This window comes from Burkholderia sp. RS01, from assembly GCF_039748055.1.
GTDB lineage: Bacteria > Actinomycetota > Actinomycetes > Actinomycetales > Micrococcaceae > Arthrobacter.
The window spans coordinates 1-113,258 of record NZ_JBDLAK010000014.1 but is presented as its reverse complement, the minus strand read 5'-3'; the positions used below and the strand labels follow the sequence as shown (position 1 = coordinate 113,258).

At 66.6% G+C, this 113,258-nt stretch carries 103 protein-coding genes, 1 tRNA gene and 2 riboswitches (1 of these 106 running past the window's edge); of the genes, 33 read left to right on the top strand and 71 right to left on the bottom strand.

Features of this window, described 5'->3' with window-relative positions; all coding sequences use genetic code 11:
- From ABFP37_RS14300 to ABFP37_RS14280, 5 genes are all read right to left on the bottom strand, one after another.
- Window positions 1–33, bottom strand: partial view of an alternate-type signal peptide domain-containing protein gene (locus tag ABFP37_RS14300; protein WP_078028581.1) — the beginning only. It extends 498 nt beyond the left edge of the window; only the first 33 of its 531 coding nucleotides appear in the window; it begins with the start codon at window positions 31–33; its stop codon lies beyond the left edge, outside the window.
- Between the two features lie 188 nt (window positions 34–221).
- Window positions 222–1,295, bottom strand: a complete 1,074-nt coding sequence (locus ABFP37_RS14295; RefSeq protein WP_347033971.1) for an alkene reductase — start codon at window positions 1,293–1,295, stop codon at window positions 222–224.
- A gap of 225 nt (window positions 1,296–1,520) precedes the next feature.
- Entirely contained in the window at window positions 1,521–2,459 is a 939-nt protein-coding gene (locus tag ABFP37_RS14290) for a hypothetical protein (RefSeq protein ID WP_347033970.1), read from the bottom strand.
- The gene (locus tag ABFP37_RS14285; RefSeq protein WP_139362839.1) at window positions 2,449–3,111 is read right to left on the bottom strand and encodes a DUF6318 family protein; all 663 of its coding nucleotides are present in this window, start codon (window positions 3,109–3,111) and stop codon (window positions 2,449–2,451) included. The genes ABFP37_RS14290 and ABFP37_RS14285 overlap by 11 nt, the downstream gene beginning before the upstream one ends.
- Before the next feature lie 274 nt (window positions 3,112–3,385).
- A complete protein-coding gene (locus ABFP37_RS14280) occupies window positions 3,386–5,113 on the bottom strand; it encodes a hypothetical protein (protein ID WP_078028611.1) in 1,728 nt (575 codons plus the stop codon).
- Between the two features lie 224 nt (window positions 5,114–5,337).
- Between ABFP37_RS14280 and ABFP37_RS14275 the strand changes: the two genes are divergently transcribed.
- Both ABFP37_RS14275 and ABFP37_RS14270 read left to right on the top strand, forming a co-directional pair.
- Entirely contained in the window at window positions 5,338–5,772 is a 435-nt protein-coding gene (locus tag ABFP37_RS14275; RefSeq protein WP_078028578.1) for a pyridoxamine 5'-phosphate oxidase family protein, read from the top strand.
- A gap of 28 nt (window positions 5,773–5,800) precedes the next feature.
- Window positions 5,801–6,226, top strand: coding sequence for a very short patch repair endonuclease (locus tag ABFP37_RS14270; RefSeq protein WP_078028577.1), 426 nt, complete (start codon window positions 5,801–5,803; stop codon window positions 6,224–6,226).
- 20 nt (window positions 6,227–6,246) lie between these two features.
- Here the strand turns inward: ABFP37_RS14270 and ABFP37_RS14265 are convergent, their stop codons facing one another.
- Complete coding sequence (locus ABFP37_RS14265) at window positions 6,247–7,002, bottom strand: response regulator transcription factor (RefSeq protein WP_185982337.1); 756 nt, start codon at window positions 7,000–7,002, stop codon at window positions 6,247–6,249.
- A gap of 266 nt (window positions 7,003–7,268) precedes the next feature.
- Between ABFP37_RS14265 and ABFP37_RS14260 the strand changes: the two genes are divergently transcribed.
- Window positions 7,269–8,768: an ATP-binding protein gene (locus ABFP37_RS14260; RefSeq protein ID WP_347033969.1), complete on the top strand. Its 1,500-nt coding sequence runs from the start codon at window positions 7,269–7,271 to the stop codon at window positions 8,766–8,768.
- 60 nt (window positions 8,769–8,828) lie between these two features.
- On the opposite strand, the gene ABFP37_RS14255 is transcribed toward ABFP37_RS14260, so the two are convergent.
- Window positions 8,829–9,638: a TetR/AcrR family transcriptional regulator gene (locus ABFP37_RS14255; RefSeq protein ID WP_347033968.1), complete on the bottom strand. Its 810-nt coding sequence runs from the start codon at window positions 9,636–9,638 to the stop codon at window positions 8,829–8,831.
- Window positions 9,639–9,770: 132 nt separating this feature from the next.
- On the opposite strand from ABFP37_RS14255, the gene ABFP37_RS14250 reads away from it, so the two are divergent.
- Window positions 9,771–10,055, top strand: coding sequence for a hypothetical protein (locus ABFP37_RS14250; RefSeq protein ID WP_347033967.1), 285 nt, complete (start codon window positions 9,771–9,773; stop codon window positions 10,053–10,055).
- On the opposite strand, the gene ABFP37_RS14245 is transcribed toward ABFP37_RS14250, so the two are convergent.
- The 11 genes from ABFP37_RS14245 to ABFP37_RS14195 all read right to left on the bottom strand — a co-directional run bounded on the left by ABFP37_RS14245 (window position 10,052) and on the right by ABFP37_RS14195 (window position 24,234).
- Window positions 10,052–11,308, bottom strand: coding sequence for an McrC family protein (locus ABFP37_RS14245; RefSeq protein WP_260680852.1), 1,257 nt, complete (start codon window positions 11,306–11,308; stop codon window positions 10,052–10,054). The genes ABFP37_RS14250 and ABFP37_RS14245 overlap by 4 nt on opposite strands.
- Window positions 11,295–13,526, bottom strand: coding sequence for an AAA family ATPase (locus tag ABFP37_RS14240; protein ID WP_078028574.1), 2,232 nt, complete (start codon window positions 13,524–13,526; stop codon window positions 11,295–11,297). Before ABFP37_RS14240 ends, ABFP37_RS14245 begins: the two co-directional genes overlap by 14 nt.
- Window positions 13,527–13,580: 54 nt before the next feature.
- Complete coding sequence (locus tag ABFP37_RS14235; protein WP_347033966.1) at window positions 13,581–13,823, bottom strand: hypothetical protein; 243 nt, start codon at window positions 13,821–13,823, stop codon at window positions 13,581–13,583.
- 22 nt (window positions 13,824–13,845) lie between these two features.
- Window positions 13,846–14,274 carry a thioesterase family protein gene (locus ABFP37_RS14230; protein WP_078028606.1) on the bottom strand — a complete coding sequence of 143 codons (429 nt, stop codon included), beginning with the start codon at window positions 14,272–14,274 and terminating at the stop codon, window positions 13,846–13,848.
- A 53-nt stretch (window positions 14,275–14,327) separates the two neighbouring features.
- Window positions 14,328–16,391: an ABC transporter ATP-binding protein gene (locus ABFP37_RS14225; protein WP_078028573.1), complete on the bottom strand. Its 2,064-nt coding sequence runs from the start codon at window positions 16,389–16,391 to the stop codon at window positions 14,328–14,330.
- Entirely contained in the window at window positions 16,388–18,121 is a 1,734-nt protein-coding gene (locus tag ABFP37_RS14220) for an ABC transporter ATP-binding protein (RefSeq protein WP_347033983.1), read from the bottom strand. The genes ABFP37_RS14225 and ABFP37_RS14220 overlap by 4 nt, the downstream gene beginning before the upstream one ends.
- Window positions 18,122–18,287: 166 nt before the next feature.
- Window positions 18,288–19,946, bottom strand: a complete 1,659-nt coding sequence (locus ABFP37_RS14215) for an MFS transporter (RefSeq protein WP_347033965.1) — start codon at window positions 19,944–19,946, stop codon at window positions 18,288–18,290.
- 8 nt (window positions 19,947–19,954) lie between these two features.
- Window positions 19,955–20,434 carry a MarR family transcriptional regulator gene (locus tag ABFP37_RS14210; protein ID WP_078028571.1) on the bottom strand — a complete coding sequence of 160 codons (480 nt, stop codon included), beginning with the start codon at window positions 20,432–20,434 and terminating at the stop codon, window positions 19,955–19,957.
- A 201-nt stretch (window positions 20,435–20,635) separates the two neighbouring features.
- A complete protein-coding gene (locus ABFP37_RS14205; protein ID WP_078028570.1) occupies window positions 20,636–22,339 on the bottom strand; it encodes a thiamine pyrophosphate-binding protein in 1,704 nt (567 codons plus the stop codon).
- A complete protein-coding gene (speB, locus tag ABFP37_RS14200) occupies window positions 22,336–23,451 on the bottom strand; it encodes an agmatinase (RefSeq protein WP_078028569.1) in 1,116 nt (371 codons plus the stop codon). Before speB ends, ABFP37_RS14205 begins: the two co-directional genes overlap by 4 nt.
- 207 nt (window positions 23,452–23,658) lie before the next feature.
- A complete protein-coding gene (locus ABFP37_RS14195) occupies window positions 23,659–24,234 on the bottom strand; it encodes a cupin domain-containing protein (RefSeq protein ID WP_078028568.1) in 576 nt (191 codons plus the stop codon).
- Window positions 24,235–24,514: 280 nt separating this feature from the next.
- On the opposite strand from ABFP37_RS14195, the gene ABFP37_RS14190 reads away from it, so the two are divergent.
- On the top strand, window positions 24,515–26,056 hold the full coding sequence (locus ABFP37_RS14190; RefSeq protein ID WP_078028567.1) for a sodium:solute symporter: 1,542 nt from the start codon (window positions 24,515–24,517) through the stop codon (window positions 26,054–26,056).
- An 87-nt stretch (window positions 26,057–26,143) separates the two neighbouring features.
- Here the strand turns inward: ABFP37_RS14190 and ABFP37_RS14185 are convergent, their stop codons facing one another.
- The gene (locus ABFP37_RS14185; protein ID WP_078028566.1) at window positions 26,144–26,383 is read right to left on the bottom strand and encodes a hypothetical protein; all 240 of its coding nucleotides are present in this window, start codon (window positions 26,381–26,383) and stop codon (window positions 26,144–26,146) included.
- A 303-nt stretch (window positions 26,384–26,686) separates the two neighbouring features.
- On the opposite strand from ABFP37_RS14185, the gene ABFP37_RS14180 reads away from it, so the two are divergent.
- Both ABFP37_RS14180 and ABFP37_RS14175 read left to right on the top strand, forming a co-directional pair.
- Window positions 26,687–27,889, top strand: a complete 1,203-nt coding sequence (locus ABFP37_RS14180) for a VIT1/CCC1 transporter family protein (protein WP_078028565.1) — start codon at window positions 26,687–26,689, stop codon at window positions 27,887–27,889.
- Window positions 27,890–27,929: 40 nt separating this feature from the next.
- Window positions 27,930–28,922, top strand: coding sequence for a matrixin family metalloprotease (locus ABFP37_RS14175; RefSeq protein WP_347033964.1), 993 nt, complete (start codon window positions 27,930–27,932; stop codon window positions 28,920–28,922).
- A 42-nt stretch (window positions 28,923–28,964) separates the two neighbouring features.
- Here the strand turns inward: ABFP37_RS14175 and ABFP37_RS14170 are convergent, their stop codons facing one another.
- The 5 genes from ABFP37_RS14170 to ABFP37_RS14150 form a co-directional block, all read right to left on the bottom strand.
- Window positions 28,965–30,098, bottom strand: a complete 1,134-nt coding sequence (locus ABFP37_RS14170) for a Rossmann fold nucleotide-binding protein (RefSeq protein WP_078028563.1) — start codon at window positions 30,096–30,098, stop codon at window positions 28,965–28,967.
- 160 nt (window positions 30,099–30,258) lie between these two features.
- Window positions 30,259–31,035: an SDR family NAD(P)-dependent oxidoreductase gene (locus ABFP37_RS14165; protein WP_347033963.1), complete on the bottom strand. Its 777-nt coding sequence runs from the start codon at window positions 31,033–31,035 to the stop codon at window positions 30,259–30,261.
- A 35-nt stretch (window positions 31,036–31,070) separates the two neighbouring features.
- On the bottom strand, window positions 31,071–32,438 hold the full coding sequence (locus ABFP37_RS14160; protein WP_347033962.1) for an MFS transporter: 1,368 nt from the start codon (window positions 32,436–32,438) through the stop codon (window positions 31,071–31,073).
- A 188-nt stretch (window positions 32,439–32,626) separates the two neighbouring features.
- Window positions 32,627–33,334: a FadR/GntR family transcriptional regulator gene (locus tag ABFP37_RS14155; RefSeq protein WP_078028561.1), complete on the bottom strand. Its 708-nt coding sequence runs from the start codon at window positions 33,332–33,334 to the stop codon at window positions 32,627–32,629.
- A gap of 91 nt (window positions 33,335–33,425) precedes the next feature.
- Window positions 33,426–33,893, bottom strand: a complete 468-nt coding sequence (locus tag ABFP37_RS14150) for an SRPBCC family protein (protein ID WP_078028560.1) — start codon at window positions 33,891–33,893, stop codon at window positions 33,426–33,428.
- A 40-nt stretch (window positions 33,894–33,933) separates the two neighbouring features.
- On the opposite strand from ABFP37_RS14150, the gene ABFP37_RS14145 reads away from it, so the two are divergent.
- Window positions 33,934–34,734, top strand: a complete 801-nt coding sequence (locus ABFP37_RS14145; RefSeq protein WP_347033961.1) for a gamma-glutamyl-gamma-aminobutyrate hydrolase family protein — start codon at window positions 33,934–33,936, stop codon at window positions 34,732–34,734.
- Between the two features lie 8 nt (window positions 34,735–34,742).
- On the opposite strand, the gene ABFP37_RS14140 is transcribed toward ABFP37_RS14145, so the two are convergent.
- From ABFP37_RS14140 to ABFP37_RS14125, 4 genes are read right to left on the bottom strand one after another with little or no spacing between them, the layout of a single operon-like run.
- Entirely contained in the window at window positions 34,743–35,777 is a 1,035-nt protein-coding gene (locus ABFP37_RS14140) for a Gfo/Idh/MocA family oxidoreductase (RefSeq protein ID WP_347033960.1), read from the bottom strand.
- A gap of 30 nt (window positions 35,778–35,807) precedes the next feature.
- Complete coding sequence (locus tag ABFP37_RS14135) at window positions 35,808–36,731, bottom strand: ATP-binding cassette domain-containing protein (protein WP_347033959.1); 924 nt, start codon at window positions 36,729–36,731, stop codon at window positions 35,808–35,810.
- 5 nt (window positions 36,732–36,736) lie between these two features.
- A complete protein-coding gene (locus ABFP37_RS14130; protein WP_347033958.1) occupies window positions 36,737–37,792 on the bottom strand; it encodes an ABC transporter permease in 1,056 nt (351 codons plus the stop codon).
- A gap of 54 nt (window positions 37,793–37,846) precedes the next feature.
- A complete protein-coding gene (locus tag ABFP37_RS14125; protein WP_347033957.1) occupies window positions 37,847–38,842 on the bottom strand; it encodes a substrate-binding domain-containing protein in 996 nt (331 codons plus the stop codon).
- A gap of 334 nt (window positions 38,843–39,176) precedes the next feature.
- On the opposite strand from ABFP37_RS14125, the gene ABFP37_RS14120 reads away from it, so the two are divergent.
- Window positions 39,177–39,917 (top strand): GntR family transcriptional regulator, encoded by a 741-nt coding sequence (locus ABFP37_RS14120; RefSeq protein ID WP_078028555.1) that lies wholly within the window; start codon window positions 39,177–39,179, stop codon window positions 39,915–39,917.
- Between the two features lie 41 nt (window positions 39,918–39,958).
- A complete protein-coding gene (gene iolB / locus ABFP37_RS14115) occupies window positions 39,959–40,861 on the top strand; it encodes a 5-deoxy-glucuronate isomerase (protein ID WP_347033956.1) in 903 nt (300 codons plus the stop codon).
- 8 nt (window positions 40,862–40,869) lie between these two features.
- On the opposite strand, the gene ABFP37_RS14110 is transcribed toward iolB, so the two are convergent.
- Both ABFP37_RS14110 and ABFP37_RS14105 read right to left on the bottom strand, forming a co-directional pair.
- Complete coding sequence (locus ABFP37_RS14110; RefSeq protein WP_347033955.1) at window positions 40,870–41,703, bottom strand: aldo/keto reductase; 834 nt, start codon at window positions 41,701–41,703, stop codon at window positions 40,870–40,872.
- Window positions 41,704–41,740: 37 nt separating this feature from the next.
- Window positions 41,741–42,964, bottom strand: coding sequence for an MFS transporter (locus ABFP37_RS14105; RefSeq protein ID WP_347033954.1), 1,224 nt, complete (start codon window positions 42,962–42,964; stop codon window positions 41,741–41,743).
- 157 nt (window positions 42,965–43,121) lie between these two features.
- Here ABFP37_RS14105 and ABFP37_RS14100 point away from each other — a divergent pair, with 157 nt between their 5' ends.
- On the top strand, window positions 43,122–43,571 hold the full coding sequence (locus tag ABFP37_RS14100; RefSeq protein ID WP_078028551.1) for a MarR family transcriptional regulator: 450 nt from the start codon (window positions 43,122–43,124) through the stop codon (window positions 43,569–43,571).
- A gap of 129 nt (window positions 43,572–43,700) precedes the next feature.
- Here ABFP37_RS14100 and ABFP37_RS14095 read toward each other — a convergent pair whose 3' ends face one another.
- The 16 genes from ABFP37_RS14095 to ABFP37_RS14020 all read right to left on the bottom strand — a co-directional run bounded on the left by ABFP37_RS14095 (window position 43,701) and on the right by ABFP37_RS14020 (window position 61,925).
- Window positions 43,701–45,137, bottom strand: coding sequence for a sugar porter family MFS transporter (locus ABFP37_RS14095; RefSeq protein ID WP_144275820.1), 1,437 nt, complete (start codon window positions 45,135–45,137; stop codon window positions 43,701–43,703).
- The gene (locus ABFP37_RS14090) at window positions 45,134–46,009 is read right to left on the bottom strand and encodes a sugar phosphate isomerase/epimerase family protein (protein WP_078028550.1); all 876 of its coding nucleotides are present in this window, start codon (window positions 46,007–46,009) and stop codon (window positions 45,134–45,136) included. The genes ABFP37_RS14095 and ABFP37_RS14090 overlap by 4 nt, the downstream gene beginning before the upstream one ends.
- 88 nt (window positions 46,010–46,097) lie before the next feature.
- A complete protein-coding gene (locus ABFP37_RS14085; protein ID WP_347033953.1) occupies window positions 46,098–47,111 on the bottom strand; it encodes a Gfo/Idh/MocA family oxidoreductase in 1,014 nt (337 codons plus the stop codon).
- Window positions 47,112–47,146: 35 nt separating this feature from the next.
- Complete coding sequence (locus tag ABFP37_RS14080; RefSeq protein ID WP_078028548.1) at window positions 47,147–48,058, bottom strand: sugar phosphate isomerase/epimerase; 912 nt, start codon at window positions 48,056–48,058, stop codon at window positions 47,147–47,149.
- A gap of 31 nt (window positions 48,059–48,089) precedes the next feature.
- Window positions 48,090–49,607 (bottom strand): CoA-acylating methylmalonate-semialdehyde dehydrogenase, encoded by a 1,518-nt coding sequence (locus tag ABFP37_RS14075; protein ID WP_347033952.1) that lies wholly within the window; start codon window positions 49,605–49,607, stop codon window positions 48,090–48,092.
- A gap of 48 nt (window positions 49,608–49,655) precedes the next feature.
- Window positions 49,656–51,584: a 3D-(3,5/4)-trihydroxycyclohexane-1,2-dione acylhydrolase (decyclizing) gene (iolD, locus tag ABFP37_RS14070; RefSeq protein ID WP_347033951.1), complete on the bottom strand. Its 1,929-nt coding sequence runs from the start codon at window positions 51,582–51,584 to the stop codon at window positions 49,656–49,658.
- Window positions 51,585–51,608: 24 nt separating this feature from the next.
- Window positions 51,609–52,544: an aldolase gene (locus ABFP37_RS14065; protein ID WP_347033950.1), complete on the bottom strand. Its 936-nt coding sequence runs from the start codon at window positions 52,542–52,544 to the stop codon at window positions 51,609–51,611.
- On the bottom strand, window positions 52,541–53,554 hold the full coding sequence (gene iolC, locus ABFP37_RS14060; RefSeq protein ID WP_347033949.1) for a 5-dehydro-2-deoxygluconokinase: 1,014 nt from the start codon (window positions 53,552–53,554) through the stop codon (window positions 52,541–52,543). Before iolC ends, ABFP37_RS14065 begins: the two co-directional genes overlap by 4 nt.
- A gap of 234 nt (window positions 53,555–53,788) precedes the next feature.
- Window positions 53,789–54,193, bottom strand: a complete 405-nt coding sequence (locus tag ABFP37_RS14055; RefSeq protein ID WP_078028544.1) for a tautomerase family protein — start codon at window positions 54,191–54,193, stop codon at window positions 53,789–53,791.
- 192 nt (window positions 54,194–54,385) lie between these two features.
- The gene (locus ABFP37_RS14050) at window positions 54,386–54,859 is read right to left on the bottom strand and encodes an SRPBCC family protein (protein ID WP_078028543.1); all 474 of its coding nucleotides are present in this window, start codon (window positions 54,857–54,859) and stop codon (window positions 54,386–54,388) included.
- Entirely contained in the window at window positions 54,843–55,226 is a 384-nt protein-coding gene (locus ABFP37_RS14045) for a metalloregulator ArsR/SmtB family transcription factor (RefSeq protein ID WP_347033948.1), read from the bottom strand. The genes ABFP37_RS14050 and ABFP37_RS14045 overlap by 17 nt, the downstream gene beginning before the upstream one ends.
- 194 nt (window positions 55,227–55,420) lie before the next feature.
- Window positions 55,421–56,323, bottom strand: coding sequence for a succinate--CoA ligase subunit alpha (gene sucD, locus ABFP37_RS14040; RefSeq protein WP_078028541.1), 903 nt, complete (start codon window positions 56,321–56,323; stop codon window positions 55,421–55,423).
- Window positions 56,324–56,334: 11 nt separating this feature from the next.
- A complete protein-coding gene (sucC, locus tag ABFP37_RS14035) occupies window positions 56,335–57,504 on the bottom strand; it encodes an ADP-forming succinate--CoA ligase subunit beta (protein ID WP_347033947.1) in 1,170 nt (389 codons plus the stop codon).
- A 224-nt stretch (window positions 57,505–57,728) separates the two neighbouring features.
- Window positions 57,729–58,430, bottom strand: a complete 702-nt coding sequence (locus ABFP37_RS14030) for a hypothetical protein (protein ID WP_078028539.1) — start codon at window positions 58,428–58,430, stop codon at window positions 57,729–57,731.
- Between the two features lie 2 nt (window positions 58,431–58,432).
- On the bottom strand, window positions 58,433–60,988 hold the full coding sequence (gene pcrA, locus ABFP37_RS14025; protein WP_347033946.1) for a DNA helicase PcrA: 2,556 nt from the start codon (window positions 60,986–60,988) through the stop codon (window positions 58,433–58,435).
- Between the two features lie 88 nt (window positions 60,989–61,076).
- Window positions 61,077–61,925 carry an inositol monophosphatase family protein gene (locus ABFP37_RS14020; RefSeq protein ID WP_078028538.1) on the bottom strand — a complete coding sequence of 283 codons (849 nt, stop codon included), beginning with the start codon at window positions 61,923–61,925 and terminating at the stop codon, window positions 61,077–61,079.
- Window positions 61,926–62,000: 75 nt separating this feature from the next.
- Here ABFP37_RS14020 and ABFP37_RS14015 point away from each other — a divergent pair, with 75 nt between their 5' ends.
- Window positions 62,001–62,636 (top strand): hypothetical protein, encoded by a 636-nt coding sequence (locus ABFP37_RS14015; protein WP_078028537.1) that lies wholly within the window; start codon window positions 62,001–62,003, stop codon window positions 62,634–62,636.
- 27 nt (window positions 62,637–62,663) lie between these two features.
- On the opposite strand, the gene ABFP37_RS14010 is transcribed toward ABFP37_RS14015, so the two are convergent.
- Entirely contained in the window at window positions 62,664–63,449 is a 786-nt protein-coding gene (locus ABFP37_RS14010) for a hypothetical protein (protein WP_347033945.1), read from the bottom strand.
- 85 nt (window positions 63,450–63,534) lie between these two features.
- On the opposite strand from ABFP37_RS14010, the gene ABFP37_RS14005 reads away from it, so the two are divergent.
- From ABFP37_RS14005 to ABFP37_RS13995, 3 genes are all read left to right on the top strand, one after another.
- Window positions 63,535–63,607, top strand: a tRNA-Arg gene (locus tag ABFP37_RS14005).
- Window position 63,608: 1 nt separating this feature from the next.
- Window positions 63,609–64,166 carry a DUF6314 family protein gene (locus tag ABFP37_RS14000; RefSeq protein ID WP_221937584.1) on the top strand — a complete coding sequence of 186 codons (558 nt, stop codon included), beginning with the start codon at window positions 63,609–63,611 and terminating at the stop codon, window positions 64,164–64,166.
- Window positions 64,163–64,567: an NUDIX domain-containing protein gene (locus tag ABFP37_RS13995; protein ID WP_078028535.1), complete on the top strand. Its 405-nt coding sequence runs from the start codon at window positions 64,163–64,165 to the stop codon at window positions 64,565–64,567. Before ABFP37_RS14000 ends, ABFP37_RS13995 begins: the two co-directional genes overlap by 4 nt.
- Here the strand turns inward: ABFP37_RS13995 and ABFP37_RS13990 are convergent.
- Together ABFP37_RS13990 and ABFP37_RS13985 are read right to left on the bottom strand one after the other, a co-directional pair.
- The gene (locus tag ABFP37_RS13990; protein WP_078028534.1) at window positions 64,564–66,489 is read right to left on the bottom strand and encodes an ABC transporter ATP-binding protein; all 1,926 of its coding nucleotides are present in this window, start codon (window positions 66,487–66,489) and stop codon (window positions 64,564–64,566) included. The genes ABFP37_RS13995 and ABFP37_RS13990 overlap by 4 nt on opposite strands.
- Window positions 66,486–68,150, bottom strand: a complete 1,665-nt coding sequence (locus ABFP37_RS13985) for an ABC-F family ATP-binding cassette domain-containing protein (RefSeq protein WP_078028533.1) — start codon at window positions 68,148–68,150, stop codon at window positions 66,486–66,488. Before ABFP37_RS13985 ends, ABFP37_RS13990 begins: the two co-directional genes overlap by 4 nt.
- A gap of 195 nt (window positions 68,151–68,345) precedes the next feature.
- Between ABFP37_RS13985 and ABFP37_RS13980 the strand changes: the two genes are divergently transcribed.
- The 7 genes from ABFP37_RS13980 to ABFP37_RS13950 all read left to right on the top strand — a co-directional run bounded on the left by ABFP37_RS13980 (window position 68,346) and on the right by ABFP37_RS13950 (window position 73,956).
- A complete protein-coding gene (locus ABFP37_RS13980) occupies window positions 68,346–69,095 on the top strand; it encodes a hypothetical protein (protein WP_347033944.1) in 750 nt (249 codons plus the stop codon).
- Entirely contained in the window at window positions 69,092–69,835 is a 744-nt protein-coding gene (locus ABFP37_RS13975) for a hypothetical protein (RefSeq protein WP_347033943.1), read from the top strand. The genes ABFP37_RS13980 and ABFP37_RS13975 overlap by 4 nt, the downstream gene beginning before the upstream one ends.
- 36 nt (window positions 69,836–69,871) lie before the next feature.
- The gene (locus tag ABFP37_RS13970; RefSeq protein WP_347033942.1) at window positions 69,872–70,621 is read left to right on the top strand and encodes a hypothetical protein; all 750 of its coding nucleotides are present in this window, start codon (window positions 69,872–69,874) and stop codon (window positions 70,619–70,621) included.
- Window positions 70,618–71,355, top strand: coding sequence for a hypothetical protein (locus tag ABFP37_RS13965; protein ID WP_347033941.1), 738 nt, complete (start codon window positions 70,618–70,620; stop codon window positions 71,353–71,355). Before ABFP37_RS13970 ends, ABFP37_RS13965 begins: the two co-directional genes overlap by 4 nt.
- Before the next feature lie 308 nt (window positions 71,356–71,663).
- A complete protein-coding gene (locus ABFP37_RS13960) occupies window positions 71,664–72,479 on the top strand; it encodes an amino acid ABC transporter substrate-binding protein (protein ID WP_347033940.1) in 816 nt (271 codons plus the stop codon).
- Window positions 72,480–73,145 carry an amino acid ABC transporter permease gene (locus ABFP37_RS13955; RefSeq protein WP_347033939.1) on the top strand — a complete coding sequence of 222 codons (666 nt, stop codon included), beginning with the start codon at window positions 72,480–72,482 and terminating at the stop codon, window positions 73,143–73,145. It begins immediately after the preceding gene.
- A gap of 49 nt (window positions 73,146–73,194) precedes the next feature.
- Window positions 73,195–73,956 carry an amino acid ABC transporter ATP-binding protein gene (locus tag ABFP37_RS13950; protein ID WP_185982405.1) on the top strand — a complete coding sequence of 254 codons (762 nt, stop codon included), beginning with the start codon at window positions 73,195–73,197 and terminating at the stop codon, window positions 73,954–73,956.
- A gap of 45 nt (window positions 73,957–74,001) precedes the next feature.
- On the opposite strand, the gene ABFP37_RS13945 is transcribed toward ABFP37_RS13950, so the two are convergent.
- From ABFP37_RS13945 to ABFP37_RS13900, 10 genes are all read right to left on the bottom strand, one after another.
- Window positions 74,002–77,028, bottom strand: a complete 3,027-nt coding sequence (locus ABFP37_RS13945; RefSeq protein WP_078028525.1) for an alpha-mannosidase — start codon at window positions 77,026–77,028, stop codon at window positions 74,002–74,004.
- A gap of 177 nt (window positions 77,029–77,205) precedes the next feature.
- Entirely contained in the window at window positions 77,206–78,078 is an 873-nt protein-coding gene (gene fdhD, locus ABFP37_RS13940) for a formate dehydrogenase accessory sulfurtransferase FdhD (RefSeq protein ID WP_347033938.1), read from the bottom strand.
- A 76-nt stretch (window positions 78,079–78,154) separates the two neighbouring features.
- Entirely contained in the window at window positions 78,155–79,573 is a 1,419-nt protein-coding gene (locus ABFP37_RS13935) for a molybdopterin molybdotransferase MoeA (RefSeq protein WP_347033937.1), read from the bottom strand.
- Window positions 79,570–79,920, bottom strand: coding sequence for a DUF6457 domain-containing protein (locus ABFP37_RS13930; protein WP_347033936.1), 351 nt, complete (start codon window positions 79,918–79,920; stop codon window positions 79,570–79,572). The genes ABFP37_RS13935 and ABFP37_RS13930 overlap by 4 nt, the downstream gene beginning before the upstream one ends.
- Before the next feature lie 46 nt (window positions 79,921–79,966).
- A complete protein-coding gene (locus ABFP37_RS13925) occupies window positions 79,967–80,575 on the bottom strand; it encodes an NTP transferase domain-containing protein (RefSeq protein WP_347033935.1) in 609 nt (202 codons plus the stop codon).
- A gap of 24 nt (window positions 80,576–80,599) precedes the next feature.
- Window positions 80,600–81,100: an HNH endonuclease gene (locus ABFP37_RS13920; protein WP_347033934.1), complete on the bottom strand. Its 501-nt coding sequence runs from the start codon at window positions 81,098–81,100 to the stop codon at window positions 80,600–80,602.
- A gap of 223 nt (window positions 81,101–81,323) precedes the next feature.
- Complete coding sequence (locus ABFP37_RS13915) at window positions 81,324–82,091, bottom strand: NlpC/P60 family protein (protein WP_347033933.1); 768 nt, start codon at window positions 82,089–82,091, stop codon at window positions 81,324–81,326.
- Between the two features lie 99 nt (window positions 82,092–82,190).
- On the bottom strand, window positions 82,191–82,763 hold the full coding sequence (locus ABFP37_RS13910) for a C40 family peptidase (RefSeq protein WP_347033932.1): 573 nt from the start codon (window positions 82,761–82,763) through the stop codon (window positions 82,191–82,193).
- Between the two features lie 160 nt (window positions 82,764–82,923).
- Window positions 82,924–83,117, bottom strand: a riboswitch (cyclic di-AMP (ydaO/yuaA leader).
- Between the two features lie 115 nt (window positions 83,118–83,232).
- Window positions 83,233–84,048 (bottom strand): M23 family metallopeptidase, encoded by an 816-nt coding sequence (locus ABFP37_RS13905; protein WP_347033982.1) that lies wholly within the window; start codon window positions 84,046–84,048, stop codon window positions 83,233–83,235.
- A gap of 10 nt (window positions 84,049–84,058) precedes the next feature.
- Window positions 84,059–84,302: riboswitch (cyclic di-AMP (ydaO/yuaA leader) on the bottom strand.
- A gap of 135 nt (window positions 84,303–84,437) precedes the next feature.
- A complete protein-coding gene (locus ABFP37_RS13900) occupies window positions 84,438–85,133 on the bottom strand; it encodes a metal-dependent transcriptional regulator (protein ID WP_078028519.1) in 696 nt (231 codons plus the stop codon).
- Window positions 85,134–85,475: 342 nt separating this feature from the next.
- Between ABFP37_RS13900 and serC the strand changes: the two genes are divergently transcribed.
- A complete protein-coding gene (gene serC / locus ABFP37_RS13895) occupies window positions 85,476–86,606 on the top strand; it encodes a phosphoserine transaminase (RefSeq protein WP_347033931.1) in 1,131 nt (376 codons plus the stop codon).
- Between the two features lie 317 nt (window positions 86,607–86,923).
- Here the strand turns inward: serC and ABFP37_RS13890 are convergent, their stop codons facing one another.
- Together ABFP37_RS13890 and ABFP37_RS13885 are read right to left on the bottom strand one after the other, a co-directional pair.
- Entirely contained in the window at window positions 86,924–87,478 is a 555-nt protein-coding gene (locus tag ABFP37_RS13890; RefSeq protein ID WP_347033930.1) for a DUF3027 domain-containing protein, read from the bottom strand.
- 7 nt (window positions 87,479–87,485) lie between these two features.
- Complete coding sequence (locus tag ABFP37_RS13885; RefSeq protein ID WP_078028601.1) at window positions 87,486–87,869, bottom strand: cold shock domain-containing protein; 384 nt, start codon at window positions 87,867–87,869, stop codon at window positions 87,486–87,488.
- Window positions 87,870–88,051: 182 nt separating this feature from the next.
- On the opposite strand from ABFP37_RS13885, the gene ABFP37_RS13880 reads away from it, so the two are divergent.
- From ABFP37_RS13880 to ABFP37_RS13855, 6 genes are all read left to right on the top strand, one after another.
- Window positions 88,052–88,285, top strand: a complete 234-nt coding sequence (locus tag ABFP37_RS13880; protein WP_078028516.1) for a hypothetical protein — start codon at window positions 88,052–88,054, stop codon at window positions 88,283–88,285.
- A gap of 10 nt (window positions 88,286–88,295) precedes the next feature.
- Entirely contained in the window at window positions 88,296–90,791 is a 2,496-nt protein-coding gene (locus tag ABFP37_RS13875) for a helicase-associated domain-containing protein (RefSeq protein WP_347033929.1), read from the top strand.
- A gap of 16 nt (window positions 90,792–90,807) precedes the next feature.
- Window positions 90,808–92,454: a DNA repair helicase XPB gene (locus ABFP37_RS13870; RefSeq protein WP_347033928.1), complete on the top strand. Its 1,647-nt coding sequence runs from the start codon at window positions 90,808–90,810 to the stop codon at window positions 92,452–92,454.
- A 61-nt stretch (window positions 92,455–92,515) separates the two neighbouring features.
- Window positions 92,516–93,229 (top strand): response regulator transcription factor, encoded by a 714-nt coding sequence (locus ABFP37_RS13865; protein ID WP_078028513.1) that lies wholly within the window; start codon window positions 92,516–92,518, stop codon window positions 93,227–93,229.
- A 2-nt stretch (window positions 93,230–93,231) separates the two neighbouring features.
- Window positions 93,232–94,818: a HAMP domain-containing sensor histidine kinase gene (locus ABFP37_RS13860; RefSeq protein ID WP_347033927.1), complete on the top strand. Its 1,587-nt coding sequence runs from the start codon at window positions 93,232–93,234 to the stop codon at window positions 94,816–94,818.
- Window positions 94,819–94,970: 152 nt separating this feature from the next.
- Entirely contained in the window at window positions 94,971–95,258 is a 288-nt protein-coding gene (locus ABFP37_RS13855; protein WP_078028512.1) for a WXG100 family type VII secretion target, read from the top strand.
- 25 nt (window positions 95,259–95,283) lie between these two features.
- Here ABFP37_RS13855 and ABFP37_RS13850 read toward each other — a convergent pair whose 3' ends face one another.
- The 6 genes from ABFP37_RS13850 to ABFP37_RS13825 all read right to left on the bottom strand — a co-directional run bounded on the left by ABFP37_RS13850 (window position 95,284) and on the right by ABFP37_RS13825 (window position 101,165).
- Window positions 95,284–96,333, bottom strand: coding sequence for a ribonuclease HI family protein (locus ABFP37_RS13850; protein WP_347033926.1), 1,050 nt, complete (start codon window positions 96,331–96,333; stop codon window positions 95,284–95,286).
- Window positions 96,334–96,491: 158 nt separating this feature from the next.
- Window positions 96,492–98,120 carry a chaperonin GroEL gene (gene groL / locus ABFP37_RS13845; RefSeq protein WP_078028510.1) on the bottom strand — a complete coding sequence of 543 codons (1,629 nt, stop codon included), beginning with the start codon at window positions 98,118–98,120 and terminating at the stop codon, window positions 96,492–96,494.
- Between the two features lie 289 nt (window positions 98,121–98,409).
- Complete coding sequence (locus ABFP37_RS13840) at window positions 98,410–99,702, bottom strand: ABC transporter substrate-binding protein (RefSeq protein WP_347033925.1); 1,293 nt, start codon at window positions 99,700–99,702, stop codon at window positions 98,410–98,412.
- Window positions 99,703–99,734: 32 nt separating this feature from the next.
- The gene (locus ABFP37_RS13835; RefSeq protein ID WP_139362837.1) at window positions 99,735–99,938 is read right to left on the bottom strand and encodes a cold-shock protein; all 204 of its coding nucleotides are present in this window, start codon (window positions 99,936–99,938) and stop codon (window positions 99,735–99,737) included.
- A gap of 156 nt (window positions 99,939–100,094) precedes the next feature.
- The gene (locus tag ABFP37_RS13830) at window positions 100,095–100,751 is read right to left on the bottom strand and encodes a LytR C-terminal domain-containing protein (protein ID WP_347033924.1); all 657 of its coding nucleotides are present in this window, start codon (window positions 100,749–100,751) and stop codon (window positions 100,095–100,097) included.
- Between the two features lie 51 nt (window positions 100,752–100,802).
- Complete coding sequence (locus tag ABFP37_RS13825; protein WP_347033923.1) at window positions 100,803–101,165, bottom strand: DUF3263 domain-containing protein; 363 nt, start codon at window positions 101,163–101,165, stop codon at window positions 100,803–100,805.
- A 122-nt stretch (window positions 101,166–101,287) separates the two neighbouring features.
- On the opposite strand from ABFP37_RS13825, the gene ABFP37_RS13820 reads away from it, so the two are divergent.
- Window positions 101,288–102,073, top strand: a complete 786-nt coding sequence (locus tag ABFP37_RS13820; protein WP_347033922.1) for a uracil-DNA glycosylase — start codon at window positions 101,288–101,290, stop codon at window positions 102,071–102,073.
- Here the strand turns inward: ABFP37_RS13820 and ABFP37_RS13815 are convergent.
- Window positions 102,061–108,105, bottom strand: coding sequence for an Ig-like domain-containing protein (locus tag ABFP37_RS13815; protein WP_347033921.1), 6,045 nt, complete (start codon window positions 108,103–108,105; stop codon window positions 102,061–102,063). The two genes, ABFP37_RS13820 and ABFP37_RS13815, sit on opposite strands and share 13 nt — an antisense overlap.
- Window positions 108,106–108,225: 120 nt before the next feature.
- Here ABFP37_RS13815 and ABFP37_RS13810 point away from each other — a divergent pair, with 120 nt between their 5' ends.
- A complete protein-coding gene (locus tag ABFP37_RS13810) occupies window positions 108,226–109,065 on the top strand; it encodes a siderophore-interacting protein (RefSeq protein WP_347033920.1) in 840 nt (279 codons plus the stop codon).
- Here the strand turns inward: ABFP37_RS13810 and ABFP37_RS13805 are convergent.
- Together ABFP37_RS13805 and ABFP37_RS13800 are read right to left on the bottom strand one after the other, a co-directional pair.
- A complete protein-coding gene (locus ABFP37_RS13805) occupies window positions 109,062–110,558 on the bottom strand; it encodes a threonine/serine exporter family protein (RefSeq protein ID WP_078028505.1) in 1,497 nt (498 codons plus the stop codon). The two genes, ABFP37_RS13810 and ABFP37_RS13805, sit on opposite strands and share 4 nt — an antisense overlap.
- 31 nt (window positions 110,559–110,589) lie before the next feature.
- Complete coding sequence (locus tag ABFP37_RS13800; RefSeq protein WP_078028504.1) at window positions 110,590–111,663, bottom strand: peptidoglycan bridge formation glycyltransferase FemA/FemB family protein; 1,074 nt, start codon at window positions 111,661–111,663, stop codon at window positions 110,590–110,592.
- A gap of 165 nt (window positions 111,664–111,828) precedes the next feature.
- On the opposite strand from ABFP37_RS13800, the gene ABFP37_RS13795 reads away from it, so the two are divergent.
- Together ABFP37_RS13795 and ABFP37_RS13790 are read left to right on the top strand one after the other, a co-directional pair.
- Complete coding sequence (locus tag ABFP37_RS13795) at window positions 111,829–112,251, top strand: hypothetical protein (protein ID WP_347033919.1); 423 nt, start codon at window positions 111,829–111,831, stop codon at window positions 112,249–112,251.
- 175 nt (window positions 112,252–112,426) lie between these two features.
- On the top strand, window positions 112,427–112,942 hold the full coding sequence (locus tag ABFP37_RS13790) for a TspO/MBR family protein (RefSeq protein WP_347033918.1): 516 nt from the start codon (window positions 112,427–112,429) through the stop codon (window positions 112,940–112,942).
- Between the two features lie 30 nt (window positions 112,943–112,972).
- On the opposite strand, the gene ABFP37_RS13785 is transcribed toward ABFP37_RS13790, so the two are convergent.
- The coding region (locus tag ABFP37_RS13785) for an L-serine ammonia-lyase, iron-sulfur-dependent, subunit alpha (RefSeq protein ID WP_347033917.1) at window positions 112,973–113,258 on the bottom strand (286 nt) is incomplete at its 5' end.

Genomic DNA, 113,258 nt, shown 5'->3' with positions numbered 1-113,258 from the left:
GGCGGTTCCCTTGATCAGTGCGCTGTTCTTCATGATGAGACCCTTCAAATTTTGTGGTGGCAGTTGTCTTGCTACCCAGAACAATGCCGCGCCTGGCTCAGGACTCGATGCCACAAAAGGTCAAGATTCACTCAAGAAAAAATTGCCCCGAAAACAAGGTCAAACAAAGGGAACCGCCCGGTGTCCGGACGGTTCCCCTGGTTGGGTGATTCTGGGGCTGGCTAGGCCGTCTCGTACACCGGGTAGTCGGTGTATCCCTTCGCGCCTTCGCCGTAGAACGTGGCCTGGTCGGGCTCGTTCAGGGGCAGGCCTTCGCGCCAGCGGCGGGCGAGGTCGGGATTGGCGATGGCCGGCCGGCCCACCACCACGGCGTCCGCGTGACCGTCTGCCACCAGCGCGACTGCCTCCTCGCGGGTGGTGACGAGCCCGAACCCGGTGTTGACCAGGAACGTGCCGTTGAAGCGGGCACGCAGATCCTGGACGAGTTCACCCGAGGGGTCGCTGTGCAGAATGCTCAGGTAGGCAAGGTTCAACGGAGCGATCGAGTTCACCAGCACTTCGTAGGTGGCCCGGACATCCGCAGCATCATTCTCGTCGATGCCTTGAACATTGTGCTCCGGCGAAATGCGGATGCCGACGCGGTTGGCTCCGAGCGCTTCGACGACCGCATTGACGGTCTCGATGACAAAGCGCGCGCGGTTTTCGGGCGAGCCGCCGTAGCTGTCCGTGCGCACATTGGCATTCGGCGCCAGGAATTCATGCAGGAGGTAGCCGTTGGCCGAATGCAGCTCGACCCCGTCGAACCCCGCTTCAATGGCATTGCGCGACGCCGTGACGATTTCCTGGAGGACTACCGGCAGTTCATCCGTAGAGAGCTCGTGCGGCACCGGGTATGCCTGCTTGCCGGTGTATGTGCGGGTTTCGCCCTCGACGGCGATGGCGCTCGGCGCAACGATGCGGTGGCCGCCCGTGATGTCCTCGTGGGAGACACGGCCGCCGTGCATGATCTGCGCGAAAATCCGTCCGCCCTCTGCGTGGACTGCGTCCGTGACGTTCTTCCAGCCGGCGATCTGCTCAGGGGTGACAATGCCGGGCTGTCCCGGGTAGGAGCGGCCTGCGGGGCTGGGGTACGTGCCCTCACTGACAATGAGGCCGAGGGTGGCCCGCTGGCGGTAGTGCTCCGCCACGAGCGGTCCCGGTACGCCTTCCCTGCCCGAGCGGAGGCGGGTGAGCGGTGCCATGACAAGGCGGTTGGGCAGTTCGAGCTCACCGAGGGACAGCGGAGAAAACAGCATGCGTGGTTCCTTTCAGAATGCATTGGGTTCAGTCGGTGCAACTGCCGCGCGCGTGCAAGTATTCCGGGTGTGACGCAGGTCATGGGATCGCGGCGCCCAAAGCACTCCGAGCACAGCGACGTCGGCCCCCAGTCGGGTGCCGCCGTCGTCGTCCGCTTCGTAGGTCCGTTGCTCCAGTGCCCTATCCGCATCTGGTTCTTGGGTTTTTGGTGTGGTTCGGGTCGTTTACCTGTTGCCTGGGCCAGCTCCCGGACACCCTTGGCCGCGGGGGTTGGCGATGCAGTCGTCCGCATAGTTCCGCGTGACGGAACGCCACACACTTACCGTATGTGGAGCCGAACTGAACTGGCCTTGGTTGGGGATGGGAAGGGCTGGCCCGCCGTTCACTGAATATGTGCCCTGGAAGTACGTGGTGAGCACAACGCTGAAGTCACCCGTCGCAGCGTAGGCGTGGCTGGTGCGCGTCTTCTCACCCCAGCGATCCTGAGGAAGGGGCCCACCCATGGTGGTTGTCGGGCCCAGCGAGGCGCCGTCGCCGTAGTCCCAGCGGTACTGGACTGGCTTGGCCACAATTCCGACGCTTTGGCCCAGCATGTTCACACTGAAGGATTGTTCCGAGGCCTCCGCGTAGAAGTTCGTCTCAGCACCGCGAAGAGTATGCGGGCTTGGCTGCACGCCGGCAGTTCCCGCTTTAACGGGTAGCTGCTCGAACTTTGACTGAATCTGCGCCGCAATCCTCCCCAAGACGTCGCTCGGGTCTTCCGTGTAGACGCAGCGATCAGGACGAATCTGGCTCCAGACTGGCGGCCGAAAAGCCTTCAAGGAGGAATACCAACGAACGGGACGGCCATTTTTCCCGTCCGTGCATTCTACCGCCGCATTCAGGCAGCCGACATCGAAATTATTCCGGCCGTCATCCAGACAGAGGTACTCAAATTTGTAGGCGTTGGGGTCTTCTTCCAATGCCCCAGGAGAATCGACCCAAACGTGGTGATCCGAGTCGAAGTGCCAGATACCCACGCCATCGTCTGTCCAAGAAACATCTGTGTCAGCTGCAAATGATTGTTCCGGCACTATTCCGACAATAGTTCCGACCAACACAAGCGAAAATAAGACTCTGAACCAATTGCGTTTACCCCGGTCGCGCATGATTTCAGCCGCCAAGCCTGTCGACGTTGTTTGCCTTCCAACGACCGTCCACGTATTTCGCAATCATGAGGTCCCCCAGCATGGGCGACTCGGTTACGGTCTGACCCACTGTTCCGTCAGCCTGCCTTAAGGAACCGGCAGACTGCTGCGACTGCATCGCCACTTGATATTCACCCGAACTTGTTCTCACAAACGCCGACTGAACTGCACGAACTTGGATACCAGCACCTACAATCCATTTGCCATCCTTGTTCCACTTCTCAATCCCCGGGAAAATCTTGCTACAGAGGGCGCATGACGGCCCAGTTATGCCCCTGACTGGCTTCAGATTTCCCGTCTCAAGAGCGTAATTGAGCAGCGCGTACCAGTACTTCGCGAACGCTTCCACGCCCTCTTTCGAATTCTTGTCCGCCAACGCTGGCTTCACTGGAACCGGCACGTTCTGCGCCTTGCCCTTAGCATCTGCGGGCTTATACACGGGCCTCGGGGTGGGAGTAGGAGTGGCGCTCGGCGTGGGTGTAGCCGAGGCCGAGGGCGTGGTCCCGCCGCTCGAACCATTTTTAGGGTCTTCACCATTGCTGCAACTGCTGAGCGCCAGAACGGAAGCGGCGAGGACGGATATCGCGGAGAGGCGCAGACGCCCGGAACTGAAGGTACGAGAAGTCATGCGCTAATCCCCCCGGATAGGTTTCAAGACATCTGTTTCCGAACAATGGTTAAAGGGTAGCCGAGGCTACACTTTCGAGCTCAAAGTTATCCACAGCCAGCAAACCCTTTCGTTCTACCACCTGCCGGCCAGCGCCGAAAGTCAAAGCCGCCGCTCCGAGCGAGAAAAACTCCGCAAGGCACCGTGAGAACACCGCACAAAAAAACGGGCCCGATGCACTTTGCCACCGGACCCGTCAATACCGCAGAGGCCAACAAAACAGGCCCCGTATTCCTTAGCGCTGAGCCGGCAGCACCAGCTCCCCCGACTTATCGGCCGACAAGGCGAGCGAAGAAACATACTGGGGTTCGCCGTCGGGTCCGTCCTGGGCGGAGCGGATCATGTCCGGACGTTCGAATTCGATTCCACTCACGTGGCAGAGGAGCTTGGCGTCGCTCGGGTTGCCGTCGGCGTCGAACATCGGCAGGTCAATCCCGTCGTCGGTGCGCCGAAGGTAGTAGCGCCCCTTGGTCAGGACAGCCAGCACCGGAGGCAACACCAAGGCAAGCCCCACGGCGAAGATCGGCGAATAGGGCTGGATGCCCGCTCCGAACGCCCCAAAGAACACGGCAATCGAAATCCCTGCGGAGACCAGCATGGACACGAAGCCCACCGGGTTCACGGCATACAGCATGCCGCGCCGGAACTCGGGGGTCTTCGGCGAGATCTTCAGCAGGTACTTGTTGATCGCAATGTCCGACGCAACCGTGACCACCCAGGCCATGGCGCAGTTGGCGTAGAAGCCCAGAATGGTGTTGAGGAAGCTGAACATGTTTGCTTCCATCAGGACCAGCGCAATCAGCAGGTTCACCACCACGAAGACCATACGGCCCGGGTAGGTCTTGGTGACCCTGGTGAAGCTGTTGGTCCATGCCAGCGAGCCGGAGTAGGCATTGGTTACGTTGATCTTGATCTGGGAAATGACCACCAGCACCACCGCCAACGTCATGGCCAGCCATCCCGGCATCATTTCCTGATAAACGCCGAGGAACTGGTGCACGGGTTCGTTGGCCGTCGCGGAGGCGGCCGGATCAAGCTTGGCGATCAGGTAGACGGCGATGAACATGCCGACGATCTGCTTCACTGCTCCGAACATGACCCATCCCGGCCCGGCGAGGATCACGGCCCTCCACCACGCGCCCTTGTTCTCGGCGGTCTTGGGCGGCATGAAGCGCAGATAGTCAATCTGTTCGGCAATCTGCGCCATCAAGGACAGGCAGACGCCAGCCGCCAGCATCACGGACGCCAGGCTGGTGCCCTCGGCGCCGGAATCTCCCGTGAACGCGAAGAAGTCATCGATGCTGCCGGGGTGGGACACCAGCAGGTATCCCACCGGCACCACCATGAGAAGCAGCCACAGCGGAGTGGTCCACACCTGCAGCTTGGCCAGGGTGTTCATCCCGTAGATCACGAGCGGGATGATGATGACCGTGGAGGCGGCATATCCCAGCCACTGCGGGACGCCGAGTCCCAGCTCCAGCCCCTGGGCCATGATGGACCCTTCCAGGGCAAAGAAAATGAAGGTGAACGTCGCGAAGATGACGTTGGTGACCACGGAGCCGTAGTAACCGAAGCCCGAGCCTCGCGTGATGAGGTCAAGGTCGATGTTGTACCGCGCAGCGTAGTAAGCCAGCGGAAAGCCCGTGGCGAAAATAATCACGGCAGCCACGAGAATGCCGAAGATCGCATTGACCGTGCCGTAGGCGATCCCGATATTCGCCCCGATCGAGAAATCGGCCAGGTAGGCGATGCCGCCCAGTGCGCTGGTTGCCACCACCCCGGCGCTCCACTTGCGGTAGGAGCGCGGCGCGAACCTCAGCGTGTAGTCCTCCAGGCTTTCCTTGGTGGCGCTTAAAGCATCGGCGTTGCCCGCCGTCGAGCTGCCGGTCGGACCGCGTCCGACGGCGGTGTCGCCGCCCGCCGTCGGCTCCAGCAGTTCGGTGTCCTTCAGATCATTGGTCATCAGTCATCGCTTTCGTCGCCAGTTGGTCCTTGCTGACGCTAGTCACCGCGTGAGACGGACCCGTCACGGGGCCATTACAAAGGTGTTAAAGATCCAAGGCTTTCCTCCGCGGGCTCCGCCGGCGGGGTATCCCAAACTCAGGACGGTGGCGGATTCACGTCCACGGCTGGGAAAATTTCCTCATATCCCTATCGTTTTTCTACAAGACGTAGAAGAATGGAGCCATGATGTTCAACCACGCAGACGGCGACCCCATCCTGATCCTCGACGACGAACAATGCTGGCAGCTGCTGGAGGGCACCAAGCACGGCCGCCTCGTGGTCACTGTTGCGGGTGAACCCGATATTTTCCCGGTCAACTATGTGACGAGCCGCCGGAAGCTGTACTTCCGCACTGCGCCCGGCAACAAGCTGGCCCAAGTGACCATCAACGACCACGTCCTCTTCGAAACGGACGGCATCATGTCAGACCAGGCGTGGTCCGTGGTCCTCCGCGGCACGGCACGGGTTCTGAGCAAGTCCGCAGAAATTGCGGAGGCGGAGGCCCTCGGACTCGCGTCATGGGTCCCCACGCTCAAGGACTTCTACGTGGAGATCGATCCAGGATCGGTCAGCGGCCGGCACTTCGAATTTGGGGAACAGCCCGAACGGGAAATCTAGCAAGCCGCAGCAAGCCTAGACTTGAAGCATGGCGGACCGGCTGACACCTGAGCAGCGCAGCTGGAACATGTCCCGGATCAGGGGCAAGAACACCAAGCCCGAATTACTGGTGCGCAGCCTCCTGCATGCCAAAGGCTACCGCTACCGCCTGCACGGTGCCTCCCGCGGCACCAAGTTGCCGGGGAACCCCGATCTTGTCTTCGCCGCCAGGCGCAAGGTCATCTTCGTCAACGGCTGCTTCTGGCACTTCCACGACTGCAAGGCCGGCCAGCACTCCCCCAAAGCCAACGCGGAATTCTGGGAGGCGAAGCGGACAAAGACCAGGAACCGCGACGCCGATCAGCGCCGTCAGCTCGAAAGCGCCGGTTGGGAGGTGCTCACCGTGTGGGAGTGCGAGCTGCGGGACGCATCAGCCCTGGAGCGGCAACTCGAGCAATTCCTCGCTAGCGACTGAACGCACCGAGGCCGGCGTGGTCAGTGTTCAGCGGGGGCGAGCCTGTAGCCGACGCCGCGGACGGTCTGGAGCCAACGCGGGCTCTGCGCGGAGTCACCGAGTTTCTTGCGCAGGTTGCCCATGTGCACTTCGACGGATCGTTCGTCGGCCTCGCTGATGTAGCTTCCGACGTCGTACGGTTCGTCCCGCAGGCGGCGCACCAGGTCCGCTTTGGTACGGACCATGCGGCCGGCCTCCAGGAGGGCATGCAGCAGGTCGAACTCGGTGCGCGTCAGGCTAAGCTCCTTGCCATCCACGGTCACGGTGCGGGAGTCGTAGCTCAGGTCCAGCCCGTTGTGGCTGAAGAGGCTCTCATCACTGGCCGCAGCGGAGGGTGCGCCGGTCTCTTCGGCGAGATCCGGCGTCGAACGCGGGCGTCGCATCATGGCCGCGACGCGGGCGCGCAGCTCCCGGGGACGGAAGGGTTTGGTGAGGTAGTCGTCCGCGCCGGACTCGAGACCGATCAGGGTATCCAGTTCCTCCGCGCGGGCGGTGAGCATGACGATGTACGCGTCGGAGAACTGACGGATCTGCCGTGCCACCTCGAACCCGTCAATGTCGGGCAGGCCGAGGTCCAGCGTGATGACCGCGGGGTCCAGCTCCTTGGCGGCCAGAACGCCTTCGGCTCCGCTGCTCGCAGCGGTCACGTCAAAACCGGCTTGCGTCAGTACAACGCGCACCAGTTCGCGAATATCGTGATCATCTTCAATGACCAGTCCCACGCGTGCATCACCCATCGCAGCCCCCTCAGCCCGCTACATCCCGTCTGCAGTATAGCTCCCGCCCAGTATCCTGCAGGTATGCGTTTCTTCGGCCCCGCCCTATCGGACAAGCACCCATGAGCAGTCCAACGTGGAAGGACGCTTCCGGCAGAATCCTTCTCTTCCGGCGGCCGTTCCATAAGTACTCCCTGCGGGGCCGCGTAACGCTAAGCCAGATGCCGCTCTCGGTAACGGCTGGTATCACCGCGTTCCTGATTTTGGCTTTCTTCCCAGAGACGCTCATGAATCCGTTATTCATCAGCTTCTTGTTGTCGCAGGGGATCATTCTGCTGCTTTGTTACGCCGTGCCGTGGGACAAGCTGCCGTACCCGGCGTTCCTGGTGCTTCCGATCCTGGACCTGGTCTCGATCGCGCTCGGCAGGGAGGGCGGCCAGGACAGCCTGACCGGAATCAGCCTCATGGCTGTCTTCCCGGTGATCTGGCTATGCGCCTCAGGGGTATTTCCCAAAACCGCGGTGGGGATTTCCTTTTGCGGCCCATTGGCCATCATTTGGGTGCCGCTGATGATCCGTGGGGATGTGACGGGACAGGACCTGGCCAGGTCCTTCCTCCTTCCGGTCATGATGCTGGGGATCGGCGTTTCGGTGACGGTGATGACCCTCAGCATGGTCCGGCAGCAGCGCGATCTGGAGGAAAAGGACGCCCAGCTGCGCGGGGTGCTCGATGACAGCAAGGGCCAGGAGCGGCTGCTTAACACCGTGCTGGATACAGTGCACCTGGGCGTGCTCGCCGTGGATGCCGACGGCAATGACATCCTGATGAACCGAAAGCAGCGTGCCCATCACAAGCTGGCGACTCCAGCCGGCAACGCCGATCCCAATGAATCCGAGCTTCTGGTCTTCGCGGCCGACCGCAGCACGCTTGTTCCCGTGGAGCAGCGGCCCGTCCGGCGTGCCATCCTGGGCGAGGAGTTCACCGATTACCTCGTCTGGCTCGGCCACGGCAGCGAGCAGCGAGCCATCACGACGAGCGCCAGGCCCATGAGGGACCAGGACGGGAACTTCGCGGGTTCGGTCATCGTGTTCAGCGACGTCACCGAACTCGTGAATGCCCTGGCGGCCAAGGACGACTTCGTCTCCAACGTCTCCCACGAGTTCCGGACCCCGCTGACCTCGATCCTGGGCTACGTGGAACTCATGCTGGATGACGACGACGACCTGACGGAGTACCAGCGCGGGCCGCTCGAGATCATCCACCGGAACTCGGAGCGGCTCCTCACCCTGGTTTCGGATCTCCTGTCCAGCAGGAACGGACAGTTGATCGTCAGCCCCCTGGCCGTGAACGTGGCGGACCTGGTCCGGGCCAGCGTCACAGCCGCACTGCCGCGGGCCGCCGTTTCGGGCATCCGGCTGATGGCGGACGCCCCCGACAGGGTGGCCGCCCACGTCGATCCGGCCCGTATTTCCCAGGTGCTGGATAACCTGGTGTCGAATGCCATCAAGTACTCGCCGGACGGCGGTGACGTGATGGTTTCGCTGAGGTCCGAGGACGGGCACGTGGTCTGCAGCGTCAGCGACACCGGGATGGGGATGAGTGAACAGGACCAGGAGGAGGTCTTCGCCAAATTCTTCCGCTCGGCCGCTGTCCGCAATTCCGCGATTCCCGGGGTGGGGTTGGGACTGTCCATCAGCAAGGCCATCGTGGAAGCCCACGGCGGCAGCGTTTCGCTCCACAGCGAAGTAGGGGAAGGCACCACTTTCACTTTTGCGGTGCCGGCCTAGCGGTGCCGACTGAACCAGTGGTGCCGACCTGAACCAGCGGTGCCGACGGGCTGCCTTCGGTCAGGCCCGGTGGTGCTCGATCAGCCATCCGGCGAGCTGGCGCGCCCGCGTGGCTGCCTCAAGGTCGCCTTCGGCGGCGGAGATGATGGAGCCCTTCATCAGGATGTGCCATGACCGGGAGAAATCCTCGGTGCGCTCGAGACCGGCCTCGTCCGCAAGCTGCTTCACGTGGCCGCGGATCTTTGCGAGGTAATCGATGCTCGCCCGGCCCAGCGGATGCGTGGAGCCCATTTCCAGGAGCACGTTGATAAAGGAGCACGCCTCGAAGTCGGTGCGGCGGAACCAATCGGAGAAAACATCGAAGATCGAAAGCAATTGCTGCTCGGGCGTGTCCGCCCGGCGCCGCGCTTCGCCCACAATTGCATTGACCGTCCACACGCGGTCGCGCTGCTCGAGGAAAGCCAGCACCAACTCGTCCTTGGAGGCGAAGTGGCGGTAGAAGGTGGCCTTGGCGACGCCTGAACGACTGATGAGTTCATTGATGCCGACGTCGCGGACGCCTCGGCGCGCAAAGAGATCATAGGCCGCGTTGACGATCCGTTCCCGCATCCCGGCTGCACCGGCCGTGGCCGCACCGGGCGCATCGGAACCCGAGACCGTGGGAACCAAAGCCGGGGCATCTATGCCTGCGGCATCCAATCCAGCGGCACCGGCCAGGGAAGCGTCGGTTTCCGGGCCGGACTGTAGCCCGCCGGAAGGAAAAATTCCGGCGCGCGGTGATCCTGAACTGGATGAATCGGCCATTGCTAATATCCTATCGCAAAGGCGAGACAGACTTGTCTGTCCTGCGATATGGTTTTCAAAGGTCATCTGTCCTTTTTGGACCCTCGAATTTGGCGGGCCGCGAAGTCGACGCATCGAGAACTGAATTATCAAGAACGTGACGCATCATTTATGCGGGAAAAGCCGCACGTGAATTGCCAGATGGTCAGGGAGAGTGACATGTCGCAGCAATTGATCCCGGTGGAACTGCGGTACTTCTCCGACTTGCCGGCTATGCCCCCGACGGTCTGCGCCGCACACGACCCGGACCTGGTCCCGCTCCGGCGGCAGGTCATGGGAATCATTTGGTCGATTCTCGGCGATCCCGCCCCGGAAGGCGCCTGCATCCGAAGCCGGCTGCGTGAGTGCCTCGCCCAAAACGCCGGCCGCCCCGAGAAAGCCCTCCTGGATCACCTGCTGTCCCTGCACGGCCGGCCCGAGGACGATCAAGCAGAATTCCCCTAGCGCGTGATGCTCGCCTGCCGCACCACTTCTCCCCAGGACTGCTCAGCCAAATCAGTTATTGCGGCCAGAATCTCCGACGGCGGCAGGGACAGGTCCAGCGGAAACTCCACGATGTCGATATCCGTGTTGAGGATCCGCCTTAGCTTTATTTCCCCGGCCCCGGCATAAATCAGCCAGGCTGTGGGCACGCGAAGTGCGGTGCAGTAGGCCAGCATCTGGAAATGGTCCGCCGACAGCGATGCGCCATGGTCCGAACGGGCCCTGTACTGCGCGTCGTACACCACCACGGGCCGGCCGCCCAGCAGGTGCACAGCATCGGGCCGCACCGTCAGCCGGTCCGAATCCCGGACGGCCTCGTTCAGCATGGCGTCGAACTGCAGCCTCATTTCACCCGGAAAGGCCGTCATGGCCTGCCGCAGCGCCGCACCGACGAAGTCCTCGAAGACCTTGCCCATGTCCACCACGAAGGATGCTGTCTGGTGCCGGCCCTCCCCTGCCTCGGCGGAAGAGTTGCGGAGGATCACCTCGGCCAGCCGGAGCGCCGCGTGGTACCGGGTGTTCATTCTGCTGGGCCGCCACGGCGGCAGTGGAGCGCCGGACTGAAGCCGGGTGGCGGCGTCGAGCTTTCCCTTGAGCTGCCGCAGCCGGCTGAGCACGTCGGGCCGTACCCCGGGGACACGGGACATGCGTTCCAGGCCGGCACGCAGGATCCGGTTCTCCGCGATGTCCTCGGTGAATTCGTCGTAGGACACCTCCAACGGCACCAGCATGCCTGGCCGCCGCGAAATCTGGTCCGAGATGCGGATCCGGCCCTTCACCGTCCTCAGGGATTCGTCCACGGTGAGGTAGCCCTGCAGCACGCCGCGCTGCAGGGCACGCTCGGCGAGCTGCGCGAGGGATGACGCCAGCGCGCTCCACAGCTCGGTGTCCTCGGCGGCGGCGACGGGATCGTCGCGGAACCCCTGGTCGCCGGCGAAGCTGAGGAGGAAGAGCAGCCTGCTGAGCCCCAGCCTCCCCTTGGGCCGCACATCGAGCTGCACCAGCGGCGTCCGCACGGATCCCACCATGCCCACCGGCTCGATACGATAGAGGCCCATGCCCATGGGCGAGGCCTTCGCCAGTCCGCTCGCGTTCAGGAACGCCGCGCTGGCAGCATCCAGCTTTTCCACCACGCCGCCGGACAGCTCGTCCACCACGATGTGCCGCGGCGCGGTTGCCTGGCCGCGGCCGGCTGCGGGACTAGCGATCCGCAAGGCGTCCCAGCAGCTGGTCCAGCCCGAAGCGTTCTTCCAGCTGCGCGCGGTTCAGCTGCCCGTGATAGTGCTCCTCGAGCAGCGGCATGAGCTCGTACTTCCAGATCCGGCGCAGCCCTGCAGGGGTCTGGGCGGCCTTCTTCATGAAGTAGGACGGCCCGATCATGAGGTCGCGGTCCCACTCGTCGATCGCATCGTTGAGAGCGTCCAGCAGCAGGGCCGGGGTGGTGTCCAGCTGCCGTGCCTCCAGGAACCTCAGCAGCGACCCCTTCACCGGCTCGGTCTTGGGATGCAGCTCAATGAACGCGAAGCGGCGGCGGATGGCGGCGTCCATCATGGCGATGGAGCGATCTGCGGTGTTCATGGTGCCGATGATGTACAGGTTGTCCGGGAGCGTAAACGGCTCGTTAGGGCTGTACTGCAGGTAGATGCGGTCGTCGCGGTATTCCAGCAGGAAGTACAGTTCGCCGAACACCTTGGCCAGGTTGGCGCGGTTCATCTCGTCGATGATGAGGAAGAACGGCTTGGACTCGTTGCCGGGCTTCGCAGCTTCCTCGGCCAGCCGGCGCAGCGGTCCGGCGACCAGTTTGAACGACACCTGGCCCTCATCGGTTTTGTCCGGCCGGTAGCCTTCGAAAAAGTCCTCGTACGCGTAGGAGGGGTGGAACTGCACCAGTTTCACGCGCTCGTCGGTGCTGTCCTGGGCGAGCTCGGCCGCCAGGTGCTTGGCGAGGTAGGTCTTGCCGGTTCCCGGCGGGCCGTAGAGGACCAGCTGGCGGTTTTCCTCCAGCAATTCGGCGATCTCCTGCAGCGGGTCCAGGTCCATGTGGAGCGAGTCCGCGAACTCTTGCGTCAGCGGACGGAACCCGTCCTGGACGGAAAGGGCGACGGCGGCCGGCTCGGTGCCGCCGTCGGGCTCCGTTTCCGCCTCGGCGGGCACCAGCGCCTGCAGCGCCTGCACCACGCGGGTCACGTCGACGACGATGCCGGCGGTGGCGAGCTGGCGCTGGACGTGGCGCGGCAGGTCGGCGGTGGCGTGGGCCTCGTCGAACCAGCGGACCTTGCGGCGCATCCGGCGGTTGTCCTCGTTGTGGTCCGGCTCGCCCAGGACGACGCCGATCCGGACTGCCCCTGAGCTCTGGTAGAGCGCCAGGTCGCCCGGCTTCATGACGGTCAGGAAAGCGAAGACCGCCGTCTTCGTGTCCTCCCGCTCCACGTAGCCGAGGTGCTTGTAGTCCTCGTCCACCGCGTGCTGGACCAGCCCAGCGGTGACGCCGGCGTCCAGCAGGCGGAGGTGTTCGACGCCGAGGGTGACCTTCTCCTCGTCCTGCCAGGCGGTGAGGAGTTCGGCGTTGTCGTGATGGGTGCGCAGCAGCCAGGCCCGGCGGCCCGGGTCCCCCACCTTCCGCCACTGGCTCACCAGCTGCCGGGAGTACCAGTCGATGCGCTGGCCTGCCTGCTCATCCAGGTGCAGGCGGATGCGGCGGATGTCGGCCGTGACTTCCTCGTCGCTGTCTCCCTTGGCACCGCCCACGAGGGAGGCGAAGGCGTCCCGGATCTCCTGGCGTTCGACGTCAGCCACCACGGGTTCGAAGTAGCTGGGCCACGCCAGGTATTCGACGCTCCGCCGGATGGCCGGCTGGTCCTCCGGCGTGCCCGCGGCCAGCACATGGAAGGCCAGCGGATCCTTGAGCGCCTTGTTGATGGCAGGGGCGGGCTGCTGGTCCACGTGCTGCACAAACCGGCACAGCCACTTCAGGTGGTCCCAGATGGTCCAGTTGAACTCGGCCGTCCGGTCCCGGATAACGCCGTGGTCGGTCATGCCCTGGTAGAGCTCGTCCGGAAGCTTGAGCGCGGGCTCCAGCCAGGACGCGGCTTCGGCAACCCTGGCCCGCTTGACCTTGAGCGATTTCACCTCGTGCGCCAGCGGCAGCGACTGCAGGAACAACAGTTCCACGGCCAGCAGCTTCGCCGCGCGGGAGGCGTCCTCAAGGTTGTGCCGCAGGTTGGTCATCATGGGCGCCTTGGCGTCGGCCACTCCCCGCTGCAGCCGTTCCAGGACCTCCGCGGCGGCGTCCGACGTCCACGTCTGCGTGCGCCCGTCCATGGCCGAGGGCTTGCCCTGGAGCCCGGCCCCGAGCACGAACCATGCTGCGTCTTCGATTTCTTTGGAGATTCCGAGGGCACGGGGCAGGGGAGGCTTCGTGGCGGGGGTCATGCCTCCAAATTTACAGGCTTAAGCTGAACGCCAGCACCACGCCGGCCGGGAAAGCTACCTCCGGGTAGCCTCTGGCAGGGGCTTCCGGCCGAACGCGAAGTAGCTGCCGGGGCCGATGAAGTTGATCAGCGTGACCATCCGCCAGACGGCTTTCGAGCCGCGGATCTGTTCCGCGGGCCGGCGTGAGATGTCCCGCTGGGCGGCCGCGAGGAATGCCAGCTGCAGCACGCCCACAATCACCGTCCCAATGCGCGCGGCCGGAGGCATGTCCTTCCAGGATGTCTTCTTCTTTTTCACAGCTGCGGCTCCCTTTCCACGGTTAAGGCTCCCTGCGTTCGGTGAAGGGCTCCAGCCGCTGCTTCTGCTCCGGCGTCAGCCTCAGGACCCTTCCGCTGGCTTCATCAACGAAGGCGAGATGACTTGAGGCCTTCACACAATCGTCGCGAGTTACGGGGTCCTGCACAAGGTAGTGAATGTCGAAACTGGCACCCTTGACGGCACCGATCCACACCTGGACCACCGCGGGGACGTTCCGGTACTCAAGCGTCTTCACGTACCGGATGCGGTGGTCCACGATGAGCGCCATGGTGCCCGCGGGAACATCGTTGAATAGGGAGACGTGCGGTTCAACGCCGGGCAGTCCGGCGCCGCGCGGCGGACCGAAGGCGCCGATGCGGGCTTCCTCCAGCATGCGGACAATCTGCACGTTGTTGATGTGCCCGTAGGCGTCCATGTCGCCCCAGCGCATCGGGACGAGCACCTCGATGCGCCGGGGGTCGGGGCTTCCGGATCCGGCCGCGCTCAGCTGTGCACCGCCGTCGAGTCGTCCACGGGCGTTTCCTCAGCATCCGCGCCGGCGAACTGGGACATGTACAGCCGGTAGTAGGCGCCTTCGGACGCCAGGAGGGCCTGGTGGTTGCCCTGCTCCACGATCTTGCCGTTCTCCATCACCAGGATGGTGTCGGCATCGCGGATGGTGGAGAGCCGGTGGGCGATGACAAAGCTGGTCCGGTCGGTGCGCAGCGCCGCCATGGCCTTTTGCACCAGGAGTTCGGTGCGGGTGTCCACGGAGCTCGTTGCCTCGTCCAGGATCAGCAGTGACGGGTTGGCCACGAAGGCCCGGGCGATGGTGATGAGCTGCTTTTCGCCGGCACTGACGTTGTTGCCCTCTTCGTCGATGACGGTGTCGTAGCCGTCCGGAAGCGCCCGGACGAAGCGGTCCACGAACGTGGCCCTGGCCGCCGCCATGATCTGGTCCTCGGTGGCGTCGAGCTTGCCGTACCGGATGTTGTCGTAGATGGAGCCGCCGAACAGCCATGCATCCTGCAGCACCATGCCCACCTTCGAACGGAGCTCGGCCCTGCTCAGGTGTGTGACGTCCACGCCGTCCAGCGTGATGGAACCGGAGTTGAGCTCGTAGAAGCGCATGACGAGGTTCACCAGGGTGGTCTTGCCGGCGCCCGTGGGCCCGACGATGGCCACGGTGTGCCCGGGCTCGGCCGTGAAGGACAGGTGCTCGATGAGCGGCTTGTCCTCGGTGTAGCTGAAGGTGACGTTCCGGAATTCCACGTGCCCGTCGGTCTTGGCCGGCAGGTGCTCGGTGGCGGTCTCGGGGTCCTGCTCGTCCGCGTCCAGGAACTCGAACACGCGCTCGGCCGAGGCCACGCCGGACTGCAGCATGTTGGCCATGCCCGCCATCTGGCCCAGCGGCTGGGTGAACTCGCGCGAGTACTGGATGAACGCCGTGGCGTCGCCCAGGCTCATGCTGCCGGAGGCAACGCGCAGGCCGCCCACCACGGCGATGCCGACGTAGCTCAGGTAGGAAACGAACTGCATGACCGGGAAGATGATGCCGGAGACGAACTGGGCGCCGAAGCTGGCCTTGTACAGGGCCTCGTTCCGCTCCTCGAAGCGCTCCAGCATGTCGGCGTCGCGGCCGAAGACCCGCACCAGGTCGTGGCCCGAGAAGGACTCCTCGATCTGGCCGTTGAGCTCGCCCGTGTTCTTCCATTGCGCGGCGAACAGCTTCTGGCTGCGCGCGCCGATCATGCCGGCGGCCACGCCGGACAGCGGCAGTGCGATCAGGGCGATAAGGGCCAACTGCCACGAGACGATGAACATCATGATGACAATGCCTAGGACCGTGAGCACCGAGCTGATCAGCTGGGCGAAAGCCTGCTGCAGCGCCTGCTGGACGTTGTCGACGTCGTTCGTGACCCTGGACAGGACATCGCCGCGCTGGCGGGTGTCGAAGTAGTTCAGCGGAAGCCGGTTGAGCTTCTTTTCGGTGTCGTCGCGGAGCTGGCGGATGACCTTCATGACAATCCGGTTCAGCACGTAACCCTGTAGCCACAGGAAGATGTTGGCCACGAAGTACATGAGCAGCACTGCGGAAATCAGGACGGTCAGCTTCTGGAAGTCGATTCCGGTGCCGGGGACGAGCTCCATCCGGGAGATCATGTCGGCGAAGTTGTCCTGGCCCTGCGCCCGCAGGCCCTCGACGAACTGCTCCTTGCTGGCTCCGCCGGGGAGCTGCTTGCCTACGACGCCGCCGAAGATGACGTCCATGGCCTGGCCGAGCACCTTGGGCGCGATGACGTTAAGAACCACGGACACGATGACCATGGCCACCACGACGTAGATGCCCGCGGCCTCGGGCTTCAGCAGCCTCAGGAGCCGCTTGGCGGAGGGCCAGAAGTTCTGGGCCTTCTTCGCCGGCATCGCGCCGAACATGCCGCCGTCCGCCTCGGAAGGCTTGTACTCCTCCTCGACGAAGTCGTCGTCCTCCAGCTCCGTGGCGTCCGTGGCCGGCTGCTCCGCGAGTGATGCTTTATCCAGGCGTGCGCCCTTCTTGTCGGCCGTCATGCCACTTCCTCCACGCTCAGCTGGGACTCAACAATTTCCTGGTAGGTGGGCGATGTTTCCAGCAGTTCATCGTGCGTGCCGCGGTCCACGATCCTGCCGTTGTCCAGGACCAGGATCTGGTCCGCGTCAGTAATGGTGGAAATCCGCTGCGCCACGATGATCACCGTGGCGTCGGCCGTGGTGGGCTTCAGGGCTGCGCGGAGCCGGGCGTCGGTGGCGACGTCCAGGGCCGAGAATGAGTCGTCGAAGAGGTAGACCCTGGGTTTTGTCACCAGAGCCCGGGCGATGCACAGGCGCTGGCGCTGTCCGCCGGAGACGTTGGTGCCGCCCTGGGCGATCCGGGACGCGAGGCCGTTTTTCTTGTCCCGGACGAATCCGTCGCCCTGCGCCACGTGCAGGGCGTCCCAGAGTTCCTCGTCGGTTGCCTCGGTTTTGCCGAAGCGCAGGTTGTGCTCGATGGTTCCGGAGAAAAGGTAGGGCCGCTGCGGTACGAGGGCCACGCGTCTGGTGATCTCGGCCCGGTCCAGCTTGCTGACGGAGACGCCGTCGAGCAGCACCTCGCCTTCGGCGATGTCGTACAGCCGGGGCAGCAGGGACAGCAGCGAGGATTTTCCCGCGCCCGTGGAGCCGATAATCGCCACGGTCTCCCCCGGGCGGGCGGTGAAGCTGATGTTGCTCAGGACGGGGGCTTCCGCCCCGGGATAGGCGAACGTGACGTTCCGGTATTCCACGACGCCTTCCAGTGCCGCGGGCGTCTCCGGGTGTTCGGGGTCATGGATGGAGGGCTCGACGTCGAGCACCTCGCCGATGCGGTCCGCGCACACCGACGCGCGGGGAATCATCATGGCCATGAACGTGCCCATCATGACGGCCATGAGGATCTGGAGCAGGTACTGCAGGAAGGCCGTCAGGGAGCCGACCTGCATGTCGCCGGAGTCCACCCGCTGGCCACCGAACCACAGCACGGCTGCCGTGGAGAGGTGGAGGATCATGCCGATGGCCGGGAACATGAGGACGAACAGCGCTCCGATCTTCAGGGAGACGTCCGTCAGTTCCTTGTTGGCCTCGCCGAAACGCTCGGTTTCGTAGGGCTCCCGGACGAAGGCCCGGACCACGCGGATGCCGATGATCTGCTCGCGCAGGACCTCGTTGATGCGGTCGATCTTCTTCTGCATGGACCGGAACAGCGGCATCAGGCGGACCACGATGTAGCCGACGACGACGATGAGCACCGGCACCGAGACCCACACCAGCCAGGACAGGCTGATGTCCTCCCGGAGGGCCATGATGATGCCGCCGATGCACATGATGGGGGTGGAGACCATGAAGTTCAGACCCATGAGCACCAGCATCTGCACCTGCTGGACGTCGTTGGTGCCGCGGGTGATCAGCGTGGGTGCACCGAACGTGTTGACGTCCTTGGCGGAGAAGCTGGTCACCTTGCGGAAAACGCCGCGGCGCAGGTCGCGCCCCACGGCCATGGCCGTCTTGGAGCCGAAGTACACACCAGCGATGGCGGCGCCCACCTGGATGAACGCCACCACGAGCATGACGCCGCCCGTCCGCCAGATAAAGTCGGTATCGCCGCGGGAAACGCCTTCGTCAATGATTTGGGCATTAAGGCTTGGCAGGTACAGGGCCGCGATGGTGGACGCCAATTGAAAAACAATAACGGCCAATATGTACGGCATATACGGTTTGGAATAGCGCCGTATGAGGGTGACGAGCATGCTCACGTATCCTTTGGGAGAGAGCGCGAATTGGTACTGGAAGTAATATCAGCCCGGTCTGACATCCTAGGCCTTCCCACTCTACGAAATCCGTTGCCCGTGCGAAACATCGGCAGGCGAAGATCATCCCCACGGAGTACGCTCGGGGCGCGCAGCAGGCTGCGGGTCAGTTACGCGCGGAGGTGAGTTCCGCCGTCGGGCTTTCCTGCCGTGCTTCACGCGGCTGTACTTCACGCTCCGCCGCCTCACCGGTGCCGGCCGGACCCTGCGCGGCATCTGCGGGGCGGGTGGCGGGCTGGATGTCCACTGTGCGGCGCAGCGGGCGCTCCGTGATGAGCAGGACGGCGATGAGCGCCACCACGGCAATAACGCCTGCGATCAGGAAGATCTCGGCCGTTGCGTCGCCGTAAGCTGCCCGCATGATGTCCCGCACGGGGGCAGGCATGTCGGCGAGGTCGAGCGTAGCCCCTGCCGATCCGCCGCCCACGGGGATGCCGGCCGCTGCGAATCCCTGGGCGGCGAGTTCCTTGACGCGGTTTCCGAGGACGGCGCCCAGGACCGAGACGCCGATCGCGCCGCCCACGGACCGGAAGAAGGCCACGGATGCGCTGGCGGTGCCGATGTCGCGTGCGCTGACGGTGTTCTGGACGGCCAGGACGAGGTTTTGCATCAGCATGCCGAGCCCCAGGCCCAGGATGGCCATGAAGATGCCGGCCTGCCAGAGTTCGGTGGTGTGGTCCATGGTGCCGCCGAGACCCAGTCCGCCAATGAGGAGAATGGAGCCCACAACCAGGTAGCGCTTCCATTTGCCGGTGCGGCTGATGAGGAGTCCTGAAACCACAGAGCCGATCAGGTTGCCGGCGATCATGGGCAGGGTCAGCAGGCCGGCCTCGGTTGGCGTGGCGCCGCGTGCAATCTGGAAGTACTGGCCGAGGAAGGTGGAAGAGCCGAACATGGCCACTCCGACTGCGACGGAGGCGACGATGGCCAGTGCTGTGGTGCGCTCGGAAATGATCTTCAGCGGGATGATGGGCTGGGCCACCTTGGACTCCACGAACACCAGCAGCGCGAGCAGGAGCACGCCGCCGCCCACCATCAGGGCCGACTGCCAGGACCACCAGTCGTAGTAGTCAGGGTTACCCGCGAACGAAACCCAGATCAGCAGGAGGCTGACGCCGGACGTGAGCAGGATGGAACCGAGCCAGTCGATCTTGGCGGGACGCTTGATGTGCGGGATCTTCAAGGTGATCTGGAGCAGAACCAGGGCGACGACGGCGAGCGGCACGCAGACGAAGAATGTCCAGCGCCAGCCCAGCGGGCTGTCGACGATGAAACCGCCGAGCAAGGGTCCGCCGGCAGTGCCGACGGCCATGACGGCGCCCATGTAGCCGGAATACTTGCCGCGGTCGCGCGGCGGAATCATGGATCCGATGATCGCCTGTGCCAGCGCCGTCAGCCCGCCCATGGCCACGCCCTGGATAACGCGTGCAGTCAGTAGCAGGGGGATGGTTGCGGACAGGCCGGCCATGACCGATCCGGCGACGAAAATCACGATGCTGAGCTGGACCAGGACCTTCTTGCTGAAGAGGTCGGCGAGCTTGCCCCAGATGGGCGTGGTGGCCGCGTTGGCCAGCAGCGCTGCGGTGATGACCCAGGCGAAGTCGGTCTGCGTGCCCTTCAGTTCAGACATGATGGTGGGCAGCGCATTGGCCACGATGGTGCTGCTGAGGATGGCGGTGAAAAATGCGGCCAGGAGGCCGGTGAGGGCTTCCATGATCTGGCGATGGGTCATCGCCGCGGGCGGCGCAGATGTCTGGATCGACACTGAATCTCCTAGAAAGTGGGGTTCGTTGTGATGGGTCCGGCCGTCTTTGCCCGGGCGGAGTCCCTGAGGGATCCCGCGAGATTGCGGAGAACTCGCGCCGTCTCCTCGGCGTCCTGCTGGCTCCATCCCTGCAGGTAACCCTGCAGGGTGGCGGTGCGGTGCTCCTCAATTTCGACCAGCCTGGCCCGCCCCGCCTCGGTGAGGGCGACGAGCTGCGCCCGCCCGTCCTCGGGGTCGGGCCTGCGGTGGACCAGCCCCAGCTCTTCGAGTTCGGCAATGTGCCGGCTGAGGACGGGTGCGCTGACTCCCAGCCGCGCGGCCAGGTGTGTTGCGCGGGACTCCTTCTCCCCCACGAACCGCAGGACCCCCTGCAGCGCCACCCCGGTGTCCAGGCCGCGCGCATTGGCGACAGCAACGCACCGGACTGCCCGCTGAAGGTCGAAAATCTGGTGGACTAGTTCTGCCGCGGTGTTTGGCTCGACTGCCATGACGGACCGCTCCTAATCGCTTGCCTTAGGCAACTATACCCTTAAATGGTTGCTTTAGGAAACTAACTGCTCTGCCGGCCGGTAAACCTGCCCTTAAACACGAAGCGCGAACCGGCAGCTAATGACCTCAAATTCGTGCTGAGAGGTCATTAGCTGCCGGTTCGCGCTGAGTTGTTCGCGCTTAGGAGGTTGCTGGTGCGGCTACGGGGCCAGGTGCGTGGGGGCGAACATCTGGAGCAGGGTTTCGACGACGACGACGTTCGGGCCGTCCGCGGCGAAGCCCGCCTTGAGCGCGTCCCCCACGTCCTCCGGCGCCACCCGGGTGGCCGGCACGCCGAACGCCTCGGCGAGCTTCACGAAGTCGGGCCGGGCCAGTTCGGTGGCCGTGGCCTTGCCGAACGCCCCCACCATGTACTCGCGCAGGATGCCGTAGCCGCCGTCGTCCACGATCAGCCACGTGACCGGCACGTTGTGCTGCTTGGCCGTGGCCAGTTCCGAGATGGAGTACATGGCCGAGCCGTCTCCGGACACGGCCAGCACGCGCGCCGAGGCGCCGGACTTGCCCACCGTCTCCAGCCCCACGGCGCCGCCGATGGCCGCCGGGAAGCCGTAGCCCAGGCCGCCGGCGCCCTGGGCCGAGTGGAACTGCCCCTCGCGGGCGTCCCAGCAGCTCCAGCCCCAGTAGGCAGAGATGGTCATGTCCCAGAACGTCTGCATCTCCGGGGGCACGGCTTCACGGATATCGGCCATGAATTTGAGCTCTTTGCCGAGGTCCTGGGATTCAAGCCGTTCCCTGACCTTGGCCACCGATTCCCGGACCAGGTCCTCGGGCGGTGTGCCATGCCAGTTGGCGCGTTCCCCGTGCGGCTCGATCAGTGCCGCGTCCAGCGCCGCGAGGGCCTGGCCGGCGTCGGCGCGGATGCCCAGGCCGGGCCTGTTGGACTCCAGGACGCGCGGTTCGGCGTCGATCTGGATGATCCTGCCGCGCGGTTCGAAGGTGAAGTAGTTCGACGTTACTTCACCCAGCGACGAGCCGACAACGATCAGGACGTCGGCGTCCTCGAGCAGGTCCGTCATGTGGCGGTCCTCGATCCAGGACTGCAGCGACAGCTCGTGGTTCCATGGGAAGGCGCCGTTGCCGCCGGGGGTGCAGATGACCGGGGCGCGCAGCTTCTCCGCGATGGAGAGGAGTGACTTTTCCGCCCGGCCGCGGCGCGTTCCGCCGCCGGCGATGATGGCGGGACGTTCCGCCGTCGACAGCCATTTGACCGCTTCGCGGACCAGCTCGACGCGCGGCGGGTTGTCCGCCGCTTCCGCGAGCGCATCCTCGACGGGCGGCACCATGATGGGGTCCAGCAGCACGTTCTGCGGGATTTCGAGCCAGACAGGGCCTTGCGGTGACGAGATCGCCTCGGTCCAGGCATCCTGGATGGCCGACGGGATGCCGGAGGCGTGCTGGATCAGCCGCTGGCTCTTGGTGACGTTCGCGGCCGAGGCCTTCTGGTCATCGAGCTGGTGCAGCATGCCCTTGCGGCGCGCGCCGAGGCCCTCGAGCGGGATCTGGCTGGCGATGACCACCATGGGCACGCCGGTTGCATAGGCCTCCTGCAGCCCGGCGAGCGAGGTCAGCGCGCCCGGGCCGGTGGACAGGAACAGCACGCCGACTTCGCCCGTGGCACGGGAGTAGCCGTCCGCCGCGAAGGCACTGTTGTTCTCCACGCGTGAGGATACGAAGTGGAGGTTTCCGCGCCCCATGGCGTCAAAAAGGCCCAGGGCGTGCTGGCCGGGAATGCCAAAGACAGTCTTCGCGCCCAGGGCTTCAAGGGTTTCGACGACGAGATCCCCGCCGTTGCGGACGTCCGTCCCCTTGGTGGGGGCTGCCGTCCCGGGGTCGAAGTCGATCACTTGACGGCCCCCGCTGCCTCGGAGATCTCGATGCGTTCGGCGGCCCGGTTCGGCGCTCCCGGGGCGGCGAACCCGGCCGGGCGCCGCGCTTCCTGTCCCAGGGACTGGGCGGCGTAGCCGGTGTCGGCACCAAACCGGTCCCCTGCGACGGTGTTGTCCGCCATCAGGGTCACCAGTTCGTAGGCCACGTGGCTGGCGGCGACGCCCGTGATTTCCGCATGGTCGTACGCGGGGGCGACTTCCACGACATCGGCACCCACCAGGTTCATGCCGCGGAAGCCGCGGATGATCTCGAGCAGCTCACGGCTGGTGATGCCGCCGGCCTCGGGCGTGCCGGTGCCCGGGGCGTGGGCGGGGTCAAGGACGTCGATGTCAACGGAGATGTACAGCGGGCGGTTGCCGATCCGGTCCCGGACCTTGGCCACGGTCTCGAGGACACCCTGGTAGTAGACGTCGGCCGAGGTGACGATGCCGAAGCCGAAGCGGTGATCGTCGTCGAGGTCCTTCTTGCCGTACAGCGGGCCGCGGGTGCCGATGTGGCTGATGGCCTCGGTGTCCAGGATGCCCTCCTCCACCGCACGGCGGAACGGGGTGCCGTGCGTGTATTCGGCCCCGAAGTAGGTGTCCCAGGTGTCCAGGTGCGCATCGAAGTGCAGCATGGCCACAGGCTCCCCGGCGCGCTCGGCGGCGGCACGGAGGAGCGGCAGGGCGATCGTGTGGTCCCCGCCCAGGGTGACCAGCTTGCTGCCGGCGGCGGTGAGGTCCAGGGCGTTCTGCTGGATGGTCTCAATGGCCTCGTTGATGTTGAACGGGTTGACGGCCATGTCGCCGGCGTCGGCCACCTGGCAGTTTTCGAACGGGCTGACGTCCCAGGCCGGGTTGTACGGGCGGAGCAGCCGGCTGGCTTCGCGGACGTGGTTGGCGCCGAAACGCGCGCCCGGGCGGTAGGAAACACCGGAGTCGAACGGCACGCCGACCACCGTAATGTCCGCCTTGGACACCTGGTCCAGGCGGGGCAGGCGGGCATACGTGGCCGCCCCGGCGTAGCGGGGAATACGGGATGAATCGATGGGGCCAAGGTTGCCGTTGGCTTCGATGCGCAGCTCTTCCAAAGGAACGCCTCTCCTTCGAGGATGAAAGGTTGGGTGTGACAGCCATCATACACTCAAAGTTTCCTAATGCGCATCATCTGTTTACAAACATCTCCGACGGCGGGGTATGCGGCACTGCGGGGCATGAACGCGCGGCGGACGGCCCGGTCCGCTTCCACAGCGGCCGGCTCAGCTCAAGGGAGAACTCAGTTCAGGGGAGAAAGGGGGCTACCGGCTCGCTGCGGGCACCAGGACCCACAGCACCTCAACCGATTCATCCGTCGGGTTCACCCAGGTGTGGGGTTCCCGCCCCGGGAAGGTGACGGTGTCGCCGGAATTGAGCACATACTCCTCATTGGTGAGGATGAGCTTGATGGTGCCCTTGATGACGTGCAGCACATCGACGTCGCAGTCAACGGCATAAAGCTCCGATTCGCCGCGGCCCATCGGGGCAATGACGGCCTGGATGATCTGGACGCGCCGCTCGGAGCGCGCCGTCAGCAGCCGCTCCACGATCCCTTCGCCGCCCAGCGAGATGCGCGGGCCGGCGTCGCGCTTTGTCAGGTGGGTTTCCGGGGCGGCGAACAGGTCGCCGATGGAGATCGAAAGCACCTGACACAGCGTGACCAGCGACGCGACGGACGGCGACGTCAGATCGCGCTCGACCCGGCTGAGGAAGCCCTTGGTCAGGCCGGTGGCATCGGCAACCTGTTCAATGGTGAGCCGCTGCGACTGGCGTGCGGCACGGATTCTTGAACCGATGGCAACCGGAACATTGCTCGGCTCAACTGGTAGTGCCTTCATTTACGAACCTTTCACGGCCGGCCGCTCGGCCCCATCTTTGGAGCCATACTAGCGGCCCGCCCCCGATCCGACGCGGCGGGAATCGCGTCACAGGAGATTGCGTCTTGACTGTTACTCCGATCACAGCCTACGCTTTTGTGCAACAAGTGTTGCTTATCAAGCAACCGAAGGTGAATCCTTCACACTTCCACTCCCAGAGCAGCGGAATCCTTGCACCACCAACGGCACTCCCCCGGATTCCAGCACAAGCTGCCAGAGCTCCAAGGAGCCCCAAAAAATCATGGACGCAAACTTCGTCAATATCGCCATCGTGGTGACCTATCTGGTCGCCATGCTAGCCTTCGGCTGGTGGGGCAAGTCCCGCACCAAGAACAACAGCGACTTCCTCGTGGCCGGCCGCCGCCTTGGTCCCCTGCTTTACACCGGCACCATGGCCGCCGTCGTCCTGGGCGGCGCGTCCACCGTGGGCGGCGTCGGCCTGGGCTACAAGTTCGGCATCTCCGGCATGTGGCTGGTAGTCGCCATCGGTTCGGGCGTTCTCCTGCTGAGCCTGCTTTTCGCCGGCACCATCCAGCGGCTGAAGATCTACACGGTCTCCCAGATGCTGAGCCTGCGCTACGGCCAGCGCGCCACCCAGACCTCCGGCATCGTCATGCTGGCCTATACGCTGATGCTCTGCGCCACCTCCACGGGCGCCTACGCCACCATCTTCGTGGTCCTGTTCGACTGGGAGCGCTGGCTCGCCATCGCCGTCGGCGGCGCCATCGTGCTGGTCTACTCCACGATCGGCGGCATGTGGTCCATCACCCTCGCCGACCAAGTGCAGTTCATCATCAAGACGGTCGGCATCTTCTTCCTCATGCTCCCGTTCGTCCTCAACGCCGCGGGCGGCCTGGACGGCATCCGTGCCCGCGTTGACGCGAGCTTCTTCCAGCTCGACGGCATCGGCGTGCAGACCATCATCACGTACTTCGTGGTGTACACACTTGGACTGCTGATCGGACAGGACATCTGGCAGCGCGTCTTCACCGCCAAGACCCCCACCGTGGCCCGCTGGGGCGGCGCCACCGCCGGCGTCTACTGCATCCTGTACGGCGTCGCCGGCGCCTTGATCGGCCTGGCCGCCCGCGTGGCCCTGCCCGACATCGACGTCAAGGCCCTTGGCAAGGACGTTGTCTACGCCGAGGTCGCGACCCACATCCTGCCGATCGGCATCGGCGGCCTGGTCATGGCCGCCGCCGTCGCCGCCATGATGTCCACGGCCTCCGGCGCCCTCATCGCCGCTGCAACGGTTGCCCGCGCCGACGTGGTCCCGTTCGTAGCCAGCTGGTTCGGCAAGACGATCAACACCGACGACACCGAAAACCCCGAACACGACGTCAGGGCCAACCGCTACTGGGTCCTCGGCCTGGGCATCGTGGCCGTGTTGATTTCCATGGCGGCGCAGGACGTCGTGGTGGCCCTGACCATCGCCTACGACATCCTGGTGGGCGGCCTGCTGGTTGCCATCCTGGGCGGCCTGGTCTGGAAGCGTGGCACGGGCATCGCTGCGGCCTGGTCCATGGCCGTCGGCTCGGTCCTGACCTTGGCTCTGCTGATCGCCTACGCAACAGGGATTATCCCGAGCGAAGACGGCGTCTACGCCAACGATCCCATTTACTGGGGCCTCGGGGCATCGCTGCTCGTCTACGTCGTGGTCTCCTACCTCACCCCTCCCACGGAGCCCGAGGTCCGCGAGGCCTGGGACCGTCGCGTTGCCGGAGCGGTCTCCGAAGAACTCCCGCTGGAAGCCCACCCGGTGGCCAGCCACGCGGCTCCCTGAGCCTCACCGAATTAATCACGACGGCGGTGCCTTCCCTTCGCGGGGAAGGCACCGCCGTCGTCGTTCACAGCAAGGTGGTGGCGGCGCTTACTCGTTTTCCTCGGACTCCAGGAACTCGTCTCCGTCCAATGGCGGCGGCACGATGGGCTGGTCCTCGCCGCGGAAGTCGTCCACGTCCAGCGGAACCACGCGCTCGGCTTCGTCGAACAACTCCTCCTCCTCCGTCTCGTCATCGCTAACGGGGGCGTCCTCGGCGTAGTCGTAGGCGGGATCGGACTCCAGGGAGTTCCGGACGGGCGGGATGGGGAGTTTGCCGTTGGTGTTCATGGTGAAACCTCCGTGCGCTAGGGCTGACGGCAGCCGAATCGAACCACGCCTTCAGCCTGGCCTGAACCCGAATCGGCCGGGGGCGGGCCTGCCGGCGAACCCGCCCTGGGTTTCATTCGAACACCACGGGCGCGGGCGGTCAAGGGCAGCGCGGAAGGCCACGGAAAACCCCGCAAGGGACCGCATTTTTAAGGGCTCCCTAAACTCTTGCCTGAGGACCACCGGCCGAAAATCCGCGGAATTGCGGGGTAAGCTGGGCATGCAATGGGGCCGAACCATGCCTCATCTAGCCCAGGAGCTCACGTGTCTCAGCACGCCAAATCTGACCGCCACCCCGACGCCGCCACGGCGCCCGCCGGGCTCGGCCCCGCATCCACCGCCGCAGCCCCGAAGAACCCAGCCCCAAACACCGCCGCACCGAACAGCGTTCCCACTGCAGCGGACATCAAGCGCTGGCGCCAGTACCTGGCCGACGAACGCGCCGAGGCCGCCGTGTACCGGGACCTGGCCCAGAGCCGGTCCGGCGAGGAGCGCGCCATCCTCCTGGCCCTCGCCGAAGCCGAAGGCCGTCATGAGGCCCATTGGCTCAAGCTGCTCGGCGGTCACGCCGGCAAGCCCCGCCACGCCTCGCTCCGCAGCCGGCTGCTCGGCTTCCTGGCACGGCACTTCGGCTCCGTCTTCGTGCTCGCGCTGGCGCAGCGCGCCGAAGGACGCTCCCCGTACACCAAGGAACCGTCCGCCACCCCCGCCATGGCGGCCGACGAACAGATCCACGAAGAAGTGGTGCGGGGCCTGGCCACCCGCGGCCGCAACCGGCTCGCGGGCACGTTCCGGGCGGCGGTCTTCGGCGCGAACGACGGCCTGGTCAGCAACCTGTCACTGGTCATGGGCATGGCGGCCACGGGCGTGGGCAGTGCCGTGGTCCTGCTGAGCGGAATTGCCGGGCTGCTCGCCGGCGCGTTTTCCATGGGCGCGGGTGAGTTCGTGTCCGTGCGTTCGCAGCGGGAACTGCTGGCCGCAACCCTTCCCACCCAGGTCACGCTCGCCGCGGCTCCCCAGCTGGACATCGAACACAACGAGCTCCTGCTGGTGTACCTCGCCCGCGGCATGTCCCGTGAGGCCGCCGAGCACAGGGTGGCCGAGCGCATGGGCCTCTTCGCCTGCGACTGCGATCCGAGCCTTTCGCTCCGGCCCGAGCTGCCGAAAACCGAGGATGAGCACGAGGCTGTGGGCACGGCATGGGGTGCGGCGCTCTCCAGCTTCTGCTTCTTCGCGTCGGGCGCCATCGTCCCCATCATTCCGTTCATTTTCGGCATGACGGGACTCGGCGCGCTCGTGGTGGCCGCAGCCCTGGTGGGCATCGCGCTGCTGGCAACCGGCGGCGTCGTCGGCCTGTTGTCCGGCACTTCTCCCCTGACCCGTGGCCTCCGGCAGCTGGCCATCGGCCTGGGCGCGGCCGGCGTCACCTATCTGCTGGGGATGGCCTTCGGCGCCGTGATCGCCTAGTGGGAACGGCCGGCGCCCGGCACCTTACCGGGGCGCTTTAGTGGACGGTCCGGTCGAACAGGGCGAAGGGGCCCAGCACCCTGGCGGCGGACTCCGGCGCAGGAAGCATGCGCGGCATTCGGCACCAGCGGGGGCGGCCAGGTTTGTCCGCAATCTTGTCCTCATCGCCGTCTTCGGGTGTGTGGCTTTCCTGGCGGCAGGACTCGCCTTTGGGGATCCGCGCCTTGTTGGGCTGCTGGATTTCCGCGCCGGCGGCGGCCAGCCCGCGGGCCGGGCGGCCGGGCCCGGGGAGGCCGGGCAGGCGGAGAAGACCGGCCAGGCCGCGCAGCCAGGTATCCAGCCCGGTGGGGCAGGCCGCGCCGCGGACGCGCCGCCGCCTGGCCTCGAGGAGTCGGATTCGCCGCTGGGGACGCCGGTGCCTCCGGCGGAGCGCAGCGACTCGTACAAGTTCCTCGCCGTGAATGCCGACGGCACCCCGGTTGGCTACTCGCCGTGCCGTCCGCTTCACTACGTCGTGAACGCAGATCTGGCACCGGAGGGAGCGGCCGGGTTGGTCAGCGAGGCGATCAAGACCGTGTCCCGCGCCACGGGCATCCGGTTCATCAACGACGGCGCCACGGACGAACAGCCCTCGGAACACCGCGCCCCGTACCAGCCAGGGACGTACGGCGACAGGTGGGCGCCGCTGCTGGTCGCCTGGACCAACCCGGACGTGGCGCCGAAACTCAAGGGCCAGATCATCGGCACCGGCGGCAGCACGCACTACAGCTACGGCGACGGACCCAAGACGTTTGTCACCGGCAGCCTCGAGCTGGACGCCCCGCAGATTGCGGAGGAACTGGACCGCCCGGACGGCGCCGCGTACGCCACCGCGGTCATCCTGCACGAGCTGGGCCACGTGATGGGGCTCGAGCACGTTGATGACCCCGTCCAGCTGATGTACCCGGAGATCGGCGCTCCGGACGGACTGGCTTCCGGAGACCTCAACGGCCTGCAGGCGCTGGGCAAGGCGCCCTGCCGCAAGGACCTCTAGGCCGCAGCGTCCTCCAGCCGCGGTTCCAGCGGGCACGTGCCCTCAGGCGTCCAGGACGGCGAGCGCCTCCTCCACGCTGTCCACCAGGAAGATCCGCTGCTCCATCCTCCTGCCCTGGGCGAGGCTCCGGAGCATGGGCCACGCGGGGAACCGGCGTTCCCAGTGGTCTCGCCCCACGAGCACCATGGGGGTCACTGTCTCCGGGGCGCCGTAGTAGTTTTCGCACGCATCCTGGAAGATTTCCTGGACGGTTCCGGCGGCGCCGGGAAGGAAGACAATCCCGCCGTTGCAGAGCTCCAGGAGCACGGCCTCGCGGACCGAATTCGCGAAGTACTTGGCAATGTGGGTGGCGAAGTAGTTGGGTGGTTCGTGTCCGTAGAACCACGTGGGGATGCCCAGGGATGCGGTTCCGCCCGGAAAGCGCTCGACGACGGCTTCCGCGGCCCGCGCCCACGCGGACACCGAGGGGCGGAAGCCGGGGACGGAGGACAGTTCACCGAGGACGCCGTGAAATTCCGTTCCGGGCACCGCACTCAGGTAGGCGCCCAGATTCGCGGCTTCCATGGCGCCCGGCCCGCCGCCGGTGGCCACCATTCGCCCGCCGCGGGCGAGAAGCCGGCCCAGCATGGCGGCGTCGGCGAAGTCCTTGGTTCCGCGCTGCGATGCGTGGCCCCCCATCACGCCGACGATGGTGCGTCCCTCGCTCCGGGCCGAGCCCGCGAGTGCCTCGAGGGCGTCGCCGATGGCGTGGTCGTGCAGGGCGGCCGCCAGGGTGGAATCCAGGCGGCGGCGCTGGCCCGGCCGGATGCTCCACTGGTACACGAGAGCGTCCGGGGTTGCCTCATACGGCGCGTGCCGGATGCCGGCGTACAGCTCCTGCGGTGTGTACAGCTCACCGCGGTAGGGGTCGAACGGCACGCCGCCGAGCCGCGGGAAAATCAGGGCACCGCGCCGGCGCAGTGAGTCCTCCACGCCGGGATCGAACGTGCAGCCCAGGAAAATGGCGCCTTCCGCGTCCAAGGCGGCCAGCGCGGCCGACCTCCCGCGGAGGTCAAGCGACTGCGCGTGCCAGCCGTGCATGGCCTTGGCGCCGGCGCGAACCAGCTGGTCGAAACCGGCCACGCTGTCCACCTCAAGTGTCCGAGGACTGGGAGTCAGGCTGCCGGAGGGGTTCATGGGTGCCAGCCTAGCGAGTGGTGCCAGGCGCGGGGGCCAGGCGCGGACGCCGCCAGGCGCGGACGCCGCCATGCGCGGGTGCGGCGGGCCCGGCACCAAAACTGAAGCGCCCCGCAGCGTGGGCCGCGGGGCGCTTCAGTCGTGTCTTGCCGGAACCAGGTCAGGAGACCTGGAGACCGCCGTTGATGTCGTACGTGGCGGCCGTGATGTAGCCCGAGTCCTCGCCCAACAGGAAGGAGATCAGTGCGGCCACTTCCTCGCGGGTGCCGACGCGGCCCATCATGATGCCTTCCGACATCTGCGCCTTGCGCTCCTCGGACAGCGTGCCACCCATGATGTCCGTGTCGATGGGGCCCGGTGCAATGGAGTTGACGGTGACGCCGAACTGGCCCACTTCGCGGGCCAGTGCACGGGTGAACCCGATGATGCCGGCCTTGGATGCGCTGTAGGCGACCTTGGAGTAGGTGCCGCCGCCACGCTGGGCGGAGATGGAGGAGATGCTCACGATGCGCCCGAGCTTGCGCTCGATCATGCCCTTGAGCACACGCTGGGAGACGACGAAGGTTCCGCGCATGTTGATCGCGAAGACCTTGTCCCACTCCTCCACGGTGGTCTCCATGAAGGTGGTGGGCGAGCTGATGCCCGCAAGGTTGGCCAGGGCCACGATCGGCGGCAGCGCTTCTTCCACCTCGGTGATCGCCCGGTCCACGGACGCTGCATCGGAGACGTCGGCGCCGACGCCGATTGCCTTTACCGCTCGGTTGGAGCCGATCTCGGCGGCTGCGGCCTTCGCGTCCTCGGCGTTGATGTCCAGGATCGCGATGGACCAGCCTTCGCGGGCCATGCGGTCAGCCGCTGCGCGGCCGATGCCGCGGGCGGAGGCCGCACCGGTCAGCACGACCGTGCGTTCTGCGGGGAAAGGAGTGGTTGAGCTCATTGCGGGTATTCCTTCAGGTGGTACTTGGGTCGTACTTAGCGGGTAACGGTGACTTCAGCGGCAGCTGCGACGGCCGGATCCAGCGCTGCATCGCCCTCGGGGCGCTTGCGTGCATAGAGGTAGGTGGCGATTGCCGTGACGCAGAGGCAGAAGGACAGGAAGAGCAGTCCGCTCTGGTTACTGCCGGTCGCGTCCTTGAGCAGGCCTACGGCATACGGTGCCACGAAGCCGCCGAGGTTACCGAGGGAGTTGACCAGGGCGAGGCCCGAAGCAGCGGCTGCGCCGGTGAGCGCTGCGGACGGCATGGACAGGAACGGGGCGATGGCGCCGTAGATGCCCATGGCAGCGGCGGTCAGGGCGATCATCGCGAGGATCGGGTTGACGGGCAGCAGGTAGCCGGCAGCCAGCAGGCCAATTCCGGCGAGGACCATGCTCACCGAGCTGTGCCAGGCGCGCTTTCCGGTCTTGTCGGCACGCTTGCTCCAGAAGTACACGAAGACCGCGGCGATGGCGTAAGGAATGAGGACGATGAACCCGACCTCGGCCGTGGAGAACTTGCCGAGGGCCGCAACGATGGTGGGCATCCAGAGACCCAGTCCGTAGATGCCGCAGACGAGGCCGAAGTACAGGGCCGAGTAGACGAGGGTGCGCTTGTCCTTGAGGCCGGAGAGGAAGTTGTGGCTGCCGCCCTTGGACTTGGCTGCCAGTTCGGCGTCCATGGTGGTGGCAAGCCATTCGCGCTCGTCGGTGTTGAGCCACTTGGCGTCCCGCGGGCGGTCCGTCATGAGAATGGGGGTCAGCAGGCCCAGGAGGATAGCGGGGATACCCTCGAGGATGTAGAGCCACTGCCAGCCCTGCAGGCCCATCACGCCGTCCATCTGGAGCAGGAGCCCCGAGACCGGGGCGCCCAGTGCATTGGACACGGGCTGGGCGAGGATGAAGATGCCCAGCACGGTGACGCGCTGCGCTGCGGGGAACCACAGGGTCAGGTAGAACAGGATGGCCGGGAAGAAGCCGGCCTCGGCGGCACCGAGCAGGAACCGGACGATGTAGTAGGTGCTTTCGCCGTTCACCAGGCACATGGCGGTCGCGAAGAGACCCCACGTGATCAGGATGCGCGCCAGCCACTTCCGGGCTCCGAAGCGGTACATGCCCGCGTTGCTGGGAACCTCGAGGAGTGCGTACCCGAGGAAAAAGATGCCGGCGCCAAGGCCGTAGGCAGCGGAGTTCAGGCCGATGTCCTCACTCATGGTGAGCTTGGCGAATCCGACATTGTTCCGGTCGAGGTAGGCAACGAAGTAGAGCAGGACGATCAGGGGCATGACGCGGCGGCGGACCTTGCGGAGCGTGCGGTCGCCAAGCTCTCCGAGTCCGGTGGACCTATTGGTTAATGAAGTCATCATCGACCTTCTATCTGTCGGTTCCGGACCGGCGGCTGCGCGCGGCGGGAATCCGATGCTTTTTATGAGGGGGTTCTGCCCGGTTCAGGAAGCTGGATCAGAATTCGATCTGATGTCAGACATCTGACGGAAGAACATGAGCAAAAGCATAGAAGGGTGATGCGCATTACGTCAAGGGCGGCCGCGCAGGCTCAGGACTTGGGCCCGTAAACGTAGCGCTCGTAGTCCTCAAATGTCTGGTCCATGTGCTCATCCATGGCCCGGCGCGCCAGTTCGGAGTCCCCGGTCAGGATGCTGTCGAGCACACGCTGATGGAAGGCGATGGCGTGCCGCTGGATTTCCTTGATGGCGGAGGTCTCCCGCCGCGCCAGGTACAGCGACTGTCCCAGCTGGGCCAGGAGGGCGCGGACGAAGGGGTTGCCGGAAGCCTTCAGGACCGTGTCGTGGAAGGCGATGTCCGCCAGCACGAAACCGTCCAGGTCCCCGGACTCGTGGTGCCGCTTCATGTCCGCAACGTACTTCCGCATCTCCTCGGCGTGCTCGGGAGTGTGGCGCTTGGCGGCGAGAGCGGCGGCGCCGGTCTCCACCATGCGCCGCACTTCAATCAGGCCCCGCGAAACCTGGTCCGCGGCATTGCCGTGCGAGGCCGCCTTGATGATCGCGTCAAGGCCGGTCCAGTTGTCCGTGGGGTTCACGAACGTTCCGCGCCCGGCTTTGACATACAGGATGTTCTGCGCCCGCAGCACTTTGAGTGCCTCGCGGACGGTCAGCCTGCTGACTTCGTAGGCCTTGGCGATGTCGGCTTCCGGGGGCAGGGCGTCGTGGGGCTTCAGCCGCCCGTCAAGGACGTCGTCCAGCAGGCCGTCAACGAGGTCGTCAACAAGTGTCCTGCGACCCATGGAACGTCCTACTTTCGCCTTGCATACTTCCCCTCGATGCGCCTAACACTACAGAAACGCGGGCACACTCAGGAAAACGCCCGGCCGCGGGTCAGCCGTTGGCACGGGAGCCCGTAACATAGGCGTCCAGCCGCCCGAGGGTCCTTTCGATGTTCGCCGGGTGGCGCCGGAGGTAGCCCACCAACCGGAGGAAGAGCTTGCCGCGGACCTGCCGGGCGTCCCACTGTTCCGTCACCCGCGTACCCGGGGTCCCCGTGCCGTCCGTGGCCGGTTCCAGCAGGTAGCGCCAGACATGGCCGTAAAAGTGCCGCCAGCCGATTCGGCGGCCTTCCTCAAACTCGGTCACAGTGTTGAGGATCTTGTAGTCCACCTTGACGTTCATCTCCATGCCGAACCTGGCCCCCGGCCCCAGCCTCTCTGGTCCGCTGGGCTGGGCGCCCCTCACGGTGTCCGAGCCGTCGATTTCGCTGTGGAGGGCCGGCGTGGCCAGGACCTCGAAAATCTCTTCCGGCGAGGCGGCAATGAAACGGTCCCTGGACACGAGGTAGCGGTTGTTCATCCCGCCAGCCTAGCCGTTCCAAAGTGTTGCAGAATTGAGCATGCAGACTTCATCGTCAGCCGGTGTCCGGCGTCCGCGCATCGGCATTCCCGTCCGGCTCAGCAGCTCAGCCGACCCCGACCCCCGGGTGGCCGAGGCCAACGACCTGTTCGATTACATTGTTGACCTGGTGCGCGGCGGCGGCGGGGAACCGGTGCTGCTCACTCCCCAACTGCTTGGCGGCGGAACGCGCGACGGCGGACGCGGCGCCGTGTCGCCCGGGGCGCTTGACGGCGTCGTCCTTCCCGGCGGCGGCGACCTTGACCCCCGGCTGTACGGCGAGGAACCGGGCGGCGCCTGCTACGACGTCAGCCCGGAACAGGACCGGCTGGACATTGCGGTGGCGCGGCAGGCGATCGAGGCGGGACTCCCCCTGCTGGGGATCTGCCGCGGACACCAGCTGCTCAACGTCCTGTACGGCGGCACGCTCATCCAGGACATGGCACCGGGAGCCGTGCCCCACCGCGACAGCCCCGCTGACGGCGGCGGGCTGTGGGCCTGGCACGACGTCACCATCACGCAAGGATCCAAGGTGGCGCGGCTGTACGGCGCGGTCACGGATCCGGTGTCCCGAAGCACCGGGGCCAGCAGCGTGAAGATCGCTTCCGGACACCACCAGGCCGTGGCGCACGTGGCGCCCGGCCTGGTGGTGACTGCAGTCGCGGATGACGGAACAGTGGAGGCCCTCGAGGATCCCGACCGGTGGGTGGCTTCGGTCCAGTGGCACCCCGAGGCAGTCGAACTGCCGGAGGCCCAGCGGCTGGCGCCGTTCCGGGCCTTCGTGGACGTGTGCCGCGGGTAAAACTGCTCCTAGATGGCGATGGCGGCGGCCAGGCGCACCGGCAGCCCGGTTTCGAGTGACTCCTGCGCCGCGTCCGCCACGCGCGAAGCCGCCACGGCGTCCTCCGGTGTGCACGGGTTTTGCCGGCGGCCCAGCACGAGCTCCACGAAGGCCGCCATCTCGGAGCGGTAGGCCTGGTCAAAACGCTCCGCGAACGTCTTGTGGGACTCTCCGGACGGGAACGCGATGCCCGCCTCCGCCGACGTCAGCGCCGAGTTCTCGTCCAGGCCCACCATGAGGGAACCGGCTGAGCCTTGGATTTCCAGCCGGACATCATGCCCGGCCCCGTTGTAGCGCGAGGCTCCCACGGAACCGAGCGTGCCGTCGTCGAACGTGACGAAGGCCAGCGCGGTGTCCACGTCCCCCACCGCACCGATGGCCGGGTCGCCGTTGTTGGAGCCTTTGGCGTAGACCTCGACGATTTCCCGGCCGGTGAGCCAGCGCAGGATGTCGAAATCGTGCACCGAGCAGTCCCGGAACAGCCCGCCGGATGTCGCCAGGAATTCCACGGGCGGCGGCGCCATGTCGCAGGTGACGGCGCGCAGCGAGTGGATCCAGCCGAGCTCTCCTGCCTCGAAAGCGCGCTTTACCTCGAGGTAGCCGGCATCGAACCGCCGCTGATGGCCGATCTGGACGGTGCCTCGGTTGGCCCGGATGTACTCCAGGACCGGAAGCGAATCCGCCACGTTCATGGCCACCGGCTTCTCACAGAACACCGGAATGCCGGCGTCGACGCCTGCCCTGATCAGCTCCGGATGCGTGCCGGTGCCGGTGGCGATGACCAGGCCGTCGATCCCGGATCCGATCAGCTCCTCCACCGACGGCAGGAACTCGGCGCTCAGACTATCGGCTACGGTGCGGGCGTGATCCGCCGCGACATCCGTCAGCCGGAGCCGCACGTTGATCCCCTGTGCGTGGAGCACGCTGTTCAGCGATGTGATGTTGCGGGCGTGCATCACGCCGATGCGGCCCACGCCGACCAGTCCGAGCGTTATGTCCTTCATGCGTTTCCTTTGAGTGAAGTGGTTCCGTGTTCAGGCACGCAGCTGGGTCGGCGTTCCGGCGCTTGCCGCCTCGGCGACTTCCGCCTGGACTTCCTTGACGATGTCGCCGTGGCCGCCGAGCTGTTCGAGCTCGTGGGCGAGTTCGGCGAGTTCGGCGCCGCCGGCCATCTGGGCGGTGAGTTCGTCGAGGGTGATGTCCTTCTTGTCGTAGTAGCCGATCGATTTGCCGCGCTTGAGCAGCAGGAACCGGTCACCGACCGGGAAGGCGTGGTGCGGGTTGTGGGTGATGAAGATGACGCCGAGGCCGCGGTCGCGGGCCTGCAGGATGTAGCGCAGCACCACGCCGGACTGCTTGACGCCGAGGGCCGCCGTCGGTTCGTCCAGGATCAGGACCTTCGCGCCGAAGTAGACGGCGCGGGCGATCGCGACGCACTGGCGTTCACCGCCGGAGAGCTGGCCGATGGGCTGTTCGACGTCGCGGAGGTCGATGCCCATGTCCGCTAGTTCCTTCTTGGTGATGTCCTTCATCTGCTGGACGTCCATGCTCTTGAACGGGCCAAAACCGCTGGTCAGTTCCGAGCCGAGGAAGAAGTTCCGCCAGATGGGCATCAGCGGGACGACGGCGAGGTCCTGGTAGACGGTGGCGATGCCGACGTCCAGGGCGTCCCGGGGAGAGCCGAATTTCCGTTCCTCCCCCATGATGTTCAGGACGCCTTCGTCGTGCTGGTGCAGCCCGGCGATGATCTTGATCAGGGTGGATTTGCCGGCGCCGTTGTCGCCCAGGACGCAGGTGACGCGGCCGTTGTCCACTGCCATGGTGACGTCGGTGAGCGCCACGATGTTGCCGTAGTGCTTGCCGACGTTCTCCAGCGAGAGGAGGTGCACGGGGGTGTGGGTCAGCGGGTCCTTCTCGTCCTTGAGGAGCTGCTGCTGGTCGATCTGTTTGGCGTTCATGGTGTTCAGCCCTTACTTGAGTCTGCGCGGCGCTTGACGATCAGGTTCACGATGGTGGCCAGGAGCAGCATCAGGCCCAGGAAGAACTTGAACCAGTCCGGGTTCCACTGGGCGTAGACGATGCCCTTGTTGGCCATGCCGAAGATGAACGCGCCGATCGCGCCGCCCACGGCCGAGCCGTAGCCGCCGGTGAGGAGGCAGCCGCCGATGACCGCGGCGATGATGTAGAGGAATTCGTTGCCCACGCCTTCACCGGACTGGACGGCGTCGAAGGCGAAGAGGTTGTGCATGCCCAGGATCCAGCCGCAGAAACCGACCGCCATGAACAGTCCGATCTTGGTCGCCTTGACCGGGACACCCACGGCGCGGGCCGCGTTCGCGTCTCCGCCGACGGCGAAGATCCAGTTGCCCACCTTGGTGCGCAGCAGCACCCACGACGCCACCGCAACCAGGACGATCCAGATGAAGACCGTGTTCTTCACATCCACGCCGCCGATGTTCACTGACGAGGAGAAGACGGCCTGCGCCGACGCGTAGCCATCCATATCGGAGATGGACGGGGAGGACACGCCGCCGCCGATCATGCGCGTCAGGCCCAGGTTCAGGCCGGTCAGCATCAGGAACGTTGCCAAAGTGACGATGAAGCTGGGCAGCTTGGTCTTCATCAGGATCCACCCGTTGATGTAGCCGATGCCCACCGACACCACCAGGGCCAGTCCTACGCCGATCCACACGTTCATGCTGAAGTACCAGCTGAACATCGACGCTGTGAGGGCGGAGCTGATCACGGCAACACCCGTGGAAAGGTCGAACTCGCCGCCGATCATCAGCAGCGACACGCCCACCGCCATGATCCCGATGGTGGAGCTGCCGTACAGGACGGTGGCGAGGGCGTTCGGCTGGATGAAGGTCTGGGACACGGAGGCGAAGAACACGAAGAGGACGATCGCGCCGACGAGGGCGCCGACTTCCGGGCGGCCGAGCAGCTTCTGCAGGGGGTTGCGCTTGACGACGCGCTCATCGGGCGCCGCCGGTTTTGTAATGGTCTGGGTCATAGTCATGATGATTCTCCTTGCTGCCGGGCCCGGTGGTGGCCGGGCCCGGCTGGCGGGCTGTTAGCGGATACCCTGTTCGGCGAACTTCACGACGTCCGCTGCGTTGGACTCATCGACGATGGACGGGCCGGTGAGGACCGCCTGGCCGCCGCCGATCTTGAAACCGCCCCGCTTGACCTGCCACAGCGCATCAATGGAGCCGTAGCCCTGCAGCCATGGCTGCTGGTCGACCGTGAACATCACGCTGTGGTCGACGATCTTCTGCGCGAGCTCACGGTTCAGGTCGAAGCTGGCAACCTTGGCCGAACTTCCGGCCGTGGCCACGGACTTCAGGAGCGTCAGGGTGATGGGTGCGCCCAGGCCGATGATGACGTCGGCATCCTTGGATGCCTGGAGCTTCGCGGTCGCGGTGGACTCGACGGAGGTCATGTCAGCGCCGTTCACGTAAAGGATCTCGGTTCCGGGCACCTTGGCCTTCACACCGGCGCACCGGGCTTCGAGGCCCACGTGGCCCTGGGCCTGGATCACGCAGATGGGGTGTTTGGCGCCCTGCGACGCCAGCCTTTCGCCGACCGCCTGGCCCGCGAGCTGCTCATTGGAGCCGAAGTGGGTGAAGGCGCCGAGCTGCTTGGACACGGATTCGCCGGCGTTGAGGCTGACGATGGGGATGCCGGCAGCGGTTGCCTTCTTCAGTGAGTCCTTCAGCGCATCCGGCGTGGCCAGCGTGACCGCGATTCCGTCCACTTTCTGGTCAATGGCCTGCTGGATGAGCTGCGATTGCCGGCCGGCTTCCGGGTCACCGGTGTAGAGCAGTTCAACATTGTCTTTCGCCGCCGCTTCCTCGGCACCCTTGCGGACGGTGTCCCAGAAGGTGTCCCCTGCCGGAGCGTGCGTGATCAGCGCGATCTTCATCCGGGGCGTCGATGCAACCTGGCCTGCACCGCCGCCGCTGTTCGCTTCGGGGGCACGCCCGCCCTGGCTCGAACAGGCGCTCAGTGCCAGCATCGGCACAACAGCGGCCATCACGGCCGTCTTCCGCCACGAAAACTTGGTCACTATGAATCTCCTTTGATTTAGGGGCCGCGACCTCCGCCACGATGCGGGGTCAGCAAGCCTGCTACACCGATCATGGTGACTCAGGCCACAGATGTCAATAGTTTGTCCTGACATTAGGATGTTTTAACGAGATCCGGCGCCGGGAACCTAGGCGAAGCCCGCTGCGAGGCCGTTGCGCCGTCCGCGCAGCGGCCCAAAAAGGGCCCGCGAGCACCCTTGACCGCGGGCAGCTCACTGCTATTATCAGAAAGGCAGTATGTCCTATCAAGCGAACATGCACCGGACATACGAATTCCTGGACGCAGGACGGCCCGCAGCACTAAGGGAGCACTCAATGGCGAACCAACTTCACCTCAGCATCGACAGGTCGTCGCCGGTGCCGCTGTACCACCAGGTGGTCCAGGGCATCGAGGCCGCGATCCACACCGGGCTCCTGGAGCCAGGCAGCCGGCTGGAGAATGAAATAGATCTCGCCGCCCAGCTGAACCTCTCCCGGCCCACCATGCGCAAGGCCATGGATGAGCTGGTCCGCTCCGGGCTGCTGGTCCGGAAGCGCGGCGTGGGCACCCAGGTGGTTTCGAGCCAGGTCCGCCGGCCCCTGGAGCTGTCCAGCCTTTATGACGACCTCACCAACAACGGCAGCAAGCCCACCACCGAGGTCCTGACGTTCGCGCACATCGAGGCCGACGACGCCACGCGGCAGGCGCTGCACCTCCCGGCAGGCGCGAAGGTCTACCACTTCACCCGGCTGCGCAAGGTTGGCGGCAAGCCGCTGGCCCTGATGGAGAACTGGGTCCGCGATGACATCACGCGGATCGATGAGGAACTGCTCGGTTCCCAGGGCCTCTACGGCATTCTGCGCAGCGGCGGGGTCAACTTCCGGCTGGCCACGCAGCGGATCGGGGCGATGGTGGCCAACGGGTACCAGGCCCCGCTCCTCGAGACCGAGCCGGGCTCCGCCCTGGTCACCATGGAGCGCACCGCCGTGGACGACACCGGCCGGAACGTCGAGACGGGCCACCATGTGTACCGCGCCGATTCGTACAGCTTTGAAATGACCCTTGTGCAGCGCTAGACACTCAGCGCAGCCGACACGATCTGAAAGAGAACACATTCATGGCCGACTGGGTATATCCGCTGGGCAGCGCAGCCGAAGGCTGCTGGGACGTCTCACTGGGAACGGCGGACTCCAGACTCCGCGTCGACGGGTGGGCACACACGGGACTGAAGGTGGCAACGCTGGCCCCGGGTGCCGCCGTCGAACTCCCCGCCGCGGGCGAGGAACGGATCGTGATTCCGCTCAGCGGCGCCTTCACGGTGACCGTGGACGGTGAGAAGTACCAGCTGGCCGGCCGCGCCGGCGTCTTCAGCGGCCCCTCCGATGTGCTGTATTCCGGAACGGGGAAGGCCGTCACTGTCAGCTCGTCCGACGGCGGCCGGGTCGCGGTCGCCACGGCGCCCGCCAAGGTCCAGTACCCCACCCGCCTGATCACCGCGGCGGAGGCGCCCGTGGAGCTGCGCGGCGCCGGAAACTGCTCGCGCCAGGTCCACAACTTTGGCACGCCGGCCGCGCTGGAGGCGGACCGTTTCATTGTGTGCGAGGTGATCACCCCCGCCGGCAACTGGTCCTCCTACCCTCCCCACAAGCACGACGAGGAGAACGACGGCGAGACGCGCCTCGAGGAGATCTACTACTTCGAGACCCGGGTGGCCGATCTTCCCGGCATCGCCGGGCCCGGGGAGGACGCTGACGCCATCGGCTACCAGCGGGTCTATGCCTCGGACGAGCGGCCCATCGATGTCGCCGCGGAGGTTCGCACCGGCGACGTGGTCCTGGTCCCCTACGGCTGGCACGGTCCGGCGATGGCCGCGCCCGGCTACGACCTGTACTACCTCAATGTCATGGCCGGCCCCGGCCGCGTCCGCGACTGGCTCATCAGCGACGACCCCCACCACGGGTGGGTCCGCCAGAGCTGGGAAGGCCAGGACGTGGATCCCCGGCTGCCGTTCCGCGGCTAGCGCCCGGCTTACCCGTTGAATTCAGCGGGGTGCCGGCCGGTCCGGCCGTCGCGCTCCAGGGCATCGATGGCAGCCAGCTCGGTGTCCGCCAGCTCAAAGCCGAACAGGTCCAGGTTCTCGCGGATCCGCGCCGGAGTGACCGACTTCGGAATGATGATGCGGCCCTGCTGCAGGTGCCAGCGGAGGATCACCTGGGCGGGCGACACACCGTGCTCCGCGGCGATGGCGGTGACGGCCGGCTCCGTCAGCACGGCACCCTGCGCCAGCGGACTCCACGCCTCGGTGGCTACGCCGTGGGCCGCGTTGGACGCGGCGACGTCCCGCTGCTGGAGCGCCGGATGCAGCTCCACCTGATTGACCGCCGGGACGGTTCCGCCCAGGCCGATCAGTTTCTCCAGGTGCTCCGGCAGGAAGTTGGACACGCCGATCGCCCTGACCCGGCCGGCCCGCAGCAGCTTTTCCAGGGCCCGCCAGGACTCGAGGTAGCCGTCCGTGGCCGGAGCCGGCCAGTGGATGAGGTAGAGGTCCAGGTAATCCAGGCCCAGCTTTTCCAGGCTCGACTCGTAGGCGGCAAGGGTGGCGTCGTAGCCGAGGTCTGCAACCCACACCTTGGACGTGACGAACAGTTCCTCCCGGGCTATCCCGGACTCCGCCAGGGCCCGGCCGGTGCCGGCCTCGTTTCCGTAGATGGCGGCGGTATCGATGCTCCGGTAACCGGCGGCAAGAGCCGCACTGACCGCGGCGGCGGTGTCGTCGTCGGGCACCTGGAAGACGCCGAAGCCGAGCTGCGGCATCCGGACGCCGTTGTTGAGCGTGACAGTGGGGATCGGGATGGTGTTCATGGAAGTTCTCTCCTGTTGTTTGTGGTGGTTGGCTGGATCAGCGGGCGGCCGGCACCGCGGGAGCGAGTGCGTCGGAGGCGTCGGAAACTGCCGGGGCGGTGACGGGGCGCGGCGTGGCGGGGGCCTTGGCCGCGGCGAAGGCCATGACGGCCAGGCCCAGCAGCGTGATGCCGGCACCGGCCCAGATGGGCGAGGTGTAGCCCAGGCCGGCGGTGATGGTCACGCCGCCCAGCCATGCACCCAGGGCGTTGCCCACGTTGAACGCGCCGATGTTGGCGCCGGACGCGAGGGTGGGGGCGCCGTCGGCGTATTTCATGACCCGCATCTGCAGGCCCGGCACGGTGGCGAAGCCGAACCCGCCCATCAGCACCAGGGAGGCGATGGTGAGGGTCTGGTTGCCGGCCGTCAGGGCGAAGGCCACGAGGACCACCACCAGGACCGACAGGACGACGAGAAGCGTGCGGTCCACGTTCCGGTCGGCAGCCTTCCCGCCGAGCGTGTTGCCGATGAAGAGGCCCACGCCGAACACGATCAGCAGCCAGGGGACGGTGGGCGCGGCGAATCCGGAGATCTGGGTGAGCGTGAAGGCGATGTAGGTGAAGGCGCCGAACATGCCGCCGTAGCCAAGGATGGTCACCAGGATGGAAAGCCAGACCTGGCCTGAACGGAATGCGCGCAGTTCGCTCCGCAATCCGCCGGGCGCCGTGTCACCGTGGCCGGCCTTCGGCACGAGGGCCAGGATCCCGGCGAGGGCCAGCACGCCGATGCCGGTGATGGTCCAGAAGGTGGAGCGCCAGCCCGCGGCCTGGCCCAGCATGGTGCCGAAGGGGACGCCGAGCACATTCGCGGCGGTCAGCCCGGTGAACATAATGGCGATGGCTCCGGCCTTCTTGGTGGGGGCCACCATGCCGGCGGCCACCACCGCGCCGATGCCGAAGAAGGCGCCGTGTGCCAGGGCTGCCACGATGCGGCCGATCATCATGGTCCAGTAGTCGGGGGCCGCTGCGGAGATGAGGTTGCCGGCGATGAACAGAACCAGCAGGACGGCGAGCACGGGTTTCCGCTCGAAACGGGTCACCGCGGCGGTCAGCCCCAGCGCTCCGACCACGACGGCGAGCGCGTAGCCGGAGATCAGCCAGCCCGCCGAGGCCTCGCTGACCCGGAAGTCCGCGGCCACTTCGGGCAGCAGGCCCATGATGACGAACTCGGTGAGTCCGATGCCGAACCCGCCGAGGGCGAGGGCAATCAGGCCAATAGGCATGAAGGTGCTCCTTAGGAACTGTACGGAATGGAGTGGGGCGCGTACGCTAGTAGTTGCAGACGCGTTATTTATTGTTGCACAAGCAGATACCACGCGCAAGCAACTATTTATTTAAGCTGCCCCGTCAACTGCCGGGCACGCTGAAGGAGGAAGAACGATGGGCATCAAGGACGACGCCGTGGAAGTGCGCGCGCAGGGCTGGCGGACCCTCGCGGCGCTGCACGGGCTGATCGAGGCGGAACTCGAACGCTCGCTGCAGGCCGGGGCGCAGCTGTCCGTCGTGGAGTACACCGTGCTGGACGCGCTCAGCCGGCAGGACGGCTGGCACATGCGCATGCAGCAGCTGGCGCGGGCAACCGCGCTGAGCGCGAGCGCCACCACCCGGCTGGTCAACCGGCTGGAGGACCGCGGCCTGCTGACGCGCATCCTCTGCGCCGACGACCGCCGCGGCATCTACACCGAGCTCACGGAAAACGGCATCAAGCTGCTGGAGGAGGCCCGCCCGGTGCACGATGCAACGCTGGAGCGGACCCTGGCCGAGGCCCAGGAAGTCCCCGAGCTGGCCACGCTGGTGGACGCCCTCCCCCGGCTGCACGCCCGCCTCTAAACGCTGTGAGCCAGCCGCCTGGACGGCAACTGACGGCCCGGCAAGCGGTGGACAGGTAAATAGTGGACAGCCAAAAGCCCCGCACCGCATCTGATGCGGGGCGGGGCTTCTTTGGCTGTCCGGCCAGGCCTACTTGGCGGCGAGCTGCTTGAAGTAGTGCTCGAGGTCCTCGAGGCTCTTGTCCTTGGTCTCGGGCACCACGCGCTTCACCCAGACGATGGCCGCCAGCTGGATGGCCACGAAGCCGAAGAACGTCGCTGAAACGCCGACCCAGGCGACCATCTGCGGGAAGAAAAAGCCGATCAGGAAGTTGATCATCCACAGCACGAACACGCAGATGCCCATGCCGATCCCGCGGACGTGCAGCGGGAAGATCTCGGACATGGTCAGCCAGGTGACCGTGCCGATGCAGGACTGCATGGAGGCCAGGAACGTCACCATGAACAGCAGCACGAGGTAGCCCCGGAAAGTGCTTTCCGGGATCAGCATCGAAATCAGGCCGATGGCCAGCAGCGAGGACGCCGTTCCGCCCAGGCCGACAATCAGCATGGACTTCCGGGGCACACGGGTCATCAGGGACATGCCGACGATGACGGCGACCACGGAAGTGACGCCGTTGACGACATTTGCGAGCAAGGCGCCCTGGTCCCCGAATCCGGAGCTGGAGAGGATGGAGGTGCCGTAGTACATGATGGCGTTGACGCCGCTGATCTGGTTGATGATGGCCATGCCCAGGCCCACCACGAAAATCCGGCGGATCCAGGGAACGGTGAGGTCCCGAAAGGTTCCGAGCTTGGATTGGTAGTCTTCCCTGGCAGCCTGGCGAACCTCGTCGAACTCGGTTGAGATGTCCTCCGCCGCGCGGGTCTTCCGCAGCACGTCCAGGACCTCGCCGAAGCGTCCTGCCGAGGCCAGCCAGCGCGGGCTCTCGGGCAGCACCAGCATTCCGAACCAGAGCACCACCGCCGGCAGCGTGGCGATCACGAGCATCCACCGCCAGACGTGGGAGGCCTCCGGGAAGGCATTGCCCAGCACGGCGTTGAACGTGAACGCCAGGAACTGGCCCGTGACGATCATCAGCTCGTTCTGTGTGACGATGCGCCCGCGTTGGGCCGCCGGCGACATTTCCGCCAGATACACGGGGACGATCACCGATGCCCCGCCGACCGCCAGGCCGAGGAGCGTGCGGGCGGCGACGAGGAGTTCCGTGGTGGGCGCAATGGAACAGGCGACGGTGGCCACGGCGAAGATCAGGGCGAGCCCCATGATGGTCCTGCGCCGGCCGAAACGGTCCGACAGCCGGCCGGCGGTGATTGCGCCGAACGCCGCGCCGAACAGCAGGGTGGACGTGACCAGCCCTTCTGTCAGCGGCGTCAGCCCAAGGTCGCGCTGCATGAACGGCAGTGCACCGTTGATGACGCCGGTGTCGTAGCCGAACAGCAGCCCGCCAAAGGTGGAGAACAGGGCAACCCGCCGCAAGAACCCCTTGGGATTGGCGGCGGCCGCCGCCCGTACCGGGGTTTCTGTCGTTTCAGAGCTTGCGCGGGTGTCTTCCTGTTGCCTCATACGCTGACCTTCTGCACGTACTGCTTCATCGTCTCCAGCTGGTACCGCGAGACGTCCTGCGCGTTGTCGTTTTCCGCAAAGACGCTGGACACCATGACGGAGTTGTCCCTGTCGAGGAAGCCGATCTCCTTCAGGCCGCCAAAAAACTCGTCCCAGTTGACGTCGCCGTCGCCGATCTTCAGGTGCTGGTGCACGCGCACGGGATTGCCCGGCGGGTTGGTGATGTAGCGCAGCCCGTGCGAGGCGTGGTGGTCCATGGTGTCGGCGACGTGGACGAGGCGGAGCTTGTCCCCCGCGGCGCGCATGATGTCCAGGGGCGCGTTCTGCATGTGGAAGCTGTGCGAGGCCACGTAGACCAGGCCAACGTTCTTGGAGTTGAGGCCGCGGATGACGCGGATGGCGGCGAGGCCTTCCTCCACGAAGTCGTCCGGGTGCGGGTCGATCAGGAGGTCGATGCCTTCGCGTTCGATGATGGGCAGCAGCTCTTCCATGGAGCGGTAGAAGGCGCGTTCGGATTCCTCTGCCTTCTCCGGGCGGCCGCTGAATTCCGTGTTCATGGTGCCCACGCCCAGGTCCACCGTGATCTGGATGGCGCGCTTCCAGTAGCGGACGGCGGCCTCGCGGGCGTCCTCGTCCGGACCGGACCAGCGCAGCACCGGCAGGACCGAGGCAATTTCGATCCCGGCATCCCGGCATGACTTCTTCAGCCGGCCCACAAGCTCGTCGTCAGCCTTGGGGTGGTTGAAGAACGGAATGAAATCGGCGTGCGGCGTCATCTGCATGTACTTGTAGCCGAGGTCCGCCACCACCTTGGGGAATTCCAGCAGGCTGTGGCTGTGGTGGAAAGGCGTGGGGTCGAGGGCAATTTTCACGGGGCACTCCATTGTGGATCAGTCAGTTTGTGCAAAGGACCGGAAGGAGGGAAAGGGACCGGCAAGTGCCGGCCCCTTCCCGTCGTTCTCAGCTGTAGAGGGCGGGCTTGGAGTTCAGCTTCACGGCGACCTTTTCGCCGTTCTTCTGCGCCTCAACACCGGCTTCGCAGCACGCGGCGGTGGCGTAGCCGTCCCAGGCGGTGGGGCCGCCGATCTCGCCGCGAAGGGCGGCGTCCACCCAGGCCTGGATTTCGACGTCGTACGCGGCGCCGAAGCGCTCTTCGAAGCCGGGGGTGACGTTGCCGCCCCAGCGGCCGGCGCTGCGGGTGTACGGACCCGTGTCGCCGCCGATGCTCACGATGCCGTCTTCGAAGGAGGCCTGCGTGGCCACTTCGTAGCCGAACTTGGCGTTGACGTAAATTTCGACGTCGGCCAGGACGCCGGACTCGGTCTCGATCAGGACGTGCTGGGGATCGTGCTGGCCGGCCGGGGCGTTCTTCGTGGCCTTGCCCAGCCGGACCTGGACGCTGGTGATTTCCTCGCCGGTGAAGAAGCGGATGGCGTCGAACTCGTGCACCACCGAGTCGTTGATCAGCATCTCGTTGGTGAAGCCCGCGGGGGTGGTCGGGTTGCGGTGCTGGTGGTGGAGCATCAGCAGTTCGCCGAGCTCGCCGCTGCGGATCATGGAGCCGAGGGCCGCGTATTCGGCGTCGAAGCGGCGCATGAAGCCCACCTGGATGCGCTTGCGGCCCAGTTTTTCCTCGGCCTGGACGATCTTCCAGGACGACACGGCGTCCGGGGTGAGCGGCTTCTCGCACAGGATGGGGATGTCCTTGGCAATTGCCTTGAGCAGGATGTCCTCGTGCAGGAAACCGGGCGTGGCGATCAGGACGGCGTTGACGTCGCCGTTGTTGAGGGCTTCCTCGGCGTCGGCCAGGGCCACCGCGCCCGGAATGCCCTCGACGGCGGCCTGCGCACGGGCGAGGTCGACATCGACGACGGCGGCGACTTCAGCGCCGTGGATGCGCTTGCTGAGGCGCTGGATGTGGTCCGCGCCCATGCGGCCGGCGCCGATAACGGCGACGCGAAGGGTTTCAGTCATTGTCATTTCCTTACGTTTCGGGTGCCAGGCGGCGGTTAGTTGACGGCCGTGCGGGAGCCGCAGGAGAGCAGGTAGTTGCGCGTGCGCTTGGCGATCGGCATGGGGACGTCGAAGGCCACCGGGTACATGTCCTGCTCCACGATGCCGAAGATGGGGCGGTTCAGTGCCTCCACCGCTTCAATGACGGCGCGGAGGTCAGGCAGCCCGTTCGGCGGCTCGGTCATGACGCCGGCGAGGTTGGCTGCGGCCCAGGTCATGTTTTCCTCGTTGACCTTCTTGAGGATGTCCGGGTTGATCTGCTTCAGGTGCAGGTAGCCGATGCGGTCCGGGTAGTTCTTGATCAGCTCGAGGCTGGAGGCCCCGCAGTATTCGGCGTGGCCTGTGTCCAGGCACAGGTTCAGGTATTTCGAATCCGTGGCGGCCAGCAGGGTTTCGATGTCTTCCTGGGCCCCGACGTGGGAATCGGCGTGGGAATGGAACTGCTGCTTCAGGCCGAAGTCGTCCAGCAGGGTCTTGCCCAGGCGGTTGTGGCCGGCGAACAGGTCGCTCCAGGCCTTCTCCGTCAGCTGGCCGCTTTCCACCGCTTCGCCGGTGACGTCATCGCGCCACATGGCCGGGATGACCACGATGTGCTCGCCGCCCATGGCTGCCGTGAGTTCGGCAACCTTGCGGGCCGGCTCCCAGGCGGTTTCCCACTGGTCCAGTCCGCGGTGGAACGCGGTGAACACGGTTCCTGCGGTGACCTTCAGGTCGCGGGCCTTGAGCTCCTCGGCCAGCCGGCTGGGATCGTTCGGCAGGTAGCCGTAGGGGCCCAGTTCGATCCACTTGTAGCCCGATTCGGCCACTTCGTCGAGGAACCGCTCCCACGGTGTCTGCTTGGGGTCGTCCGCGAACCAGACGCCCCAGGAGTCCGGTGCCGTGCCGATGATCAGCTTGTTTTCAGTCATGACAGCGTTGTCTTTCTTCTTGGGCCCGGACTCAGTTGGACGGAAAGTTGTACGAGGCGCCGGAGGCGTGGGTGGGCTCGGGCCAGCGCGACGTCACTACTTTGCCGCGGGTGTAGAAGGAGACGCCCTCGGGGCCGTAGATGTGCTTGTCCCCGAACAGCGAGGCCTTCCAGCCGCCGAAGGAGTGGTAGGCCACCGGGACGGGCAGCGGCACGTTGATGCCGATCATGCCGACTTGCACGGAGCGCTGGAACTTGCGGGCGTTCGCGCCGGAGGAGGTGAAGATGGCGGTGCCGTTGCCGTAGGGGTTGGCGTTGATGAGCTTGATGCCGGCGTCGAGGTCGTCGACGCGGACGACTACGAGGACCGGGCCGAAGATTTCCTCGGTGTAGGCGGTCATTTCGGTTTTGACGTGGTCCAGGACGGTGGGGCCGACCCAGAAGCCTTCCTCGTGGCCGGGAACCACCAGGTCGCGGCCGTCCACCACCATGGCGGCGCCCGCGGCTTCGGCCTCGGTGACGATCTTGACGATGCGTTCCTTGGACGCCGGCGTGATGACCGGGCCCATTTCGGCGTCGGGCGCGGTGCCGTTGTTGACCTTGACGGCCAGGGCACGCTCTTCGACCTTCCTGACCAGCAGTTCGGCGGCATCGCCGACGGCGACGGCGACGGAGATGGCCATGCAGCGTTCACCGGCGGAACCGAAGGCGGCGGCGGCCAGGTGGTCGGCGGCGTTGTCGAGGTCGGCGTCGGGCATCACGATGGCGTGGTTCTTCGCACCGCCCAGGGCCTGGACCCGCTTGCCGTGCTTGGTGGCCGTCTCGTGCACGTACTGGGCGATCGGGGTGGAGCCGACGAACGAGATGCCGTCCACGTCCGGGTGGGTCAGGAGTCCTTCAACGGTCTCCTTGTCACCGTGCAGGACCTGGAAGACGCCGTCGGGCAGGCCGGCCTGCTTCCACAGCCTGGCCAGCAGCATCGAGGCGGAGGGGTCGCGCTCGGAGGGCTTGAGGATGAAGGCGTTGCCGGTGGCGATGGCCATGGGCGCCATCCACAGCGGCACCATCACGGGGAAGTTGAACGGCGTGATGCCGGCCACGACGCCGAGCGGTTCGCGGAAGGAGAAGACGTCGATGCCGGTGGAGACCTGGTCCGAGTAGTCGCCCTTGAGCAGCTGCGGGATGCCGCAGGCGAACTCGATGACCTCCAGGCCGCGGCCGATTTCGCCCTTGGCGTCGGAGAGGACCTTGCCGTGCTCGGCGGTGATGAGCTCGGCCAGTTCATCAACGTGGGCGGCGACGAGTTCGCGGAACTTGAACAGCACCGTGGTGCGCTTGGCCAGGGAGATGTCGCCCCAGCTGTCAGCGGCGGCGCGGGCCGCGGCAACGGTGGTGTCCAGGTCGGCCCGGTTCGCCAGCCGCAGTTTGCCACTGACCGCGCCCGTGGCGGGGTTGTAGACGGGCTGGGTGCGGCTGCCTTCGCCGGCGGTCTCGGCGCCGTTGATGAAGTGGTGGATCGTGGTGGTGCTCTGGTCAGTTATGGCAGTCATGGGACTCTTCCTTGAGTGGTCGAAGGGTGCTGTTGTTCGCGGAGGGGATCAGCCCAGCAGCTTGCGCTGGCGGCTCTTGTGGTCGGTGTAGGCCTTGAAGGCCTGCTGCGTGGAGTCGAGGTCGGAAACCTGGGAGACGGGCACGTCCCACCATGATTCGGAGCTCGGGGCGTCCAGCAGCGGGTCGGATTCGACGTGGATCAGGATGGGGCCGCCGCGTTCCGGTGCGGCCTTGGCGTCGCGGATGGCCTGCTCGAGTTCGGCAATGACCTTCTCCCCCGGTTCGATCCGGATCACCTTCACGCCGAGGCTTTCGGCGTTCAGGGCCAGGTCCACCGGGAGGGTCTCGCCTTCGTCGAAGCTGTGCTGCTCCTCGTTCAGGGCACGGTACTGGGTGCCGAAACGCTGGGAGCCAAGGGACTCGGAGAGGGATCCGATGGACGCGTAGCCGTGGTTCTGGATCAGGACCACGATCAGCTTGATGCGCTCGGCGACGGCGGTGACCAGTTCGGTGTGCATCATCAGGTAGGAGCCGTCCCCCACCATCACGACGACGTCGCGCTGGGCGCCGCCCGCTGCCGCCTCGGCCAGCGCTGCGCGCTTGACGCCGAGCCCGCCGGGGATTTCGTAGCCCATGCAGGAGTAGGCGTACTCGACGTGGTAGCCGAACGGGTCACGCACGCGCCACATCTTGTGCAGGTCGCCCGGGAGCGAGCCGGCAGCACAGATGACGACGTCCTGGGCGTCCATGGCCCGGCTCGTGGCGCCGATGATTTCGTTCTGCGCCGGCAGGGGCGTGAACCGCGTGCCAAACGCTTCGTCCACGGTGGCGTCCCAGCGCTTCTTCTCCGCGGCGACCTGCTGTTCCAGGTCGGCGCCCACACGGTAGCCGCCCAGGGCCTGGTTCAGCTTGATGAGGGCCTTCCGGGCGTCGGCCACGATGGGCAGCGTGGTGCCGTGCTTGTAGGCGTCGATGGCGGCGACGTTGATGTTGACGAACTTTACGTCCGGGTTCTGGAACGCGGTCCGCGAGGCGGTGGTGAAGTCCTCGTAGCGGGTGCCGATCCCGATGATGAGGTCCGCCTCGGCAGCGATGGCGTTGGCCGCCGTCGTGCCCGTGGAGCCGATGGCTCCGAGCGAGAGCTTGTGGTCCCAGGGCAGGACGCCGACGCCGGCCTGGGTGTTGCCCACGGGAATGCCGGTGAGTTCCACGAACCTGGCCAGTTCGTCGTTGGCGTAGGCGTACAGGACGCCGCCGCCGGCGATGATGAGGGGGCGCTTTGCCGCCCGGATGGCTTCGGCGGCACGGCGGATGTCGTCGTCGTCCGCGTCGGGCCGGCGGATGCGCCACTCGCGTTCGGCCAGGAACTCCTCGGGCACGTCGAAGGCCTCGGCCTGGACGTCCTGCGGCAGCGAGATGGTCACCGCGCCGGTCTCGGCCGGATCCGTCAGGACCCGCAGCCCGTGGTGGAATGCGGAGAACAGCTGCTCCGGGCGGGAGACCCGGTCGAAGAACTTGGACAGCGGACGGAAGGCGTCATTGACCGTGATGTCGTAGGCATAGGGCTGCTCGAGCTGCTGCAGGACCGGGTCCGCAGCGCGCGTGGCAAAGGTGTCGCTGGGCAGCAGCAGCACGGGCAGGCGGTTGGTGGTGGCCAGTGCCGCGCCGGTGAGCAGGTTGGAGGATCCGGGCCCGATCGAGGTGCTGATGGCGAACGTCTGGCGGCGCCGGGTGTGGCGGGCGTAGCCCACTGCCTGGTGCGCCTGCGCCTGCTCGTTGCGGCCCTGGTAGTAGGGCATGATCGTTGGGTCGGCGGCCTGGTACTGCTTCAGCGCCTGCCCGACGCCGGCCACGTTGCCGTGGCCGAAGATCCCGAACGTGCCCGGAATCAGGCGTTCCCGGTAGTCCTCGCTGCCGATGCGGTCAACGGTGTACTGCTTGGAGAGGTACTCCACCACGGCCTGGGCCACGGTCATTCGGCGGGTTCCTGTTCCCATCGTTTACTCCGATACTTCTGTGGTGTGCGTGAGGAGGGAGGCGGCCGCGGCGACGGCGCCGGCAACGTCGCCGTCCTGCGGATACAAGAGGGTCCGTCCGACGGTGAGTCCCTGCACGCCGGGAAGGGCCAGGGCGGCTTCCCAGGTGGCAAAGACTTCGTCCTGGGTGCCCTCGGGGTCCCCGCCCAGCAGCACGGTGGGCATGGTGGTGGCGGCCATGACGCGTTCCATGTTGGCCACGACGGGCAGCTTCATCCAGGTGTAGGCGCTGGTGGATCCCAGGCCTTCGGCGATGGCCACGGACTTGATCACGGCATCGGTGGAGAGGTCGTTACGGACCCTGCCGTTCTCGCGGACCGAGAGGAACGGCTCCACCATGGCGATCAGCCTGCGCTCGGCGAGCGAATCGATGGCCTTGGCCGTTGCCTCCAGCATGGACACGGTGTCCGGGTCCCCGAGGCAGATGCGGGTGAGCATCTTGCCGCCGTCGGCTCCGAGCGCCTCGAGGGCCGCGGCCGTGTGGCCGGTGAACCGGTCATCGAATTCGTTGACCAGTCCGGTGAGCCCGCCGCGGTTCATCGAACCGAACAGCAGCTTGCCGTCCAGCGCTCCGAGCAGCAGCAGGTCATCCATGATGTCCGGTGAGGCAAGCACGCCGTCCACGTCCGGGTTGGCCAGGGCAATCCGCAGCCGGTCCAGGAGCTGGCGGCGGTCCGCCATGGCCACCGGATCGCTGCCGACCGCGAGGGCGCCGCGTGCCGGGTGGTCGGCGGCAACAATGAAGTTCTGCTTGCCGGATTTGGGGCCGGGGTGGCGGCGCCGGGCCTTGGCGGCGCGGGCAACGGCGTCCGGATCTTCCAGGCGGATGGCGCTGAGGTGCGCGTAGCGGCGGGGGTCGTCATCCACCGCGAGGGTGGCGGTACCGGGATTGAGGCTCACAGGGCCGCTCCTTCGGGGGCGAGTTGGCTGGCATTCTTGCCAGGGACCAGGCGTCCGCGTTCGGCCAGCAACGAGGTGACCTCGGCCGGCGTCGGCATGGCATCGGCGCAGGACAGCCGGGAGGCGACGAGCGCGCCCGCGGCGTTGGCGTAGTCGAGCACCTGGGCCAGCGGCCAGCCGGACAGCAGTCCGTGGCAGAAGGCGCCGCCGAAGGAGTCTCCTGCACCGAGGCCGTTGACGGTTTCCACCGGCACGGGGGCGGAGACCACGCGCTCGGTGCGGGTCTTGGCCATGACGCCTTCGGGCCCGAGTTTGACGACGGCGATTTCCACGCCGGCGGCGAGCAGCCGGTCCGCCTGCTCGTCGGGGGTTCCCTCACCGACGGCGACGGCGCACTCCTGGTCGTTGCCGATGGCCACGGTGACGTGCGGCAGGACCTTGGCAACCTCGGCGCGGGCTTCCTCCTCGGAGGCCCAGAACATGGGGCGGTAGTCCAGGTCCAGGATGGTGTACTGGCCTTCGCGCAGCTCGGTGCGGGGCCGTGCCTCATGGGCTTTGATGTGCGCCTCGCGGCTGGGTTCCTGGCACAGGCCGGTCACGGTGGACCAGAAGATCCCGGCACCCTTGATGGCCTCGAGATCCAGCTCGTCGGCCTTTATCTGCAGGTCCGGCGCCGTGGGGAAGCGGCCGTAGAAATACAGCGGAAAATCGTGGGGCGGCTTGATCGCACAAAAGGTTACGGCCGTGGGGTATTCCTTCACCGGCGTGACGAACGAGTCGTCCACGTTGAACTTGCGCAGTTCGCGGTGCAGGTAGTTCCCGAAGGCGTCATCTCCTGTCCGGGTGATGACGGCCGCGCGGCGGCCGTGGCGGGCAGCGGCCACGGCAACATTGGACGGGGAGCCACCGAGGTACTTGCCGAAGGACGTCACGTCCTCCAGGTCCACCCCAATGTCGTTCGGGTAGATATCAACGCTGATGCGCCCGATCGTGAGCAGTTCGTGGGTCACGGTGATCGTGGACCTTTCTGTTTGAACTCTGTACCTCTAAGCAGCCGAACGGCCAGGGCTACGGTGCCTCGCGGCCCCCGTGAGCGGGACCACATCCACTACTTTGCCCTAGAATTCATGTCCTGTCAAAGGTTTGTACTGACATATTTACAACTTGCATCCGTGCGGTTGGAACGCAAATTAGACCGCTCTAACGGCCAAGGCCACCAGGCCTGGGCCGGGCCTGCCTCTTGGCTACTTCTTGGGCACCGCAAGCTCGCCCGTGACGTACTGCGCGCGGCCGAACCCGAACGACCAGTCGCCGGCGGTATTTTCCACATAGCCGATGAAGACGTTCTCGCCGGCAACGCCGAGTTGTCCGAGCCGGTCCGCCACGGCGGCGAAGAGTGACTGCTTGGCCTCCTGGCTGCGGCCACCCTGCGTGAAGATCTGGATCATGACCACGTCCGCCGTGCGGTCGAAGCCCAGGCCCGCGTCCTGCGCGACGATCTGCCCGGCCGGGTGCTCGGTCAGGATGTGGAAGTAGTCTCGCTCGGGGATGCCGTATTCGGCCAGAATGGCATCGTGGATGCCCCGGCTTAGACTAGCCAGCTCTTCCGGACTGCGGCCTGCATTGACGTCGATTCGAACCAGTGGCATGTTCCGCTCCCTTGCTAGTTTGTCCTGACATACTATCAAACTCACGGGACCGGCGCACAGGCGCGGGCCGGCCGCATTTGGAGCGCTTCTTAAAGACGTACGACGGCGGCGGTCACCTTCGCTCAGAAGGTGACCGCCCGCCGTCGTACTTCTGGAATTATCGGCTTCGGAGTTCTCGCCGGTGCGCCGAAATCACTTGGCGAGCAGCTCGTCCAGGCGCTCGTAGCCCTCGGTCATGCCGCCTTCCATGCCGGACTGGGCCATGCCGTCGCGGGCTTCCATGCTGGGGTAGACGGAATGCCCCCTGATCTTGGAACGGCCGCCGCCCAGGTCCTCGAAGTTCATGAATTCGATGCTGACAATGTCCGGGTAGCCGCTGAACTCGAAGGTCTGGATGGCGAAGTCGTTCTCGCGGACGGTGTGGAAGATGCCGCTGAATGCGTAGGTCACACCGTCCGGACCGGTGTGGTTGTAGAGGTAGGTGCCGCCGGAGCGGAAATCATAGTGGTCGATGTCGATGTTCGTGTTCCGCGGGCCCAGCCACTGGCTGATCAGCCCGGGCTCCTTGTGGGCGCGGAAAACGTCGGCAACCGGGAAATCGAATTCCCGCTCGAAGTCGATGAACGGGACGCCGTCGGGGACGGTGAGTTTAAGTGGGTTGCTCATTGTCGGTCCTTTTCACTGCCGCCGCCGGGGCGGCATTGGAGCGGAGTACGGCATCGAGGCTGCGGAACTGCGCCTCGCGGACCAGCCGGTACTGGTCGATCCACGCGGTGAGCGCTTCGAGCCGTGCGGGATTCAGGTGGACGGGCCGGCGCTGGGCATCGCGGCTGCGCGTGACCAGCTGTGCCTGCTCGAGGACCTGGATGTGCTTCGAGACCGCCTGCTTGGTGATCGCGAAGGGTTCGGCCAGTTCATTGACGGTGGCTGGCCCCCGGCTGAGCCGGGAGATGAGACGGCGCCGGACGGGATCGGAAAGCGCCAGGAAGGCCGCATTCAGAAGGTCGTCGTCGTTCCCGGTATCCACTTTCATTGCCCCGGATTCGTTCTCGTGTATCAGTGCGCTGCTGTAATCAATTGAGTTGTTGATCAACCAATTAGTTGTTAACAACATTAGGCCCGTGCCGGATTCCGCGCAAGGGTCAAAACAAACAACGCGGAGTCACTTTTCGCCGAATCCACCGGGTGGAAATGCGAAAAGTGACCCCGCGTTGCTTTGGGGAGAGCTTAGAGGGTTGCGTAGACCTCGCGCAGCAGCTTCGCGGTCTCGGACGGCGTCTTGCCGACCTTCACGCCTGCGGCCTCGAGGGCCTCCTTCTTAGCCTGTGCGGTACCGGCGGAACCGGAGACGATGGCGCCGGCGTGGCCCATGGTCTTGCCTTCCGGAGCGGTGAAGCCTGCCACGTAGCCGACGACCGGCTTGGTGACGTTGGCCTTGATGAAGTCGGCCGCACGCTCTTCGGCGTCGCCGCCGATTTCGCCGATCATCACGATCGCCTTGGTTTCCGGGTCAGCCTCGAACGCGGCCAGGGCGTCGATGTGGGTGGTGCCGATGACGGGGTCGCCGCCGATGCCGATGGCGGTGGAGAAGCCCAGGTCGCGCAGTTCGTACATCATCTGGTAGGTCAGGGTGCCGGACTTGGAGACCAGTCCGATGGGGCCCTTGCCCGTGATGTTGTTCGGCGTAATGCCGACCAGTGCCTCGCCGGGGGTGATGATGCCGGGGCAGTTCGGTCCGATGATGCGGGTGACCTGGTTGCCGTCAGCGTCCACCGTGGACTGGGCCAGTGCCCAGAACTCGGCGGAATCCTGGACCGGCACGCCTTCAGTGATGACAACGACCAGGCCGATGCCGGCCTCGATGGCTTCAACAACAGCGTTCTTGGTGAATGCCGGCGGCACGAAGACGATGGAGACGTCGGCGCCGGTTTCAGCCATGGCTTCCTTGACGGTGCCGAAGACGTTGATTTCAGTGTCGCCGTGCAGGACGGTGGTGCCGGCCTTGCGGGCGTTGACGCCGCCCACGATGTTGGTGCCGGCCTTGAGCATGAGGGCGGTGTGCTTGGTGCCTTCGCCGCCCGTGATGCCCTGGACGATGACCTTGGAGTCCTTGTTCAGATAGATAGACATGGTGCGTCCCTTTACTTAGCTGCGTTGGCGAGCTCGGCGGCCTTGTCGGCGCCCTCGTCCATGGTGGCGGCCAGGGTAACCAGCGGGTGGTTGGCCTCGGCCAGGATGCGGCGGCCTTCCTCAACGTTGTTGCCGTCGAGGCGGACTACCAGCGGCTTGTTCGCGTTGTGGCCCAGCTCGGCCAGCGCACCGACGATGCCCTTGGCGACGGCGTCACAGGCGGTGATGCCGCCGAAGACGTTCACGAACACGGACTTGACCTGCGCGTCGCCGAGGATGACGTCGAGGCCTGCAGCCATGACCTCAGCGGAAGCTCCGCCGCCGATGTCCAGGAAGTTGGCGGGCTTGACGTTGCCGTGGTTTTCACCGGCGTAGGCAACAACGTCCAGGGTGGACATGACCAGGCCGGCACCGTTGCCGATGATGCCCACTTCGCCGTCGAGCTTGACGTAGTTCAGGTCCTGCGCCTTGGCCTTGGCCTCGAGCGGATCTGCAGCGTCCTTGTCTTCGAGGAGGGCGTGCTTGGCGTGGCGGAACTCGGCGTTCTCGTCCAGGGTCACCTTGCCGTCGAGGGCAACGATGTCGCCCGCGCCGGTCTTCACCAGCGGGTTGACCTCCACAAGGGTGGCGTCTTCCTTCTTGAAGACGTCCCAGAGCTTGAGGATGACGGCGGCGACTTTGCCGCGCAGTTCCTCGGGGAAGCCGGCTTCGGCGACGATTTCGTCGGCCTTGGCCTGGTCGATGCCCACGGCGGGATCGATGGCAACCTTCGCGAGCGCCTCGGGGCGTTCGACGGCGAGCTGCTCGATTTCCATGCCGCCCTCAACCGAGCACATGGCCAGGTAGTTGCGGTTGGCCCGGTCCAGCAGGACGGAGAAGTAGTATTCCTCGGCAATATCCGCACCCTGGGCAATCATCACCTTGTTAACAATATGGCCCTTGATGTCCATGCCCAGGATGTTGGTGGAGTGCTCAAGCGCCTCATCGGCGGACTTGGCCACCTTGACGCCGCCGGCCTTACCGCGGCCACCGACCTTAACCTGCGCCTTGACGACAGTTACGCCGCCGATCTTCTCGGCAGCTGCCTTTGCTTCTTCAGGGGTATGCGCCACGATGCCAGCAAGCACGGGTACACCGTGCGCCTCGAACATATCGCGCGCCTGATATTCAAACAGGTCCACGGTTTAGTGTCCTTCTACGTCGAAGTAGTTTCTGTACAGCCGGACCCCACGTTCTCGCGGTTACCGGGCTGCGGAATAAACGCGCCCTGCGGCAGGTCAGGAAACGAGCCGCGCGGCGCAATGCTCCTCTCGGAACTCTAGTCCTTTATGGGGACATGCCCGTTCCAGACTACCTGTTATGTGAGTAAGGACACTATTCTATGGAGCGTAGAAAAACCGCATGATTACGGGGTTTTTGAGGCCTTGGAGGGCGCCGTGGAGGCCTTTTTGCCGCCGCCCGAGATGAGTTCGTAATGATCGCGGCTGACGAAGAAACCGGTGCCTCCGGAGAGGTTCCCGCAGGCCACCCCGGCGTCGTATGCGGAGCACCTCAGGCCGTTGCGTTCCAGGTTTCCGCCCTCGGGAAGAACCGGCAGCTGCGAGATCGGGCCGGTGCGCGACCCCTGGGGCCCGTACTCGGACTCCATCTGGGTGACTCCGGACCGGCACTCGCCGTATCCGGCCCGGTCAGGCGTGAGCACGGCCGTTCCGCCCAGATAGCCCAGGCCGGTCCCCGAGCAGTCGTCCTTGATATCCGCGGCCTGGGGCGCCGGGTAGACCGCGAGCTCGCAGTGCGCTGCCGGAACCGTGGCCAGTTTCCGGTTGGCGGGGTCGTTGAAGTTGTTTTGTTCGTAGGGCAGATTGACGTGCGGACCGTGCGCCGAGGTCAGCGAGCAGACCACGTTCCGGTCCGCGGTGACGAAGGCCAGGACGTCCTCCCCCGCGGAAAATGTCCGGGCATCGGACAACGGCGCCTGCCTCAGCTGCTCAAGGGCGGGCAGCGGCGGGGGCGGCGTGTACCCGGGGTCCCGCACCGTGACGGAACAGCCCGTGACCACGGCAAGCAGGCCGGCGGCCGCCGCCGCGGCAGCCCAGCGAACCGCCATGGTCAGGCGTCGAGTTTGGTGAGCGGCGCGTAGCGCAGCAACAGCCGCTTCTCGCCGACGTCGAACTTCACCTTCGCCACGGTCTTGTCCCCCGCTCCCTCGACCGCCAGCACCGTTCCGTTGCCGAAGCTGGTGTGGTTGACTTTGTCCCCCACGCTGACCGCGACGACTTCCTTTTGCGGCTGGACGCGGTTCTTTGCGACGGCGGCCGGAACATCCGCGTTGAAGCCTGCCGAGGAATCGGCCTTGGCACTGCGCGCCGTACCTGCCCCCCAGAACGATCCGCCGTACCGGTTCGAGCCGATCGGGGCGCCGCTCCCCCAGCCGCCTGCCTGCCGGCTGGTGCCCTCGCGCTTCCATTCGACGAGCTCGGACGGGATTTCTTCGAGGAACTGGCTGGCCGGGTTGTACTGGCTCTGGCCCCACATGCTCCGGACTTCGGAGCGGGTGACATACAGCCGCTTCCGGGCGCGGGTGAGGCCCACGTAGGCGAGGCGGCGTTCCTCGGCCAGCTCCTTGGGGTCCGTGGCGGAGCGCTGGTGCGGGAAGAGCCCGTGTTCCATGCCGGTCAGGAACACCACGGGAAATTCGAGGCCCTTGGCCGTGTGCAGCGTCATGAGCGTGACCACGCCCAGCCGCTTGGCCTCTGCCACCGCGGCGTCGATGTCGGCTCCCGGCGCATCCGGAATCTGGTCGGCATCCGCGACGAGCGATACCTGCTCCAGGAAGGCGCCAAGGGAACCCTCCGGATTCTCCTGTTCGTATTCCCGCACCACTGCCACGAGTTCGGCGAGGTTCTCCACCCGGGACTCGTCCTGCGGATCCGTGCTGGAACGCAGCCCGGCGAGGTATCCGGTCTGTTCCAGCACGGCTTCGAGCGCCGCGGCGGCGCCGGAACCGGCTGCCACTTCGGCGAGGTCGTCCAGGAGCTTGACGAAGCCGAGCACGGCGTTGACCGAACGGGTGGCCATGCCGGGAGCCTGGTCGGCGCGGCGGGCGGCGGCCATGAACGAGCTCCGTTCCCGCTCGGCGAGCGCTGCAACGGCGCCCTCGGCACGGTCGCCGATCCCGCGTTTGGGTTCGTTGAGGACCCGGCGGAGGTTGACGTCGTCGTCGGGGTTGACCAGGACACGGAGGTACGCGAGGGCGTCCTTGATTTCCTTGCGCTCGTAGAACCTGGTGCCGCCCACCACCTTGTAGGGCAGGCCCACGCGCACCAGGACGTCCTCGATGGACCGCGACTGGGCGTTGGTGCGGTAGAAGATGGCGACGTCCCCGGGGCGGAGGTTGTCCTCGTCCTGCAGCCGGTCAATCTCCTTGGCGATGAACTGGGCTTCGTCGTGTTCGTTTTCACCCACGTAGCCGATGATCTTGTGGCCCTCGCCCTCCGCCGTCCACAGGCGCTTCTCCGGCCGGTTCGGATTGCGGGAGATGACGGAGTTGGCGGCGCTCAGGATGTTCTGGGTGGAGCGGTAGTTCTGTTCCAGCTTGATGGTGCGGGCGTCGGGGTAGTCCTTCTCGAACTCCACGATGTTGCGGATGTCGGCCCCGCGGAAGGCGTAGATGGACTGATCGGAATCGCCCACGACAGTGAGCTCGGCCGCTCCCGGCCCCTCGCCCACGATTTCCCGGACCAGCGCGTACTGGGCGTGGTTGGTGTCCTGGTATTCGTCCACCAGCACGTGCCGGAAGCGCCGGCGGTACGATTCGGCGAGCGCCGGGAACGCCCTGAACATGTAGACGGTCTCGGCGATGAGGTCGTCGAAGTCCATGGCGTTTGCCTGGCGGAGACGCTGGGTGTAGCCCTTGAAGACGTCGGCCACGGCCTGTTCGAAGGGATCGTTGTGGTTGGCGGAGGAGGCGTAGGAATCGGCGTCGATCAGCTCGTTCTTCAGAGCGGAGATCTTGTGCTGGATGGCCTTGGGCGCGAACTTCTTGGGGTCCAGGTCCAGGTTCTTGGACACCTGTGTGACAAGCCGCAGGGAGTCCGCGGAGTCATAGATGGAGAAATTGGACTTGAGCCCCACGTTGGCGGCTTCCTGCCGGAGGATGCGCACGCAGGACGAGTGGAAGGTGGAAATCCACATGATCTTGGCCCGGCCGCCCACGAGGGCTTCGATGCGCTCCCGCATTTCGGCGGCGGCCTTGTTGGTGAACGTGATGGCCAGGATCTCGCCATGGTGGGCGCGCCGGGTAGCGATCAGATAGGCAATCCGGTTGCTGAGCACGCGGGTCTTGCCTGAGCCGGCGCCGGCAACGATCAGCAGCGCGCTGCCGGCGTGTTTGACGGCCTCTTCCTGTTCAGGGTTCAGCCCCTCCAGCAGGGCGGCAGCGTCCGGCAGCTGCGGCCGGGGAGACCAGTCACCAGGCTGGCCGCCACCGGTGGGGCCGCCGGCCGGACCCGTTGAGGAACCCGCAGCGCGGTCCCCCCGGCCGGGTCCGCCGCCGCCGAATTCGACGGGCGCCTGCCCGGATTCCGGGCGCGACTTGGTGAGGGCGGCGGCGCGGGAGCCTGCCTTGAACGGACCGTCAGCGTACGGGTCAAACAACATATCCATGGTGACTACAAGTCTAGGCGGTGGGGCTGACACTGCAGTCCGCCCTGTGGATAAGGCCCGATGCTGCCCCCGGAAGCCGCGCAGCGAGCTAGTCCACAGACCCTGACTCAAGGGCCGCACGGAGCTGGTGTACCGCCGTCGCGCCTCCTGCCATGAACCACTCCAGCCCGTTGACGTAAACGCTTCCGGTGGCGCCGCCGGCGGCGAGCACAATCGCCTTCCCCGGCAGCCAGTCCCACTCCGGGCAGCTGTGCTGGAACCAGCAGCCGAGCTCACCGTCCGCCACGCGCCCGAGGTCGCACGAGCCGGACCCGAACATGCGCAGCGTGGCAGCCGAGCTGGCGGCGGCATGCCAGGGCATGGCGCACATCGGATCCGCCAGCCAGCGCGGGTGGATGTAGGTGGCGGCACCGATCTGGGAAAGATCGTCGGCGCTGCGGTTTGCCCCGTCAGGCGCGAACGTGGTGACGGGATCGCCGTTGAGCGTGGCGGCGCGGCCCGTGCCGCCGAGCCACAGCTTGTCTTCCTCGGGCTGGAAGATGGCGCCCAGGATGACGTCGGATTCGTCTTTGAGGGCAATCGCGGAGCACCAGTAGGTGGAGCCGTGGAGGAAGTTGTAGGTTCCGTCCACCGGATCGATGACCCACGTCCGCCCGCTGCTGCCGTGGACGGCGGCGCCTTCCTCGCCGAGGACGCCGTCGTCCGGCCTGCAGCGGCGCAGCTGTTCCAGCACGTACGCCTCGGCCGCGTGGTCGGCGGCCGTGACGACGTCGGAGACGGAGGTTTTGCGCTGGGCGTCGAGCCCGCCCTGCCGCATCATCAGCGCCAGCATTCCCGCCTCGCGGACCAGGGCGGAAGCCAATTCAAAGTCGTCGAGCTCGGGGCTCAGGTTGGCGGCGCTGTGTTTACCCAATTTGTGTCTTCCCAGTTCGGTCACGGTCCCCAGCCTATCGGCGCGGCCGCCCTCAGTGCGATGCGGTTCCGGTCTTTCCTGCCGGGCGATAATGGACGCATGGCCAAGACACCCGCACAGCGGATCAAAAAGCACGGCGCAAAGGCCGCTGTCCCCCAGCACTACCTGCCTCCGGTGATCAACCCCACCACGGCCCGCACGCCGGAAAAAGCCCAGAACAACGGCAGCCTCATTGTCATAGCCGGCGTCGTGGCCAGCCTGTTCCTATTCTGGTACGTCCACCTGCTCACGCTGAACCAGCTCACCCAGCTTTCGGGCGGCCTGCCCATGCCCGATTCCCTCATCGGCGGCTTCGACGCCGGCTATGTGGAGCAGCTTCGCCGGGCCATGGACGGCGACGCGCGCGGCCAGCTCAACTTCATCCACAAGACGGCCGGCACCCTGTTCCCGCTGATCTTCGGTTTCACCTGGCTGCTGCTGATCGGCACGAACGTGGCGAAGAAGGCCCTCCGCTGGGCGCTGTGGTGCGTGCCGCTTCTGTTCGTGGTGGTCCGCCTCTGGGCCAATGTGGCCGTTGACTCCGTTGTGGCTGCCGTCGACCTCGATCCCGGCCAGGTGGCCCTGGCCTCCGGCCTCACGGTTGCCGGCTGGGTGCTGCTGGTGCTGAGCCTGGTGATCGGCGGCGTGTCCGTCTTCCTGGGGCGCCGGGCGCGGAAGCAGCCGCCGCCGGCCTAGGCCGAGTGTCGCCGGCACAGGCACCGCTTAGCCCGGGCTGCCGTCGGCACGCGCCACCCGGAGGGCCCTGCGCGCCACCCGTTCCTGCCGGACGCGCTGGGCGATGACCAGGCCCGCGGCAGCCAGGCCGATGGTGATGGGGTATCCCATGAACCGTTCCAGGGTGCCGGGTTCGGGGACGTCCAGTCCGGTGACGCCCGCCGTGACAAGCGCCGCCGCGGACACTCCGCCCGCGCCCAGGATGAGCCATCCCAGCGGGGTCTGGCGCAGCCACACTGCGCCCAAGAGGAGAAGCGCGAAGGCTCCTGCGATGAAGTACGTGACCGCCCCGGCGTAGTGCCAGCCCGAGCCCACATCCTCCGGGACCAGCCCCACGGTGACCGTTCCGGCACCGGCAGCCCCGGTCAGGATCCGCGCGGCAACCGCCGCCAGCCACGGCACGTCACCGCGAGGGGTGACCGCAACCCGCACTCCCGGCCTGGCCGCGATCCGCAACAGCGCCGAACTCAGCAGCAGGGCGCCCAGCAGCATCCCCAGGCCCTGCACCACGAACGAGGCGTTCATGAGTGCGTGCAGGGGCGAGCAGATGTTGCGCCCGTCATGAATACCGCAGCTGACGGCGCCCAGATCGCTGATGAGGCCGGTCCGCCGGCTGTACCGCTCAGGGCCGGCCCAGGCCCCGATGACGGCCGCCTCCGCCACGAAATACTGGACCACACTTAGGACCGCCCACGCACCGATGTACTGCCGGGTCGAGGCGGTGTCAGGCAGGAACGTGCCCCGGACGGACGGTGCTTGAGCTGCGGCGGCCATGCCAAGAGCGTAGTACGCGCCGTCACCTTGTATGCTTGTAATCGTGTTCGAACGGGCCGGCTAATACCGGCGGCGCCGGACGCCCGCCCTCGTAGCTCAGTGGATAGAGCACGGCTCTCCTAAAGCCGGTGTCGTTGGTTCGATTCCAATCGAGGGCACTTGAATGCGCAGCACAGCTCCGGTCTCCGCGGCTATTTGCTGGGCCCGGGCAGTGCGGGCCGCTGGTCCGTGCAGCGGACCATGCTGGACCGTGCGGCCGGCACCCGCGGAACCTTTGCCGGCGTCGTCACCTTTTCGGAAACGGACGACGACGGCGCGCTGCGCTTCCACGAAGAAGGCACGGTGCGCTGGCCTGCTGCGGAGGGCGGAACCTTCACCGGTCCCGCGACACGCGACTACCTGCTCCGGCCCACCGACTCCCCGGACGCCATGGACATGGTGTTTCCCGACGGCCGGCCGTTCCACCGGATGAGCTTCTCCGCGGCGGCCAGCCAGGACCGGCACTGGTGTGATCCCGACACCTACCGCGTCACATATTCGCTCACCGGCCCGGACGAATTCAGCTACGCCTGGGACGTCTCCGGGCCCCGCAAGGATCTGCTGCTGGAATCCGTGCTGCTGCGGCTTCCCGCGGCAGTTTTCCCGGAAGAGCAGCCGGCCACGCAGCAGCCGGGCAGGGAGCAGACGGGCCCCGAACAGCTAGGCTCAAACCCGTGAATCCGCGCATCATCGTCTCCGCCGTCTGCGTCTATGACCCGGCCGGCCGGCTCCTGACCGTCCGCAAACGCGGAACGGACAAGTTCATGCACCCCGGCGGCAAGCCGGAACCGGGCGAAACCGCGGTGCAGGCGGCCGCCCGGGAACTCGAGGAGGAAGTGGGGATCGTCGTGGATCCGCGCGAGCTGACGCTCATGGGCGTGTGGCTGGCCGATGCCGCCAACGAGGCCGCCACCGAAATCGAGGCAACGGTCTTCACGGCACCGGGGACGTGGGTTGCGCACCCCTCGGCCGAGATCGCCGAAATCCGCTGGCTGGACCTGGCCGCCGATCTGCCCGCCGACCTCGCCCCGCTGCTCACGGACCACATCCTTCCTGCCCTGGCAGCGCTAGGCGATTAGAGCTCCGGGACGGCTTCCTCGGCCACCGCGGTCGCCTCGGCAAACTGCGTCCGGTAGAGCTCGGCATAGCGTCCGTCGGCGGCAAGAAGCTCAGTGTGCGTGCCGCGCTCCACGATCGAGCCGTCCTCCACCACCAGGATCACGTCCGCGGCGCGGATCGTGGACAGCCGGTGGGCAATCACGACGGCGGTGCGCCCCTCGAGCGCTGCGCTGAGCGCCGCCTGGACGGCGGCTTCGTTCGTGGAATCCAGCGCCGCCGTGGCCTCGTCGAGAATGACCACGCGCGGCTGGGCGATGAGCAGCCGGGCGATGGTGAGCCGCTGGCGTTCGCCGCCGGACAGCCGGTAGCCCCGCTCCCCCACCACGGTGTCCAGGCCGTCGGGCAGCGAACGGATCATGTATTCGAGCCGGGCCTGCCGGAGCACGTCCCACATGTCCTCCTCGGTGGCGTCGGGACGGGCCAGCCGAAGGTTGGAGGCGATCGATTCGTGGAACAGGTGACCGTCCTGGGTCACCATGCCCAGCGTCGCCCGCATGGAATCAAAGGTCAGGTCGCGGACGTCCAGCCCCCCCGAACCGATGCCATCGAATGCCGGGCCGCCGAGACGCACGGCGCCGGAGTCGACGTCGTACAGCCTTGAGAGCAACTGGGCGATGGTGGATTTGCCCGCACCGGACGAGCCCACGAGGGCCACGGTCTGGCCCGGCTCCACGCGGAAGCTGATCCCGTGCAGCACCTCCTCGCCGCCGCGGGTGTCCAGCGTGGCCACTTCCTCCAGCGAGGCGAGGGAGACCTTGTCCGCGGACGGGTAGGCGAACCTGACGTCGTCGAACTCCACGGCGACGGGGCCCGGCGGGACCTCCACGGCATCGGGCTTTTCCTGGATGAGCGGCTGGAGGTCAAGGATCTCAAACACGCGCTCGAAGCTGACCAGGGCGCTCATGATCTCCACCCGGGCGTTGGAGAGCGCGGTGAGCGGTGCGTAGAGGCGGGTGAGCAGCAGGGCCAGCACCACGACGTCGCCGGGCGCGAGCTGGCCTGCGATGGCCAGCCAGCCGCCCAGGCCGTAGACGAGGGCCAGGGCCAGCGCCGAAACCAGCGTCAGCGCCGTCACGAAGGTGAACTGCAGCATCGCCGTCCGGACGCCGATGTCCCGGACGCGTCCGGCCCGGACGGCGAACTCGCGGGACTCCTCGTCCGGGCGGCCGAAGAGCTTCACCAGGGTGGCGCCCGGCGCGGAAAAGCGCTCGGTCATCTGGGTGCCCATGGCGGCGTTGTGCTCGGCGGCCTCGCGGCGCAGGTCGGCCAGCCGGGAGCCCATCCTGCGTGCGGGAATGAGGAAGATCGGCAGCAGGATCATGGCCAGCACGGTGACCAGCCAGGATGTGTTGAGCATGACCACGAGCGTCAGCACGAGGGCCACGACGTTGCTGACCACCCCGGACAGCGTGCCGGCAAACGCCGACTGCGCGCCGATGACGTCATTGTTGAGCCGGCTGACCAGCGCACCTGTGCGGGTCCGGGTGAAGAATGCAATCGGCATTTTCTGCACGTGGTCGAAGACCCGGGTGCGGAGATCCACAATGACGCCTTCGCCGATGGTGGAGGACAGCCACCGGCTCACCATGCCGATCGCGGCCTCCGCCACGGCCACGCCGGCGATGAGCGCGGCGAGGCGGATCACTTCGCCCGAACCCGAACGGGCCACGATGGCGTTCACCACCTGGCCGGCCAGCACCGGCGTTGCCACTGCCAGGAAGGCCATCGCAATGGAGACCGCCACGAAGGCAATCAGTCGCCCGCGGTGCGGCCGCGCGAAGCCGAGGACGCGCTTCAGAGTCTCCTTGGAGAACGGCTTGGAGCCGCTCTTGGCGCTGGTGAGGTTGTAAAGCGAGCGCCAGGCCACGCCATCCATGCTCATAGTTTGTGCTCCATCTTGCCTGTCATAAGTTCGGTCACCATGCCGTTGTCCACGTTCCAGCGCACATCGAGCCGGACGTTTTCCAGCAGCCGGCGGTCGTGGGTCACCAGCAGCAGGGCGCCCTCATAGCTTTCCAGCGCGTCCTCCAGCTGTTCGATCGCCGGCAGATCCAGGTGGTTGGTGGGTTCGTCAAGCACCAGGAGGTTGACGCCGCGGGCCTGCAGGAGGGCAAGGGCGGCGCGGGTGCGCTCGCCCGGCGACAGCGAGTCCACAGTGCGGGCGGTGTGATCCGCTTTGAGTCCGAACTTGGCCAGCAGGGTGCGGACCTCCGCCGGTGTCTGATCGGCCAGCACGGCCTCCACCGCATCCCCGAGTTTCAGGTGGCCGGCAAGGAGCCCCCGGGCCTGGTCGATTTCGCCGACGGCCACGGACGCTCCCCGGGACGCATCACCGGAGTCCGGTTCCTGTACTCCCAGCAGCAGCCGCAGCAACGTCGACTTGCCGGCCCCGTTGGGCCCGGTGATGCCGATCCGCTCGCCGGCGTTGAGCTGCAGGTTCACCGGCCCGAGGGTGAAGCTCCCCTGCCGCACGACGGCGTCGCGGAGGGTCGCCACCACGGAGCTCGACCGCGGAGCCTGGCCGATGCTGAACTGCAGCTGCCATTCCTTGCGGGGTTCCTCCACGACATCCAGGCGGGCAATGCGGGATTCCATCTGCCGCACCTTCTGCGCCTGCTTTTCCGACGATTCGGAGCTGGCGGCGCGGCGGATCTTGTCGTTGTCCGGGTTTTTCTTCATCGCGTTCCGGACGCCCTGGGAGCTCCATTCACGCTGGGTCCTCGCCCGGGACACCAGGTCCGCCTTGGTGGCCGCGAATTCGTCATAGCGTTCGCGGGCGTGCCGGCGGGCGACGGCGCGCTCCTCCAGGAAGGCCTCGTAGCCGCCGTCGTACACTGCCACGGAATTCTGGGCGAGGTCCAGTTCCACGATGGTGGTCACGCAGCGGGCCAGGAATTCGCGGTCGTGCGAGACGAGCACGGCGCCGCCGCGGAGCCCCTGGACGAAGGCTTCGAGCCTGGCCAGCCCGTCCAGGTCAAGGTCGTTGGTGGGTTCATCCAGCAGCACGATGTCGAACCGGCTCAGCAGCAGGGCCGCCAGTGCAACGCGCGCCGCCTGGCCGCCGGAGAGCCCCGTCATTTCAGCATCAGGACCGACGTCCATGCCCAGATCGGCCAGGACGGGCGGTATGCGTTCGTCCAGGTCCGCGGCGCCTGAGGCCATCCAGCGGTCAAACGCAAGGGAATAGGCGTCGTCGGCTCCGGGCGCGCCCGCGCCAAGGGCCTCGGCCGTGGCTTCCATCTCGTGGGTTGCCTGGGCGGAGCCGGTGCGCCGGGCGATGTACCCGGCGATGGTCTCGCCGGGTATCCGCTCGTGCTCCTGCGGAAGCCAGCCCACGAAGGCGTCGGCCGGGGCCAGGCTGACACTGCCCTGCTGCGGCTGGTCCACGCCGGCCAACAGCCGGAGCAGCGTGGACTTGCCGGCACCGTTGGCGCCGACCACGCCAACAACGTCCCCGGGGGCCACCGTCAGGGACAGCTTCGAGAAGAGGGTGCGGTGATCATGACCGCCTGAAAGTTCTTTGGCAACAAGGGTTGCAGTCATTAGTCCATCCTCTCACCGCTGCCCGTATTGGCCCGAAAATTCCGGCGGGCATGAAAGAACCCGCTGGTCCGGACTTGGGGGGTGTACGGACCAACGGGTTCGACCATCTAGCATAGTTGATGCCGAGGGCTGCGTAAAATCGACGTCGGCCGCCGCCAACACAGTGTCACCTATTCGTTCAGTAGAGAGCGTTCCATGCCACTCCCCGCCAAGGCGTTCCAGCGATGGCTGCACGGCATTGCGCCGGACACCAGCATCGCGGATGTTTGCAGGTTGTCGGGGGTCAAGCGCACCACCCTGGCGCAGCAACTGGTCCGGGGCAAGGTGGCCGAGTCGACCGTTGTCAGCATCAGCCGGGCGTTCAACGTAAACCCCGTCACGTCCTTGGCCTACTTTGAGACGTATCGCGACCTCGCCGGTTCCCGGATCCCGCCGTCGCCGCGGGAGCTGGTCAGTCAGATCGCCACGGTGGACCTCCTGCGCGCGATGATCGCGCGCTCCGGCAACGAGCCGGCTCCGGAGGCCTCCGGGGCACGGCAGGCCGGGCTGCTGGCTCTCGGTCCCGCCGCGCACGCCACGTCCGTGAAGAACTGGGTGGACGCAATCGACGACGGCGAGCTCCGCCACCGCGTCTCCGCCGCCACGGGCATCGCCCCGCAGAACTACTCGGCCCAGCTGACCGCAAACAGGATGGCACCCGAGGTGGCCATCGCCACCTCCCGCGCTGCCGGCGTGGGACTCACCGGAGGCCTCGTGGCCACCGGCCTCGTCACAGAAGCCGAAGCAGGCTGGGAACCGGGGTCCCGGCAGGCAGCCCTCGATATGCTGTCGGACGGCGACCTGACAGTTTTGGCGGGAGACCGCCTCCAGGCCCTCGGGAAAACCCTGCGGCGCCAGGAACACGACCATCAACAAACCGAAAAGATCTGGGAGAACCTGGGATGATTGAGATCCTGCAGTGGAGCACCCTGATCGTCTGCGGAGCTGCGGCGCTGTCCCGGGTCCCGAATCTGGTGCGCAAGACGAACAGATCGCTGTTTTACATTCTTGCGCTGATGACCCTTGCCATCCTCCTGAGTATCCAGGGGCCTTATCTGGTCATTGACGGCCTGCTGGGGGGCACGAACCTGGCCAATCTGCTCCTGCGGTTCATCATCTTCGGGGCGATCTATTTCCTGGGCATCCGGATCGCGAACGGCTTCGGAGACCAGCGCGGCCTCCAGCTCGTTCGGGGTCATGCCGGCTCTGCAATCCTGGCGCTGATTTCAGTGACCCTGCTGGTCCTGTTCGAGTTAATGGATACCCAGGGATCATCAGCAGGGATGATGGGCGTCTACGACAAGGATGACCGGAACAGGGTCCTCGTTGAGTACTACGGGGCAGCCGGCAGGGCCTACCCGGCATATGTCTGCCTTGCCCTCCTGCCTGCCATGCTTCGCGCGGTGCGCAGCACCCTGCCGGCCCTGCTCCGGATCAGCGCACTCCTGCTGGCCGTCGGCGGGATAGCCGTCAACCTCGGCATGTTCTTCCAGCTGATTCCGCCTGCGCTGGGCTTCCTAACGTTCATCATCAACTACACCGCCATCCTGTGCTTTGTGTTCGGCTTGGCGCTGATCTGGGTGGCCAAGCTCCGGGCGGGCAGAAAGACCCGGGACGGTACGGTGCGGGCCGCCGCCCGCCGCTAAGATCAAGCCAATCATCCGTTCCGCAGAGAGCGTCCCATGCCACTCCCCGCCAAAGCCTTCCAACGCTGGCTGCACGGCATTGCGCCGGACACCAGCATCGCGGATGTTTGCAGGTTGTCGGGGGTCAAGCGCACCACCCTGGCGCAGCAACTGGTCCGGGGCAAGGTGGCCGAGTCGACCGTTGTCAGCATCAGCCGGGCGTTCAACGTAAACCCCGTCACGTCCTTGGCCTACTTTGAGACGTATCGCGACCTCGCCGGTTCCCGGATCCCGCCGTCGCCGCGGGAGCTGGTCAGTCAGATCGCCACGGTGGACCTCCTGCGCGCGATGATCGCGCGCTCCGGCAACGAGCCGGCTCCGGAGGCCTCCGGGGCACGGCAGGCCGGGCTGCTGGCTCTCGGTCCCGCCGCGCACGCCACGTCCGTGAAGAACTGGGTGGACGCAATCGACGACGGCGAGCTCCGCCACCGCGTCTCCGCCGCCACGGGCATCGCCCCGCAGAACTACTCGGCCCAGCTGACCGCAAACCGGATGGCACCCGAGGTGGCCATCGCCACCTCCCGCGCTGCCGGCGTCGGACTCACCGGAGGCCTCGTGGCCACCGGCCTCGTCACAGAAGCCGAAGCGGGCTGGGAACCGGGGTCCCGGCAGGCAGCCCTCGACATGCTGACGGACGGCGACCTGGCCGTACTGGCCGGAGATCGCCTGCAGGCGATGGGAAAGACGCTGCGGCGCCAGGAACAGGACCAGGAACAAACCGAACTGATCCTGGAGAACCTCGGATGAAAGAGATCCTGCAGTGGACCACCCTGGCCGTCTGCGCGGCCGCCACGCTCGCCCGGATTCCCAGCGCCCTGCGCGGCACCAACCGGTCCTTGTTCTTCATATTCCTCCTTGCCACCGCGGCCGGTGTCCTCAGCCTGGACGTGTTCTACTTCCCTATCGACGGGGCCCTGGGCGGCGTCAACGTAGCCAGCCTCTTGTTGCGGCTCATCGTTTTCGCCGCGATTTACCTGGTGGCTTTCCGCGTCAGCAGGGCATTTGGCGCCACAGGCGCTGACGCGCTGATTTCCGGGCGCCTCGGGCTCTGCGTGCTCGGACTGTTTTCCGCGGCCCTGGCAACACTGTTCCTGCTGATGGACGTTTCAGCGTCATCCCCGGGCATGGCGGAGGCCGGCGGCAGGAGTCCGCGGAATGCGGCCCTGCTGCCCTATTACTGGGCGGCAGCCCGCGGTTATCCCACCTACGTTTCGCTCGCCCTTCTGCCGTCACTGGTCCGCACGCTCCGGAGCGGGCTGCCGCCGCTCGTCCGCGCGGGCGCGGGCCTCATGGCAGCGGGCGCCGTGGCCACGATTGCCGGATTCCTGCTGGAGTTTGCGGCTCCCGCCTTCGCCCTGGAGCGCGTGGGGGTCAACAACGGCGCCGTGCTGTTTTTCATATCGGGGCTCGTAATGGTCTGGCTCGCCCGGGTCCGGGCCAAGGATCTGGGCGGACTCGGAACGTCATCTACTGAAGGGTAGGGGCCCTGGGATTCACAAAATCATTAGACCGTGAGAGAATCATGAATGTGTGAAAGCAGCTGCTGCCTGGCCCACCGGCCGTGGCGCCTGCCGGATCACACATTGGGGGGATGAGTGGTGGCGGCCGTTGGGGACCGCCCCCACTCAGCCTGTTTAACAGCCCTGTCGCGCCCCCGTAAGATGGCGAAATAAAAGGTCTTTCCAAATGCGTTGCAGGGAGTAGTCTCGCGGAGTATTCGGCTCCAGCCGCCGCGACAAAGCATCTGCACCTGAAGAAGCAACTGCACCCGAAGAAAAAGGTCCCCGCCATGAACCGCGTCCACTCCCGCCGCACCGCAATCGCAGCCACCCTCGCCGGCCTGGCGCTCGCCCTGTCGGCCTGCGGCGGTTCACAGGCGCCGGCCGCCAGCAGCTCGGATACGTCGCTGAGCGATGTGAAGTCCAAGGGTGAGCTCGTGATCGCCACCGAGGGCACGTACAAGCCGTTCAGCTTCCACGCGGAGGGTGCCGGCGGGCTCACCGGCTTCGACGTTGAGATCGCCAAGGCCGTCGCGGACAAGATCGGCGTGAAGGCCACCTTCCAGGAGACCCAGTTCGACGGCATCTTCGCCGGCCTCGACGCCAAGCGCTTCGACACCATCGCGAACCAGATCTCCATCAACGCCGAGCGCAAAGCCAAGTACGATTTCTCCGCACCGTACACGGTCTCCAACGGCGTGGTGGTGACCAAGGCTGACAACAGCTCCATCACCAGTTTCGAGGGCCTCAAGGGCAAGACCACCGCCCAGTCGCTCACCAGCAACTTCTACAAGCTGGCCGTGGATGCCGGCGCGAACGTCCAGGCCGTGGAGGGCTGGGCCCAGGCTGTGGCGCTGCTCCGTCAAGGCCGGGTAGACGCCGTGGTCAACGACAAACTCACCTACCTCGACTACGCCAAGACCGATCCGGACGCCGGCCTGAAGATTGCCGCCGAGACCAAGGACAAGTCGGAAAGCGCGTTCGTCTTCCGGAAGGGATCCACGGAGCTCACCGCCGCCGTGGACAAGGCCATGACCGACCTCCGCGCCGACGGCACGCTGACCAAGATCTCGGAGACGTACTTCGGCACGGACGTCACCAAGTAGATGCCGTTCAACTGGGACCTCGTCTGGAGCTCCTTCGGCCCCATCGTCACGGGGGCCGTCACCGGGACCATTCCCCTGACCCTGGCCTCGTTCGCGCTGGGCCTGGCCCTGGCCCTGCTCGTGGCGCTCATGCGGCTGAGCCGGAACGCCCTCGTGTCCGGGGCTGCGAGGTTCTACGTCTCGGTGATCCGCGGCACGCCGCTCCTGGTGCAGCTCTTCGTGATCTTCTACGGCCTGCCGAGCCTGGGGGTGAAGCTGGACCCGTGGCCGAGTGCCATCATCGCGTTCTCCCTGAACGTCGGCGGCTACGCCGCCGAAGTAATCCGGGCCGCCATCCTGTCCGTGCCCAAGGGCCAGTGGGAAGCCGGGCACACCATCGGGATGTCCAGCGGACATGCCCTGCGGCGGATCATCCTGCCGCAGGCCGCCAGGGTCTCCGTGCCGCCGCTGTCCAACACCTTCATCTCCCTGGTCAAGGACACCTCGCTTGCCTCGCTCATCCTGGTGACGGAGCTCTTCCGCAACGCCCAGCAGATCGCGGCCTTCAGCCAGGAGTTCATGGCGCTGTACCTGGAGGCCGCGCTGGTGTACTGGGTCATCTGCCTGGTGCTGTCCACCGGGCAATCCGCCCTCGAAAAGAGATTGGACCGCTATGTCGCCCACTAGCCAGCCCGGGGACACGCCGGCCAGCGGCACCGCCCCGAAGGCCAAGCCGGTGTTGTCCGTCCGCAATCTGGCCAAGGCCTTCGGCAGCAACGTGGTCCTCCGGGACATCGACCTTGACGTGCGCCGCGGGAACGTGGTGGCCCTGATCGGGCCGTCCGGTTCCGGAAAGACCACCGTGCTCCGCTCGCTGAACGGGCTGGAAACGCCGGACGCCGGGACGGTCACCTTCGCGGACACGTCCACCGGCACGGACCTGGCGCTGGATTTCTCCGCCAAGGTGTCCAAGAAGGACGTCTCGGACCTCAGGGACCGCAGCGCCATGGTGTTCCAGCACTACAATCTGTTTCCCCACATGACCGTCCTGCAGAACGTCATCGAGGGCCCCGTGCAGGTGCAGAAGCGCAAGCGCGCCGACGCCGTCGCTGACGCGGAGAAGCTGCTGGCCCGGGTGGGATTGTCGGACAAGCGCGACGCCTACCCGTTCGAGCTGTCCGGCGGCCAGCAGCAGCGCGTCGGCATCGTGCGCGCCCTCGCCCTGAAGCCGCAGCTCCTGCTGTTCGACGAACCTACCTCGGCCCTGGACCCGGAGCTGGTGGGCGAGGTGCTGGGCGTCATCCAGGAACTCGCCGAGGAAGGCTGGACCATGGTGATCGTCACCCACGAGCTCGCCTTCGCCCGCCAGGTGGCCGACGAAGTCATCTTCATGGACGGCGGCTTGGTGGTGGAGCGCGGACCCGCAGCCGAAGTGCTGCGGGCGCCGCGCCAGGAGCGCACCAGGCAGTTCGTCCGGCGCTTGCTGCACGAATTCTGACCGCTACTTCCGGCCGAGTCCGGGCAGAGCCTTCCGGCCGCGCGCTTAGCGTGCGAACCGTAGCGTAACCAGCTGGAACGGGCGCAGCGTGAGTTCCGCCGAGTCCTGGCCGGCCACAACGCCGGGCGCGTCGACCGGCCGCTCGAGCACATCCACCGCCCGCACTCCGGCCGCGGGGAAGTTCGCGGTGAGCCGCCCGGCGGAGCGTTCGCCGAGCGATTCGTACAGGCGCACAATCACGTCACCGGACCCGTCCTCGGCCAGCTTCACGGCTTCGATCACCAGGGCTCTGTTGTCCACCGAGAAGAGCGGCTCAACGGGGTGCCCGCCCTTGACGGTCCGCGGCGCTAGGTTGGCACGGTAGCCCTCCTCAACGGCATCGGCGATGCCGGCGCCCGGGCGGATCCATACGTCCAGCACATGCCGGCCGCGGTCGGCCTCGGGGTCCGGGAACTTCGCCGCGCGCAGCAGGGAGAGCCGGACGGTTGTGGTGGTGCCGCCGTCGTCCCTGATGTTCCGGGCGACATCGTGACCGTAGGTGGAGGAATTGGCGATGGCCACACCGTAGCCGGGCTCGGCCACGTGGATCCAGCGGTGCGCGCAGATCTCGAACTTCGCAGCCTCCCACGAGGTGTTGACGTGGGTGGGCCGGAAGACGTGGCCGAATTGCGTCTCCGAGGCTGAGCGGTCCGCCCGGAGGTCCAGCGGGAAGCCCAGCTTGAGCAGCTTCTCACGCTCCTGCCAGTCCACCTCCATGGAGATCCCCAGGGCGGCGCTGCCGGCGGCGAGCGTGATGCGCTGCGTGATCCGGGAGGCACCGAAGAGCCGCTCCACCACGACGACGGCGTCCGTGCCGGGCTGCTCCAGCCGCACCGAGGCGGCGTCGGTCAGGGAGGTGACGTTGCGCCGGTAGAACTCGTCGATGTCCCAGGCGTCCCATTCGTTGGGCGTGTCGCGGTGCAGTTCCAGGTGGTTTCCGAACTGTCCCGGGGCGATGGCCTCGCGGCCCCTGGCGTGGTCCCGCAGCGAGATCAGCAGTCCGTTGTCATCCAGCACGGCGCGGATGATGCCGTTGTCCAGCACGAAGCCGCCGTCCTGCGAGGCAACCCGGACGGATTGGACGGGCCGGACGGCCGGCGCGGCCGCGAGCGCGGGAACGCCGTCGCGTGCGTGCGGACCGGCGTTGAGCAGGAACTCGTCGCTGCCCTCGCCGAGGGCGGCCGCGGCTGCCTGGCCGATGACCGCTTCGAGGCCCTTGGCCACGGCGGCGTAATTCCGTTCGGCATCCTGGTGCACCCAGGCGATGGCGCTGCCGGGCAGGATGTCATGGAACTGCTGCAGGAGCACCAGCCGCCACAGCCGCTTCAGTTCGGCCGCCGGGTAGGCGAACCGGCCGCCTGAGCGGACGGCCGCAGTGGCACACCACAGTTCGGCCTCCCGCAGCAGGTGCTCGCTGCGCCGGTTGCCCTGCTTGGTGCGGGCCTGGCTGGTGTACGTGCCGCGGTGCAGTTCCAGGTACATCTCCCCCACCCAGACGGGCAGGGAGGTGTACTCGGCCTGGGCCTGCTCAAAGAAGCTGCCGGCGCTCCCGAGCCGGACCTTGGGCGAGCCCTCCAGATCGGCCGTCCGGTGGGCGGCGGCTAGCATTTCGCGGGTGGGTCCGCCGCCGCCGTCGCCGTAGCCGAAGGGGACGAGGGAGATGGTGCCGTGCCCGTGGTCGCGGTAGTTGCGCTCGGCGTGGGCGAGCTCCCTGCCGCTCAGCTCGGAGTTGTAGGTGTCAACGGGCGGGAAATGGGTGAACAGCCGCGTGCCGTCGATCCCCTCCCAGTTGAAGGTGTGGTGCGGCATCCGGTTGATCTGGTTCCAGGAGATCTTCTGGGTGAGGAACCACTCGCTGCCGGCGGCCTTGACGATCTGCGGCAGGGCGGCGGAGTAGCCGAAGGAATCCGGCAGCCAGGCTTCCCTGCATTCGACGCCGAACTCGTCAAGGAAGAAGCTCTTGCCTTCGAGGAACTGCCGGGCCATGGCCTCCCCGCCGGGCATGTTGGTGTCCGATTCCACCCACATGCCGCCCACGGGGACGAACTGGCCGGAGCTGACCTTCTCGCGGATGCGCGCGAACAGTTCCGGGTAGAACTCCTTGATCCAGGCCAGCTGCTGGGCCGAGGAACAGGAGAACACGAAGTCGGGATCCTCATCCATGAGGGCAACCACGTTCGAAAAGGTCCGGGCGCATTTCCGGATGGTCTCCCGGACGGGCCACAGCCAGGCGGAATCTATGTGCGCATGGCCGGTGGCGAGCAGCTGGTGGGCCGAGGCATAGGCGGGCCTCGCCAGCACCTCGGCCAGGGCTGCCCGGCCGGCCGCGGCCGTGCCCGCGACGTCGTCCGGGTCCATGACGTCCATCATCCGTTCCAGGGCGCGGAGAATCTCATGGCGCCGCGGCAGCTCCGTGGGCAGCTCGTGCATCAGGCCGCTCAGGGTCCAGACGTCCTGCTGGAGTTCCCACACGGCCCGGTTCAGCTCGGCAACGGCAATGCTGCCCAGGCGGTACTGCGGCTGGGTCCCCGCCGTTGCTTTGTCCCCGTAGGGGGTTGCGGCGAAGCTCCAGCCCTGGGCGACGTCGGGGTTGGCTGCCGCTTCCACATAGAAGTCCACTGCCATGCCGCTGCCCAGGAGCTTCAGCGGAATGTGCTGGTTGCGCGGGGATATGGCCTTGATGATGCTGCCGTCCGGCCGCCAGGCAATCCCCTCGCACTGGAATCCGGGGATCTCCGTGGTGAACCCCAGGTCCACCACGATCTCCACCTCGGTGTCCGGCGCAATACCCCAGGAATCCGGCACCTCGCCCTGGAGCCGAAGCCATTTGGTGCCCCACGGACGGCCCCAGGGGGCGCCGTGTTCCTGGGGCCCGAACTCCTGCCGCAGCGCCTCCATCACGGGGACCGGTTCGTCCGGGACGTCCCAGCTGGTGAGGCTGAGCGGTGTGCTTCGCGTGTAGATCGCTGGAGTGATCCGCTCGCGGAGAAAGCGGTCGAGACGGACTTCCGTGATCCGGCGGTCGTCGTGCAATGTGTTCCTCTTTAATGCTTGAAGCTGGAGCGCGCAGTGCTGGCTTACGTTGCGGGCATGGGCGTCGCGGTCAGCTGGAATCCGGGCAGGCAAACTGCCTTGGAAAGCGGATCAACGTGTCCATTCGATGGATAAAATCTACTGCGTCTCGGTGCAATAGCCAAGGGTCCCGGGCCGCTACCGGGGCATTGGCGCGGGCATGGCGATGCGCCCGGAACCCGCGTAAACGTTCAGGCTGGTCCCCCGGCTGAAGCCCGCCAGGGTGATGCCGGTGGACTCGGCGAGCTCAACGGCCAGGCTGGACGGGGCACTCACGGCGGCAAGCACGGGAATCCCCGCGAGCGCCGCTTTTTGCACGAGTTCGAAGGACGCCCGACCGGACACCTGGAGCACCGTTCCGCTGAGCGGCAGCCGCCGCTCCCGCAGGGCCCAGCCCACCACCTTGTCCACCGCGTTGTGCCGGCCCACGTCCTCCCGCAGGCACAGAAGCCGGGCACCGCCGTCGTCGTCAATGCTGAACAGGCCGGCGGCGTGCACTCCGCCGGTGGCTTCGAAGACGGTCTGGGCCTCACGGAGCAGGTCCGGCAGGGAGGCGAGCGTCCCGAGGGGCACCGTCAGTGTGTCCTCTGCCGGGGTGAAATGCGAGGACTTCCGGACGGCGTCGATCGAGTCCGTGCCGCAGATGCCGCAGGAACTGGACGTGTACACATGCCGCCCCGTGTCCGGCAGCGCGACGTCCGGCCGGAGCTGTGCTTCCACTACGTTGAATGTCTGGACGCCGTCTTCGTCCTCCCCCGCGCAGAACCTCAGCGAGATCAGCTGGTCCGGGTCCCAGATGACTCCCTCGGATACCAGGAAGCCCGCCACGAGATCGAAGTCGTCCCCGGGCGTGCGCATGGTTACGGAGAAGGACAGACCGCCCAGCCGGATCTCCAGGGGCTCCTCCACGGCCAGCACGTCTTCCCGGTGCCGTACGGGAAATTCACGTGCCCCCGGCGAGCCGTCCATGACGTAGCGGTGCACCTTGCGTCGTTGCGTCACGCGCCCCATCGGACCACCCCTGCTGTTTGGCTGTTCATGCGTCCATCATTGCAAGCGCGGCGGCCATACACCAACGTTCACGGGCTCAGTCCAGCAGCGCGCTCCAGTCCACGGGGCCGTCCTGCGCCGCCGGTTTGCCGGCGGACCTGCTCCCCGCTTTCCGTGCGGGCGCCTTGGGCTTGGGTTCAGCCGTCTTCGGTTCGGGGATGGCGGGTCCCCAGGGCAGGGCAAAGGCGGGGACCATTTCGCCCAGCTGCACACCGTGCGGCGGGACCACCATCACGCCGTCGGCGGAGGCCAAGCCCCGCATCATGCCCGGGCCCGTGTGCTGGGCAGGAGAGGCCATGCCGTACAGGAGCCGGAACGGCATGAGCCGGGTCCTTCCGGGGTCGGGGTCGATCATGGTTCCGCAGGGAACGTCCCGCACGGGCGGCATGGCCCCGTGACCCAGTGCGGCAAGTAGCGGTGCGCCCACCGTGGACAGGGCCATCATGGCCGCCAGCGGGTTGCCTGGCAGTCCCAGCACGAATCGGCCGTCCGGGAGCTCGGCAAGGACGGCCGGGTGTCCCGGCCGCATGGCCACGCCGTCGATCACCAGCCGTCCGCCGAGTTCCGCCACGGCACGCCTGAAATGGTCGGTCCCGGACCGTCCGGTGCCTCCGGTGGTGATCACGACGTCGGGTGGCAGGCCGGGTGCCGCGGCGTCACCCGGGACGGGTGCCCCGGTTCCGACGCCCCCGGTTCCGACGTCCTCGAGCGCTTCAAGCCACTCGCCGTAGCTGTCGCCGATCCGGACCTGCTCGGCGCAGAGCCCGCCCAGCATTTCCACCACCGAGGCCAGCTGCGGGCCAAAGGTGTCCCGCACCTGTCCCGGGACCGGCAGGCCGTGGTCCACCACCTCGGAGCCCGTCAGTACGAGCTTCACCACCGGCTTGCCGAGCACCACAACGTCGTCGTAACCCGCGAGGGCGGCCAGGGCCAGCTGTGCGGGATTCAGCGTGGTGCCGGCCTTGACCAGGACATCGCCTTCGGCGGCTTCCTCCCCGGCTTTGCGGACGTGCTGGCCGTTGCGGGGTTCGCCTGGCCGGGCCGTGCCGCCCAGAGCCAGCACGGGCAGGCCCTCGTCGTCTGTGGACATGACGCCGCTTTCGCTGCGGAGCACGGCCTTGGCGCCGGGGGGAATGAGCCCGCCTGTCACGATGACGCTTGCCTGGTGCGGAGCCAGCCGTTGACCCGGGTCGGCCAGGATCCACGGCCCTGTGCCGTTGACGGCCCATCCGTCCATCGCGGAGGACGCGTAGTGGGGTATGTCCTGCAGCGCGGTGACGTCGGCGGCCAAAGTCCGTCCCAAGGCCGAGCGCAGCGGAACTGGACCCGGTGGGATGGGGGAAGCACAGTCAAAGGCTGCCTGCCGGGCTTCTTCCCAGGTATGTGCCAGGTGCCTGGCGGGCTCGTCAGCCTCCGGGGCGGCGTCGGCGGAAGGCGGTTCGGGAGGGGCTGTCATTCCCCCGGTGTCCCGCTGGGAGCCGCAACGCCGGCTGTCCCGCCGGCTGCGGGCGGAACGGCGGTGCCCTGCGGCTCGTCCGCCGCGTATGCCTGGGACAGGGAACGGGCCACATCCATGGCGGCCTTCATCGACGTGGAATCAGTGGCGCGGTCCGAACCTGACGCCAGGCCGGCAGCAAAGCCGGCAATGAAGGTGGTCAGCGGGGCGGCCGGCCGGACAACCGAATGCGCGGCAACCCCGGCGAGGGACAGGACCTCGTTGATGTCCACGTCAACGTCCTCCAGCTCGAAGGCACGAAGCAGCAGCCGGCACCACTCCTCAAGGGTTTCGTCCTGGCTTTTCATGCCTGCCTCCAAAACTCGACTGCCGCTGCGGCGCTGCGGAGGCGGATCATTGCCCCCGTGCAGCCACTCCTAGTGCGGCCGCATCGTCCCAGGTATCCACGTCATCCGTGGAGCCGGCAGGGACCATGACAGCCTGCACGTCAAGCCTAGCAAGGAGAGCGAAAACTGACCCGTGCGTCAGACTCCCGGCGGCCTCGGCGTCGTCGACGGCGCGTTGTAGCGCAGCTGTGTGGTAAAAACCGGCCAGCGGCTGCAGACGGCCGTCCGGGGACGAGGCCAAGACGCTGCCGGCCGCGGCGGCAGCAGCGGCCTCCCGAAGGGCGCCGACGGCGTCGGCCGCCCGCGGCATATCGCATGCCAGGACAAGGACCAGCGCGGCATCGTCCTCGTCGGCCGCCCGGGCGCGCCGAAGGCCGGCCAGGCCAGCGGCGATGGCTGCCGCCGGTCCGGCGAACGGCGGATCCTCGCGGCAGCTCAGTATGCCGGCCGGGAGGTCGGCCGGTTCCGGGCCCACCACCACGATGCGCCTCGCGCCGCCTGCAGCGGCGATTGACCGCTCAAGGAGGGTGGCGCCGTCGTACATCAACGCGGACTTGGGCGTGCCGCCCAGCCGTGAGGAGCGGCCGCCTGCCAGAACTATCGCATCAAAGTCCACGTACCCAGCGTAATGCGGAGCAGGTCAGGCGGCAGTCTCCGGAAGCAGGAACGGATCCCACGCCGGCGTGGGCTTCTCCAGTTCCTTGATCTGCCAGATGGTGCCCACGGGAGGCGCCGGCACGAACCGGAGCTTCCAGCCCATTTCGCCGGGGGTGTGATCACCCTTGACGTTGTTACAGCGGAGGCAGGCCGCGACGAGGTTTTCCCAGGAGTCGGCACCGCCCCGGGACTTCGGGTGGACATGGTCTATGGTGTGTGCTGCCTTGCCGCAGTACGCGCACCGGTGGCCGTCCCGGCGGAGGACGCCGCGGCGGCTCACGGCGGTGATCATGTTGTACCGGGGCCGGATATAGCGGTTGAGGAGAATCACGGACGGACGGCCCATGATGTCCTGCGGCCCGACGACAGGATCGTCGCCTTCGGCCACCACGCTTGCTTTTCCGGTGAGCACAAGGACCAGCGCCCGGCGGAAGGTGACTACCGCCAGCGGTTCATATCCAGCATTCAGAACGAGAGTGCGCATGCACATACCTCTTCACGGCCGCACCCGGCAGAGGCGCGAGGGCCGGCTGCCCTCTGCTTGTCCGGGCTATGGATCGACACCACAAGAGTAAACACTGACAGGGCAGATGAGCGAATCGGGGACGCGGACGGACGTCCCGTGTCGGAGCGTACGGGGCAGGCGGGAACGCAAAAGGACCCCCGCCGCAGTGGCAGGGGTCCTTTGGAAGCCTTGGGCTTTAGCCTTAGCCGCCGACGCGGATGAAGACCGGGCCGGAGCCGACGTTGACGCTGAACAGTGCGGTGGTTCCGCCGTTCCAGCCGCCGTGCACCGCCTGGCCGTTGCCGACGTAAACTGCGATGTGGGCCATGCCCATGCCGCCGTTTTCGTAGTATGCGAGGTCGCCCGGCTGGGCTTCAGCAGCGCTGACCGTACGGCCGAGGGACAGGTAACCTGCCGGCCAGCCGTGGTAGTTGATGCCCACGGCTGCGAGGGAGTTGGTCGCCAGCGCGGTGCAGTCCTGCGAAACACCCAGCTGCGCGTAGGCAGCAGCGGCGATCGAAGCGCCCATGCCGCTTCCGGCCTTGGTGTTCGGCGCCGCCGGAGTGGAGGCGGTGACGGCGGCGTTGGCATCCACTGCCGGAGTCGCGTCGGCCGCGGGGGCCGCTTCCTGGACCTGGACGACAGGCTTGGGAGCCTCGACGGGAGCCGGCGTCGTGGAAACAGCAGGCTTCTCGTAGGAGATAGCGATGCTCGAAGCGGCGGAAATGGTTGCCGGCGCAGCGGACTGAACTTCAAGGGCCGACGTCGGAGCGGATTCCCGCTGAACGTTGGTCTCCGCGGCATTGGCGGCGATGCCGCTGGTCAGAACGAGTCCGGAAGCAGCAGCGATAACTGCGGCCTGGCGGCCTACTCCACCGGCGTTGTCGCCGACAGCCTTGGCAATGACGGCCAGCGAGTTGGTCTTGGTGACCTCGGCGCGGTGGCGTGCAATGGTCGCACGTGTAGTCATGATTTCTCTCTTTCGTGTTCCACGGACCGCGGTAGCAGGCCGTGGTTTAGCGACGCGCCGGCATCTTGGGGGTATGCCGGATCGTCTCGAATGGGGTTCTTAGCGAAGGGTGTAAAACGAGGACGTGCCCGTGGCGGACACTGCGTGCAGGATGGTGCCGTCCGAGGGGTTCAGCGCGCTGATCATCATGCCGTTGCCGACGTAGATGCCCACGTGGGCGCCGCCGTTCTGCATGACTAGGTCGCCGGGAGCCGGCGTTGAGGTGGGCGTCATGGCGTTCCACGCGTTGACGCGGGGAATGCTGATGCCGGCCTGCGCGTAGACCCACTGGGTGAAGCCGGAGCAGTCCCAGCCGCTGGGAGTGGTGCCGCCCCAGACGTACGGGTGGCCGATCCCGGTGTACGCGATGGCTGCCAGCCCCGAAGCCGCAGCGGACTTCGCGGCGTCGGTCAGCTTGTCAGCCTTCGCGGTGATGGACCCCGCAGCCGCGGTCTCGTCGCTGGACTGCGCGGCGAGGGTTTCGGTGACGGGGGCCGCCTCGGTGGTGACGGCAGGACGCTCGAAGGAGACAGTGGCGGTGGGCGCGGCGGTCACAGCAAGCTGCGTGGCCTGGGAACCGGACTCCGCGGAGGCGGAGACACCGATGTTGGCGTCGGCGGCGTTAGCCGGCATGCCAATGCTCAGGATGAGCCCTGAAGCAGCTGCGATGACAGCTGCCTGGCGACCTACTGTGCCAGCATTAACGCTTACTGCCTTGGACACGGAGTCCAACGGGTTCATACGAACCGTTTGCGCACGGTGGCGCGCAAGATTGTGGCGTGTAGACACGAAGGTAGCCTCTCCCAATGCCTACGAGGTGAGCTGTCGGATTCGGATGGGAGTCACCCGGCCGCTCTGCTTCCTGGGAAGCTTTGCGACTTAACCCCAAGGTCTTCTTGCGAAGACCAAAATTGGTTCCCCCGCCTCTGCCAGACGATGTAATGCGAACGGACCTTGAGCGGTGGCAGAGTTAGGCAATCCACTCAAGAGCGTCAACTTCGGAAAAGTTGACGCGGTTTAGACGGTACAGGACTTCGGAGCGAATGTCACATTCAGGTCACGGCATGTCACAAGAATGAGAGAGCACTCCATCGGCTTTGGCTCAGAGCCAGCCGGTGGGATCAACGACGTCTCCGTTGACCATCACCTCGAAGTGGAGGTGGCAGCCGGTGGAGGCGCCGGTGGTCCCGCTAAGGGCCACGACGTCGCCCCTGGAGACCTTCTGGCCGACCTCGACACTGAATGACGACAGATGGTTATACGTCGTCTCCAGGCCGTTGCCGTGGTTGATGACAACGCGGTTGCCGCCACCGTAAGGGTGCCAGCCCGCGAAGGTGACAGTGCCGCTAGCGGCCGCGAACACAGACGTGCCGCACTGGGCCGCAAAATCCTGGCCGCGGTGGAACTCTCCCACGCCGCCCGTAATGGGGCTCACGCGGTAGCCAAAGGGCGAGGACTTGACCAGGGTTTCGAGGGGGGATCCGAGGGTTCCTGCGGACGCCGCGCGGGAAATGCTGCCGGCGGACTGAGCGCTCAGGAGCTGCTTGAGTTTGCCGTCGGGGTCACCCTGGGTGGACACGGCAGTGCGGCTGAAATCCACCTTGGCCGCGGCCTCAGCGGAGACTTCCGGCTGGGCAGGCGAGGCAAAAGAGGCGGGCGAGGAGCCCTCCCCCAGGGCCATGACGGGGCTGGTGGCGGGAACCGTGACGGTCAGCAGGAGACCGGTGGCAGCGAGGGCGACTCCGGCTTTCTGGCCCACCCCGCTGGCTGCGGCAAAGTCCGTGACCTGGCGGAACGGGCCCCGGCGCCGACGAGCTTCGCGCTGCGCATCCCGGGGGCGTTCCGCGGAGAAGGCTTCAGGGAGGCGCGGCTCCGAAGCGGGACCGGTCGCGCGGCGGCGGCCCCGGGCATGCTGCATGGTCAAGAACGTTTCCTCTCTGGATAGCCTGCGAAGTTAGCTGTCGGATTCGGGTCAGAGAGTTCATCGACCCGGTCCGCCGTGACAAGCCTTTTCGGCGCAGGGGTATCCCGGGAGATTCCTTCTGCGGAAAGTGGCTTGCTGCTGCGGACTTCACCCCAAGGCTGTTTCAACAGCCGCTTGTGGTTCCCCCGCCTCTGCCAGTAGGTGCTTCGTGCTACTGATCCGCTGGCAGAGTTCGGCTCCAGATCAGGTAACGCTTTAGTATCGGCGCTGCCTTTTAACTATAAGTGATTAAGCTGCACGGTAATAATTCCGTTATCTTGCCTGTGCAAAAGTTGTAGGGCGTCCTGCCAACAGATGTCAGACAACCCGCGCATGGTGCGGGTTTAGCCTACGCGGACGAAGACGTGGGCGGCCACTTCGGGCGGCAACTCCAGTGCGCCTTCGAACCCGGGGACACGCACGGAGATGTACTCCCCCACACGCTCGAGGGACACCGCGGCGCCAGGACGGATCCCACCTTCGTCCAACTGGACCAGCAGCTCCGGTTCAACCTGGATTGGTTCCGCCAGCCTGCTGACGGTCACGCGGGAGTCCGGGCCGTAGCCGGCCATGGCGTCGAGGAGGTTCAGGACCCCGTCCGAGAATGCGTTCGACGGCTGCCCGCCGAGCGCCGCCAGCCCGGGAATCGGATTGCCGTACGGCGACTCCGTCGGATGGTTGAGCAGTTCGAAGATCCTGCGCTCCACACGCTCGCTCATGACGTGCTCCCAGCGGCAGGCCTCGTCGTGGACGTACGCCCAGTCCAGGCCGATAACATCGGCGAGGAGCCGCTCGGCAAGGCGGTGCTTGCGCATGACTTCGGTGGCGCGCTTGCGGCCGGTTTCGGTCAGTTCGAGGTGTCGGTCGCCGGAAACAACCACGAGCCCGTCGCGTTCCATCCTGCCGATAGTCTGGGACACCGTGGGGCCGGAGTGGCGAAGCCGTTCGGCGATTCGGGCCCGGAGCGCCACGATGTTCTCTTCTTCAAGCTCCAAAATGGTCCGAAGATACATCTCCGTGGTGTCGATCAGATCCGTCATTCAGCTCAGCTCCTCGAGCACAGTACTTTGTGTCCGTCCCACCGTACCGCGGGCCCACCGTAGCGGGCTCCGGCAACCTGCTCCGCGGTCGCAGCTCGACGGCGGAACAACACCGGCATGACCACCCGTACGTCCATTCAAAGCTTAGCCTATTTTGAATTACTCCGGATAATCCCCCGTCGTGCCCGGACCTGTCTCAATGACTGGACTGTGACGGGTGCGTTTCCCGGGATTTCCGGGTCTCAGGCAGAATAAAAGGGGCCTTCGCGGGCAGCCACGCCTCCCGCCGGTCATCTATTGACCCCGCCCAACCGCATGTCCATGCCGAAAATTGGAGCCACTGTGAGCGACACCAGCATCACTATCCCAGCAAACCTCCTGCCCAAGGACGGACGGTTCGGCGCCGGACCCTCCAAAGTCAGGCCCGAGCAGATCGAGGCACTGTCCGCAGCCGCCACAACACTCCTGGGAACGTCGCACCGCCAGGCCCCGGTCAAGAACCTCGTCGGATCGGTCCGTGAGGGCCTCAGCACCTTCTTCCGCGCTCCCGATGGCTACGAAGTAGTCCTCGGTGTGGGCGGATCGACCGCGTTCTGGGATGTGGCCAGCTTCGGCCTGGTGGAGGAGAAGGCGCAGCACCTGTCCTTCGGCGAGTTCGGCTCCAAGTTCGCCGCAGCCACCAACAAGGCCCCGTTCCTGGCGGAATCCTCCATCATCAAGTCCGAACCGGGAACATGCCCGGCACCGCGGGCCGAGGCCGGAGTGGACGTCTACGCCTGGCCGCAGAACGAGACCTCCACCGGCGTCGCCGCCCCCGTGAAGCGCGTGAACGGCGCGGACACCGGTTCCCTGGTGCTCGTGGACGCCACGTCCGCTGCCGGCGGCCTGGACGTCGACGTTGCCGAGACGGACGTCTACTACTTCGCGCCGCAGAAGAACTTCGCCTCCGACGGCGGCCTGTGGCTTGGCCTGTTCTCCCCCGCCGCGCTGGAGCGCGCCGCCCGGATCAAGGCGAGCGGCCGCTGGATTCCGGACTTCCTGGACCTCCAGACCGCCATCGATAACTCCAAGCTGAACCAGACGTACAACACGCCGGCCCTGGCAACGCTGGTCACCCTCGATGCCCAGGTGCAGTGGCTCAATGCCAACGGCGGCCTCGACTTCGCTGCCGGCCGCACCGCCGACTCCGCGGGCCGCATCTACAAGTGGGCAGAAGCCTCCGAGTTCGCCACGCCGTTCGTGGCCAACGCCGCGGAACGCTCCAACGTCATCGCGACGATCGATTTCGATGACTCCATCGATGCGGCCGCCATTGCCAAGGTGCTCCGCGCAAACGGCGTCGTGGACACTGAACCGTACCGGAAACTGGGACGCAACCAGCTGCGCATTGCCACCTTCGTGGCGATCGAGCCTTCGGACGTCACCGCCCTGCTCGAATGCATCGACTATGTGGTGGGCGAGCTGAAGAAGTAGCCCTTCCCCCAGCTATGCGGTGGCGCCTTTTGGGCGGCAGCGTCCGACGGCGTCGTCCGGGCTTGCGTCCCGGCCGGCGCCGTCCGCCGTTCCGGCGCGGGCACCAGCGCAGCGACCTGAGCGACGCCGTCGGCGTTTAAGGATGCGCTGTTGGGCACCACGGTGTTGGGCAGGAGGTCGTCCCTGACCACGTCCCGATGTTGGAGATGAGCGCGCCGACGAACCAGATGCGGTAGTTGAGGATATGCAGGGATCTGAAGGTGGACATCATGGCCGGCCTTCGTGGAACTCAATCCCGGATGATCCCAACGGTGGGATCAGCCCTGCCCGGAACTCTCCGGGACGATGCCGGAGCCGTCAGCCGCGTTCTCCTCGGCAGCGTTTTCCGCAGGAGCGCTGTCCTCGGGAGCATCCTCCTCGCCAGCATTTTCCGCCGGAGCACTGTCCGCGGGAGCGTCCTCCTCTGGAGAACTGTCCTCGTCGCGGGCGTCCTCGGGGCGGACCCGCTCGGCCCAGGGCACCCACTCCGGCGCGAGGATTGAATCCTCGGACGGGAGCAAGCCAAGTTCGTTCACAGTGATCACCTTGGACCGCGAGTTGCGGGTCAGGACGGCGTACCACTGCCAGCCGACGTAGCCGGGCAGCCGCGATTCGAAGAGGTGCGTCACCACACGGTCACCCTCAGTGCGGGCGGCAAGGTGGTCGCCGATTTCGGAGGCCTTTGCGATGCCTTCGACGGCGGCCCTGGCGACGTCCACGGCCGCCGCCAGCACGGCGTCCGGCTTGCCCGTGCGCCACACAGGGACGCCGGCACGCCGTTTGGGCGCCTTGGAGTCCGCCTTGGCTTCGGCCTGTTCAGGTTCCGGGTTCATCAGGGGCCTAAGCGTCCAGCTCGTCGGCAACCTTACGCAGGGCGGCGGCGATGGCCTTGCCCTTGTTGCCCTCCGGGTACTTGCCCGCCGACAGTGTTCCCGACAGGTTATCCAGGACGCTTACGAGGTCCTGGACCAGCGGAGCGAGGTCCCTGGCGCTGGGACGCTTTGCCTTGGCGATGGACGGTGTCTTGTCGAGGACACGCAGCCCCAGTGCCTGGGCGCCCTTACGGCCGTCTGCGACGCCGAACTCAACGCGGGTGCCGGCCTTCAGTTCCGTGATGCCTTCGGGGAGGGCAGACTTGGGGAGGAATACTTCCTGCCCGTCCTCGCCTGCGAGGAATCCGAAACCCTTGTCCTTGTCATACCACTTGACCTTGCCGGTAGGCACGTAATCAACCTTCTTCGTTCTGACGTTCTGAGACATGTCCGGCCATCACCGCATCCACACTGATGTGCGGGTTCAGGGCATGACGTCCTGGTCCATGTTGGTCTGTTCCTTCAAGGTTATCCTGACTGGCCCCGTTATCCTGCTTTGCGGCGCGGCTGCGGCCGGACTGTTAGCGTTACTGCATGATATCCACGCGTTTCCGGCGTCCGCTGATGATCGCCGCAGCGCTCCTGGCAGTGCTTTCCCTCGTGGCCGTCGGAACGGTGATGGCCATGGCCTTCAGCGGCCAGGCCGCGCCGCAGTGGATCACCTCCACCGCGCTCTACGGGCTTCCGGCGGCTTTCCTGCTGATGCTCATCCTGATAATCGACGGCGTCGCAGCCCGCCGCCGGGCGGGAAACCCCGGCGGGCGGTAACGTTGGACTGATGTCCCTCATTCGTGCGCTGAGCAAGGAACTGGAGGCACGCAGCGATGAGTCGTTGCGGGCCCTGTTCGCTGCGCGGCCGGACCTGATGTCCCCCGGCGTTCCCGACTTTGCGGCACTGGCTGCCCGGGCCAGCGCGCGGGTGAGCGTGCAGCGCGCACTGGAACGGCTGAACCGGCCCCAAATGCAGGTCCTCGAGACCCTCCACCTGTGCACGAACACGGACACCGGCCACAGCGCATCGGCCACGGTCCTCAAGAAGCTGATCGCCGGTTCAACCGTGGCCGCCGTTGAACGGATACTGCTGTCGCTGCAGGAACTGGCGTTGGTGCACCGGGCCGAGCCGCCGCACAGCGCCGGGCCGGCGGCGCACAGGCAGCGGTTCTACCTCCCGGTGGGCAGCCTCAAGGACGTCGTCGGAATATATCCGGCCGGGCTGGGTCGCAGCTATACCGAACTCGTGCGGCTGCAGCCGGCCTTCGCCCAGCGCGTCGTCCAGCTCGTCAACGAGCTGCACCGCAGCGGGGCCGACATCCAGGCGGCCACCACTCCCATGGAGGCAGCGCTGGCCCTGCAGCACTGGACGTCCTCCCCCGAATCCTTGCGGGCAGCCCTCGCCACGGCTCCGGAGCGCACGACGGCGCTGCTCGCCAGGTTCAGCAACTGGGCCATGGGTGCCGTCCCCCAGGCGCAGCGGAAAGCGTCCGTGACCGCCGAGGGGTCCGACGTCGGGCCGGTGGACTGGCTTTTGGCGCGCGGCCTCCTGGTGCCGCTGGACGCCGCGCACGTGGAGCTGCCGCACAGCGTGGGTATGTCGCTCCGGGGCGGCGCCGTCATCGACAATTTCTCACTGACTCCGCCGGTGCCGACGCTCGGCACCACCACCGCCGCGCTGCGCCGCAACGCCGCCCTCGGCGCCATCGCCGAGACCCTGCGGCTCACCGGCGAACTGCTCCATGCCGTCCGCATGCAGCCGCTGGCCACGCTGCGGAGCGGCGGCGTGGGTATCCGCGAAATGCGGCGGCTTGCCGATTCCCTGCGGGTCGATCAGCAGGTGGCCGCAGTGCTGCTGGAGTTCTGTGCACTGTCCGGACTGGTCCGGCTGGATGTGGACAGCTCCTGCTGGGTGCAGCCCCCTCACCTGGAGTGGCTGGGACTGCCGCGGCAGGAACAGTGGCTGTGGCTGGTCAACGCCTGGCTGGCCAGCGAACGCGCCCCCTCACTGGTGGGCCAGCCCATCAACGGCCAGCCCGGCGGGCAACCCGGCCACCGGGCCGCCGCCGGCACCACGGTCAACGCGCTCTCCGCGGAGGCCCAGCGAACCGATGCGCCCGTCGTCCGGAGGAGGATCCTGGAAATCCTGCAGGAGCTGACCCTTGAAGCGGAAGCGTCCGACGGGACAGCCCCGGTCCTCAACGCCGAGGCCGTGCTGCAGCGCGCCGAGTGGTCCCAGCCGCGCATGGCCCGCCGGTTCAGCTCGCTGATCCGGGGAGTGCTTGCGGAGGCGGAAATGCTCGGACTGATCGGCTCCGGCGCGCTCAGCCAGCTGGGCGCGGCCATCGCCGCGGAGTCGCCCCAGGACGCCATGAACATCCTCGGCGAGCACCTGCCCGCGGCGCTTAGCCACGTGCTCCTGCAGGCTGATCTCACGGCCGTGGCGCCGGGCTACCTGGCCCCGGAGCTGAGCGAACAACTGCTGCGGATGTCGGACGCCGAAGGGCAGGGCCCAGCCACCATCTACCGGTTCTCGGCGGCGTCCATCCGGCGTGCGCTGGACTCGGGACTGGACGCCGCCGCCATCCTCGGCTTCCTCCGCCAGCACTCGGCCACCGCAGTTCCGCAGCCGCTGCAGTATCTCGTGGAGGACACCGCCGCCCGGCACGGCAAGCTGCGCGTCGGCGCGGCAACCAGCTTCATCCAGAGCGACGACGAGGCCGCCCTCAGCGAACTGGCCGGCGAGGCCGCCGCGTCGTCACTGGGCCTGGTCCGGATCGCCCCCACCGTCCTGGTTTCCACGGCATCGCCCCGGCAGACGGCGTTGGTGCTGCGGGGGCTGGGACTTTCGCCCGCCGTCGATGACCCGGGATCCGCCGTCGTCCACCTGAACCGTACTGCGCCGCTTCAAGGCAGCACCCGCCCCGTGTACAGCGCACCCCGCACGGCCCCGGCGGACGCGGACGTGGACGCCCAGCTCGCGGTGCTCCGCAGCCACGCCGCGGACGCCGGCACGGGAGCCAACGGCGCGCATCCGGCCTTCGCCGGCGGCGCCGAAGAAGCCACGCAGCTGGGGCTCGAGACGCTCAGGAGGGCTATCCGGCTCAAACAGCGGGTCACCATGAACGTGGTGGACAGCCTGGGGAATGCGAGGCTGGAAACCGTTGTTCCGGTCTCTGTAACCGGTGGACGCGTCCGGGTCTTCGACCCCGCCAAGGACACTGAAAGGGTGCTCTCCATCCACCGGATCATCGACATCGAAACAGCAGAGGAATCGCATTAGTGAAGGTTTTCGCAGCGTGAACGACGGCCCGCTGATCGTCCAGAGCGACAAAACCATCCTCCTGGAAGTCGACCACGAGCAGGCCACCGAGGCCCGGCACGCCATCGCTGCCTTCGCGGAGCTGGAACGTGCGCCCGAACACATGCACAGCTACCGGCTCACGCCGCTGGGGCTCTGGAATGCCAGGGCGGCCGGGCTGGATGCGGAGAAAGTGCTCGACACCCTGCTCAAGTACTCCCGTTTCCCGGTGCCGCATTCGCTGCTGATCGACATCGAGGAAACCATGTCCCGCTACGGGCGGCTCAGGCTCGAAAAGGATCCGCAGCACGGGCTGGTCATGCGCACCACTGACTACCCCGTACTTGAGGAGGTCAGCCGGGCCAAGAAAATCCAGCCGCTGCTGGGGCCGCGCATCGACGGCGAGACCGTGGTGGTCCACTCCTCCCAGCGCGGTCAGCTCAAGCAGCTGCTGCTGAAGATCGGCTGGCCTGCAGAGGACCTTGCCGGCTATGTCGACGGCACGCCCCACCCCATCATGCTAAACGAGTCGGGCTGGAAGCTGCGGCCCTACCAGCGGCTGGCCACCGAGAACTTCTGGGCCGGCGGCAGCGGCGTGGTGGTGCTGCCCTGCGGCGCGGGCAAGACCCTGGTGGGCGCCGCGGCGATGGCCACGAGCTCCACCACCACGCTGATCCTCGTGACCAACACCGTCTCGGCACGGCAGTGGAAAGACGAACTGCTCAAGCGGACCTCGCTGACCGAGGCCGAAATTGGCGAGTATTCGGGCGCCGTCAAGGAAGTCCGGCCGGTGACGATCGCCACGTACCAGGTCCTCACCACGAAGCGGGGCGGCCTGTATCCGCACCTTGAGCTGGTGGACGGCAACGACTGGGGGCTGATCATCTACGACGAGGTCCACCTGCTCCCCGCACCGATCTTCCGGATGACCGCGGACCTCCAGGCCCGCCGCCGGCTGGGCCTGACAGCCACGCTGGTACGCGAGGACGGCAGGGAGGGCGAGGTCTTCAGCCTGATCGGACCCAAACGGTACGACGCGCCCTGGAAGGACATCGAGGCCCAGGGCTACATCGCACCCGCGGACTGTGTGGAGGTGCGCGTGGACCTTCCCCGGGACGAGCGCGTCGCCTACGCCATGGCGGAGGACGCCGACAAGTACCGGCTCTGCGCCACCTCCGAGACCAAGACCCTCGTCGTGGAGCAGCTGGTGGAACGGCACCGCGGCGAGCAGCTGCTCGTGATCGGGCAGTACATCGACCAGCTCGATGAGCTGGGCGAGCGCCTGGGGGCGCCGGTCATCAAGGGTGAGACCTCCGTGAAGGAACGCCAGAGGCTCTTTGACGCATTCCGCGCAGGTGAAGTCCAGACCCTCGTCGTGTCCAAGGTGGCCAACTTCTCCATCGATCTCCCGGAAGCATCCGTTGCCATCCAGGTGTCGGGTTCCTTCGGGTCGCGGCAGGAAGAAGCCCAACGACTCGGCCGGCTGCTGCGTCCCAAGCAGGACGGCCGCGCGGCGCGCTTCTACTCGCTCGTGGCCCGGGACACGCTGGACCAGGACTTCGCTGCCAAGCGGCAGCGGTTTCTGGCCGAGCAGGGCTACGCGTACCGGATCATGGACGCCAAGGACGTGGACAAGGCCAGTTAGCCCACGCAACACACAACTTTCATCCAGAAAACTCCCAGACTCTGGGAGCATCATGGGAGATATGAAAAAGAACGGTGCCGAGGCAAAGCTCCTCGTGGTCGATGACGAGCCCAACATCCGCGAGCTGCTGTCCACCTCGCTGCGCTTTGCCGGGTTCGAGGTCGTGTCGGCCGGCAACGGGCGCGAGGCCCTCGCCGCTGCGGAGGCCCACACTCCGGACCTCGCCGTGCTCGACGTCATGCTTCCGGACATGGACGGCTTCACGGTGACGCGGCGGCTCCGCGCCGCGGGCAAGCATTTCCCGGTCCTGTTCCTCACCGCCAAGGACGACACCGAAGACAAGGTCACCGGACTCACCGTGGGCGGCGACGACTACGTCACCAAGCCGTTCAGCCTCGACGAAGTGGTGGCGCGGATCCGCGCGGTGCTGCGCCGCACCCAGCCGCTGCTGGACGACGACGAGGCAGTGATCCGCGTTGACGACCTCGAACTCGACGACGACGCCCACGAGGTGCGCCGCGGCGGAACGGTCATTGAGCTCTCGCCCACCGAGTTCAAGCTCCTGCGGTACCTGATGCTCAATCCCAACCGCGTGCTCTCCAAGGCCCAGATCCTGGACCACGTCTGGGAGTACGACTTCAACGGTGACGCCTCGATCGTGGAGTCCTACATTTCCTACCTGCGGCGCAAGGTGGACATCGATCCGGACGCCCCTGCCCTGATCCAGACCAAACGCGGCGTCGGCTACGTGCTGCGGACAGCAGAAAAGCGCTGACCTTGCTGGAACGCTGGAAGTCCGCCACCCTCCGGTCCCAGCTGGTGGCCATCATGATGGCCCTCATGCTAGTGGCCTTGGCTGTGACCGGGGCGGGCACCCTGACACTGCTGCGCAGCTACCTCGAAGGCCAGGTGGACGACAAACTCAAGGCCGCCGTCGAATCTGCCGAGCAGGAGCGGTCCTTTAGCCAGATCGCCATGCCCAACACGAGCGTCCCCACCGATTACTCGGTGGTCGTCTACTACCCGGGAGCCCCGGGACGGGTTCTCGGCGACAGCAAGGACCCCCGCCCGGACATCGACGCGATCACCGTGGAGGAGGCCCGGCAGCGCGGCTTTGAGCCCTACCAGGTCCGCGGCACCGACAACGCCAACTGGCGGGTGGTTGCTGTCAGCATCGTCGACAGCAACCAGCAGCGGGCCGTGGTGGTCATCGGGCTGCCGCTCTCGACGGTGGATGAAGTCCTGCGCCACGCCACGCTGGTGGTGGTGGGTGTCGGGATGCTGACGCTGATCCTCGCCTTCTTCATCGCCTCCTGGACAGTCACCAGATCCTTCCGCCCGCTGGCCCGGGTCGAGAAGACGGCGGCCGCCATCGCGGCCGGCGACCTGTCACGCCGCGTCGCAGTGGAGAATCCGGACACGGAGGTGGGACGCCTCGGACGGTCGTTGAACGCCATGCTCGCCCACATCGAGGCCGCCTTCGCAGCACGGATGGCCTCCGAGGACCGCATGCGGCGTTTCGCCGCCGACGCATCGCACGAATTGCGCACTCCGCTCGTGACAATCAGGGGATATTCGGAGCTCTACCGGCACGGCGCACTGGAGTCCCCTGAGGACGTCGCCAGCGCCATGGGCCGGATCGAGAGCGAAGCCAAGCGCATGGGCTCCATGGTGGAGGACCTGCTCCTGCTGGCACGGCTCGATGAGCAGCGGCCCCTCCAGGAAAAACCCGTCGACCTCCAGCTGCTCGCCCACGACGCCGTGGTGGATACCCAGGCCAGCGACCAGAAGCGCGTGATCACCCTGACGGGCCTCGACGGAAGCCGCGCCGAGCCGGCACCTGTGCTCGGCGACGAAGCGAAGCTCCGCCAGGTGGTGGGCAACCTCGTAGGCAACGCTTTGCGGTACACACCCGAACGTACGCCGATCGAACTCGCAGTAGGCGTGCGGTCAGGCGCCGACGGTTCGCAGCGGGCCGTCCTGGAAGTCCGGGACCACGGGCCCGGAATTCCGGACAGCGAAGCGCCCAAAGTCTTCGAACGCTTCTACCGGGCCGACACGTCGCGCACCAGGGATACCGGCGGCAGCGGGCTCGGCCTGGCCATCGTGGCGGCCATCGTGGGCTCGCACGGCGGGTCCGTACGCGTGGACACCACCAAGGGCGGCGGCGCAACGCTGACGGTCAGCCTGCCCGTCCGCGATGATGCACGGGAAGAGCGCCATGAAGACGCCCGGAGCGAAAGCCTGGACGGCACTCCCCACGGCGACGGAACCGGCGACGGCGGCAGCCGGGCCTCCAGCCAGGGCGGCGACGGTCGAGGCAGCGACAGCAGCCAGGCCGGGTTGTCCACATACAGGAACTGACCTGTCGCGCCCGCCTCGGCTGATTTCATAGGATCGGCATAGCGGACCGGACAACCGGCCCCATTCCGCAACCGACTGTCCCGCACACCGCGGTGCCGTGCACCGCAGTACTGTGCACCGCAGTCCCCGCACTATATCGAGAGGCCACAGCTATGAGCATCATTTCCGTCGATACCGAGCTCCTTCAGATGAAGTCAGCCAACGTGAAGGCAACGGTCGACCGCATCAGCGCCGACGTCCAGGCCATGAAGCATGGCCTGGACGAACTCCAAGGAACATGGCGCGGGTCAGCCGCCACCAACTTCCAGGCACTCGTCACCGAATGGACGCTGACGCAAAGCAAGGTGGAGGCGTCGCTGGCGTCCATCAACCTCGCGCTGTCCTCCGCTGCGGCCACGTATGCCCAGGCTGAACAGGGCAACGCCCAGCGCTTCAGCTAGCGGACGCGAAGGGCGGCGGACCCTGTCAGGCCTCCGGCGTGCTCTGGTGGAAGCGGAGGCGCCATTGTCCGCCGTCCAGGACCCACAGGGAGCTCCGGAGGGCCGTGCCGGAGCGTGAGTAGCTCCGGTAGGTCAGCAGGATCGTGTCCGTTCCGATGCGGTCGGCACCGAGAACGTCCAGGTCGACCGGGCCTGCCGGGCTTTCCTCGAGGGACATCATCATCGCGTCCCGGGTCCAGATCCTTCCGGCGCTGCCGATTTCCACGAAATCCGGATGCAGCAGCACGCCGGTCCGCCCGATGTCGCTGCGCACGTCCGGGCGCAGGAGCTCACGTTCCAGCGCTTCCACGGTTTCCTCAGCGCTGGGACCGCGGCCCCGCGTCGCGGCGAAAACGTCCGTGCCCAGTTCACTGAACAGGTCCGGCTCGCTAAACGGTCCTGATCCGTTGCTGCCCGCTCCGGCGCTGTCCTCCCCCGCGCTGCCCGGGCCCTCGCTGTCCAGGCCGCCAAACAGGTCCAGCTCGTCCGCTCCGTTGGGCTCGGAAAAAGACGATGTCTGACGGACGGCCACGGTCTGCCGCGCCTCCGGTTCCTCGGCCGCGGCGGCAGCCCCGGGGAAGCCCGGCCCCGACCGGGCGGCCACACCCTGCTGGTAGGCCACGGCGACGGCACGGGCGCGCTCGTCGGCCGCTTCGTTCAGGTCATGGCCCGCGTGGCCCTTAACCCACTCGAAGGTGTATTTCCGGCCGACCAGTTCCCGGTCAATGTCCTTCAGGATGTCAACGTTGAGGACCGGCTTGCCGTCAGCCTTGCGCCACCCTTTGCGCTTCCAGCCGGGCATCCACTTGGTCACTGAATTGATCACATACTGGCTGTCGCAGAGAATACGCAGATCCTCCTGCGGGATGTGGGCGGTAGCGCGGAAAAGGTCCAACACAGCCATCAGCTCACCCTGGTTGTTCGTGCCGTGCGGCCATCCTCCGGCGCGCCAGCAATCATCGTTTACGTACCAGGCCCATCCGGCCGGGCCGGGATTCCCTAAAGCCGAACCGTCGGCCGCTGCAGTAATCGTCACGGATCCATCCTGCCAGACACCACCGACACTGCCGTCCGCGGGCACCCCGCGGCCATGCGGGACACGCATCATTGCCGTTAAAGACCTGCGGCGGCCCCACCCGAAGGTGGGACCGCCGCCGATCTTTAAGCGTTGTGCGCTAGCCGGAAGGCAGGGGTTTAGAAACCGCCCATGCCGCCCATGTCGTCGCCACCGCCCATGGCCGGAGCGTTCTTCTCCGGCTTGTCGGCCACAACAGCCTCGGTGGTGAGGAACAGTCCGGCAATGGAAGCTGCGTTCTGCAGGGCAGAGCGGGTTACCTTGACGGGGTCGTTGATGCCGGCGGCCAGCAGGTCGACGTACTCGCCGGTTGCTGCGTTCAGGCCGTGGCCTGCGGGCAGGCCGCGGACCTTGTCCACCACAACGCCGGGCTCGAGGCCTGCGTTGTAGGCGATCTGCTTGAGCGGGGCGTCGATGGCAACGCGGACGATGTTCGCACCCGTTGCCTCGTCGCCTTCAAGCTGCAGGTTGGCGAATGCCTTCGCGCCGGCCTGGATCAGGGCAACGCCACCACCGGCGACGATGCCTTCCTCAACGGCAGCCTTCGCGTTGCGGACAGCGTCCTCAATGCGGTGCTTGCGTTCCTTGAGCTCAACTTCGGTTGCGGCACCGGCCTTGATGACTGCAACGCCGCCGGCCAGCTTGGCCAGGCGCTCCTGCAGCTTCTCGCGGTCGTAGTCGGAATCGGAGTTTTCGATCTCGGCGCGGATCTGGGAAACGCGGCCGGCAATCTGGTCAGCGTCGCCTGCACCTTCGACGATGGTGGTCTCGTCCTTGGTGACTACGACCTTGCGGGCGCGGCCCAGGAGTTCGAGGCCGGCAGTCTCCAGCTTGAGGCCGACTTCCTCGGCGATGACCTGGCCACCGGTGAGGATGGCGATGTCGGCGAGCTGCGCCTTGCGGCGGTCACCGAAGCCCGGAGCCTTGACGGCGACGGACTTGAAGGTGCCGCGGATCTTGTTGACGATCAGGGTGGCCAGGGCCTCGCCCTCGATGTCTTCGGCAATGATCAGCAGCGGCTTGGAGGACTGCATGACCTTTTCGAGGACAGCAACCAGTTCCTTGACGTTGGAGATCTTCGAGTTGACGATCAGGATGTACGGGTCCTCAAGGACCGTTTCCTGGCGCTCGGTGTCCGTGACGAAGTACGCGGAGATGTAACCCTTGTCGAAGCGCATGCCTTCGGTGAGCTCAAGCTCCAGGCCAAAGGTGTTGGACTCCTCGACGGTGATGACACCTTCCTTGCCGACCTTGTCCAGGGCCTCGGCAATGAGCGCGCCGATTTCGTTGTCGCCAGCGGAGATCGAGGCCGTAGCGGCGATCTCTTCCTTGGTTTCAATTTCCTTGGCGGAGTCCAGCAGTTCGCGGGTTACCGCTTCAACTGCCTTCTCGATGCCGCGCTTGAGGGACAGGGGGTCAGCTCCGGCCGCGACGTTGCGCAGGCCTTCCTTGACCAGGGCCTGTGCCAGCACGGTAGCCGTGGTGGTGCCGTCGCCTGCGACGTCATCCGTCTTCTTGGCAACTTCCTTGACCAGCTCGGCGCCGATCTTCTCGTAAGGATCGTCCAGCTCGATCTCCTTGGCGATGGAAACACCATCGTTGGTGATCGTGGGGGCGCCCCACTTCTTTTCGAGGACGACGTTGCGTCCACGCGGGCCGAGGGTGACCTTTACGGCGTCGGCGAGGATGTTCAGGCCCCGCTCAAGGCCGCGGCGTGCCTCTTCATCAAATGCAATGATCTTGGCCATAACGGCAGTGGTCCTTTCGGGACGGTCGTTAAGAATGAACCTCGCTGCGGTGCCCGCGACGGACGATCCTTCCTGCAGGCCTCTGTATGCCGGCAGTCCGGATCTCACCCCAACCAGGTGTTTCTTCCGCTCCACGTAGGCGACTGACCTCGCTGACGGCCTGAACCGGGCGATGCTTTAGCAGTCGATACGTAGGAGTGCTAATCAATAATTAGCACTCCCCCGGGGAGAGTGCAAGCAGATGCGGCCGAAAACCGTGGAACGGCGGCAGGCGCTTCGCTCCCAGCGATCAGCCGGCGGCCCGGCCGGCCGCCTCGGTGCCGGTAAGTTTGGCGTTGTTGTCCGCGCCATAGGTGAACACCATGTAGTTGGCAGCGGTGACATCGCCGTTCACATCGAACCGAACAGGGCCTGATTCACCGTCATAGTCCACGGCGGTTCCGGCCTTGATGGCAGGGAGGCATTCCTTGTACGTCTTGCAGACGGAGGGCTTCCCGGCGGGCTGGGCGGCGCTTTGGCCCTGGCCTGCAGAGCCGCCCGAGACGGAGATCAGTTTCGCGGCGATCGAGGCGCCGGCGTCGTCATCCGCCACGGCGGCCGCCACGGCGGCAAGATTAACGGCGTCGTAGGTTTCCGGCGCAAAGGTCATGTCCTTGAGGCCCGCGTCCACTGCCACGAGTTCACCCTGCAGGTGCGCGGATGGGAAGACTCCGGGGACGACGGCGCGCGCGCCGTCCAGCGCCTTGGCGCCGAGCCCCGAGCCGTACTGCCTGAAGGCGCCGTCGCTCAGGATGAGCTTGCTGCCCGGCACGCCGGCGTTGGTGAGTTCGGCGACGGCCCCCTGCGCCCCGTCGCGGGCAATGACGACGACAGCGTCCGGCGCGGCCTCCCGGGCGGCCGCCGCGGCTTTCTGCGCCTCCCCCGGTTTGAAGGCGGAAAGCGTCACCGCTTCCAGCCCGGCCCCCTTCGCTGAAGCGGACACAGCCGCTGACACGTCCTTGCCGTATCCGCCGTCCTCGTAAACCACGGCCAGGCTCTTGGCCCCGCCGTCCCTGGCCAGTTTCACCAGGATGGCCGCCTGGGCGACGTCGGCCGCGGCTGTGCGGAAGTAATATCCGCCGCTGTTGTACTTGCTCAGCTCCGCCGAAGTATTCGCCGGAGAAATGAGCGTGACCTTGGCCTTGGACAAAACGTCAATGGCGCCCGGCGCCCGGCTCGAATCGGTGGGGCCAATCACGACGTCGGCCTTCGCGTCCACGAGCTCCCTCGCCTGCGCGGCGGTGTCGGCGTCGGTGTTCGCCGGCAGCAGTTCCACCGGCCGGCCCTTGTGGCCGCCGGCCGCATTGATTTCCTGGACGGCCAGTTTCGCGGCCGCCAGCTGGGCAGCGTTGAGGAACGCCTGCGGGCCGGTGTTGTCAAGGATAAGGCCGATCCGCAGGGTGCCGTCACCGCTGGCCTCCACCGAGGCCGTCCTCGCGTTGCCCGCAGAACCGGAGCACCCGCCCAGCGCCAATACGGCGGCAGCACCCCAGGCGGCGGTGCGGGCGGACGTCAAGGTTCCGGTCCGACGTCGGGCAGTCACCGGGGAGGACCTGCGGGCGGCGCGGGGCGTCACTAGGCGGGCCGGACGTTTTCGGCCTGCGGGCCCTTTTCGCCTTCGCCGACTTCCAGCTCCACGCGCTGGCCCTCGTCAAGAGCGCGGTAACCGTCACCCTGGATGGCGGACCAGTGCACAAAGACGTCGTCGCCCGAGCCGTCAACCGTAATAAAGCCGTAGCCCTTTTCCGCGTTGAACCACTTCACGGTTCCCAATGCCATGATCTCCACACTTTCAGATTGCTTCCGTAAGGCCCACTTCAGTGTGTGCCGTGAATTACGCGTTGAAGTCTGGAATCACTCTATCGACGGGCCCGTCCGGGCGCAGTCAGGCAGCTAAGACCGTGCCCAATAGTTATTGAGGCGTAACCCAAACGGTCACTGGAATTCGGGGCCCAGCACCACGGCAACCGGGGCCTGCAGGTCCGCAGTTTCAACGAGCTTGGTGATGTTCAGGAGCGCACCGAGGGCCTCGGCGTTGGCCTTCTGCGCGGCGTCGGAGTAGAAAACCACCGACTCCTGCTGGGGTGCTCCCTGCCAGTTGGACACCTGGCCCAAGGTCCAGCCGTCCTTCTGGACCGTGGCGCCCACCCGTCCGGCCAGGCCCGAGGTGAGCGTCGCGTTGTAGACGGATACCGGCTGCGACTTGTCGAGCAGGGACGAGCTCAGCGCCTCCGTCCCTGCCGAGTCCGCGGCCGGGGCAGACCCGGATGCCGAAGCCGACGGCGTGCCGGAGGCGGTGGCGCCGGGCGAGGCAGCCGTGGCGGACGGCGTCGCCGTGCCGCTGGCCGACGCGCTGGGCTGCGAACTGGGCGGCGCTTCGGCGGTCATGGCGGACAGCGGGCTCGCGGCTGCCTGAAAACCAAGCTGCGGCAAGAACAGGAACGCGACCACGCCGACGGCAAGGGACCCGATTCCCACGGTCAGAATCGGCCAGAGCCTGGCGCGGGCCGGCGCCGACGCGGCACGGTGTACGCCCTGACGGGCAGAGGCCTCAGGGACCCTGTCGAATTCGTCCCGAGCATAGTTGGTCATGGTGAAGTGACGTCCTTGGTGGATTTCTTGCCGGCAGTCCGGCACTGGCGTTTACGCGTCAGATCCCAGGCGGCGTGCAGTGCGGGCCCGCTGGCGTGACGTACGTAGTCTACGCAATCTCTTCACCAGCATGGGGTCGTGGGCCAGTGCAGCCTCGGTATCGATCAGCGCGTTAAGGATCTGGTAGTAGTGCGTGGCCGAGAGGTCGAACAGCTCGCGAATGGCCTGTTCCTTGGCTCCCGCGTACTTCCACCACTGCCGTTCCAGGGCCAGCATCTGCTGCTCCCGCTCGCTCAACGGCGAGTCCCGCAACTGGAAGTCGTTCAGCAGCGAGCCGCGCTGCGACCCGGTGTCCTGCCCTGCGACAGCCGCCGCCGGCTGGCCGGCGAGTTGGTCCTGCAATGGCTCTGCCACTGCACCCTCCTTCGCTGAATCCGGTAAAAGCCCAACCCCCATGTTACGGACGAATAACAACATTGTCATTTACGCCAGGTTACGCCGCGGCCCGCCTGACAGCGCTAGGGGAGAATAAGGGGGTGATTGAACCTGAACCGCTGTTTGACCTGGAGCCGTCCGGGCCGGAGGCCCCCGGCTTTGCCGAGATGGCGGGGATGCCCCTCGATGAGCTGCTGGCCCCTGACTGGGCCGCGGCGCTGGCCGGTGTGGAGGCTGAGCTGAGGTCGGTGCTGTCCTTCCTGGCCGGAGAAGTGGCGGAGGGGCACAGGGTGCTGCCATCGCCGTCGAACGTCCTCCGTGCGTTCCGCCAGCCGCTGGCGGGCGTGCGGGTGCTGATCGTGGGCCAGGATCCGTACCCCACGCCGGGGCATGCCGTCGGGCTGGCGTTCTCGGTGGACGGCAGCACGCGCCCCATTCCGCGCAGCCTGGTCAACATTTACAGGGAGCTTGAGGCCGATCTCGGGCTCCCGGCACGCATCCACGGCGACCTGAGCGCCTGGGCCGGGCAGGGCGTCCTGCTGCTCAACAGGGTCCTCAGCGTCCGGGAGGGTGCCGCCGGCTCCCACCGCGGAAAGGGCTGGGAAGCCATCACGACGGCGGCCGTTGCCGCCGTCGCAGGCCGCCGTTCCGCCGAGGGCGGAAGGCTCCCCCTCGTCGCCGTCCTGTGGGGAAAAGACGCGGAGGGAATGCGGCCGCTGCTGGGCGACACGCCCGTCGTTGCCAGCGTCCACCCGAGCCCGTTGTCCGCCGCGCGAGGATTCTTCGGCTCCCGGCCGTTCAGCCGCGCCAACGCCCTGCTCCAGGAGCAGGGCGCCAGCGGGGTGGACTGGGAGCTTCCGGCCATTCCCGCCGCCTACCATCTGTAGAGCCTCGGCGCGCTGGCCACTCCCCTGACTTCGGCCGAGAGCCATTCTCCCTTGGCGGGGTCGATGTGCCCGGCGCAGGGCAGCTCCACGGTACCGCTGGCCGACGGGAAGTTCACGGCACCCGTCCAGAACGGAGCCGAACCATCGTTGGTGTAACTGCTGTAGCACAGGACCGTATGCGTACCGGGCGGGAAATCGACGGGCCTCAGCCGAATCTGGTATTCACCGGGCGGGCCGGCGGCGGCACCCCGGGAGATGAACGCGGAGCTGACCGTTGTGGTGCCCTCGCCGCGCGCCTGGGACGTCTGTCCCATGGTGTCTACTGCAGTAACGTCCACCCAGACCTTCTGGTTGGGGCCGTTGCCCACGTTCACATCCGCGAAGGACGCCGACGTTGATCCCCGCTGCCCGTCCGAGGTGATCCACCGAAGTTCCGCAATCGGACGCCCGTTGGGCTGGGGTGCCCTGATAATGAAGTGGATCGAGTGCCCCTCGTTGAATCCGGTGGCCGTGGGAGCCCCCGGCTTTCCGTACGGCTGCACCGGGTTGGCGTCCGTGAAGGGGCCCGGGTAGGACTGTCCGTCCACCACGTTCGTGGCACGGACGCCGATCGTGTACGTGCCGTTGTTCGCCAGCCCCGGAATGACCTTGTTGGCGGGCACGGCCGCGACCTGGCCGCCGTTCACCCGATATTCATACACAGTTTCTCCGGCCGCCGCCCCGCCCCTGGAGGACGGCGCGGTGAACGTCAGCTGGGCGCTGTTGTCCAGCGGATCCGCCCGGAGTCCGTTGACGGGGCCGGGGGCCCCGACGGCCCGGCGCGGGTCGGATGCGGCGCTGTCGGCCGAGTATCCGGCCTTGTTCCGCGCTGCAACAGTGAAGGTGTAGCCGGCATCCGAATTGCCCACGGTGAAGACCGCGCTGGTCCGCCCGCCGGACACCACCTGCGAGGCGTCGGGCGAGCCGGGGTGCGAGGACACCACGGTGTATTCGGCTACGGCGTCGCCGTTGGCGTCGGGTGCCGTCCAGCTGACCTGGATGACCGAGCTGTTGGCCCCCGACGTTGCGAGCGTGGTGCTCGGCTTGGCAGGGACTGCGGGCACCCCGGCCGGGATTTCCGCGGCCGAGAAGGGGCTCCACTCTGAGGGCGTGGGCGCCTTGTTCTTGGCCCGGACCTGGATCCGGTACGACGTGCCGTTCGCCAGCCCGGTCCACGTGTAGCTAAGCCCGGGACCGGCCGACCGCACCCCGGAGCCTGCAGGAGGCGCCGGCGAGAGCTGGAGCTCGTAGTCGGTGACGGCGGATCCGGTGGTCCTGGCCGCGGGCCAGCTGACCGCCAACTGCTTGTCGCCGAACGACAGCGACGGCGCCTGCGGCACCTCCGGGCGCTGGTCCGGGCGGGCCGGAGCGGAACGTTCCGAGGCCGCGGATTCACCGATGCTGTTCACCGCAACAACGCTGAAGGTGTACTCGACATCGTTGGTGAGCGACCCGATGGTGCACGTGTTGGCGGGGCACAGCTGCGACACGCCGTTGGTCCCCGTGACCCTGTAGCCGGTGATGGCCGAGCCGTTGGCAGCCGGAGGCGTCCAGTTCAGCACCACGGTGCTGTCGCGCACCTCGTTGGCCACGGGAGTGCCGGGCTTGTCCGGTTTCGCCTTGACCGTCAGCCTGATGCGCCCGTCTGCCTCGCGCCGCGGATCCCCGGTCTTGTCCTGGATCCGGTACCGCACCACCATGCTGCCCACGAACGATTCCGCGGGGCGGACGTCCACTGCGTCCCCTGAGACGGTTGCGGTGCCGTTGCCTGTTTCCACCACGGCACTGACAACCTTCAGCGGGGTGTCGGCAAACGGGTTGACGTCGTTGGCCAGCACCTGGACCCGCCGGTTTTCGCCGGCCTTGGCCTCCCCCACCTCGTCGTCATTGGCCAATGGCAGCGGACGAAGTGAAAGCGTCAGCTGCACGTCCACGGTGCCCTGGGCCGAGAGTCCACGCGGGTCCGTGACAGTCAGCGGGAGGATGCCTCCCGGCTCCGGCGCATCGGCTGCGGCCCTGATCTTCAGGGTTGTCCCGTCCACGCTGGCGCTGATGCCGGGAGGAAGCTGGCCGCCCAGGGTCACCGTGAGTTTGCCGCTGTCAGCCTGGTCCGGATCCGATATCAGGGTGTCCAGATCCACCTCCGCTGCCTCGCCCTTGACCACGCTGGCGCGGGTGGAGGACATGACGGGCGGGTGGTTCCGGTTCGGATCTGGCAGCACGTTGATGCTGATGGTCAGCACGGATGTGAGCGTGTCCGGCGCGTCCAATGGGCCGTCGGCCACTTCGAAGGTCAGGGACGCCGGCCCGGAATAATCGTCGGCGGAGGTGAACACCAGGGAGGCTGCGTCCTTGACGAGCGGCCTGCCGCTGGCCGCCACCGCCGACACACGCGAGTCAACGGTGAGCCGCGGGCTGCGGCCTTGGCGGACAACCACGGCATCGTTCAGGTTGAGGGCCAGTTCCTGGCCGCTGACCACTTCCAAGGGGGCAGGGCTCTTGAGCGCCGGGCGCTGCTCGGATGTTCCTGGCACGTGGATGAACGCGGTGGAGGTCAGGCCGTCCAGGTCCGTGACCGTGTACGGGATGATGCGGGGAGCGGGCAACAGGGTGACGTTGACGCTGCCGCCGCCCCGGACTGCCGCGTCGGTTGTTCCGGCGGCCAGAGTGACCGTCAGGTCGGAGGTCACGCCGTCGGGGTCTTCGTCGTTCTTGAGCACGGGAACGTCCACGGCGGACTTGCCCAGCGTTTCCGCGAAGGTGACGCGGTCGTCCCGGGTGGTCGGCGCCTTCCGCGGGGCGGACGGCGTGACGTCCACGTTCAGCGTGCCCTTTGCCTGACCTCCCCTTCCGTCCGAAATCCGGTAACGGATGACGACGGCGGCCGTGGCGTCCGGCGTCGTAAACCGGACTTTCCCGTCTTCTATCGACGCGTTCAGCGCGGCATCCGCTTCAACGCCGCCGCGTACGAGTGCCAAGGCGTCGCCGTCGGGGTCCGCGTCGTTGCGCAGCACGTCCACGGCGATCTTTCTGTTGGGCTGGGCGGTGACCGCATCGTCGCCCGGCACCGGCTGCTGATTGGCCGCGGGTGCGGCCCCGATGCCCACCGCCACGGTGGCTGTGCTGCGGACGCCGAACGTGTCCTGCACAACGTAGCTGAAGGCATCCTGCCCGGCGGCCTTCGACGACGCCGTGTATTCCAGGTAGGTTGCGCCGACGGTGCCGGTCCCCTGGGCCGGAGCCTTGTCCAGGCCGACCAGCGACACGGAATCGCCGTCGGGGTCTATCCCGTCCAGCGGTACCTGGATGCGGGTGGCGCGGCCGGCGATGGTCCGGGCGGTCAGGTTCTTCGGTTCAGGCCGGGAATTCTGGTCCGCGCCGCCGCCCTTGATGCGGATGGTGACCTGCGCGGAGGATTCCTGGCCGTCCGGTCCCTGGACCACGTAGATGGCGTGCACCGTCTTCGCCGTCGGGCCGGCCTTGAACCGCAGGACGTCGCCGGAAATGCCCAGTAGCCCATCGGCGGGTTCAACGGTCTGGGCGAGCTGAGGCTTCAGCGCCAGTGTCGCCCCGTCCGGGTGGCTGTCGTTGGCCAGCACATTCACGGTGGCAACGTCGTTGGCACGCACCGTGATTTCGTCCGGCACCGCGCGGGGCGGCCGCAGCCGGGCCGGTGCGGGCACCGGCTGGACGGTCACTTCACCGACCGAGCTCTCGAGGCCGTTGGACACCGTGTAGGTGAACGTTGCCGGGGCGGCAAGACCGTTGGCGTCAGTGATCTTGAGAACGCTGTGGTCGAGGACGGCCACGGAAAGCGACGACCCGGAAGGAACGTTGACCGATTGGATGACCAGCACCCCGCCGGCGGGGTCGATGTCGTTGGCCAGCGCATCCACCAGGGTGTGCCCGCCCTGCGGCAGCCGCGCCACATCCCGGACGGCCACCGGGGCGCCGTTGCTCCCGCCGTTGGTGACATCGATCCTGACCAGGCCCAGCTGGCTGGCCGGCCCGTTGGTCACCTGGTAGGTCACGTAATAGGTGCCGGCGGCCGGAGCATTGAAAACGAAGGTGCCGGAGTCAAAATGGGGGGCTACCTTGGCGGCCGGAGGACCTTCCACCCGGGCCAGCCGCAACGTGGCACCGGCGGGGTCGAAGTCGTTTTCCAGTGGGGAAACCACGACGTCCCGGCCCGCCACAACGCTCAGGTGATCGGGGTTTGCCACCGGCGGCAGGCTCCCGCGGGGGCGCACCTCCACGGTAATCTTGCCCTCGATCTCGGTCCGGCCATCGGACACCCGGAGGGTGACCTCCTTGCGGCCCAGGGTTGTGCCCACATCCTGGAACTGCAGGAGGCCGTCCGGGCGCACCTGGACCTGGTCGTTGCCGTTGTCCGCCGTTGCGGCTTTGAGGAAGAGATCGTCGCCGTCAGGGTCGGTCCAGTCCGCCAGGACATTCTGGCTGACGGACTTTCCCTGTTCGAGGAGGATGACGGTTTTTCGTTTCTGGGCGGGCGGACCGTTCTCCGAGTCCTTCCGCACGGCCACCCTGATCTTGGCCTGCGCGCTCTTGCCCCGGCCGTCGTCCACCTGGTAGCCGAAGTCGGACGTTCCCGAGGCCTTCTCGGGGACAGCGATCTGCAGGGCGGAGCCGTTGTAGATGGGCTGCGCCGTGCCGTTGGCCGGCCCCGAGCCGAGGACGTTCAGGGTCAGCAGGTCGCCGTCCGGGTCGGAGTCGTTGTCCAGCGGAGTCAGCAGCGTGGTCTTGCCCGGCCTGACGCCGAAGACGTCGTCCTGGGCGTTGGGCGGACGGTTGGCCTTGGTGCGGTCCGGGAGCTGGTTGAGCGGATTCTGGTCGGCGGCGTCTTCCTTCTCCTCCTCGGACCGGTTCGGCGGCGTCTGGAGATCCTGCCAGTTGTTGACCAGCTGCATCGCCTGCTGGACGAGCCACACGTTGCCGCCGTTGGTGTCGTTGAGCACCACAACGCTGCGGTTCACCCGGAAGACCAAGTCGGACTTGTCGTTGGCGTTCGGGACATCCGTCAGTTTGTCGTGGGCATCATCGGCGCAGTCCCGAAGGTACCGGTTGCTCTGGTTCCAGGCCGCATGCACGCAGCCGTCCAGCTGCACCGGACGGACCGGATTTCCGTTGGCGCCGGAGGGTTTTGTGGTGGCCGCGGAACCGTCCAGCGGCTGTTCGACCAGGCCCTTCGGCGTGGCCACGGCGACGAAGCTGCTGGCCGGGCCGGCCTGCTGGAGCCGTGACCCGCCGGCGTCGGGCAGGTCGACCGTCCGGCCCCCGGGCAGGTACAGCCGGCCGGAATCGGAGTCCAGCAGCACCGCGTCGGCTCCCACCGTCGTGAGCTGAAGGCTCTTCACCGCCGAGAAATCGGCGTAGGACCCCGTGGCCTTGTCCCCGGCGGTTCCGTTGTCCTCGACGGTCATCCGGCTGACCTCGTGTGCCCCGGGGTTGGCGATGTAGGCGGCTCCGTCCGCTCCGATGACTGCCTGGAGGTTAGGTGCCCCGGAAATCACCGGCTCCGAGGATTGCCGGTCAAAACCACGGACGGAGTCGGTGGAAGCCAGCCAGGCCTCCCCCGTGCCCGGATCGCTGAATACGTAGGCACCCTGCCCCGCGGCGGCGGTCACGCCACCGGGCAGCATGACGGGTTCGCCGAGCCTCATGGATGCCGGGTCCACGGCCGTCAGGGACGAGCCGGCATCCACCAACACTTCGCCCTCGTGCTGGAGGATATCGAAGCCGGCCCCCGGCGGGGTCACGCCGCCGTCCAGGGTCCTGGAGGGATAGTTGAGCCGCGCGGTCATTCCGACGCTCTTGTTCGTCACCCAGACGCCGCCGTCGTTGAGGTCGACGTCGGCTGATTTTACGCCCGGGTAGAGAAAGGCTGCCGCCGCCACCAGTGCGGTCACCGCCGAAAAGCCCGTCGCCTGAAGCAACCGCCTGTGCTTTGCAAGGAAGTTTCTTGACGTTGGCATGGCTGTCCCCCGGTCAGCTGCAATGAAGTCCCCACCAATTAGACCAACAAGTGCAGTAATCTAGCGAACCCGGGGGAACGGGAGGAGATCCGGCGCCGGACTTAGCCTAGGCTTACTTTCATGACTTCTGTTCCTGCCGCCACGTCCGCCACACGGAATTCCCGTCCCCAGACCAACCTGACTGTCCTGCGCCGGGAGCAGCTTTCGGACCACATGGTTCGCATTGTCGCGGGCGGTGAAGGCTTCGCGGAGTACGTCAATAACGACTTTGTGGACAGATACGTCAAGATCGCCTTTCCGCAGCAGGGTGTGGACTACCCGGAGCCGCTGGATCTCTGGGCCGTCCGCGAATCGATGCCGCGGGAGCTGTGGCCGCACACCCGGACCTACACCGTGCGCTGGGTGGACGCGGCAGCCGGCGAACTTGCCATCGACTTCGTGATCCACGGGGACGAAGGCCTGGCGGGGCCCTGGGCGGCCGCGGCCCAGCCCGGCGACACCCTCATCTTCACCGGACCTGGCGGGGGCTACAACCCGGATCCCGCGGCGGACTGGTACCTCCTGGCCGGAGACGAAGCCGCCCTGCCTGCGATCGCCGCCGTCATCGAGTCCCTGCCGTCCGGCGCCCGGGGCCTGGCATTCGTGGAAGTGGACACCGACGCCGATATCCAGCCGATCGCCGCACCGGCGGGGCTCGAGCTGGTCTGGCTCAAACGCGAAGGCGCCGCCGCAGGCGGCAGCGACCTGCTGGTCAACGCGGTCCGCGATGCCGTGTGGCCCGACGGCAGGGTTGATGTCTTTGCCCACGGGGAACGCGGCTACATGAAGGGCCTGCGGGAGGTGCTGTTCCGGCAGCGCGGACTGGAGCGCGGCCAGGTGTCGCTGTCCGGCTACTGGGCCACGGGACGGGTTGAGGATGACTTCCAGGCCGAGAAGAAGCTGCCGATCGGTAAGATCTAGCGGCGGCGGGCCCGCCGTCGTTCATTGCTCGCAAGGCTCCGGGTGAGCGGCCGCGCAAGCGTGTCGCCCAGCACAATCCCGCCGGCGACACCGAACACAATCGCCCCGGCACTCAGCATCCCGCCGGCGCCGAGCAGGATTTCGGATTCCTCGATCGTCAGGACGTACATCGAGCGGAAGATGGTGAGGCCGGGCAAGAGGATGAGCGCCGCCGGCACAGCGACCACGAGCTGCGGGGCGCCCATACGCAGCGCCACCACCCGGGCCAAAAGGCCAATCACGACGGCGGCCACCGCGGGGGAAAAGCGCTGGCCGACGCCGAGCATTTCTCCGCCGATCAGGACCAGGTGGCCGATCACGCCCACGGCCGCCGTGGGAAGAAGCAGCTTCCAGTCCGTCTGCTCGGTGATGCCGATGGCCACGACGGCGACCGCGACCATGATGACCAGCGCCCACCACGGATAAGCCGGCGGGAAGGTCTCGGTGACGTTGATCGGTTCCATGCCCGTCATGTCACCCACCACGAACGCCACGGCAATACCTGCGACGAGCGCCCCGAACGTCAGCACCGTGGACAGGAACCGGCCGGCCGCCGTGACGGGGAAGCCGTTGATGGCATCCTGGACCGAAGAGACAAGGCGCCCCGTGGGAAGCAGCAGCAGGATCCCGCCCACCACGACGATGGCAGGAGCAATCTGGATCCCTAGGGGGCTGCCGAATCTCCACATGAGCAGCGCGATCAGCGTTACCACAAAGGAACAGGCCGCCGTGTTGAAGAAGTCCGGCGTGCGCCAGCGGCCCAGTTGCCGGGCGAGCAGGCTGATCAGGAGGTTGGAGGCGAACGCGATGCCGGACGCCCCCGGTCCGCCGCCCAGGACCCCCACGAACACGGCCGAAAAGACTCCGAACGCCACGGTGACCATCCACCGCGGGAACGGCTTGGGGCTGCGGACAATCTCGTCCAGCCGCCGGATGGCCTCGTCCCGGCCGACGCCTCCGGCCACGATGTCCGTGACCAGCTGGTGGACTTTGGCCAGGCCGGCGTAGTTGTTCGTCCAGGAGCGCACCACGCGCAGCAGCGAAATGGGGGTCTGGTCCTGCGGCGCATAGTTGATCGCCACCGACTGGTTGGTGATGTCGACCTCGATGTTGCTCAGGCCAAGCGCGGCCGTGACCGCGATGATGCTGGTTTCCACCTCGAGGGCACCGGCGCCGTACCGGAACATCGATTCGGCGAGGCGAAGCGCAAAGTCCATGGTCTTGCGCGCGGACGTGTCGATGCCGCCCACCTGGATCATGGGGTTGGCGTAGGGGCTGCCGGTGAGCCTGTCCACGATGCTCAGCGGCGCCGTCGGCGGGTTCTCCCCCTGGACCAGGCGGCGCAGCATGCGCTTGGCCGCCGCGTTCTGGTGCAGCTGGGAGGGAGTAAGCGGCTCAGTTTTGGGCAGCCCGTCCGTGTGCGGCCTGTTGGCGCCGCGGGGCTGTTTGGTCATTCGGGCCTACCTCCGTGCCATGCCTGTGGTCTTAGTAGAACTGCTGTCCCGTCCGCCGCGTGTACACCTGACGGGCTACACGCTCGCCAGCTGCCATCCACGCCTTGTACTTCAGCGGGCTGATGACCTGGTCGTAACAGCCAACGAAGTCGGTGACTGTTTTGCTGAAGCTGGTCTTGAAAAGCCCCAGTCCGTGGAACGGGTTGGATGTGTCCTTGAGTTTGTCGCTGGGCGGGGTTCCGCAGAAATCGTATTCGGTGCAGCCCAGCTCCTTGAGCTGGTTGATCGCCGTCCACTGCACCAGGTGCGAGTCGCCGTACTGGCCGCGTTTCTGCAGGGATCCGCCGTCCTTGTACGTGCCCTTGTGCCCGTAGTTGATGACGAACGCCCCTACTGACGGTACGCCGTTTTCGTAGACGAACAGAAGCCGTCCCTGGCCCCGCTTGATGAAATTGGTCCAGAACTGGCGGTAGTACTCATACTCGCGGACCCGGACTTGGGACTTTGCCTCCACGGTGTTGGTCATGAGCGCATACATGGCCGTGAAGTTTTCCTCGGTGGGCTCCACGTTGAGCACGTCGACCCCCTCGCGGATGGCGCGCCGGACGGCATTCCTGCCCCGCGAATGCAGGTTCCGGAGCAGCTGGTTCTCGTCCGGGGAAATGTCCAGGAGGGCCGTGGAATCGTTGGGCTGCAGGTTGTGCGTCTTGACCAGCCCGGCCTTTTCGATGACCTCCCGGGCCGCGTCGCTTTGCACGATGTCAGGTTCGATCTTGATGGCGAAGACGCCCAGCCGAGCCCTCTTTACGAAGTCCGCGTTGGCCGCGGCAATGCCCGGAATGTCTTCGACGCCGGCAACATCGGGCCCCTTGATCAGGTACCACAGCTTCCCCAGCACCGGAAAGCTCTTCTCCAGCACCAGGTTGTAGCTCGTGTAGTCAGCCGTCTCGTAGACGAGGTGGAGTGTCTTCCAGCCGAAGTGCTGTTTGACGTCGGCGAACGCCTCAGACTGAAGCAGGTTACCGCCGTTCGGATTCGCGGTGACGTGGGAGTCCCAGTTGGCGACCTCCTCGGCGGAGGCAAAGCGGGCAGTGAATTCTCGCAAGTGTGCCGTGTCCAATCTTCGCGTACGTTTCGTCAGCAGGTGCCCGGAGAGGCAGCCTCAAGTCTATCTGGCCAGCCTTGCCGGTGGCTGGACGTAGTCATGCTGCTCACAGTCGTATCTGGCTGAGGTCGGTGAGGACCGTCGACTTGCCCCAGCCTCCCTTCCATGGTCCAGGCCGCTATTTTCCAGAATTTGCGCGGTATCTGGACTCCCCGGTACGGCACGTCGTCGTCGGCCAGGACCGGGCCGGTGAAGACGCTGATCCTTGCATCGTGCCCGGCGGCGTGGTTCAGCACGTGGTCTTCGAGCCCGAGCCACAATTCCTTGCCCTGGGTTGAAGTCGGCAGCCTGCGGGGCGGCGTTGGGGTAGGAGAAGGTGTCCTGGTTGGCGGTGCGTGCCGTGGCGTCATCGCCCCACACGGGGTCAAGGCGGCGGACCAGATGGCCGCGGTCCAGGCCGTTGTGGCGGTAGACCTCCGGCCCGGCCTGCACACTCCGGGGCACCCTGGGGTCGAAATGCCAGACTCCAATCCGGTCAAGCGGCACCAACTCACGGCCGTTGATGTTGACGCCGACCACGGCAGCTAGCTTGCGCGCTGGCACGAGCCGGACGGAAAAGTGGGTGTAGTCGAGGAGGATGGTGGGGCGGTCCGGACAGGGCAGTTCGACGGCCGCCCGCAGGAAGCCGGGATCGTATCCTGTGCCCATGGGTCCATCGTTGCACCGGCTTGACTCTCTGTCCTCCCGTGGCGACTGTTGAACCATGGAGCCCACAGACGATAGCCGCGGCGGAAAGGCCGTTCAGGCGGCAGCCCTCCTCGCGTTTCTGGCTGCGTCTGCCGTGGTAGCTTATCTGGGGTCCCAGGTCACCGTGGGGAACGTCGACGGCTGGTATGCAACGGCGGACATAGCGCCCTGGTCTCCGCCTGGCTGGGTGTTCGGCGCTGTGTGGACAGTGCTGTACATGGCCATGGCTGTGGCCGCCTGGCTCGTTTGGCGGAGCGATGACCCCGGACGCAGGACAGCGCTCACGGTGTATTGCCTGCAGCTGGCCCTGAATCTGGCCTGGACGCCCGTGTTCTTTGGGCTGTATCCGGCGCTGGGGTCCGCTGCCCTCTGGCTGGGGCTTGCCATCATCGTGACCCTTGCCCTGGCGGTCGCCGCGGCGGTGCTCTGCTTTGGGCCGATCAGCCGGACAGCCGGGCTGTTGATGCTGCCCTACCTGTCCTGGGTGGTCTTTGCCGTGAGCCTGAATGTGTGGGCGGCCGCCCACAATTAGGCCGCCGCCGCCCCGGTCACCGCTGCCGAATCAGCACTCCACCACGTTCACGGCGAGGCCGCCCATGGCTGTTTCCTTGTATTTGGAGCTCATGTCCTTGCCGGTCTCGCGCATGGTCACGATGACCTCGTCGAGCGAAACCCGGTGCGAGCCGTCGCCCCAGAGCGCCATCTTGGCCGCGTTGATGGCCTTCGCGGCGGCAATGGCGTTCCGCTCGATGCACGGCACCTGCACCAGCCCGCCGATCGGATCGCAGGTCAGGCCCAGGTTGTGCTCCATCGCGATCTCGGCCGCGTTCTCCACCTGCGCCGGCGTG

What these genes read in the sequence shown, in the direction of transcription:
- ABFP37_RS14100 (WP_078028551.1), top strand. Translation starts at nt 43,122, where the DNA reads ATGGGCATCAAGGACGACGCCGTGGAAGTGCGCGCGCAGGGCTGGCGG.
- pcrA (WP_347033946.1), bottom strand. Translation starts at nt 60,988, where the DNA reads ATGGATATGTTGTTTGACCCGTACGCTGACGGTCCGTTCAAGGCAGGC.
- ABFP37_RS14015 (WP_078028537.1), top strand. Translation starts at nt 62,001, where the DNA reads ATGGCCAAGACACCCGCACAGCGGATCAAAAAGCACGGCGCAAAGGCC.
- ABFP37_RS14055 (WP_078028544.1), bottom strand. Translation starts at nt 54,193, where the DNA reads ATGCCACTGGTTCGAATCGACGTCAATGCAGGCCGCAGTCCGGAAGAG.
- ABFP37_RS13910 (WP_347033932.1), bottom strand. Translation starts at nt 82,763, where the DNA reads ATGCCGGCTAACGCCGCCGACGCCAACATCGGTGTCTCCGCCTCCGCG.
- fdhD (WP_347033938.1), bottom strand. Translation starts at nt 78,078, where the DNA reads ATGGGGCGCGTGACGCAACGACGCAAGGTGCACCGCTACGTCATGGAC.
- ABFP37_RS14080 (WP_078028548.1), bottom strand. Translation starts at nt 48,058, where the DNA reads ATGACTGAAAACAAGCTGATCATCGGCACGGCACCGGACTCCTGGGGC.
- ABFP37_RS14110 (WP_347033955.1), bottom strand. Translation starts at nt 41,703, where the DNA reads ATGAACACCATCCCGATCCCCACTGTCACGCTCAACAACGGCGTCCGG.
- ABFP37_RS13935 (WP_347033937.1), bottom strand. Translation starts at nt 79,573, where the DNA reads ATGACAGCCCCTCCCGAACCGCCTTCCGCCGACGCCGCCCCGGAGGCT.
- ABFP37_RS13990 (WP_078028534.1), bottom strand. Translation starts at nt 66,489, where the DNA reads ATGAGCATGGATGGCGTGGCCTGGCGCTCGCTTTACAACCTCACCAGC.
- ABFP37_RS14225 (WP_078028573.1), bottom strand. Translation starts at nt 16,391, where the DNA reads ATGACGGCCGACAAGAAGGGCGCACGCCTGGATAAAGCATCACTCGCG.
- ABFP37_RS14190 (WP_078028567.1), top strand. Translation starts at nt 24,515, where the DNA reads ATGGACGCAAACTTCGTCAATATCGCCATCGTGGTGACCTATCTGGTC.
- ABFP37_RS14155 (WP_078028561.1), bottom strand. Translation starts at nt 33,334, where the DNA reads ATGGGTCGCAGGACACTTGTTGACGACCTCGTTGACGGCCTGCTGGAC.
- ABFP37_RS13815 (WP_347033921.1), bottom strand. Translation starts at nt 108,105, where the DNA reads ATGCCAACGTCAAGAAACTTCCTTGCAAAGCACAGGCGGTTGCTTCAG.
- ABFP37_RS13930 (WP_347033936.1), bottom strand. Translation starts at nt 79,920, where the DNA reads ATGAAAAGCCAGGACGAAACCCTTGAGGAGTGGTGCCGGCTGCTGCTT.
- ABFP37_RS14210 (WP_078028571.1), bottom strand. Translation starts at nt 20,434, where the DNA reads ATGGCAGTCGAGCCAAACACCGCGGCAGAACTAGTCCACCAGATTTTC.
- ABFP37_RS13865 (WP_078028513.1), top strand. Translation starts at nt 92,516, where the DNA reads ATGAAAAAGAACGGTGCCGAGGCAAAGCTCCTCGTGGTCGATGACGAG.
- ABFP37_RS14135 (WP_347033959.1), bottom strand. Translation starts at nt 36,731, where the DNA reads ATGAACGCCAAACAGATCGACCAGCAGCAGCTCCTCAAGGACGAGAAG.
- ABFP37_RS14170 (WP_078028563.1), bottom strand. Translation starts at nt 30,098, where the DNA reads ATGAACCCCTCCGGCAGCCTGACTCCCAGTCCTCGGACACTTGAGGTG.
- ABFP37_RS14105 (WP_347033954.1), bottom strand. Translation starts at nt 42,964, where the DNA reads ATGCCTATTGGCCTGATTGCCCTCGCCCTCGGCGGGTTCGGCATCGGA.
- sucD (WP_078028541.1), bottom strand. Translation starts at nt 56,323, where the DNA reads ATGTCTATCTATCTGAACAAGGACTCCAAGGTCATCGTCCAGGGCATC.
- ABFP37_RS13900 (WP_078028519.1), bottom strand. Translation starts at nt 85,133, where the DNA reads ATGACGGATCTGATCGACACCACGGAGATGTATCTTCGGACCATTTTG.
- ABFP37_RS14265 (WP_185982337.1), bottom strand. Translation starts at nt 7,002, where the DNA reads ATGGGTGATGCACGCGTGGGACTGGTCATTGAAGATGATCACGATATT.
- ABFP37_RS13880 (WP_078028516.1), top strand. Translation starts at nt 88,052, where the DNA reads ATGATATCCACGCGTTTCCGGCGTCCGCTGATGATCGCCGCAGCGCTC.
- ABFP37_RS14120 (WP_078028555.1), top strand. Translation starts at nt 39,177, where the DNA reads ATGGCGAACCAACTTCACCTCAGCATCGACAGGTCGTCGCCGGTGCCG.
- ABFP37_RS14270 (WP_078028577.1), top strand. Translation starts at nt 5,801, where the DNA reads ATGGCGGACCGGCTGACACCTGAGCAGCGCAGCTGGAACATGTCCCGG.
- ABFP37_RS14150 (WP_078028560.1), bottom strand. Translation starts at nt 33,893, where the DNA reads ATGAACAACCGCTACCTCGTGTCCAGGGACCGTTTCATTGCCGCCTCG.
- ABFP37_RS14075 (WP_347033952.1), bottom strand. Translation starts at nt 49,607, where the DNA reads ATGACTGCCATAACTGACCAGAGCACCACCACGATCCACCACTTCATC.
- ABFP37_RS13810 (WP_347033920.1), top strand. Translation starts at nt 108,226, where the DNA reads ATGACTTCTGTTCCTGCCGCCACGTCCGCCACACGGAATTCCCGTCCC.
- ABFP37_RS13790 (WP_347033918.1), top strand. Translation starts at nt 112,427, where the DNA reads ATGGAGCCCACAGACGATAGCCGCGGCGGAAAGGCCGTTCAGGCGGCA.
- ABFP37_RS13920 (WP_347033934.1), bottom strand. Translation starts at nt 81,100, where the DNA reads ATGCGCACTCTCGTTCTGAATGCTGGATATGAACCGCTGGCGGTAGTC.
- ABFP37_RS13795 (WP_347033919.1), top strand. Translation starts at nt 111,829, where the DNA reads ATGGTCCAGGCCGCTATTTTCCAGAATTTGCGCGGTATCTGGACTCCC.
- ABFP37_RS13960 (WP_347033940.1), top strand. Translation starts at nt 71,664, where the DNA reads ATGAACCGCGTCCACTCCCGCCGCACCGCAATCGCAGCCACCCTCGCC.
- ABFP37_RS14295 (WP_347033971.1), bottom strand. Translation starts at nt 1,295, where the DNA reads ATGCTGTTTTCTCCGCTGTCCCTCGGTGAGCTCGAACTGCCCAACCGC.
- ABFP37_RS13965 (WP_347033941.1), top strand. Translation starts at nt 70,618, where the DNA reads ATGAAAGAGATCCTGCAGTGGACCACCCTGGCCGTCTGCGCGGCCGCC.
- ABFP37_RS13905 (WP_347033982.1), bottom strand. Translation starts at nt 84,048, where the DNA reads ATGCAGCATGCCCGGGGCCGCCGCCGCGCGACCGGTCCCGCTTCGGAG.
- ABFP37_RS13985 (WP_078028533.1), bottom strand. Translation starts at nt 68,150, where the DNA reads ATGACTGCAACCCTTGTTGCCAAAGAACTTTCAGGCGGTCATGATCAC.
- ABFP37_RS14250 (WP_347033967.1), top strand. Translation starts at nt 9,771, where the DNA reads ATGTCGCAGCAATTGATCCCGGTGGAACTGCGGTACTTCTCCGACTTG.
- ABFP37_RS14130 (WP_347033958.1), bottom strand. Translation starts at nt 37,792, where the DNA reads ATGACTATGACCCAGACCATTACAAAACCGGCGGCGCCCGATGAGCGC.
- ABFP37_RS14195 (WP_078028568.1), bottom strand. Translation starts at nt 24,234, where the DNA reads ATGAAGGCACTACCAGTTGAGCCGAGCAATGTTCCGGTTGCCATCGGT.
- ABFP37_RS13830 (WP_347033924.1), bottom strand. Translation starts at nt 100,751, where the DNA reads ATGACCAACTATGCTCGGGACGAATTCGACAGGGTCCCTGAGGCCTCT.
- ABFP37_RS14220 (WP_347033983.1), bottom strand. Translation starts at nt 18,121, where the DNA reads ATGCTCGTCACCCTCATACGGCGCTATTCCAAACCGTATATGCCGTAC.
- iolD (WP_347033951.1), bottom strand. Translation starts at nt 51,584, where the DNA reads ATGACCGTGGCCCAGGCCGTGGTGGAGTACCTCTCCAAGCAGTACACC.
- ABFP37_RS13835 (WP_139362837.1), bottom strand. Translation starts at nt 99,938, where the DNA reads ATGGCATTGGGAACCGTGAAGTGGTTCAACGCGGAAAAGGGCTACGGC.
- ABFP37_RS13855 (WP_078028512.1), top strand. Translation starts at nt 94,971, where the DNA reads ATGAGCATCATTTCCGTCGATACCGAGCTCCTTCAGATGAAGTCAGCC.
- ABFP37_RS14030 (WP_078028539.1), bottom strand. Translation starts at nt 58,430, where the DNA reads ATGGCGGTTCGCTGGGCTGCCGCGGCGGCGGCCGCCGGCCTGCTTGCC.
- ABFP37_RS14280 (WP_078028611.1), bottom strand. Translation starts at nt 5,113, where the DNA reads ATGACCAATGATCTGAAGGACACCGAACTGCTGGAGCCGACGGCGGGC.
- groL (WP_078028510.1), bottom strand. Translation starts at nt 98,120, where the DNA reads ATGGCCAAGATCATTGCATTTGATGAAGAGGCACGCCGCGGCCTTGAG.
- ABFP37_RS14165 (WP_347033963.1), bottom strand. Translation starts at nt 31,035, where the DNA reads ATGAGCTCAACCACTCCTTTCCCCGCAGAACGCACGGTCGTGCTGACC.
- ABFP37_RS14045 (WP_347033948.1), bottom strand. Translation starts at nt 55,226, where the DNA reads ATGAAAGTGGATACCGGGAACGACGACGACCTTCTGAATGCGGCCTTC.
- ABFP37_RS14145 (WP_347033961.1), top strand. Translation starts at nt 33,934, where the DNA reads ATGCAGACTTCATCGTCAGCCGGTGTCCGGCGTCCGCGCATCGGCATT.
- ABFP37_RS14095 (WP_144275820.1), bottom strand. Translation starts at nt 45,137, where the DNA reads ATGAGGCAACAGGAAGACACCCGCGCAAGCTCTGAAACGACAGAAACC.
- ABFP37_RS14160 (WP_347033962.1), bottom strand. Translation starts at nt 32,438, where the DNA reads ATGATGACTTCATTAACCAATAGGTCCACCGGACTCGGAGAGCTTGGC.
- ABFP37_RS13975 (WP_347033943.1), top strand. Translation starts at nt 69,092, where the DNA reads ATGATTGAGATCCTGCAGTGGAGCACCCTGATCGTCTGCGGAGCTGCG.
- ABFP37_RS14185 (WP_078028566.1), bottom strand. Translation starts at nt 26,383, where the DNA reads ATGAACACCAACGGCAAACTCCCCATCCCGCCCGTCCGGAACTCCCTG.
- ABFP37_RS13890 (WP_347033930.1), bottom strand. Translation starts at nt 87,478, where the DNA reads ATGAACCCGGAACCTGAACAGGCCGAAGCCAAGGCGGACTCCAAGGCG.
- ABFP37_RS14140 (WP_347033960.1), bottom strand. Translation starts at nt 35,777, where the DNA reads ATGAAGGACATAACGCTCGGACTGGTCGGCGTGGGCCGCATCGGCGTG.
- ABFP37_RS14230 (WP_078028606.1), bottom strand. Translation starts at nt 14,274, where the DNA reads ATGCGCTGGGGCGACATGGACGCCTACGGGCACATCAACAACGTGCAG.
- ABFP37_RS14050 (WP_078028543.1), bottom strand. Translation starts at nt 54,859, where the DNA reads ATGAGCAACCCACTTAAACTCACCGTCCCCGACGGCGTCCCGTTCATC.
- ABFP37_RS13805 (WP_078028505.1), bottom strand. Translation starts at nt 110,558, where the DNA reads ATGACCAAACAGCCCCGCGGCGCCAACAGGCCGCACACGGACGGGCTG.
- ABFP37_RS13955 (WP_347033939.1), top strand. Translation starts at nt 72,480, where the DNA reads ATGCCGTTCAACTGGGACCTCGTCTGGAGCTCCTTCGGCCCCATCGTC.
- iolB (WP_347033956.1), top strand. Translation starts at nt 39,959, where the DNA reads ATGGCCGACTGGGTATATCCGCTGGGCAGCGCAGCCGAAGGCTGCTGG.
- ABFP37_RS13980 (WP_347033944.1), top strand. Translation starts at nt 68,346, where the DNA reads ATGCCACTCCCCGCCAAGGCGTTCCAGCGATGGCTGCACGGCATTGCG.
- ABFP37_RS14255 (WP_347033968.1), bottom strand. Translation starts at nt 9,638, where the DNA reads ATGACCTTTGAAAACCATATCGCAGGACAGACAAGTCTGTCTCGCCTT.
- ABFP37_RS14260 (WP_347033969.1), top strand. Translation starts at nt 7,269, where the DNA reads ATGAATCCGTTATTCATCAGCTTCTTGTTGTCGCAGGGGATCATTCTG.
- ABFP37_RS14010 (WP_347033945.1), bottom strand. Translation starts at nt 63,449, where the DNA reads ATGGCCGCCGCAGCTCAAGCACCGTCCGTCCGGGGCACGTTCCTGCCT.
- ABFP37_RS13915 (WP_347033933.1), bottom strand. Translation starts at nt 82,091, where the DNA reads ATGACTACACGTGCGACCATTGCACGCCACCGCGCCGAGGTCACCAAG.
- ABFP37_RS14275 (WP_078028578.1), top strand. Translation starts at nt 5,338, where the DNA reads ATGATGTTCAACCACGCAGACGGCGACCCCATCCTGATCCTCGACGAC.
- ABFP37_RS14085 (WP_347033953.1), bottom strand. Translation starts at nt 47,111, where the DNA reads ATGACTGAAACCCTTCGCGTCGCCGTTATCGGCGCCGGCCGCATGGGC.
- ABFP37_RS14285 (WP_139362839.1), bottom strand. Translation starts at nt 3,111, where the DNA reads ATGACTTCTCGTACCTTCAGTTCCGGGCGTCTGCGCCTCTCCGCGATA.
- ABFP37_RS13875 (WP_347033929.1), top strand. Translation starts at nt 88,296, where the DNA reads ATGTCCCTCATTCGTGCGCTGAGCAAGGAACTGGAGGCACGCAGCGAT.
- ABFP37_RS13970 (WP_347033942.1), top strand. Translation starts at nt 69,872, where the DNA reads ATGCCACTCCCCGCCAAAGCCTTCCAACGCTGGCTGCACGGCATTGCG.
- ABFP37_RS14240 (WP_078028574.1), bottom strand. Translation starts at nt 13,526, where the DNA reads ATGACCCCCGCCACGAAGCCTCCCCTGCCCCGTGCCCTCGGAATCTCC.